This is a genomic window from Rhodoferax sp. GW821-FHT09E07 (assembly GCF_059416145.1).
Genome location: NZ_JBWKOP010000002.1, coordinates 282545 through 397466, shown reverse-complemented (window position 1 = coordinate 397466; position 114922 = coordinate 282545). Strand labels below are relative to the sequence as shown.

The window sequence follows — 114922 nt, the reverse complement described above, 5'->3', positions numbered from 1 at the left end:
GGCGGCTTGTGTAGCCCGCCACCGGGACCAGGGGGCGGTGGCCGGTTGCCCGGCTGGGCCACCAGCCCGGGGCCCACGGGGCGGGATTCTTCTGGCGGCGGCAACACGCTCCCACCGGCATCCGGCCGCGGAGGGGGGCGATTCCGCTCGGAAAACGCCCGGAAGCCCTCTACCTTCTGGCCCTCTTCCCAGCTGCCATAGGTTTGGAAATACTTCTGCACATCGCTGGTGAAGTTCTTGCTGGACTCCTGCATCACCAGGGTGTTGAACTTCTTCATGAGCCGCTGGTAGGTCAGCCCACCCACGATGGCGGTGGACGCCAGGCTGGTGACCAGCAGGCAGGCAATGAGTTCGGTGCGCAGCGACAGGTTCCAGCGGGGGAGCAAGGTGGTCATGGGGGCCTTCATTAATTAACGGGCTGCGTTCAGGGCCGACTGGAGTGCGTCCACACTGATGCCCAGCTTGGCAGCGGCGGCACGCAGGTCAGGCGGGGGCGGGCCCAGGGCCTCACGCAATTTTTGTGCACTCATGCCCAGCGCTGCCGCGGCCTTGTTCAGGTCCGGCGGTGCGCCGCCCGGGCCGGCGGGGCCCGCAGGCCCGCCGGGAGGCCCACCTGCGCCGCCTTCGGGTGGCCGCCCGCCGGGGCCAGCCATGCCGCGGTTGGGGCGGGGGCCGCTGATAGTGGACACATCCGCCTGCTTGTAGCTGCCGCGCAGGCAGCCAGCGGTGTACGGAAAGTCCGGCGTGGCGTGGTAGTGGTACATCGTCACCGGCTTGCCCTCCCAGACGATGCTGTGGGTGTGACCGTGGCATTCGTCCAGGTCTTGACTGGCGAGGGCCTGGCCTTTTTCTCCATAGGGACCGTAGAGGCCGAAGCCGTCCACCAGATAGCCCACCAGCGCGGAGTGGCCGCTGGGTTCGCGCTTGTCTGCCACACAGTTGCTGAGGCTGTGGTAGTGGTACACCCCTGACTCCTGCGGGTGGCCCTGGCAGGCGTCCTGGGTTTCGTGGGCTACGGCATCGCGACCGGGCGCATCGAGCGCGTTGAACAGCACGGCCCCGCTCAGCAGAACACCGATGGCCCCCGGTGCGCAGCTGGGCTGAGCCGCTAACGTCGGCCACAGTGGCAGCGCCACCTGCATGGTTTGCGCCTTGATGCTGTTGGGGTTGCGGTCATAGCGGTAGGCCTCGCTGTTGCCGGGAATGGGAAAGCTGCCCGTGGCGTGGCTGGGCAGGTCATTGCCGCTGAATATGCGTTGGCCCTGCTGCACGCTCAGGGCAAATTGCGAGGGCCAGCTCACTTGCCCGGGCACCACGGCCTTGGCAGTCAGGTCATAGGTGCCTTTGGCGGTGTTGATCCACGGCCCGACCTGCTGGGCACCGCCCGCTTGCGGGTCCACGTGGCACGCCCAGATCCAGCCCACCTTGGGTGCCTGGGATACCTTGCCGTCGCCCAAGGGCAAAGCGGTCAGGTCATGGCTGTGCGCCGAGGTGCAGGCCACGGCCCAGATCAAAACAGGGATCGTCTTCTTCATCCGAGGCTCCTGGTGGTTGAGCGGACTGGGGCACAAGGATACGGCATGAAAGAACCCGGTTCAAAATGTTATTCGTTGTTGCACCCAAAGGAATCGGTGTACAAAAGGGGAAGATCTTTTTTCAGGCAGTCCATGAATCCGAGCAGCGCCCGCAACCGCTTTATTGCCATTGCTACCAGTGCCTATCTGGTTTTTGCGCTGTCGTGGATTTTTCTCTCGGACCAGCTGCTGGCCAGCTTCACGGATGTGTCCTCGCTGATTTGGCTCTCTACGGCCAAGGGACTGCTGTTCGTCGTCAGCACCGCGGCTATGTTTTTCGTGGCTCTACAAGCAGTGCCGCCGGCCGAGCCCCGTGGAGAGAGAAGTTTTATCGGCAGCCTGGACCAAGGCCTTGTGGTGTTGCAGGCGCCGCGCTGGATGGTGTACGTGTTTGCGCTACTGGTGACTCTGCTCATGGTCGCCGTGCGGGAGGCCATTGCTCATGGCCAGACCAACCGCCCCATGCTCATCCTGTTCATGATGCCCATCATTCTGAGTGCCCTGATTGGCGGGCTGGGGCCGGGCCTGTTGTCGACCTTGGTGGCCACAGCAGGAGCCTATTGGGTGATCGTGGGTCCTCTCACGTCGAGCGCTGCCGTGACCAGTCTGGACCAGATCCAATGGGCCACGCTGATGGCCAATGGCGTGGCGATCAGCTTGCTGAGCGCCGTCTTGCGACACGCGCTGCGCCGTGCTGAAAATCAGCGCCGTCTGCTGGATGGGGTGGTCACGGGCACCTCGGACATGGTGTATGTCGAAGACCTGGCGGGCCGGACTCTGCTGCGTAACCAGGCTGCGGCGCTGCTCGGTCAGGCATCGGGGGAACGGTCCATGGCCCAGGACGCAGCCGTCGTGGAGGGAGGCGTCACCCAAACGCATGAGGAAACATTGAGGATGCCGGATGGGGAGGAACGGGTGTTTCTGGTAACCAAAGGACCGATCCGCGATGCCGCTGGCACGGTGTTTGGCATTTTTGGCATTTCCCGTGACATCACCGATCGCCAACGTGCTGAGGCGCTCTTGCGTGCGCGCGAGCGGCAACTGGCCCGTGTCACCGAAGGCTCGGACCAGGGCTTTTGGGACTGGAATCTGAAGACCAATGCATTTCAGGTCAGCGGCCGGTGGGAAAGCATGCTTGGCTACGCGCCCGGAGAAATGAAAGTCAGCCTGGAGCACTGGGCTGATCACGTGCACCCGGATGACCTGGCCGAATCCATGGCATCCATCCAGCGGCATCTGGCCGGGGAGACCAATAACCATGAGATGGATCTGCGGTGCAAGGCCAAGAACGGGGAGTGGCGCTGGATTCATACCCGCGGTCGTGTTGTGGAGTGGGACAGCGATGGCAAGCCTCTGGCCATGGCCGGATCGCACACCGACGTGACCCAGCAAAGGGCCTTGGAGCTGGCGCAGCGAGAGGCCAGCACCGTGTTCGAGAGCAGCTACGAAGGTCTGATGGTGGTCGATGCGGATGGCTTGATCGTCAAGGTCAACCCGGCGTTTGTGCGCATCACCGGCTACGCCCCGGAGGAGGTCATTGGACAGTCGCCCCGCATCCTGTCATCGGGCAAGCAGGACGCCGACTTTTACGCGCAAATGTGGGCGTCCATCGGCAAGCAGGATTTCTGGCAGGGCGAGATCTGGAATCGGCGCAAGAGCGGTGAGATTTATGCCGAAATGCTCTCAATCTCGGTGGTTCGTGGCAGTGGCGGTGCGGTGGAGCACTATGTGGCGGTGTTTTCTGACATCAGCCGGCTCAAGGCGCATGAGGCCGAACTGGACCGTATGGCGCACTACGACCCTCTTACTGGAGTGCCCAACCGCCGTCTCCTGGCAGACCGCCTTGCGCAGGCGATTGCCCGCACGGCCCGCAGCGATTTGTCGCTGGCGGTGTGCTATCTGGACCTGGACAGCTTCAAGCAAGTCAACGACGAACATGGTCACCCGGGCGGCGACCAGCTGCTGATTGGCGTTGCTGAGCATCTGAAAAGAATCATGCGTGCAGAAGACACCCTGGCCCGGTTGGGCGGTGACGAGTTCGTGCTGTTGTTGGCCGATATTGGGTCGCCGGAGGAGTGTTCTGTCATCCTTGAGCGGGTGCTCGGGGCCGCCAGCAGCCCGGTGCAGGTAGCTGGCCGGACCGTCAGTGTCTCGGCCAGCATTGGGGTGAGCCTGTACCCACAAGACCACGCCGATGCCGACACCTTGTTGCGCCATGCGGACCAAGCGATGTACTTGGCCAAGAATGCCGGCAAGAACCGCTTTCATTTGTTTGACCCGGAAAGTGATCGCAAGGCGCAGCAACACCGGCACTACATCGACCGGGTGCGGCTGGCGTTGGAGCAAAGTGAATTGGTGCTGCATTACCAGCCCAAGGTGGATTTGCGCGATGGCCGTTTGGTTGGCGTGGAGGCCTTGGTGCGCTGGCAGCACCCGGAAAAAGGTTTGCTGCCACCCTCAGAGTTTCTGCCCCATATTCAGGGCAGCCCGCTGGAGCAGGTCTTGGGGGATTGGGTTATTCAGACCGCACTGTCGCAGGCCGCGCGTTGGCTCGATCAAGGCCTGCAGTTGCAAATGGGGGTCAACATCTCTGCATCACACCTGGTCCAGGCCGATTTCTGTGACAAGTTGGCTGCCGCCCTGTCTGCCCAGCCACTGCTGCCACCGGAATCGCTGGAGCTGGAGGTGCTGGAGACGGCGGCTTTTGAAGACATCAACGCGGCAGGTTCCGTGCTGCGGCGATGCCAGGCACTGGGCGTGCGTTTTGCGCTGGATGACTTCGGCACCGGCTATTCGTCCCTGACCTATCTGCGCAAACTGCCTGTGGACACCCTGAAGATTGACCAGAGTTTTGTGCGCGACATGCTGACCGACAGTGATGACCGAGGCATTGTGGAGAGCGTGATCCGTCTGGCCAGTGCCTTCAACCGTGAGGTGATTGCGGAGGGCGTGGAGACATTGGACATTGGTGCCACCTTGCTCGGCATGGGTTGCCATCTGGCGCAAGGTTACGGCGTCGCCAAGCCCATGCCTGCCGCCGCTCTGGCCCCCTGGGCGGCGCAATGGCGCCAGCAGGCACGCTGGCGCGATCTGGCCGCCATGGCTGGCAAGGTTACAGGTCCATAGGTAATGCGGATGCCATCGGTTTGCAGCCCCATCACCTGCACGGCGGTTCCTCCACATACAGAACGGTATCGGTGTTGATGTGCACCTCGTCCTCTGTGGCGGGGTCGGTGGCCTTGTGGAAATGGGCAATGGGGTCCTCGGATCGTGAAATGTGTGACCCCATGCTCGGCGATTGGTGGGCTCGGCGCCGTGTGGTGGCGCACAAAACAGGCGGGGGGTGACGACTATAAAAGCCTGATAAAGATAGGGTTTTGACTTTATTTAGAATGTATTTAGATATATCATAATTGCATCTAATAAAGGAACATCACCATGCGACACCACCACCAACATTTCAATTACCACATGCGCTCCTCCGAACACGGTGACGTCATGGGCGGCGGCCGAGGTCGGCATGGCGACGAGATGCACGGGCGCCGCGGCGGTGGCCGCATCTTCAGCCACGGCGGCCTGCGTTTTGTGCTGCTGCAACTCATCAGCGACAAGCCCAGCCATGGCTACGAACTCATCAAACTTATCGAAGACCGCCTGGGCGGCAGCTACAGCCCCAGCCCCGGCACTGTGTACCCCACACTGACGCTGCTGGAAGAGCAGGGCTACCTGCAGGGCGAAAACGCCGATGCCGGTGGCCGCAAGCGCTACGCCATCACCGACGCAGGCAAGGCCTTTCTGGAAGAAAACCGTGCGCTGACCGACGCCATGCTGGCCCGCCTGAATGGTGGCGTGGACGGCGCCGGTGCCCGCGGTGGCCGCCCGCCGCAGGTGATGCGCGCGATTGAAAACCTGAAGCTGGCCATGCGCATGCGCCTCTCGCGCGAAGCGCTGACACCCGACCAGGCCAACGCCTTTGCCGCCGTGCTGGACCACGCGGCCCAACAGCTGGAGAAAATTTAATGTCCGTCGCCATGCCTGTGGATCTGACATCCCAACGGGTACGCCACCCCCTGCGCTTTCGCCAGCTGCAGGTCAGCCGTGTGGAGCGCCTCACGCCGCACCTAGTGCGCATCACCTTGGCCGGGGATGACCTGGAAGGCTTTGTGAGCCTGGGCTTTGACGACCACGTCAAACTCTTCTTCCCCGACCCGGTGACGGGCGTGTTGGTCTTGCCCACCGTGGGAGCCGATGGCCCCGTGTGGTCCGAGGGCACCCGCCCCACCATGCGTGACTACACGCCCCACCACTTTGACCCCGTGGCCCGCACGCTGCAGATCGACTTTGCGCTGCACCAGCCCGGTGGCCCGGCCACCGAGTGGGCGGCACAGGCCCAGGTGGGCCAGACGCTGGGCGTGGGCGGCCCGCGCGGTTCGCTCATCGTGCCCACGGGGTTTGACTGGCATTTGCTGGTGGGCGACGACACCGCCTTGCCCGCCATCGCCCGGCGCCTGGCCGAGCTGCCTGCGGGCACGCGCGCCGAGGTGCTTGTGGAGGTCGATGGGCCGGCCGACCACATTGCGCTGCCCAGCGCCGCCACGCTGAGTGTGCAGTGGGTGCACCGCAGCGGCGCGGGCGCGGATGCACTGCCGCTGCTGGACACGCTGCGCCGCACGGCCATGCCGGCTGGTGTGTTCCATGCGTGGATAGCCTGCGAGTCCACTCAGGCCAAGGCTTTGCGTGCCTACCTGACGACCGAGTGCATGGCGAACCCCCAGTGGATTCGCGCCTCCAGTTACTGGCGCCGGGGCAGTGCGGATTCGCACGAGGCGCTATAAATTCAGGAGCTGCTCGCGCAATGTTGACGGGGGGGCTACAGGTTGTTTTTACTTTGACAGTCACAAAGCCATGATCCAGTCGCGGAACTTGGCCATGGTGGGGTCTGTCAGCGTTTCTGGCAGGTAGACCAGGTAATACGCCATGGGCATGTGCAGTGGGGTGGCCTGCACGCGAAGCAGGCGGCCTGCGGCCAGCTCGGCTTCCACGAGCCCGGCCCGCACCAGCGCGTAGCCCAGGCCGGCTAGCGCAGCTTCAATGGCGGCGTTGGAGTCCACAAACACCACGCCACCACTGCTGTCCACCTGGCTCAGCCCCTGAGCGTCCAGCCACAGCCGCCAGTCTTTGCGGCCCTCGTCGTGCAGCAGCAGGTGGCTCTGGATGTCGTCCGCTGTGACCGAGGTGCGGGGCCGTACCAGCGCCGGGCTGCACACCGCGATGTAGTCGCCCTCCATCAGGGTCTCCGCCCGCAAGCCGGGGTAGCGCCCCAGACCATGGCGCACGGCAAAGTGCACCTCTTCGGTGTGCAGGTCCACCATGCGCAGGGTGGTGCTGACATGCACATCAATGGTGGGCGACTCTTGCATGAAGCCCTGCAGCCGGGGAACCAGCCATTGCGCCGCAAACTGCGGCGTGCAGCTCACCACAATGGTCTGGCGCTGCGTCTGCGTGAGTTTGGCCGTGGCCCGGCTGATGAGGGCCAGCGCCTCCTGGCAACTGGCCTGGTAGTCGCGCCCCGCGGGTGTCAGCACCAGGCCGCGCGGCAGGCGCTCAAACAGTGGGCGGCCCAAAAAGTCTTCCAACTTGCGCAGCTGCTGCGACACCGCGCCCGGCGTCACGCACAGCTCTTCAGCCGCCAGTTTGACGCTGAGGCGGCGCGCCGTGGCTTCAAAAAAACGCAGGGTGAACAGGGGCGGGAGTTGCATAGAGTTTAGTTTTGCTAAATAGTCGTTCACTATAAATCGATTGCTTTGGCTAAACCTTACCGCAAAAATCAGCTCCACACATTACTTCTGATGGACCCACGACCATGAATGCCGCCAACCTGACCCGATTGCTTTTGCTTGCCGCCCTGTGGGGCGGCAGTTTTCTCTTCCTGCGGATTGCCGCACCCGTGTTGGGTGCCATGCCCACGGCATTTGGGCGCGTGGTGCTGGGGACCTTGGGGCTGCTGGGCGTTGCCGCCGTCATGAAGCTGCCACTGGCGTTTGGCGGCAAGTTCAGGGCCACGCTGGTGCTGGGTGCCATCAACTCCGGCATTCCGTTTCTGATGTTTGCGTTTGCAGCGCGCATCCTGCCGGCCGGTTACAGCGCCATCCTCAACGCCACCACGCCGCTCATGGGCGTGGCCATTGGGGTGCTGGCGTTTGGCGAGGTCCTGACCTGGCCCAAGGCCCTGGGGGTGTTCGTCGGCTTGGGTGGTGTGGCCATCCTTACCGGCGCAGGGCCGGTGGAGTTGAACGCGGCCATGCTGGGTGGCGTAGCCGCCTGCCTGGTGGCCACGGCCTGCTATGGCCTGGCAGGGTTTCTCACCAAGCGCTGGATCACGCTGCGCGGTGGGCTGGACGCCCGCATCGTGGCGCTGGGCAGCCAGCTGGGCGCCGTGGTCTTGCTGCTGCCGTTCGCCATCTGGGACACGGCCACCCACCCCGTGGCCTGGGGCGAGGTGGGGGCCAGCGTCTGGCTGTCCATGCTGGGGATGGGCCTGCTGTGCACCTCCTTGGCCTATGTGCTGTATTTCAAGCTGATCGCCGAAGTGGGCCCCATCAAGGCGCTGACTGTCACCTTCCTGATCCCGCTGTTTGGCGTGCTGTGGGGCGCGCTGCTGCTCAATGAGAAGGCCACGCTGGCGCATGCGGCAGGCGGTGGCCTGATTGCCGTGGCGCTGTGGCTGGTATTGCGGCCTGCTGCACCCGCCGCACCTGCGGCTGCTACTCGGGCGCAGCCACCAGCACGAACTTGATGGTGATGGCATCCACCACCTGCAGGGCGCCCATGGCAATGCTCAGCGGGGTGATGCCAAAGTCGCTCTGCCGGATCTGAAACATGCCGCTGACGCGCAAGCCCGTGTCCGTGGCTTGCAGGCGGACCGGCAGGGTGACCTGCCGGGTCTGGTCCCTGATGCGCAGGGCAGCCGTCACCTCCGGGGCGCTGGCATCGCCTTGCACGCGCACTGAGGTGATGCGAATGTCAGGAAAGCGCGCCCCATCCAGCAAGGTGTCACGCAGCATATTGGCCTTGGTGCCCAGCTTGGCGTCCTCGCTCACATTGAGCGGAAAGTCTTCGCCCTCGGCAGCGCGTGCGGCGTTGTCGTCCACCACCAGGTCATTCACGGGCACGGTGATGTCAAAGCCCGAATCTTCCAGCGTCACCCCTTGCCACACGCGGCCTTGCAGGTTCGGTGAACTCACCACATGGTTGTGCCCCAGCCGCGCCATCGGGCCACCGCGGTAGACGAGGATGTGCAGGCTGGAGGCCATGGGGTCTATGCGGTAGGGCCTGGCCTGTGGCGTAACCAACGAAGGTGGCAGACTTGCCGGCAACGCGTGTGGGGCAGACGGTATGCCGGTACACGACGCCAAGGCGCCCAGGCATACGAGTGCCAGCCAGGAGGAGCGAGTCAGATGCGGCATTCTGTGGAGACGCTAGAGTGTGTGGTCACAACGGCAGTCTAGCCTTCGCAGCGGAACGCTTCTCTGTGCTATTGATTTGATAGCTTCTCGTGCATATTTCACGGGGGCTAGAGGCTGTTTTTATTCGCATAGTGTGCAAATGCAGGAGGTGCCATGGCTGAGCAGCTCACCTTGGACGGTATAGAACCGGGCGGTCCCGCGCCGCGCCGGGTGCCTCCCAGGGGGCCGCCCAAACCCCATGCGGCGCACACCGTGTTTTTTGCACTTCGGCCATTGCCAGACGATGCGCGCAGGCTGCACGCCTTGGGCTTGCAGCTGGACGAAATGCACGGCCTGCGCAGCCAGCCGCAGGCGGCAGACCGCTTGCATGTGAGCTTGCATAGCTTGGGCGAGTACGACAACGTGCCCCAGGAGCTGATCCGCCGGGCCTGCCAGGTGGCGGATACGTTGGTCCTGCGGCCGTTCGATGTGGTGTTCGACAAGGCCATGGTGTTCAACGGGAATGCGCCGTATGTGCTTTGCAGCCGTGTGGAACCGGTGACCCTGCGGCAGTTGTGGCTCGACTTGGGCATTGCCATTGCGAACGCTTTTCCCCTGCTGAAAGTGAAAACGGATTTCACGCCCCACATGACGCTGGCCTACAAAGGTAGGCTGAAGCTGGAGCACTCTATCGACCCCGTGCGGTGGCCCGCGTATGAATTGGTGCTGATCAACAGCCACTACGGCAAAACCGTGCACGAGGTCTTGGGCCGCTGGCCCCTGCCACTGGCCTAAACCCGGCGACCGCTATTGCCCCAGCGCCGCGCCGCTTCTTCCGGCGTCTGGCCACCCGACATGACCGCGCCCAGCGGTGCCAGCAAGCCATCCAGATCTGCCTCGTCAAACTTCAACGCACCGGCTGCGTCGTGTCCCAGCACGCTGCCGGCCAGCGCGAGCTTGCGCGCCTGCAGCTCCAGCATGCGCTCCTCAATGCTGCCTTCCACCACCAGCTTGTAGACAAACACCGGCTGGTCCTGGCCGATGCGGTGGGCGCGGGCGGTGGCCTGTTCTTCCACGGCAGGGTTCCACCACGGGTCCATGTGGATCACGGTGTCGGCGGCGGTCAGGTTCAATCCCACGCCACCGGCTTTCAGGCTTAGCAAAAGGATAGGCACCTCCTGTGCCTGAAAACGTTGCACCACAGTGCCTCGGTTTTTGGGGCCGGTCTTGCCGGTCAGACTCAAAAAGGGCAGAGCTTGGGCCTGCAGTTGGTCGGCAATCAAATCCAGCAGCTCGGTGAACTGCGAGAACACCAGCACGCGCCGGCCTTCTTCCACCAGCGCGGGCAGCATGTCGGCCAGCAGCTCCAGTTTGGCGCGCTCGATGTTTTCTGTGGGTTTGCTGCCTTTGACCAAATGCGGGTCGCAGCAAACCTGGCGCAGCTTGAGCAGCGCGTCCAGGATGCTGATTTGTGCGCCGTTAAAGCTCTGGCGTTGCAACACGCGGCGTACCTGCACATCCGCGGCTACGCGCACGCTTTCGTACAGCTCGCGCTGCTGGCCTTGCAGTTGCACGCGTTGGATGACCTCGGTGCGCGGCGGCAGTTCGCTCGCCACGTCTTGTTTGCGGCGGCGCAGGATGAAGGGGCGCACGCGCTGGGCCAGCAGGGCGGCGCGCAGGGTTTCACCGTTCTCCTCAATCGGCTTGCGCCAGCGTGCGGCAAAGTGGCGTGCATCGCCCAAGAAGCCAGGCATCAGCCAGTCGAACTGCGCCCACAGCTCGCCCAGATGGTTTTCCATGGGCGTGCCGGTCAGGCACAGGCTGTGGCGCGTCTGCAGGCGGCGCAGGGCGCGGGCGCTGCGGCTACCGGCGTTCTTGACCATCTGTGCTTCGTCCAAGATGACCAGGTGAAAGCGCTGCGCGGCCAGCGCATCCATGTCGCGCCACAGCAGCGGGTAGGTGGTTAGCACCAGGTCATGGTCGGGCATCTGGGCAAACAGGTCTGCGCGCGCCGGGCCTTGCAGCGTCAGCACACGCAGACTTGGCGCCATGCGCTTTGCTTCGGCCTGCCAGTTGAAGATAAGGGAGGTGGGCAGCACCACCAGCACTGGCTGGTCCAGCCGACCGGCGTTTTTTTCGGTCAATACATGGGCCAGGGCCTGCGCGGTTTTCCCCAGACCCATGTCATCGGCCAGGATGCCGCCAAGGCTGTGGGCGCGCAGGTACTGCAGCCAGGCCAGGCCTTCGAGTTGGTAGGGGCGCAACTGCACCTGCAGGCCTTCTGGCGCGGCCACGGACTGCGGCGCGCCCAGCGCTTTGAGGCGTTTGGCCAGGCTGGCCAGACCCACATCCCCTTCCAGTTGCCAGGCGTTGTGCGGGCCCACGCGGTGCACGTCCAGCAGGCTGGCGCGCAGGGCGTCCAGGCGTCGGGCCTCCCACGCGCCCAGCTTCAGCAGGCTTTGGTCCTGGTTGCGCAGCGGGTCGGTCAACAGGTCCACCATCGCACCGACGATGGCCTTGATCGGCGCAGCGGGTGCGTCGATGCGTTTGCCGCCCGGTGCGCGCAGCGAGACGATGGCCAGGTCGTCGATGGCTGCGATCTGCGCAGCGTTGAGCCAGCGGTGGTCGCGGCGCAGCAGGTCGGCCAGCATGGGCGCCAGGTCCAGCGTCTGGCCGTCGATCTCAATGCCCAGGCTTAACAACCAGGCGCCTTCGCGCGCGGGCAGTTGCAGCTTCTCCACGCCACGCCCGGGGGTGACCAAGGGCGTATCGAGTTCCTTGCCCAACACCTCGCCGGTGTCGGGGCTGACCACCAGCTTCCAGCGTTGCACGGGCACGCTCTCGTGCGCAAATCCAGGCTTGACGACAACCGACCAGCCCTCGGCTTGCAGCTGCGGCACCTGATCGGCCCAGAAGTCGCCAAAGAATTCTTCCTGCGGCAGCGTCCATACCGAGCCCAGGGCAGGTAGCTGCCGGCTACGCCATTGGAACGACTGCGGGTCCAGCGGCACAAAACCCATGTCCCACACCAGGTCCATCGCATCGGCCTCGGCGGCCAGGTCGCGCTGCAGGCGCACCACTGGGCCTCCGGTGTCAAACAGCTCTTGCACCGCTTGGGGCCGGTTGTTCAGGATGGAGGTAGGGGCGGGTGTGTGCCAGCGGTCGCCCGCGTCGGTCAGGTAGGTCCAGTCGAACTGCGCCAGCGTCACGCTGTCACCGCGCGGGCCCAGCTTGCCTTGGGGTTTGAGGCCCAACAAACCGTCGCCGCGGCCCAGCGTCAGTAGCGTGAGGCGAGGGCGGAAGTGGCCTGGCACGCTGTCGGTCTTGGTCTCAACCACCGGAGCAGGTTCGGCCGGTGGCGGGCTGTCCATGCGCAGCAACGCCATCACACGTGCGGCGTCGGCATCGGCCAGCGTGGGTAGACTTTTCAGTGTGGCGGCATCTGCCTTGCGGCGCAACGCATCCACCCACGCCGCCACCGTGCGGTCACGCTGGTCGGCGCCAGGGTGCAGGTGGTGGGGGCTGTTGCGGGGGCGGGCCATGCGGCAATTGTGCCTGTGACCCACAGTTCTCAGCTGTTGTAGGCCACCTTCACCGTGCGGCCGCTCGCAGCACTTTTCAGCACTGCCAGCGCAACGGCCAGCGACTGCACGCCAGCCTGGCCATCGGCCAAATCGTTGGGTTCGCCTCGCATGGCTTTGTGGAAATGCTGCACGCAGCGGGTGTACAGATTGGTGGGTTCCAGCGTCAGGGCCTGTTCTCCCTGGGCATTCTTGAAACTCAACCTTCCGTCGGGTCCTTGGTGCAGGATGCCTGTGCCTTGCAGGGAGCCCCGGGTACCATGGATTTCCAGGCCCACGTCGGCAAACGGAGTGTTGAAGCCCTGGTGGGTAAACGCCGTGATGCCGCTGGGGAAGCGCCAGACCGACATGGCGTTGTCCTCCATGCCTTCGGCCATGCCGCTGTTGCTGGTCATAGCGGTGACCTCAGTGGGGTATTCGCCCAGCAAAAATCCCAGGGAATCGGCGTTGTGGACTGCAATGTCCAGCACCACGCCGCCGCCCGCACCTTTGTCCTTGAGGCGCCAGCCTTGCAAATGCGGAGGCAGGTAGACGGAGTGGTTCACACGGGCAGACACCAATTTGCCCAGTGCGCCTTGGCGCAGTTTTTCACGCATCTGCAGGTGGGCGCTATTGTGGCGCAGGTGGTGGTTGGTGCCCATCACCACACCCGCATCGGCGCAGGCGCGCACCATGCGCTGGGCGGCGGCCAGAGAGGTGGCCAAGGGCTTTTCGCACAGCACGTGCAGGCCCAGCTTGGCAGCATGCAGCACCGAGGCCTCGTGCTTTTCATTGGTACTGGAGATGTAGACCGCCTGAATGTCCAGACTGTCCAGCCCGGCCTCGTCGTCCAGCGCCTGGGCTATGCCATGTTTGGCAGCAAATGCCTGCGCCCGTGCCATGTCGCCTGACACCACGGCCACGATTTCGTCGCCCACAGAACGCACGGCAGACACCATCCATGTCTCTGCAATACTGCTAGCCCCAATGAATGCCCAGCGCATAAAGTCTCCTTAAAATCAAAAAGATAACGTTTACATTTATTTAAGTCAAGGCTTGACATGAAATGTATACGTTTGCATAATAAATCGCAGGACACCCTATGCAAGCTCGAAAAACCAGCATTACCACCATCGCCCAGGCCACCGGCCTGTCTTCGGCCACGGTGTCGCGTGCGCTGGCAGGGCTGCCCAGTGTGCAACCCGAAACCCGCGAAAAAGTGCTGCAGGCTGCGCGCGAACTCCGTTATGTGCGGGACCGTGCGGCGGTGCGGCTGAAGACGGGCAGCAGCAATTCGCTGGCTTTCATCATGGACCGACAAGATGCCATCCAGCCCGGCTTCAAGGATTTTCTGCTGGGCCTCGGTGATGCGTTGCAGGGTACGGACTACCACCTCATCGTGCTGCCGCAACTGGCGGGTCAAGAACCTGTGGATAGTGTGCGCTATGTGGTGGAGCGCGGGCTGGCCGATGGTTTGGTGCTGACGTATTCCGCCCCTCAGGATGCGCGCGTGCGCTGGCTACAGGAGCAGGGCTTTCCGTTTGTGACCTACGGGCGCACCGCGCTGGATGCCCACGATAGCGTGGACTTTGCCAACGAGAGCTTTGCCACCGCTGCGGTGGCAAAGCTTGCGGGGCAAGCACGCAAACATCTGGGCATTCTGCTGCCGGAAGCCGGTGCAAGTTTCCATCGGCACTTGGCCGACGGCTTTAACCATGAGTGCCAACGCTTGGGCGTAGCCGGGGAGTGCGTTCAGGCCATCAGCCTGGACCAGGCCCCCGGTGATATTTACCAATGGGCTCGTGACAACGCCCGCCGGTTTGACGGGCTGGTGCTGACACGCGAGGCGCCCATCCTGCCACTGCTAAGTGCACTGGCCGACAGTGGCTTGGAAGTGGGCAAGGACATTGAGTTGGTCATCAAGTACAGCAGTCCGCTGCCGCAGTACATCCGTCAACCCTTTTGGGGCTGCTTTGAAGACATGCAGCGTGCAGGGAACGCGCTAGGGGCCTGCATGCTCCAGCGGTTTGCCAAGCCCGATACACCGCCCAGCCGACAACTTTTTCTCCCTCCCACTTTGGAGCTATTCCATGCAACAAGCTGATCCCAACCTCAATTTCCAGAGCGAAATCATTGCCGCCAAGCGGCTGCTGCGAGCTCAGATACCGGACCTGCAGGCGCGCTTTGAGGCGCTAACGCGCAACATCGAAGCCCAGGTGGAAGTCATCGAGAACGAGCGCAAGCAGGGCATCAATCCGGTGCCTGAAGTGAAGTTCTCCGAACTGGACACGATTGATGCGGCTACCGTGGCCCGCATCAAACAGCGCGGTTGCGTGGTGGTTCGCGGCGTGTTTGACCAGGCGCGGGTTTCACAGTGGAACAGCACCATTGAGTCGTATCTGGCCGACAACCGTTACCTGGAAAAAGAAGTCAGCAAGCGCGGCATCGACAAGTATTTCAGCAGCCTGGCCAGCGGTCGTCCGCAGATCTATGGCGTGTACTGGTCCAAACCGCAAATGGAAGCGCGGCAGTCGGAAGAACTGGCCCATACCCGTCGCTGGCTCAATCGGCTCTGGAATGTGGACCAGGACGGCAAGCCGGTGTTCAACCCTGACCAAGAATGCACCTACGCCGACCGTCTGCGCCAGCGCGAGCCCGGCGATGCCTCGCTGGGGCTCTCGCCCCACGTGGACGGTGGCTCCATCGAGCGCTGGATCGATCCTGGCTACCGCAATGTGTACCGCCATATTTATGGTGGTGATGCCAGCCAGTACGACCCTTTTGCAGCGGCGTACCGTACGGAAACCCATGAAATTCCATCGCCTGCCGTTTGCAGCATGTTCCGGACTTTCCAGGGCTGGACGGCGTTGACTCCCCAGGGACCCGGCGACGGAACGCTGAATCTGGTTCCCATTACCAATGCCATGGCCTGGGTACTGCTGCGGGCGCTGCAGGATGACGTAGCGGAAGATGCGTTGTGCGGCGCGCGTGCGGGGCGGGCGCTGGTCGTGTCAGAGCAGTACCATGCCTTGTTACTGCGCGCGTATGGCGCCATCCCCAAAGTGCAGGCCGGTGACACGGTGTGGTGGCATCCAGACACCATCCACGGCGTGGAAGACAAGCACCAGGGCAAGGGCTACAGCAATGTGATCTACATTGGCGCGGCGCCAGACTGTGAGAAGAACCGCATCTTCCTGGCACAACAGCGGCCAGCGTTCGAAGCAGGCAAGTCATCGCCCAACTTCGCGCCGGAAGACTATGAGGTGGATTTTGAAGGCCGGTTCACACCGGCAGATTTGACACCGCTGGGGCGGGTGCAGATGGGCTATGGCCGCTAGGCCTCAACCAAAAATCAGCGGGCAGCCAGTGGCGCGGGTTCTTCGGTCGCTACGCGACGTGCCCCGTCAAACCGTTTGGACCAGTAGCTGACGCCCATGTCCTCCACCCGCACCTCGGCACCGGGGCGCGGCGAATGGATGAACTTGCCATTGCCCACGTAGATGCCTACGTGGCTGAAGGCGCGGCGCATGGTGTTGAAGAACACCAGATCTCCGGGCTGCAGGTCTTTCTTGTCGATTTTTTCGGTAGCTGCAGCCTGTTGCTCGGCCTTGCGGGGAAGCAGTAGGCCTGCGGTCTGTTCGTAGATGGCGCGCACAAAGCCGCTGCAGTCAAAGCCAGTCTGTGCGTCATTGCCGCCCCGCCGATACGGGACTCCCAGGAAGGCCATGGAGTTCAACACCAGCTCCGAAGCCTTATTTCCCATTTTTTCCCCTACGTCGCCAATGCGCGCGAGCAAGCCGCGTTCATTCATGAAGCGTGACATGTCGTCGTTGGCGGTGGTGGGTTCGGCGTGTGCAGCACCCAGCAAGAGCAGTGCAAGGACCAGAAAGCGAAAAAGCATCGGCGCAATGTAATGAGGTCAGCGACTACTGTCAAGCAAAGTAGTGTCTCAAGATGTTTTGGTAAGTCTTTGATTTGTAGAGGGAATAAATGGATTTGCTTGGATCCACGTTGATTCAGCGTTCTTTAAAATGAACAATGTTTAATATCAAAATGTTTGTTTATTAAATTGGGTAATGTTCAAATGTCTGGCGTGGCGTTTGATGGAAGTTAGGTATGGAGTTGAGAAGCAGGCGGCAGCAGGCAATGGCCGAGGCTAGGCGGGGTATCGTGGTGCAGGCCGTCCGGTCAGCCATTGCGGAAGGTGGAGTGCAAGGCGCCAATGTGCGCGACATTGCCCGCAGGGCGGGCTATACGCCCGGAGCCCTGTATGCCTATTTTCCAGGCAAGCAGGCGCTGTTTGCCGCAGTACTCCATGAGGCTTTGCAGGGTGCCGCGGCGGCTGCCCAGCAGGCAAAGGTACCCAAAAACAATGCAGGCTTGAGCGTGCTCCACGTCCGCGCCCAAGCTTGGTTCTCCTATTTTGCTGCCCACCCTAGTGAGGCTGGTTTGGTGTTACATCTGTTGGCTCAGGACACCACCGAGCCCGAGCTGGCCGCCCAGACACATCACATCGTTGCTGATCTATTGCAGTCTCTGGCACCGGTGTCTGCTGCGCTCGGGGCTTTGGGTTGTCCCGCGCCCCAGTTGCAGTCCGAAACCATGGCGCTACTGGCCTCCGCTCTGGGAGCGCTTTTATTGCGCGATGCACGGCGCCTGTCGGCGCTCAATGCCCTGGCCGCACAGTCTTTTTCCGCACACCTGGATCACACGGTTGCTCGCTGGGCTTTGGTTTCTACATCTCCGCAAGAGGATGGGCAGGCCAGTGCCCCTGCCCAGGTGGATTTGTTTGGCTAGAGTCCGTCCGGGTGCTGTGATATCGGGGTTTCCGGTGCCGGTTATGCTTATCTCCACAAGTCAGAACGAAAGAGTCCTATGTTGTTAGATGTTGAAGAAAGTCAGCTTGTTTTGGTGGATTACCAGGTTCGGCTGATGCCCGCCATGTTGGAGGGGGATCTCGCCCTGGCCAATGCCGTGCGGTTGGCGCGCTGGGCTGCCATGCTGGACGTGCCGGCTTTCTACACGGAGCAGAATCCCTCTGGATTGGGGGCTACCGTGCCACAGCTTTTGGAGGCATTGGCGGAGTCCGAAGCCCGGGTTTTGAGCAAGATGCAGTTCAGCGCGGTGGAGGAGGGCATGGGCGAATGGCTACGCCCCCCGGCCAAGCCTGTGCAGGGCAACGCACGAAGTCTGCCCAAGCACCTGCAAAAGCCTCCGGCCGACCAGCGTGGAAGCATTGTGATCGCGGGTTGCGAAGCGCATGTGTGCCTGCTGCAGACGGCGTTGGACTTGCTCGAAGATGAATTTGACGTATGGGTGGTGACCGACGCCTGCAGTTCCCGGTCTGAGCGTAATCGGGATGCCGCGTTTGACCGTCTGGCTGGCGCTGGAGCCGAGCTTGTGACGACCGAAATGGTGGGGTTCGAGTGGGTACGCTCCGCCGAGCACCCGGACTTCAAGGCCATGCAGGCGCTCATCAAATAAGTCTGTTCCCGCTGGTGGGGCGTGTGGTGCTCCCTTGGGGTAAATGCTGAAGTCAGCTTGTAGCAAGTTGCTTGCTCATAATTATGAATTCAGTTTATTTACCCCCACTGGAGACACGCCATGGCTAGCTACGCCGACTTTTACCGTCGTTCCATCGACGACCGCGACGGTTTTTGGGCGGAGCAGGCGGCACGGATCGATTGGCAAACACCGCCTCAACAGATCTGCGACTACAGCAACCCACCATTTGCGCGGTGGTTTGTCGGTGGTACTACCAACCTGTGCCACAACGCGGTGGATCGCCACCTCAGTGTCCGGCCCGACCAGGCGGCGCTGATCGCCGTCTCCACCGAAACCAATACCGAGCGGGTCTACACCTTTGCCCAGCTGCACACCGAGGTGCAGTGCATGGCTGCCGCATTGCGTGCGCTGGGCGTTAGCAAAGGGGACCGGGTACTCATCTACATGCCCATGGTGGCAGAGGCTGCCTTTGCAATGCTGGCCTGTGCGCGCATTGGGGCCATCCATTGCGTAGTGTTTGGAGGCTTTGCCGCGGGATCATTGGCCTCGCGCATAGAAGACGCAACACCGCGCGTGGTGGTGAGCGCCGATGCCGGCTCGCGAGGCGGCAAGGTGGTGCCCTACAAACCCCTGCTGGACGAAGCCATTGCCACATCCGCGCACAAGCCAGCCGCTGTCCTGCTGGTAGATCGACAACTGGCTGCTATGAATATGGTAGCGGTACGTGACCATCTGTGGGGGGCTCTGCGGCAAAATCACTTGCAAACCGTAGTTCCGTGCGAATGGGTGGATGCCACGCATCCCAGTTATACGCTGTACACCAGTGGCACCACGGGCAAGCCCAAGGGCGTGCAGCGCGACACCGGGGGGTACGCGGTTGCACTGGCGGCCAGCATGCAGCATATTTATGGCGGCAAGGCGGGCGAAACGTACTTTTCCACCAGCGACATTGGCTGGGTGGTGGGGCATAGCTACATCGTCTATGGTCCTTTGCTGGCTGGCATGGCAACCCTCATGTACGAGGGACTGCCAACCCGTCCGGACGGTGGCATCTGGTGGAGCCTTGTCGAGAAATACAAGGTTACGGTGATGTTCAGCGCACCTACGGCGGTGCGGGTTCTCAAAAAGCAGGACCCCACACTGCTGTCCAAGTACGACCTGTCCAGCCTGCGTGCCCTGTTTTTGGCTGGTGAGCCGCTGGACGAGCCTACCGCGCAGTGGATCAGCCAGGCGCTTGGCAAGCCCATCATTGACAACTACTGGCAAACCGAGACCGGTTGGCCCATTCTCAGCATTGCCAATGGTGTGGAGCAAGCCCCCAGCAAATTTGGTAGCCCGGGTGTGGCTATGTATGGCTACCACGTGAAGCTGCTGGACGAAAACACGGGTGAGGAGCTGTCGGGGCCGGACCAGAAGGGTGTCGTGGCGATCGAAGGACCGCTGCCGCCTGGCTGCATGCAAACGGTGTGGCAAGACGACGCCCGATTTGTGAAAACCTACTGGAGCAGCGTCCCCGGCAAGTTGGTGTACAACACGTTTGATTGGGGGGTGCGAGACAAGGACGGGTACTTTTTCATCCTTGGCCGCACGGACGATGTGATCAATGTGGCGGGTCACCGCCTGGGCACGCGGGAAATTGAGGAAAGCATTTCCAGCCACCCGAACGTGTCCGAGGTGGCAGTGGTTGGGGTTGCCGATGCGCTCAAAGGTCAGGTGGCGATGGCTTTTGTGGTGCCGAAGGATGCCAGTGGGCTGGTTGACAACGCGGCCAAGCTGGCACTTGAAGGCGAGATCATGAAAGTGGTGGACCACTCGATTGGCGCGGTGGGTCGACCTGCACGGGTACGCTTTGTTACCTTGCTACCCAAAACGCGTAGCGGCAAACTGCTGCGCCGAGCTATTCAGGCCGTGTGCGAAGGGCGCGATCCGGGGGACCTGACCACGATGGAAGACCCCTCTGCGCTGCAGCAGATTCGGGATCTGGTTCCATCTTGAATTGAACTATTGGGGGTAATAGGTTGTAGCGGCTCCCTTTGCCATACCCACCGCTCCAGTAATGGTGCCCACACTGGTGCCTGTCTGCTGAAAGGTGAATGCGGCCTTGCTAGCTCCCGCGCCTGAAAAGCCACCGTTGAAACTGGTGGTAACAGTAGAGACGTTGTTGTAGCTGAATTTGTTGCCACCTGCAAAACTAATAGAGCTTGCGCTAATGGTGTAGTCATTGCCACCGAAGCGTGTCGTTGTACTGATGTTCTGCACATAGGACGAGCCAAAGTCCACCGTCATGCTGGCGCTCACAAGTTGTCCCACTTGGGTTGTCCCGGCATTCGTGGCCGTGGGGGACGTACCACCGATCATGTTGTATTCAAAGGTACCCACCGTTGGCATTTGCAACACGGGGGTCGGGCGGCCCACAACGTAATGAACATCCTGCAAATTAGAAGTACTACCAGATGCAGTTTTCGTAGCACTGGTCCAGTAGCCCCAGCCAATATAGTCTGCCGCGTACGGGTCACCTGACGCTGCAAAGCTTGAAACGTTTGAGCCCTTGAGCAATGTCTTTGCGCCATCGGTGTCTGCATACGCAACCAAAGGCGTATCGACAATGATTGCCGCAGCCTTTCCGTCCGTATTTGAAGTGGCATAGCTAACAGAGTTAGAAGCAGTATCCACTCCGACAAATGACGCCTGCAGGTCGTTTAGAACGTACACCTTGTTTCCGGATACGGTCTGGCTTTGTGGAGGAGGCGGTACAGATCCTTCAGTGGTAGTCCGCTGTGTGGTACGTGCAGGGTCTTGGTTTTTGTCTTTGACGACAACCGTCTCGCCTGCTGTCAAACCAGTGCAACCGGTATTCGTACACACGACGATGGCATCTTGTTCAGCATTTACCGCCACGGACCCATCGGTGTTGTAGGAAATCAGGAACGAAGAGCCGCGAATGCCAATGGTGGCGGTACTGGTGACTACCTTGTAGTTGTCGTGGTTGCGCTTGCCGATCAGACCGGTAATGGCGCGCATACCGCCTTTGGCCAATTCCACGAGAAAACTGTCGGACTTCGCGTCATTGCGGTCGGCGTAGCTGGCCAGCTTGAACTGTGAATTGGGCTGGATGGCCACCATGCCACCATCGCTGAAGCGGATCTGTGCCTGCGCTCCGGGGCTAGTCTGGATGTCGTCGCCACTTTGCACGGCGCCCCCTTTTTTGAGAGGGGCACTGGCACCATTGGCTGAGCGTACGGTGACGTCGCCAAACACAAAATTGGCTGTGCCGGCATCTGCCGCCCAGCTCGGCGCAGACGTGACGAGTAAAGTCACAAAGAGAGTAGCCCTGCAAGGAGAAATGTGTGTGCGCATGGTGTGCTCCTGCTGTCAAAATTCGCGGCGCGCGGTGATTGAAAGCGTTTGTTTTTCAAATGCGGACGTGCTGATATTCGACACATTCTGCAGGTAAGCCCATTGCGAGGTCACGCGCCACGCTTTGGCGGGTACCCAGATGGAGCCTAGATTCAGGCCCCACTGCTGGTCGTGGCGCACGCTGCCAAAGAAGGGGTCGGGTCCGTTGTATCCCCTGTCCTCCAGACTGACGGTGGCGAAGCCTGCCAAGGCCTCCGAAAAGGGCTGCTGCAGTCCCGCGCGTGCACCGATAAATTGTTGCCCCAAATGGCCTACACCCGGCTCCATGGTTAGCTCTTGTCCGATGTAACCACTGCCGTAGGCGGAGAGTCCGCTTTTGAACTGTTGACCATAGGAAGCGCCTACCGTGTAACGGTCCACATTGCGGGTTTGCTGGGGGTAGCGCAATTGGCCTAGCTGCGCATAGGCATTGAATTGGCGAAAGCCATCAAAACGGTGTGTCCATTCACCGGAGATGCTCCAGCTTTTGCGAGCCGGTACGCTCGCAATGGTGCTGTCTCCCAGTTGCACGGCCAGGGTGTATTCGTTGCGATCCACCAAGTAGGCCGCTCCGGCACTGGCATCCAATTGGGTGTTGTCATAGGCCAATGCATTGGGCTCATGCGCGCGGAAACTGGCGTTGAAGCTACCGATGGCAGACCAGCGTGGGGCAATGGCCGTGCGCCCAGAGATGCCCACCCCCATGCTGCCAAACTGGCTGGTCACCGGCTTGAGGCCGAAGGTCTTGCTGTCGGGGGCGCTGTTGACATTGCTGTCATAGCCTGCCGTTGCCTCGATGTAACCACGGGTCGTGGTTTTGGCTTCTGCCTCAATGCGATCTATGGTTTGCAAGAGTTGGTCAATGGTGCGGGCGGCTTCAGTAGGAATGCCCTGTTCCTTGGCCTGGCCCAGCATGGTCTTGGCTCCCGCGTTATCACCCACGGCGTACAACGCATGGCCGAGCTCTGCCCTGGCGCGCGCGTTGTTGGGCGTCACCATCAAGACCCGTTCCAACGCAAAAATGGCGCGCGTGTAGTGGCCAGCCTGGTTTGCTGCAATTCCCAAGACCAAATCGAAATCAGGGTCCCCGGAGCGTTGCATCTCTTGGGGTTCGAGCATTTCAAAGGCTTTTTGTCCTGCGCCAGACTCCGCCAAAGACAAAGCTTGCTTCAACCCGGCGTCCCATTCGGCATGCGCTGTGCCGGCCAGTGACGCACCGGCAAGAACCAGACAATGGAGTAATCGTGAGCGCATGGGTGGGACTTTCTGGCGAAATGGGAGGCCTTACCGCACAGGCAGCTAGCGAATTTTATGCCATGCACTTTTGTAATAAAAGAACAATTTCTCTTGGCAAAACCCCCTTGGCGGGGCAGCGCGTAGCCCCAGTGTGGGGAATTAGCTTTGCCGCGTGACCCATAAGGTGGCACAATCCGCCCTGCAATGAAGGCCCTTCCCATGCCACAGTCGCATCCGCCAATCGGTTCAGCCGTGTCGCGGAAGGTTAATTAACCAGCTTTAACCAGCTAATGTTCCCTGAAGGGGAACGGAGGTCAGCGAGATATGAGTGATACCAGCTCCAATGGTGCGAGCACGGCTTCGTCCGTGTACCAAACCTACCAAAACAACACCTACCTGTTCGGTGGCAACGCTCCGTATGTCGAAGAGATGTACGAGAACTACCTGGCCAACCCCGGCAGCGTTCCCGACACTTGGCGCGATTACTTTGACGCGCTGCAAAACGTTCCCGCTGCCGATGGCACCACGTCCAAGGACGTAGCCCATATGCCAGTGATCAACGCGTTCGTCGATCTGGCGAAAAAAGGTGTCAAGCAGACCGTCATGGCAACGGGTGCGGATTCCGAGATGGGCCGCAAGCGAACTGCGGTGCAGCAGTTGATCGCAGCCTACCGCAATGTCGGTGCCCGCTGGGCGGATCTGGATCCCCTCAAGCGCATGGAGCGCGACAAGATTCCCGAGTTGGAGCCTGCGTTTTACGGCTTCAACGATGCAGACCAGGAAACGGTCTTCAACATCAGCAACACCTTCTTCGGCAAAGAGTCCATGAGCCTGCGTGAGCTCATGAACGCCCTGCGCGAGACCTACTGCGGCACCATCGGCGTGGAGTACATGTACACCACCGACCAGAACCAAAAGCGCTGGTGGCAACAAAAACTGGAGGCTTCCCGCAGCAAGCCCCAATTCAATGCAGAGAAGAAGAAGCACATTCTGGAACGTCTGACTGCGGCTGAAGGCCTGGAGCGCTACCTGCACACCAAATACGTGGGCCAGAAACGCTTCTCCCTCGAAGGTGGCGAGAGCTTTATTGCTGCGATGGACGAACTGATCCAGCAGGCTGGCGCCAAAGGCATCCAGGAAATCGTGATTGGTATGGCCCATCGCGGTCGCCTGAACGTGCTGGTAAACACCTTGGGCAAGATGCCTGCGGACCTGTTTGCGGAGTTTGATCACACTGCGCCTGAGGAACTGCCTGCCGGTGACGTGAAGTACCACCAGGGTTTCAGCTCTGATGTGTCGACTGCAGGCGGCCCCGTTCATTTGTCCTTGGCGTTCAACCCGTCTCACCTGGAAATCGTGAACCCGGTAGTGGAGGGTTCCGTGCGTGCCCGTATGGACCGCCGTGACGACCCCAAGGGCCACCAAGTGCTGCCCGTGCTGGTACACGGTGATGCGGCCTTTGGCGGCCAGGGTGTGAACCAGGAAACACTGGCGTTGGCCCAGACCCGTGGTTACACCACTGGTGGTACGGTGCACATCATCATCAACAACCAGATTGGCTTCACCACCTCGGACCCGCGTGACATGCGCTCCAGCGCGTTTTGCACCGATATCGTGAAGATGGTTGAGTCTCCCGTGCTGCACGTGAATGGTGATGATCCGGAAGCCGTGGTGTTGGCGACGCAGCTGGCGTTGGAGTTCCGTATGGAGTTCGGCCAGGACGTCGTGGTGGACATCACCTGCTACCGCAAGTTGGGCCACAACGAGCAGGACACACCGTCGCTCACTCAGCCTTTGATGTACAAGAAAATCGCTGCGCATCCCGGCACCCGCAAGTTGTACGCGGACAAGCTGGCCGCCCAAGGCCTGGGTGCAGACCTCGGCGACTCCATGGTCAAGGAATACCGTACCGCCATGGACGCTGGCAAGCACACTGTGGATCCCGTGCTGACCAACTTCAAGAGCAAGTACTCGGTAGACTGGTCTCCGTTCCTCGGTAAGAAGTGGACCGACGCTGGCGACACTGCCATTCCGTTGACCGAATGGAAGCGCCTGTCTGAAAAGCTGACAACGATTCCCGAAAGCGTTACGCCTCACCAGCTGGTGAAAAAGGTGTACGACGACCGCGCTGCCATGGGCCGTGGTGAAGTCAATGTGGACTGGGGCATGGGGGAGCACATGGCGTTTGCCTCCCTGGTGGCTAGCGGTTACCCCGTACGTTTGTCGGGTGAAGACTGCGGACGCGGTACCTTTACCCACCGCCACGCGGTGATTCACGACCAGAAGCGTGAAAAGTGGGATGCCGGCACCTACGTGCCTTTGCAGAACGTAGCCGACAACCAGGCCCCGTTTGTCGTGATTGACTCCATCCTGTCCGAAGAGGCGGTGCTGGGCTTTGAATACGGCTACGCTTCCAATGACCCCAACACGCTGGTGATCTGGGAAGCCCAGTTCGGCGATTTTGCCAACGGCGCCCAAGTGGTGATCGACCAGTTCATTGCCTCCGGCGAAGTGAAGTGGGGCCGTGTGAACGGCATCACTTTGATGTTGCCCCACGGCTACGAAGGCCAAGGCCCTGAGCACAGCTCGGCACGTCTGGAGCGCTTCATGCAATTGGCGGCCGACACCAACATGCAGATCGTGCAGCCCACCACGGCCAGCCAGATCTTCCACGTGTTGCGTCGTCAGATGGTGCGCAACCTGCGCAAGCCATTGATCATCATGACGCCCAAGAGCCTGTTGCGTAATAAGGACGCGACCTCACCGCTGTCCGAGTTCACCAAGGGTGCTTTCCAGACCGTGATCCCCGAGAGCAAGGAACTCAAGGGCGACAAGGTCAAGCGCGTGATTGCCTGCTCCGGCAAGGTGTATTACGACCTGGTCAAGAAGCGCGAAGAGAAGGGCCAGGACGATGTGGCCATCATCCGCGTGGAACAGCTGTACCCCTTCCCGCACAAAGCGTTTGCCACCGAACTGAAAAAGTACCCCAATGCCACCGACGTGGTGTGGTGCCAGGACGAGCCGCAAAACCAGGGTGCATGGTTCTTTGTGCAGCATTACATCCACGAAAACATGTTGGAAGGCCAGAAGCTGGGCTACTCCGGACGCGCTGCGTCTGCGTCGCCGGCCGTGGGCTACTCCCACCTCCACCAGGAGCAACAAAAGGCTCTGGTCGAAGGCGCATTCGGCAAGTTGAAGGGCTTTGTTCTGACCAAGTGAGTCAGCAGCACTTCATCCCCCAACACTTAACGGAAAGAATTAGATATGGCAATCGTAGAAGTCAAAGTCCCACAGCTGTCTGAGTCTGTGGCGGAAGCAACCTTGTTGCAATGGAAGAAGAAGGTCGGTGAAGCCGTTGCGGTCGACGAAATCCTGATCGAAGTGGAGACCGACAAAGTCGTGATGGAAGTACCCGCGCCTGCCGCTGGCGTGCTGGTCGAATTAGTGGCTGCCGATGGCGCCACCGTGGCGGCAGAGCAGTTGATTGCTCGCATTGACACCGCTGCTGTGGCCGGTGCCGTGGCACCTGCTGACGCTCCCGCCGCTGCGCCTGCAGCCGCAGCCCCTGTAGCTGCCGCGGCTGCAGCCAGCAACTCCAAAGCTGGCGTTGCCATGCCTGCCGCAGCCAAGCTGTTGGCAGACAACGGCATCGCCGCTTCCAGCGTCGAAGGTACCGGCAAAGATGGCCGCATCACCAAAGGTGACGTGTTGGCTGCTGCCGCTGCTCCTAAAGTGATAGCTGCTGCCGTAATCCCCACGGGGGCTCCAACCAAATCCTTGCCTCAAGTGGCTGCACCGTCCGTCAACTTGGGTGACCGCCCCGAGCAGCGCGTGCCCATGAGTCGCCTGCGTGCCCGCGTAGCCGAGCGCCTGCTGCAATCGCAATCCACCAACGCTATCCTGACCACGTTCAACGAAATCAACATGGCTCCGGTCATGGAAATGCGCAAGCGCATGCAAGAGCGTTTCGAGAAGGAGCATGGCGTGAAGCTGGGCTTCATGAGCTTCTTCGTGAAAGCGGCTGTGCATGCTTTGAAGAAGTTCCCTGTGTTGAACGCTTCTGTCGACGGCACCGATATCGTGTACCACGGCTACTTTGACATCGGTATTGCCGTGGGCTCCCCCCGTGGCTTGGTGGTGCCCATCCTGCGCAATGCAGACCAGATGAGCTTTGCCGATATTGAGAAGAAGATTGCCGAGTTCGGTCAGAAAGCCAAGGACGGCAAGCTGGGCATTGAAGAAATGACCGGCGGTACTTTCTCCATTTCCAACGGCGGTACCTTCGGCTCCATGATGTCCACCCCCATCATCAACCCACCCCAGTCTGCTATCTTGGGCGTGCACGCGACCAAAGACCGCGCTATGGTGGAAAACGGCCAGGTGGTGGTTCGCCCCATGAACTACTTCGCCATGTCCTACGACCACCGCATCATCGACGGCCGTGAAGCCGTCCTGGGTCTGGTGGCCATGAAGGAAGCGCTGGAAGATCCTGCCCGTTTGTTGTTTGACATCTAAGGATCCCATAGCATGAGCAAGCAATTCGACGTAATCGTCATTGGCGGTGGCCCCGGTGGCTACATCGCCGCCATCCGCGCCGCCCAACTGGGTTTTAACGTGGCCTGTATCGACGAGTGGAAGAACGACAAGGGCGGTCCTGCGCCCGGTGGTACCTGCACCAACGTGGGCTGCATTCCCTCCAAGGCCTTGCTGCAATCTTCTGAGCACTTCAACCACGCCAACCATCACTTTGCCGAGCACGGCATCGAGGTGAAAGGTGTGAGCATGGATGTGGCCAAGATGATTGCCCGCAAGAACACCGTGGTGAAGCAGAACAACGACGGCATCTTGTACCTCTTCAAGAAGAACAAGATCGCCTTTTTCCACGGTCGCGGTTCTTTCGTCAAGGCTGCCGAAGGCGGCTACGAGATCAAGGCGGCTGGCGCCACTGAGGAAACCGTCACCGGCAAGCAGATCATCATCGCCACCGGCTCCAATGCGCGCGCATTGCCCGGTACGCCGTTTGACGAAGTCAACGTGCTGTCCAATGACGGCGCACTGAACATCGGCGCGGTACCCAAGAAGCTGGGCCTGATCGGCTCCGGCGTCATCGGCCTGGAAATGGGCTCGGTGTGGAAGCGTCTCGGCGCGGAAGTCACCATCCTCGAAGGCCTGCCCACATTCCTGGGCGCGGTGGACGAGGGTGTGGCCAAAGAGGCTTTCAAGGCCTTCACCAAGCAGGGCCTGAAGATCGAGTTGGGCGTGAAGGTCGGCGAGATCAAGAATGGCAAGAAGGGCGTGTCGGTGGTTTACACCAATGCCAAGGGCGAAGCCCAGACGCTGGATGTGGACAAGCTGATCGTTTCCATCGGCCGCGTGCCCAACACCGTCGGCCTGAACACCGAAGCTGTGGGCTTGGCACTGGACGAGCGTGGCGCCATCGTGGTGGATGCCGACTGCAAGACCAACCTGCCCGGCGTGTGGGCGGTGGGTGACGTGGTGCGCGGGCCCATGCTGGCGCACAAGGCGGAAGAAGAGGGCGTGGCCGTGGCTGAGCGCATTGCGGGCCAGCACGGGCATGTCAACTTCAACACCATTCCCTGGGTCATCTACACCAGCCCCGAGATTGCGTGGGTGGGCCGCACCGAACAGCAGCTCAAGGCGGATGGCGTGGCCTACAAGGCAGGCCAGTTCCCCTTCCTGGCCAACGGTCGTGCGCGCGCACTGGGTGACACCACCGGTTTCGTGAAGTTTTTGGCCGATGCCACGACCGACGAAATCCTGGGCGTGCACATCGTGGGCCCGCAGGCATCGGAGTTGATCTCCGAAGCCGTGGTGGCCATGGAGTTCAAAGCCAGTGCCGAGGACATTGCGCGCATTTGCCACGCCCACCCCTCCTTGAGCGAAGCCACCAAGGAAGCGGCGCTGGCGGTGGACAAGCGCACCTTGAACTTCTGATTTAGGAATGAAATAGGCTGCTAGCCCCCGTGGATAGTGCGCTAACAGCTATTCTTTTCATAGTAAATCGGAGTTTTTCTTGAGCGTCAAAGTAACCTACGAGGCCGAGCTGGCCGCGCGCGGCTACACCGCCGACCCGGCCCAGCTGCGTGCGGTGGAGGCGTTGGAGCGTTGCGCCACCGAGTGGGCGCACTACAAGGAAAAACGCTCCAACGCGCTCAAAAAGCTCATCAATCGCCCCGAGATTCCGCGCGGTGTCTACATGTACGGCGGGGTCGGGCGGGGCAAGAGCTTTCTGATGGATTGCTTTTTCAACGCGGTGCCGCTCAAGCGCAAGACGCGCCTGCACTTCCACGAGTTCATGCGTGAGGTGCACCGCGAGTTGATTGACCTGCAAGGCACGGTGAACCCGCTGGACGAGCTCGGCAAGCGCATGGCCAAGCGCTACCGGCTGATCTGCTTCGATGAGTTCCATGTGGCAGACATCACGGACGCGATGATTCTGCACCGCCTGCTCACGGCGCTGTTTGACAATGGCGTGGGTTTTGTCACCACCTCCAATTTCAAGCCCGACGATCTGTACCCCGGTGGCCTGCATCGGGACCGTATCCTGCCAGCCATTGCGCTGCTCAATGCCAAGCTCGAAGTGCTGAGCGTGGATAACGGCACCGACTACCGTCGCCGCACGCTGGAAGACGCGCGGCTCTACCACACGCCCAACGGTCCCGACGCTGATGCAGCGATGACCGCCACCTTCAATGCGCTGGCCGAGCAGCACGATGACAACCCGGTGCTGCACATCGAGTCGCGTGAAATCCATGCACGACGCATGGCGGGTGGGGCTGTCTGGTTTGACTTCAAGACCCTGTGCGGTGGTCCTCGTTCGCAAAACGATTATCTGGAGATTGCCTCGCGCTTTCACACGGTGTTTCTGAGCGATGTCCCCCATATGCCGGTGCGCATGGCCTCCGAGGCGCGGCGTTTCACCTGGCTGGTTGATGTGCTCTACGACCGGCGCGTCAAGCTCATCATGTCGGCGGCCGTGGCGCCTGAGGCGCTGTATACCGAAGGCCCCATGTCGCACGAGTTTCCACGCACGGTGTCGCGCCTGACAGAGATGCAGTCCAAGGAGTTTTTGTCCCTGGAGCGGCGCGTGGTGGACACAGGTCTGACATGAAAGCGGTGACTCTTGCCTTCTCGCTGTGCTGGTTCGCCTATGGCGCTGTCTGGGCCCAGGACACTATCGAGTCGCAACGCCAGTCGATTGCGGCAGCGCGCACCAAGGCGCAGGCGGAATTTGCTGCACAGGAAGCTGTTTGTGCCAAGCGCTTTGCCGTCACCGCCTGCATGGACGATGTGTCTGCCCGCCGCCGAGCCAGCAACAAGGACTTGGCACGTCAGGAAGCCCACCTAAACCAGGCTGAGCGTGCGCAGCGTGCGGCGGAGCAGCTGCAACGTCTGGATGACAAGGCGCGTGAACGGCTGGCCCGTGATGCAGCCGCCGATGGTGGCACGGACGCCCAGCAGGAGAAATTGCAGCAGCAGCGTGACAAGCAGGCCCAGCATCGGGCGCAGGCTGAGAACGTCGATGTGCGCCCCGCTGCGGCTTCGCCAGGGTTGTCCGCCGGTGCCCAAGCAGCCAATCGCGAGGCGTTTGCACAAAAGCAGAAAGCGGCCCAAGAACGCAAAGCCGCCCGCGACAAGCGCCTGCGCGAAGCCACTCCTACGCCAAAGCCGCTACCTACGCCACCGTGATGTTGGTAGCCCCAGATCAGCTGTTCAGGGGCTCGATTTTTACGATGACGAGCGACAGGTTGTCGCCGGCTCCATGGCCACGTGAGCGTGCTTTTTCAATCAGAAACTCGGTGGCCTCGCGTGCCGACAAGGTGGACAGCACGGATCCCAGTTCGCCAGTATTGAAGTAGTGCCACACGCCATCACTGCACGCCATCAGCACATCACCGGCACGCAGCTTGGGAATGAAGTGAAAGTCCACCGGTGGATCGCTCTCGGTGCCCAGACAGCCCATCAGGATGTTGGACTGCGGATGCACGGCGGCTTGTTCTTCGGTGATTTCACCGCGGTTCACCAGCGCCTGCACATAGGAGTGGTCCATAGTCCGCTTCACAAAACGGTTGCCATGGTATTGGTATACGCGGGAGTCTCCGGTATGGGCCCAATGGCAATCGCCCCCCGGGTTGATCAGAAATGCGGCCAGTGTGCTGTGGGGTTCTTCTTCCGAGGAAATGGCCGTCAGCTTGATGACGATGTGCGCCTCCTGGACGATTTGCATCAGCGTGGCTGCCGCGTCGTCGGTGTCGGGGTCATAGCGTTCAAACAGTTGTTTGGCGGTCATCATGACCTGGTCTGAGGCCTTGCGTCCGCCGCTGCGTCCACCCATACCGTCGGCCACGATGGCTAGCAAGCAGCCGTTGCTACGCGCGTGCTTGAAGAGGGCAACCTGGTCTTGCTGGTATTCGCGGTCACCCTTGTGAATGCCGGTGGAGGCGGTAAGACGGTATCCAGTGGCCATGGTGGGTTCTGTTCAGCAATGCTTTTCCGAGAATGAAGAATCTGGCCGTATTATCGAGTGGAGTCGCCAGCAGCCAGCGCCATTTAACCACGTACTTCTCCCCATTTACCATTGGAAACGAATCTCCACTCCCCGCAGCGCCGCCTCATTGAGCTGCGCATTGAACATGGCGATTTGGATGCCCTGATCGACGTTGCACTGCGGGATGCACCCATGGATGAGCTGATGATGCGCCGTCTTAAAAAGAAACGGTTGGCGCTGCGCGACGAGATCACCCGTTTGCAGGACGCGCTGCAGCCTGACGAACCGGCCTGAGGCATGGCCCTGTCTGATGCGGTTACCCAGGCGTTTGCGGTGGATGGATCCATCGCCCGTGCCGTGCAGGAGTTCTCGCCACGTGCGGGTCAGCTGGAAATGGCCCAGGCTGTGGCGCACACGTTGGAGTCAGGTGGCGTGCTGGTAGTGGAGGCTGGCACGGGCATTGGAAAAACCTACGCCTACTTGGCGCCAGCGCTGCTCAGTGGTTCTCGCGTGCTGGTTTCTACCGCAACCAAGGCTTTACAAGACCAGCTCTTTGGTCGTGATATTCCCAGGTTGTTGGCGGCTCTTGGCGTGGGCGCAAAGGTGGCTTTGCTGAAGGGGCGGGCCAGCTACCTGTGTTTGCAGAGGCTGGGGATCGCGCGCTACGGTAGCGCGTTGCAAACGCCTGATGATTTGCGCGCCATTGCCGCGGTGGAATTCTGGGCACTGGCTACCCGCACGGGGGACCTGGCGGAGCTGGCGTCGGTCGATGAACAGTCACCGGTGGTGCCATTGGTGACATCCACGCGAGAAAATTGCCAGGGCGGTCGCTGTCCGCAATACCAAAACTGCCATGTTTATCAGGCTCGTCGCGAAGCCATGGCTGCCGACGTGGTGGTCGTCAATCACCACTTGTTTTTTGCCGACTGGAATGTCAAAGAGTCGGGTGTGGCCGAGCTGCTGCCCTCCGTGGATGCGGTCATTTTTGACGAGGCCCATCAACTCAATGAAATCGGCGTCCAGTTTTTGGGCCAACAGCTCACCACGGGGCAACTGCTGTCCCTGGGGCGCGATGCGGTGCTGCTGGGAAGCCAGCATGCACGCGGACTGGCGGATTGGCAGGGCTTGGTAGGGTACCTGGAGAACTCTTTGGCAGAGTGGCAACTGCTGTGCGGTGGCCGGGCTGATATGCCCACTCGCTTGCGCTGGGTGGGAAATACCCCGGCTGGGGTGGAGCCGCAAGCCTGGCAGTTGGCCACGGCACGTGTTGCTGCGGCATTGGGGCGCGTAGTGCAGGCACTCGACCCGGTGGCTGAAATGTCCCCCGATCTGGAGGCTTTGCGCGAGCGGACGCAGGCCTTGGCGGCACGGCTGGACAATTTTGCGATCCCCCCTCAGGCAGGAAATGTACGCTGGCTGGAAGCAGGATTGCGGTTGCGATTGGTGGAGTCACCCCTGCAAATTGCCGATGCACTGCGTTCCAGAGTCGCGGGGGAGGGTGGCGTGGGAGAGGGGCGCAAGTCCTGGATTTTTACCTCTGCCACCTTGGGTCATGAGGCCGGACTGCAGTGGTTTTTGGCGTCCACAGGTTTGGAGGGCGCCCAGGTTCTGCAAGTGGCAAGTCCTTTTAATTACTTGGAGCAGGCCGCGCTCTATGTTCCCAAGATTTTTCCCAAACCCTCGGAGCCCCAGCACAGCGACCAAGTAGCCGATTTGGTGGCGCAGGCGGCTGCCATTTTGGGGGGAAGAGCCCTGGTGCTCACCACCACTTTGCGCGCCATGCGTCGCATTGGGCAGCGTTTGCGGGAGCGATGGGCTGCGTCTGGCGCAATACAGGTGTTGGTGCAGGGTGATGGCTCCAAACGTGAGCTGATTGAGCGCTTCGCCAGTGCCAAGGAGGCTGCCGGTTACATCCTGGTGGCCTCTGCGTCGTTCTGGGAGGGAGTGGACGTCCCCGGGGCAGCATTGCAACTGGTAGTGATAGACAAGATCCCTTTTGCGCCACCTGATGATCCTTTGGTCGAGGCTCGCTGTCAGGCATTGGAAGAGGCTGGGAAGAGTGCGTTTGCGCACTACCAGTTGCCCCAGGCTGCTGTGGCCCTAAAGCAAGGGGTGGGGCGACTGATTCGCCGCGAAACGGACCGCGGTGTTCTGGTCCTGTGTGACGTGCGGTTGACCCAGATGGGCTACGGGCGCAAGCTCTTGGCAAGTCTGCCGGTCATGTGCAGGCTAAATTCGGCAGAGGCCTTTCAACAGGCCCTGCATGACCTCACCAAATCTTCCACCAGGGATCGGTATTAGGCTTGCCTCCTTTGAGGAGGTAATCCGACTGCGGGAAGGTTTTTTCCATCACACGTTTGGTGTCATCGCGCAATTGCTCCATGCCCAGCGCGTCATACGACTTGTAAAGAATGAACAAGGCCTCTTCCACTGCGGGAACGTCCCGGTAGTCCGTCACGGCAATTTGCGCACGGTTGATCGCTGCCAGATACGCCCCGCGTTTGTAGTAGTAGCGTGCTACATACACCTCGTACTGCGCGAGCGAACCGACGATGTAGTTCATGCGCAGGCGTGCGTCCGGGGTGTATTTAGAGTCTGGAAATCGAGTGACCAGTTCCTTGAATGATTCGTAGGATTCCTTCGCGGCTTTTTGGTCGCGCTCGGCCAGATCCTGGCGGGTGATGGCCGACAGCACGCCCAAGTCGTCATTGAAATTCACGATTCCCTTGAGGTAAATGGCATAGTCCAGTGCCGGGCTGGCGGGGTTGAGCTTGATGAACCGGTCCAACGTGGCCAGGGCCTGTGCGGGCTCTGCGGATTTGTAATGCGCGTAGGCTTTGTCCAACTGGGCTTGCTGTGCGAGTGGCGTACCCGCAGCGCGGGCTTCAAGTTTCTCCAGCAATGGCACGGCTTTGTCCCACTGCGATGATTTCATTTCGTCCTTGGCCTCGGCATACAGGCGGTTGGGACTCATCCCGGCAGTCTTGTCCACCGGTGCGCTGGAGCAGCCCACCAACAGCAATGTGAAGGCCGTCAACAGCGAGGCACAAACGACCGATAATTTCACACGTAGCATCTTGGGGACCTTCTTGAATCAGACCGCCGGAATTATATCGACGCCCTCTCTGGAGCCCGACGTGGATGAGGTGGCGGAGCCGGTCGCAGAATCCGAAACACGCCGTGTGGTGATCGAGGCCCCGCAACATGGGGAGCGACTGGACCGCGCTTTGGCCATCGCAGCCACCGAATTTTCCCGCAGTTATTTGCAGCAGCTGATCGAAGACGGTTCGGTACGTCTCAATGCCCTGACGGTGCGAAAGACTTCGCAGCGCGTGAAGGCGGGCGACATGATTGAGGTGGAGCTGCGACCCACGCCGCAGAGCCAAGCGTTCCGGCCAGAGCCTATGGCGCTTGACGTGGTCTTCGAAGATGCGCACTTGCTGGTCATCAACAAGCCTGCAGGCCTGGTGGTGCACCCCGCGCCAGGCAACTGGAGCGGTACCTTGCTCAATGGTTTGCTAGCCCGGGATCCTGCCTGCGCGTCAGTGCCGCGCGCCGGTATCGTGCACCGCCTCGACAAAGATACCAGTGGATTGATGGTGGTGGCGCGGACACGCAGCGCGATGGATGCACTGGTCAAAGCGATTGCTGCGCGGGATGTCAGTCGCCAGTATCTGGCCTTGGCACACCACCCTTGGTCAGGTGCAGTGCGCCAGACGGTGGACAAGCCGATCGGCCGTGACCCCCGCAATCGTTTGCGTATGGCCGTGGTTGACCTTGCACAAACGTCGGGTAAAACTGCCAAAACAGACTTTGTGTGGGTGACCAATGGGGGCGAGGGCTGCTGGGTGCGTTGCATCCTTCATACAGGACGAACCCACCAGATACGGGTGCATATGGCTTCCCTGGGGCATCCGTTGATTGCTGATACTTTGTATGGTGGTAGTGCTACAGGTGCAATGGTCCGACAGGCCTTGCATGCCTACAAGCTGGCATTCGCGCATCCGGTGACCGGCGAACCATTGGCATTTGATTCGCAACCGCCAGCAGACTTCTTGCAGCTATTGGGAGATTGGGGGCTGCGATACAATGCGCTCGCAGGTCCGGGAGGACACTGAAAGCCCCGGCAAGTCGCTTCCGGGCTGGCACTGCGGCGTATACGCCGCCAAAGTTGCCCTTGACGGCCCCATCGCTGCCGCTCTCTTGTGTTGGTGACATATTCGAAATACCCTGACTATGAACATGGTCGATGCAAAGCGGGTTCTGGAAACCGCCTTGGTGTGTGCACAGCAACCCTTGCCGCTCAAAAGCATGCGAGAGTTGTTTGCGGATGCCATCGGTGTGGATTCGATCAAGCAGCTTTTGGAAGATCTCAGGAACGATTGGGCCGAGCGTGGCGTGGAGTTGGTGAGCGTTGCAACGGGCTGGCGGTTTCAAAGCCGGCCTGAAATGCGCGAATACCTGGACCGATTGCATCCTGAAAAACCGCCACGTTACACGCGAGCAACCTTGGAAACATTGGCCATCATTGCTTACCGTCAACCCGTGACACGGGGTGACATGGAAGACATACGTGGCGTCACCATCAGTTCGTTGCTTATCAAGCAACTGGAAGACCGCGGTTGGGTCGAAGTGATAGGGCATCGTGAGGCAGCTGGCCGGCCGGCCTTGTTTGCGACAACGAAACAGTTTCTGGACGACTTGGGACTGCAATCGCTGGACCAGCTTCCCTTGCTGGAAAGTCCCAGCGGCCCAGGTGACACGTTGGACGCGCTCGCGGTGGCGTTGGAAGAACAGCCTGTGGCTGTTCACGCAGTGGTGACCGATGTTGAGGTGCCGGGCGCGCAAATGAATATGCCTTTGGATTCCTTGGGCTTGGAACAAACATGATTGGGTTAGCTGAATGAATGACGAAACAAACGAACAGAAACTGCAGTCTGGCGATGCTGCACCAGAGTCTGTTGCGCCATTGGCAGAGGTGGCTGCTCCTGCTGCGGTGACGGTTGATGTTCCTGTCTCCGTATCCGGTTCCGCAAACCGCTTTGATGATGTGATTTCCGGCCAGTTTGATGCGGACGAGGCCATTGAAGACCTGACGGTGCCCAAGCGCGTGCTGGCTCCTTTGGCGGAGACCCCCAAGTTGCACAAGGTACTGGCGCAATCGGGCATGGGTTCTCGCTTGGAGATGGAGCAACTGATTCTGGAGGGGCGAATTTCGGTTAACAACGAACCTGCCCACATAGGCCAGCGTATTCAGTTTGGTGACAATATCAAGGTCAACGGCAAGCCCATTCGTTTTCGCATCGACCCTCCACCTGCCCGGGTCATCGCTTACCACAAGCCTGTTGGTGAGGTGGTGACCCATGACGATCCCCAAAACCGTCCTACGGTGTTTCGCCGGTTGCCCAAATTGCACCAAGGCAAGTGGCAATCGGTTGGGCGTCTTGACTTGAATACCGAAGGTTTGCTGCTCTTCACGAGTTCAGGCGAGTTGGCCAACAACCTGATGCACCCCCGCTTTGGTCTCGAGCGTGAATACGCCGTACGCGTGCTTGGGGCCTTGAACAAGGAAGAGAAGCAGGCGTTGCTGAACGGGGTGCAGTTGGACGACGGTTTGGCGCAGTTCGGTTCTATTGAAGACGGCGGCGGCGAAGGCTCCAACTGCTGGTATCGCGTCACGATTTCTGAAGGCCGCAATCGTGAAGTGCGCCGCATGTTGGAGGCCGTTGGGCATGCCGTGAGTCGTCTGATCCGTATTCGCTACGGCGCAATGGTGTTGCCGCGCGGACTCAAGCGCGGAGCCTGGATGGAGCTGAATGACGCCGATATCCGTGCCCTGGTACAAGCCGCTGGCGGGCGTGCCCCGCGAGAAGAGGGTATAGCTCGGGATACGGCCGGCCGCGGTGGGAATGGCAACAACGGTGCCCGCCCGCCCAAGCCGCGTGGACGCAATACCCCCGGTCGTGGCCCCGCTTTTCCCAAGCCCGGCAATGCGTCAGCCAACAAAAATGCGGGTCGCGGTGGCCCGCGCCAAGAGAAGACTGCAGACCGCCAAGGGGCATCTTCCCAGCCGGACCCGATGAAAACGGCGTTTGGCTACATTGGTGCCGACAGCTTCTCCCGGCAGCGCCAGGATGCAGGACGTCCCAAAGGCGGCGGCAATCAGCGCCGGGGTGGGCGAAATCGTTAAACACCAATGGTAAAATCGCAGGCTTTGCTCTGTTCGGGCAAATGTTGTAACAGCAAGAAACTTTAGGAACTCATATGGCAATCGAACGTACTCTCTCCATCATCAAGCCCGACGCAGTTGCGAAGAATGTTATCGGTCAGATCTATGCACGCTTTGAAGCTGCTGGTCTGAAGGTTGTTGCCGCTCGCATGGCACACCTGTCGCGTGGCGAAGCCGAAGCTTTTTACGCTGTGCATAAGGCCCGTCCTTTCTTCAAGGATCTGGTGGATTTCATGATCTCCGGTCCTGTCATGATCCAAGCTCTCGAAGGCGAAAACGCCATCCTGAAAAACCGTGACCTGATGGGTGCGACTGATCCCAAGAAGGCCGCTCCTGGAACCATCCGTGCCGACTTTGCTGACAGCATCGACGCTAACGCCGTGCACGGTTCTGATGCTGCTGAAACCGCCGCTGTGGAAGTGTCATTCTTCTTCCCCGGCATGAACGTTTACTCTCGCTAAGCTATGTGATGACGGCCAACCTGCTCGAATTTGATATCGAGGGCTTGGCCGCCTTTTGTGAGCGGCTCGGGGAAAAACGTTTCCGGGCCACCCAGCTGTTCCGTTGGATTCACCAAAGAGGGGCGGCTGACTTTGATTCCATGAGTGACTTGGCCAAGTCACTCCGCGAGAAGCTCAAGACCTGTGCCGAAGTTCGGGCTTTGCCCGTGATCACGCAGCACATGTCCGCGGACGGCACTATCAAATGGTTGTTCGATGTGGGACAGGGTGACGCTGTTGAGGCGGTGTTCATTCCTGAAGACGACCGAGGCACGTTGTGCATTTCTTCCCAGGCCGGTTGCGCCGTGGGATGTCGGTTTTGCTCTACGGGACACCAGGGTTTCAGTCGCAACCTCACAACCGCGGAGATCATTGCTCAGCTCTGGTTTGCGGAGCATTTTCTTCGCCAGCATTTGGGCGCAACCCAGCGTGTCATCTCCAATGTGGTCATGATGGGCATGGGCGAGCCGCTACAAAACTTCTCGGCCTTGGTTCCTGCACTGCGCACCATGCTGAGTGACCATGCCTATGGCTTGTCCAGGCGCCGCGTGACGGTGTCCACCTCTGGCGTCGTCCCCATGATGGATCGACTGGGCCATGAATGCCCTGTCGCATTGGCGGTATCTCTGCACGCACCCAATGATGCGCTGCGAGATAGCCTGGTCCCGCTGAACAAAAAATACCCCATTGCTGAGTTACTGGAGGCTTGCAGGCGTTACTTGGCCTTTGCGCCTCGCGACTTCATTACTTTCGAGTACTGCATGTTGGATGGCGTGAATGACACGCCTGAACATGCTCGCGAATTGATTGCGCTGGTGCGGCCCGATAGTCCTCACGCTTTGCCCTGCAAATTCAATTTGATTCCTTTCAATCCGTTTCCGGCTTCCGGTTTGACGCGCTCTCCAAACTCGCGTGTTCAGGCGTTTTCCAAAATTCTCAGTGACGCAGGCATTGTGACCACCGTGCGCAAGACCCGTGGTGACGACATTGATGCCGCGTGTGGACAGCTTGCCGGCGACGTCAAGGACAGAACGGATGTCGCCAAGCGAATTTCCAGGCAGCGAACCGTTATGCTGCACCCTGTTTTGGAGATTGCCTCCGTCGAGTCGAAAAGGGATTTGGATGCCTAAGTTTGCGGGTTTGCTTCGGAAGTACCTGCGTGGATTACTTTGGTCTGCGCTGGCTTTGCATATGGTGTCAGGGTTGGTGGGATGCGCCTCGGGGACCTCTAGCCCGGTGGGTAATACCGATTTGATGACCGATTCGGATGAGTCCGCGGCCCGCAAGCGTGCGCGCATTCGGTTGGAGCTGGCGGTGGGGTATTACAACAACGGACAGACCAATATCGCCCTCGATGAGCTAAAACAGTCCATTGCTGCAGACCCCGGCATTTTTGAAGCCCACAACCTGCGTGGTCTGATTTATCTGCGACTCAATGATATGGGGCTTGCTGAGGAGAGCTTCAAGCGGGCTCTGCAGATCAATCCCCAGGCTGGCACGGTTCAACACAATTATGGCTGGCTCCTTTGCCAGCAAGGCCGCTGGGCGGAGTCGTACAAACAGTTTGGCAACGCGATTGCAGATCCCACGTATACCGATCGCGCCAAGTCCTGGATGGCCCTGGGCGTTTGCCAGGCCAAAGCTGGACAACGCAGTGAGGCGGAGAGTAGTTTGCTTCGTTCATACGAGTTGGATGCCGGAAATCCTGTCACGGGCTATAACCTAGCACTATTGCTGTTTCAGCGGGCAGAGTATGTCCGTGCGCAGTTTTATGTCCGGCGTATCAATAACGGCGACTACGCCAATGCAGAGTCGCTGTGGCTGGGCATCAAGATTGAACGGCGCCTGGATAACCGAGAGGCCGTTTCGCAATTGTCTGCGCAGCTGAAGAAACGTTTTCCTCAGTCTAAAGAGGTCACCTTGTTGGAGCGCGGAGCATTTGATGAGTGATACACCTGTAGCGGATCTTGCAGATGCGCAGACTGCCGTTACCGCCCCCGCATTGACCGCCGGCGCGATGTTACGCGCTGCCAGAGAGTCGGCGGGCTTGCATGTTGCTGCGCTCGCTGTGTCGATGAAAGTGCCGGTCAAGAAGCTGGAGGCCCTGGAGGCGGATCGCCTGGACCTGCTGCCGGATGCTGTTTTTGTTCGCGCCTTAGCGTCCAGTGTTTGCCGCAGTCTCAAGATTGACGCAACCCCGGTCTTGGCCAAGCTACCGCAGACCGGGATTCCCCGTCTTGACAATGGAGAGCGTGGTATCAACGCCCCGTTTCGGGCTTCCGGAGAGACCAGTTCCCTGTCATTGCCTTCTTTTCTCAAGCGTCCCGCGGCACTGGTGGTGGTCGCCTTGCTGGTTGCCGCCGTCGTGGTCGTTATGGTCCCTGAGTTGCAGATTGAGAAGGTAACAGCAGCTGCGTCTGACGCCGTAGCGGCAGACCCGGTCAAGGATCCCCAGGCTGAGGCGATTGCGCCTTCAGAGGTAGTAACTCCCGTCGCGAATCTGCCTGTTGCGCCTTTGGCTGCGGATGCTGTGCAAGCCAGCCCTCCTGCGCCGATACCTGCCCCGAACGCGGCCATCACTGCGCCAGCGGCTGCTGTACCGACCGCTTCGGCCGAGCCCGTAACGGCTTCTTCGTCGGACATGGTGGTATTCAGGGTGCGTGGACCGTCTTGGGTGGAGGTGACCGATGCCAAAGGTGGCGTGCAAGTGCGCAGAATGCTGGTGCAAGGAGAGGTGGTCAAAGCCACCGGGGTGAGTCCTCTGACCGTGGTGGTAGGGCGTGCCGACCTGACCGACGTGGAGGTGCGTGGCAAGGCTTTTAATGTTGCCGCCATTGCCCGTGACAATGTTGCACGATTTGAGGTGAAGTAGTGGAAGCAAATTCTCCGATTGCGCTGGCGGTACCTAGCCAGCGGCGCTCTCTGCAGGCAGCCGTGACCTGGGGAAGTCGTATTGTGACGGTGGGTGGTGGTGCGCCTGTGCGTGTGCAATCCATGACGAACACCGACACCGTGGATGCCATCGGAACGGCGATTCAGGTCAAGGAATTGGCTCTGGCCGGCTCAGAACTGGTTCGGATTACCGTGAATACGCCGGAGGCCGCTCAGGCCGTGCCCTACATTCGCGAGCAATTGGATCGCATGGGTGTCGACGTCCCCCTGATTGGTGATTTCCACTTCAACGGGCATCGTCTGCTTACGGATTTTCCCGAGTGTGCGCAAGCACTGTCCAAATACCGCATCAACCCAGGCAACGTGGGCAAAGGTGACAAAAAAGACAAGCAATTTTCGCAAATGATCGAAGCAGCAGTCCGCTGGGACAAGCCGGTCCGTATCGGTGTCAATTGGGGCAGTCTTGATCAAGAGTTGCTGGCATCTTTGATGGATGCCAATGCCGCGCGAGCCACACCTTGGGATGCCAAGCAGGTGATGTACGAGGCCCTGATCACGTCAGCTTTGGAGTCCGCGCAGCGTGCGCAAGAGTTGGGTTTGCGTCCCGAACAGATCATGCTTTCTTGCAAAGTCAGCGGGGTGCAGGACCTGATCGCCGTCTATCGTGAATTGGGACGCCGTTCGCGCTATGCCTTGCACTTGGGGTTGACTGAGGCTGGCATGGGGACCAAGGGTACGGTGGCATCTGCTGCCGCTCTGTCGGTGCTGTTGCAGGAGGGTATCGGTGACACCATCCGCGTTTCTCTTACACCCGCCCCTGGGGAAGCCCGCACGCAAGAAGTCGTCATTGCGTCCGAGATCATTCAGGCCTTGGGCCTGCGCACCTTTGTTCCCAGTGTGACTGCATGCCCCGGTTGCGGGCGCACGACCAGCACGACGTTTCAAGAGCTGACCAAGCAAATCGATGACTTTTTGCGGGAGAAAATGCCCGTCTGGCGCTCTGCCTATCCTGGTGTGGAGCGCATGAAAGTGGCTGTGATGGGGTGTATCGTCAATGGCCCAGGCGAGAGCAAGCACGCGGATATTGGCATCAGCCTGCCTGGTACGGGCGAGGCTCCTGCGGCCCCGGTTTACATTGACGGCGAAAAGCGGATGACTTTGCGCGGAGACGCAATTGCCACCGAATTCCAAGCGGTGGTTGAAGATTACATTCGGCGGCGGTTTGCGCCCGCAGAATCCCATTCCTGATTCAAAACTTATGGTTGATAAGATCGTTCCACGCAAGGTGGAGAAGCTCGTTGGTGTGAAGGGCATGAATGACATCCTGCCACCAGAGTCGGCGCGTTGGGAGTCGCTGGAAGCCACCGTGCGCGAACTCATGCTGCGCTATGCATACCGCAATATCCGCACGCCCATTCTGGAGCACACCGCGCTCTTCGTGCGTGGTATTGGTGAGGTCACGGACATCGTGGAGAAGGAGATGTATTCCTTCGAAGACCGCTCCGACAAACATGGACAGGCCGAGCATCTGAGCATGCGCCCCGAGGGTACTGCTGCGGTGGTGCGCGCTGTAGTCGAGAGCAACCTGCTTTACGACGGTGGCAAACGCCTGTTTTACATGGGGCCGATGTTTCGCCGCGAAAAGCCGCAGCGCGGGCGCTACCGTCAATTCCACCAGGTCGGCGTCGAAGCCTTGGGGTTTGGTGGTCCGGATACGGATGCTGAGGTCATCTTGTTGGCTGCATCCTTGTGGAAGGCGATCGGCCTGACAGATGTGAGGTTGGAACTCAACAGCCTGGGCCAACCGGCTGAGCGTGCCCAGCATCGTGCACAACTCATTGCCTATTTCGAGCAACATGCTGATTTGCTCGACGAGGATGCCAAGCGTCGTCTGCACAGCAATCCGCTGCGCATTCTTGATACCAAGAATCCGGCTATGCAGGACGTGGTCAGTGCTGCGCCGCGTTTGTTGGATTTTCTCGGCGCCGAGTCGCTGGCGCACTTTGAGGGACTGAAGACCATTCTGGATGCGAATGGTATTGCCTACTCTATCAACCCGCGCCTGGTTCGGGGCCTCGATTACTACAACTTGACGGTCTTTGAATTTGTTACCGACCGGCTGGGCTCGCAAGGTACTGTGTGTGCCGGTGGACGCTATGACGATTTAATCGTTCAGATAGGTGGCAAGGCAACACCGGCTGTTGGTTGGGCCTTGGGTATGGAGCGTGTGTTGGAACTGCTGAAAGAGCAGGGCAACTCTGTAGCGGTGCCAACGTTGGATGCATATGCCATCGTGTCCGAGGTTGCGGATATGCCTCAAGTGATGCGCCACTTGCAGACATTTCGCTCGTTTGGCGTTGCTGTGCAAATGCATACGTCTGGCCCTGATGGAATGGGTAGCTTCAAATCTCAGTTCAAGCGAGCGGATGCCTCGGGCGCGCGCTTCGCTCTGGTATTTGGCACTGATGAAATGCGCCAGGGGCAGGTCACCATCAAGCCCTTGCGGGACGCAGCCCAAACGCAGATTGCTCTGCCGCTTGAGCAAATCGAACAATGGGCCAAGAGCCTACAATCCCCCGCTTAATTGAAGATTGATATGGCAAACCACTTAGACCTCGAAGAACAAGAGCAGCTCGACGAGCTCAAACATTTCTGGAAACAGTATGGCAACCTGATCACCGGGATTCTGATATTGGTGCTGGGTGCTCTGGCGGCCTGGAATGGCTATCAGTATTGGCAGCAAAAGCAGGCGACCCAAGCGGCAGCGATGTTCGACGAAGTTGAAAAGGTCGTGCGCGCTGGCGATGTGGCGCAAGCCGAGCGGGCTTTTGACGACATGAAGCAGCGCTTCGGTTCTGCGGTATACACGCCGCAAGCAGGCTTGTTGGTCGCAAAAATGGCCTATCTCTCGAGCAAACCCGACGTTGCGCAAAATGTGCTGCTATGGGTGAGTGAAAGCAAGGCCGACGAAGGGTATGCCGCCATTGCCAAGTTGCGGCTGGCTGGAATGCGGCTGGAGGCTAAAGCCTTTGAAGACGCCCTGAAGTTGCTGGATGGTAGTTTCCCTGCGGAGTTTGCGCCACTGGTAGCGGATCGCAAGGGTGACGTGTTGTCTGCGCAGGGAAAAAGTGCGGAGGCGATTACCTTGTACCAGAAAGCTTACGCGGGTCTGGACGCCCAATCCGAATATCGCCGCCTGGTGCTCGTGAAGTTGAACGCATTGGGTGCTGGCGTGGGTGACGCAAGCTGATGTCGCAACCTTTCCTGACCCGTTGGATCGCTGTGCTCTTGGGCGCAGTGTGTGCATTGCTGTCTGGCTGTGCTGGCCCTGCCAAGCCGGTGCCCTCCGAGCTCGGGCCCAACGCCGCTTTGCTGGGCGTCAAGTCTGCATGGACAGCCAATGTTGGCGCCATCAATGCGCCTACTGAACTGCGGGTGGTTGGTACTACGTTGTTCCTTGCTTCGTCCAATGGTCACGTGGCCGCTCTGAACGGAGAAACCGGAGCCGTGGTGTGGCAAGCCGAGTTAGCCGCGTCGGTGGTTAGCGGAGTGGGAAGTGACGGTCACTACTCGGCGGTGGTGACAGATCAGGGTGAGTTGATCGTTTTGAATGCCGGGCAGGTCAGCTGGCGTCAACGCTTGGGCGCGACAGCTTTGACCACGCCTTTGGTCGCCGGTGAGCGCGTGTTTACGCTGTCTGCTGACCGTACGATTACGGCATTTGATGCTGCTACCGGGCGCAAGCTGTGGCAGCAACAACGCGGTTCCGATGCCTTGGTTTTGGGGCAAGCGGGAATTTTGATGCCGGTAGGCGACACCCTAGTGGTTGGCGTCGGCGGTCGTTTGGTAGGCCTGAATCCCCAATCGGGTAGCGTGCGTTGGGAAGCGCCAGTAGCGGTAAGCCGGGGCACGAACGAGGTGGAGCGTCTTGTTGATTTGTCCGCTGGGGTAAGCCGCGTGGGAAGCAGTGTTTGCGTTCGGGCCTTTCAGACGGTGGTGGGCTGTGTGGATGCATCGACAGGAAAAGTCACTTGGACCAAGCCGGCTGTCGGTAGCACGGGTTTGGGCGGTGACGAAACGGCACTCGTTGGCTCCGAAAACGACGGAAAAATCGTCGCGTGGCGACGAGCGGATGGTGAACGTCTCTGGTCGTCTGACGCCCTGCGTTGGCGGGGTCTGACTGCACCAGTGCTACTGGGCCAAAGCATTGTGGTGGGAGACAGTTTTGGCATATTGCATTTCCTGGCGCGTCAGGATGCAGCCACCCTGAATCGGGTGACCACCGATGGCTCTGCCATCATGGCCTCGCCCGCATTGGTAGGAAAGACATTGATTGCCGTAACGCAAAAAGGCGGCGTGTTTGCGTACCGCCCTGAATAAATAAAAAGGGCATTCTTCATGAAACCTGTCATTGCGCTGGTCGGTCGTCCGAACGTCGGCAAATCCACGTTGTTCAATCGGCTGACCAAGACCCGGGATGCCATCGTGGCCGATTTCGCCGGACTGACTCGCGACCGCCATTACGGCAATGGCAAGCAGGGCAAGCACGAGTACATCGTTATTGACACCGGCGGTTTCGAGCCGGATGCCAGTTCTGGTATCTACAAGGAAATGGCCAAACAAACACGCCAGGCGGTTGCCGAGGCGGATGTGGTGGTGTTCGTGGTGGACGCGAGGGGTGGGGTGTCCGCGCAAGACTATGACATTGGCAAGTACCTGCGCAAGCTGGGGAAGCCTTGCCTGGTAGTTGCCAATAAGGCCGAAGGCATGAAGGACGGCACCCAACTGTCGGAATTCTTTGAGTTGGGGTTGGGAGAGGTGTTCCCGGTTTCAGCCGCCCATGGACAAGGCATTCGATCGCTGGTCGATATGGCCCTGGCGCGCTTGGAATGGATCGTGCCTGAAGATGCTGTGGAGGAGGCTGATCCTTCCGTGATCAAACTTGCTGTGGCGGGGCGACCCAATGTGGGCAAGTCCACGTTGATCAATACCTGGCTCGGCGAAGAGCGCTTGGTAGCGTTCGATATGCCCGGAACCACGCGGGATGCGATTTCGGTTCCGTTTGAACGCAACAGCCAGCGCTTTGAATTGATCGACACAGCAGGTCTGCGTCGCAAAGGCAAGGTTTTTGAGGCGATCGAAAAATTTTCTGTGGTCAAGACCCTCCAGGCCATCGAGTCGGCCAGCGTGGTTTTGCTCTTGATCGACGCGACCCAGGGGATTACGGACCAGGATGCGCATATTGCGGGCTACATCCTTGAGTCGGGACGGGCGGTGGTGATTGCCATCAACAAATGGGATGCAGTGGACGACTACCAGCGGGAACTGGTCAAACGATCCATTGAAACCCGGCTGGGTTTTCTCAAGTTCGCAGCGATGCACATGATTTCGGCGCAGAAACGCCAGGGCCTCGGCCCGGTCTGGGACTCCATTGCACAGGCTCATCGGTCGGCCAATTGCAAAATGCCAACGCCGGTGCTGACCCGTTTACTGCTGGAGGCCGTGCAATTCCAGACACCCAAGAAAACCGGTGTCTACCGTCCAAAATTACGATATGCCCACCAGGGTGGTATGAATCCGCCCATTATCGTGATACACGGCAATTCGCTGGAGCACGTGACAGAAACCTATAAGCGCTTTCTGGAAGGGCGCTTCCGCAAGGAATTTGACTTGGTGGGCACGCCTCTCAAAATTGAGATGAAGTCTTCCAAAAACCCCTACGCCGACAAAGACGAACGTTAATTGGGTACCAAGTCACCGTGTGACCCCCGGGTTACCACGGTTGCGCACGGTACGTGCCAATGCTGTGGTATCGTCGAGTCCTCTTCATTTTTTGAACACGGAGAATATCGTGAACAACAAAGGTCAGCTGTTACAAGACCCGTTCCTCAACGCCCTGCGTCGGGAACATGTGCCGGTTTCCATTTATTTGGTCAACGGCATCAAACTCCAGGGACAAATTGAATCCTTCGACCAGTACGTCGTGTTGCTCCGCAACACGGTGACCCAGATGGTCTACAAGCACGCCATCTCCACCATCGTCCCGGGGCGTGCAGTGAATCTTGCCGCCGCCACGGCAGACGACGCTGGCGCAGCCTAATTCTGCGGGCGCCATGCCCGCAGCTGTTTGATAGGCCAGACGCCCTTTTGACCAATCGCACTGATTTGCCCGTCGCCCCGACCATTCTGGTCGGGGTGGATTTGGGCGTTCCCAATTTCGATGGTGAGCTCGAGGAGTTGGGCCTGCTAGCGCAAACGGCGGGCTTGAGCCCGGTTGCGCGCCTTACCTGCAAGCGCAGAGCCCCGGACGCTGCCCTCTTCGTGGGTTCCGGGAAAGCCGACGAAATCAAGATGCTGGCCCAGCAGCTGGGCGCCCAGGAGATTCTGTTTGACCAGTCACTAAGCCCTGGTCAGCAGCGCAATCTGGAGCGCCACATCGAGCTGCCGGTGAATGACCGCACTTTTCTGATTTTAGAAATCTTTGCTCAGCGTGCGCGTAGCCACGAAGGCAAGTTGCAAGTCGAGCTTGCACGCCTGCAGTACCTGAGCACGCGGCTGGTGCGCCGTTGGTCCCACTTGGAGCGCCAAACCGGTGGCGCCGGGGTACGTGGAGGCCCAGGTGAAAAGCAGATCGAGTTGGACCGCCGCATGATCAGCGAAACGATCAAGCGCACCAAAGAGCGCCTGACCAAGGTCAAGCGCCAGCGGCAAACCCAACGCAGGCAGCGTGAACGTCGTGACGCTTTCAATATTTCCCTGATCGGCTACACCAACGCGGGCAAATCAACCTTGTTCAACGCGCTGGTGAAGGCGCGTGCCTACGCTGCGGATCAGCTATTTGCCACCCTGGACACGACCACGCGTCAGCTGTACCTGGGTGATGCCCAGCGTTCTGTGTCGCTGTCGGATACCGTGGGCTTCATTCGGGATCTACCGCACGGATTGGTCGATGCCTTTCAGGCCACCTTGCAGGAAGCGATTGATGCTGACTTGCTACTCCACGTCGTGGACGCTTCCAACCCTAATTTCCCGGAGCAGATTGCCCAAGTACAGGCGGTGCTGGCAGAGATTGGTGCCGACCATATTCCGCAATTGTTGGTGTTCAACAAGATCGATGCCCTGGACGCGGAGCATCAGCCTTTGCGGTTGGAAGACGAGTACGAGGTGAGCGGCGTACAAACTCCGCGGGTGTTTGTCAGTGCACGGGACAACAAAGGCATGCCTTTGTTGCGCCAACGTCTGGCCCAGATGGCCGTACTGCCGGTGGAGGCAGACCTTGCGCCCGCGTATTCCCCTGATTCGTCTGGGGACGGTGATTAGTTAGGCACAATCGTCAGCAGTTGTATGCGAGACAAAACCATGAAAATTCCCACGCTTTCCCTCCTGGGGCTTCGTCGCCCGCAGTGGATGCGCCATATGTTCAACCTTAACGATTCGCGTTGGGGCAGGGGCGAGGACAAACAGCCGGAGGGGGAGGGAGCCGAGCCGCCGGCATCGCCGCCCGAAGCGAGCAAACCCCATGTGGGCACGCAACCGGGTCATCGTGGTGCGGCCCAATCGGGACCTCCCGACTTGGATGAGTTGTGGCGCGACTTCAATCGCAAGCTCAGTGGCCTCTTTGGTGGCGGCTCCAAGCCGCAAGGCACCGGCAACGGTGGCAATGGTGGCGGTTTCCAACCCGACATGAAAAGCGCTGGTATCGGCATTGGATTGATCGTTGGTGTGTTGTTGCTGATTTGGTTGGGCACCGGCTTTTTCATCGTGCAGGAAGGCCAGCAAGCGGTCATTACCCAGTTTGGCAAGTACAAGTCCACGGTCAACGCGGGTTTCAACTGGCGCCTTCCATACCCCATCGAGAAACACGAGCTGGTATTTGTGAGCCAAATCCGCTCAGTGGATGTGGGCCGCGACGTGGTGCTGAAGGCCACCGGTCTCAAAGAGTCAGCCATGCTGACTGAAGACGAAAATATCTTGGACATCAAGTTCGCGGTGCAATACCGCCTGAGCGACGCGCGTGCCTTCTTGTTTGAAAGCAAGAAGCCCGACGAGGCCGTTGTCCAGGCTGCTGAAACGGCTGTGCGTGAAGTGCTGGGCAAGATGAAGATGGATGCGGCGCTGTCGGAAGAGCGCGACCAGATTGCTCCGCGGGTGCGAGCCTTGATGCAGACCATCCTGGATCGCTACAAGGTGGGTGTGGAGATTGTGGGCATCAACTTGCAGCAGGGTGGTGTGCGTCCGCCTGAGCAAGTTCAGGCGTCCTTTGACGATGTACTCAAGGCAGGCCAGGAGCGCGAGCGCTCCAAGAACGAAGCCCAAGCCTATGCCAACGACGTCGTTCCGCGTGCAGTCGGTTCCGCCTCGCGCCTGAAGGAAGAGGCCGATGCCTACAAGGCCCGCGTGGTGGCGCAGGCGCAGGGTGATGCGCAACGCTTCCGTTCGGTGTACGCCGAATACCAGAAAGCGCCGCAGGTTACACGTGATCGCATGTACCTGGACACCATGCAACAGATCTACGGCAACGTGACCAAGGTATTGGTCGAGTCCCGCCAGGGCGGCAACATGCTGTACCTGCCGCTGGACAAGGTGCTGCAAATGAATGGAGCCCAGGCGCCCGTGGCAGATGCTGCCGCGCCAGCCAGCACGGCCACCACCACTGTACCGGCGGCGGTGACCATTTTGAACAACGATGCACGTGGCCGCGATGCGTCGCGTACCCGTGACCGCGATTCGCGCTAGGAACTGACCATGAACCGGATCGGATTTATTTTTTCGTCGTTGCTGGTGGTGTTGGCCTTGGCCAGTTCCACGTTGTTTGTGGTGGACCAACGCCAGTTTGGCGTGGTGTACGCGCTGGGCCAGATCAAGGAAGTCATTACCGAGCCTGGCCTGAACTTCAAGCTGCCGCCCCCGTTCCAGAACGTGTCCTACATCGACAAGCGTCTGTTGACGCTGGACAGCACCGATGCCGAGCCCATGCTGACGGCGGAGAAGCAGCGCGTGGTGATTGACTGGTATGTGCGCTGGCGCATTACCGAGCCCAGCGAGTACATCCGAAACGTGGGCTTGAACGAAAGCGCCGGTGCCAGCCAGCTCAACCGCGTGGTGCGCAATGCCTTCCAGGAAGAAATCAACAAGCGCACGGTGAAAGAGTTGCTGTCTCTCAAGCGCGAGGCGCTGATGGCCGATGTGAAGACCGAGGTGCTGGAAAAGGTGCGTGGTGCCAAGCCCTGGGGCGTGGACGTGGTGGATGTGCGTATCACCCGCGTGGACTATGTAGAAGCGATCACCGAATCGGTCTATCGCCGTATGGAGGCCGAGCGCAAGCGGGTGGCCAATGAGCTGCGCTCTACCGGTGCCGCCGAAGGCGAAAAAATCCGCGCGGATGCGGACCGCCAGCGCGAAGTGACGATTGCTAACGCTTACCGTGATGCCCAAAAAATCAAGGGTGAGGGTGATGCAGAAGCGGCGCGTATTTACGCCGAAGCATTTGGCAAGGACCCGCAGTTTGCCCAGTTCTACCGCAGCCTGGATGCCTACAAGGCCAGCTTCGCCAACAAGAGTGATGTCATGGTGCTGGACCCTAGTTCTTCGGAATTCTTCAAGGTATTCCGCAACGGTGGCAACGGTACTGCCGCCGCCAAGAAGTAAACCTTGAGCGCCGATACCCTGTGGGTGGCGCTGGCCTTGGTGTTGGTGATTGAAGGCTTGTTCCCCTTCATCTCCCCCACAGGGTGGCGCCGCATGTTTGCGCAGCTGCTGCAGCTGCAGGATGGGCAGATCCGATTCTTCGGTTTGCTCAGCATCTTGGCGGGCTTGATCACGATTTGGTGGCTCGTGCCCTGAAAACCGGGTCCCAAGCCCGGTAAAATCGCTGTTTTAACAGCCCCCTCCAATTCCATGTCTGCTTGGGTCCTGCCGGATCACATTGCCGATGTGCTGCCGTCTGAAGCGCGCCACATCGAAGAAATACGTCGAGACCTGCTGGACATGGCACGCTGCTATGGCTACGAGCTGGTTATGCCCCCCATGCTGGAACACCTGGAGTCCCTGTTGTCGGGCACGGGTGAGGCTCTGGACCTGCAAACCTTCAAGCTGGTGGACCAGCTCTCAGGCCGAACCATGGGGTTGCGCGCTGACAGCACACCGCAGGCTGCCCGCATCGATGCCCATTTGCTGAACCGCCAGGGGGTTACTCGCCTGTGTTACTGCGGCCCGGTGTTGCACACCCGTCCCGCGGTGCCACATGCGACCCGTGAACCCTTGCAGTTTGGCGCCGAAATCTATGGTCACTCGGGCCTGGAAGCCGATCTTGAAATCCTCACCCTGGCCCTGGACGCCCTCAAGACGGCCCAAGTGGGCACGCTGACGGTTGACATGGCCGATGCACGTATCGTGGTGGCCTTGCTGACCCAGAGTGGTCTGGACACAGCGCAGCAGGCGCTGGTGCATGCGGCGCTGGCAGCCAAGGACAGCAGCGAATTGACGTTACTCGTGAAGCATTGCCCCCCGGCGATCGCACAAGGGCTTCTGGCTTTGGTCGACCTGTATGGCGATGCCCAAGTGCTGGATCATGCCCGCAAGGTCTTGCCGCCTTTGCCTGCCATCCATGAGGCGTTGGACCATTTGAAGTGGCTGGCTCGTCATTTGGAAGGTGTTCGCGTGTCGTTTGACCTGGCGGACTTGCGCGGCTACGCCTATTACACCGGTGTGCGGTTTTCTGTCTACGCGGCGGGTGCCAGCGATGCCCTGGCACGCGGAGGCCGCTACGACGAAGTGGGCTCAGTGTTTGGCCGCAAGCGCCCGGCCGTGGGGTTCAGCCTGGACGTGAAAGTGTTGGTTGGTGCTGCGGCCGTGCGCCCCCTGCGGGCGGCCATCCGCGCGCCTTGGGGTGAGGCGGCGGCGTTGCGTACTGCCATCGCCCAGCTGCGCCAGCAGGGTGAAACGGTGGTGTGTGTACTGCCGGGGCACGAGAGTGAAGTCGATGAGTTTCAGTGCGACCGCGAATTGGTGCAAGCCGCCGGTCAGTGGGTCGTAACAGCAATCTAGAGCAAAGCGAAATGAATACAACCAAAGGTCGAAATGTAGTGGTCGTGGGCACCCAGTGGGGCGACGAGGGCAAGGGCAAACTGGTCGATTGGCTCACTGAAAGCGCGCAGGGCGTGGTGCGCTTCCAGGGCGGCCACAACGCGGGCCACACCTTGGTCATCAACGGCGTGAAGACCGCCCTGCACCTGATTCCCAGCGGCATCATGCGTCCCGGCGTCAAGTGCTACATCGGTAACGGTGTGGTGCTGTCCGCCGCCAAGTTGTTTGAAGAAATTGAAGGCCTGGAAAAAGTGGGGGTGGAGCTTCGTTCGCGCCTGCGCATCAGCGAGGCCTGCCCTCTGATCCTGCCGTTCCACGCCGCGCTGGACGTGGCGCGCGAAGCCTTCCGTGAAAAGGGCGGCACCGCCAAGATCGGCACCACCGGTCGTGGCATTGGCCCCGCCTACGAAGACAAGATTGCCCGCCGCGCACTGCGCGTGCAGGACCTGAAATACCCCGAGCGTTTTGCCGCCAAGCTGCGCGAACTGCTGGACCTGCACAACCATGTGCTGACCAGTTACCTGGGCTCTGCCGCATTTGATTTCGGTCCCATGCTGGCGCCTTACATGAAGGACGGCCAGGTGCAGTTCGAGCCGGTATACGCCGAAGCCATGCGCCACGCCGAACTGCTCAAGCCCATGATGGCTGACGTCTCGCGCGAACTCAACGATGCGCACGAACACGGCGCCAACCTGCTGTTCGAAGGCGCGCAGGGAACGCTGCTGGACGTGGACCATGGCACCTACCCCTATGTCACCTCCAGCAACTGCGTGGCCGGCAACGCCGCTGCCGGTGCTGGCGTGGGCCCGGGCATGCTGCACTACATCCTGGGCATCACCAAGGCCTACTGCACCCGCGTGGGCGGCGGCCCGTTCCCCACCGAGCTGGACTGGGAAGTGGAGGGCACACCCGGTTACCACATGAGCACCGTGGGTGCCGAGAAGGGCGTGACCACCGGCCGCTCGCGCCGCTGCGGCTGGTTTGACGCGGCGTTGCTCAAGCGCTCGGCCCAGGTGAACGGTCTGTCCGGCCTGTGCATCACTAAGCTGGACGTGCTGGACGGTCTCAAGGAGTTGTTGCTGTGCACCGGCTACGAGCTGGACGGCGAAGTGGTGGACATCCTCCCCATGGGCGCTGACGACATTGCGCGCTGCAAGCCGATTTACGAAACCATGGAAGGCTGGAGCGACAGCACCGTGGGCGTGACCCAGTACGACAAGCTGCCCGTGGCTGCGCGCCTGTACCTGCAGCGCATCGAGCAAGTCACGGGCGTGCCCATTCACATGGTGTCCACCAGTCCGGACCGGGACCACACCATCATGATGAAGCACCCCTACCTGGCCGAGTGATTGCCTGGTTTGAAGCTAATTAGCCCTCTAGCCCCCGTAAATATTGCGCAAGCAGCTACTAATTTAGGAGCACTCTGATGTTGACAGAAGACGGCAAGCACCTGTATGTGAGCTACGACGAGTACCACAACCTGATTGAAAAACTGGCGATCAAGATCTTCCAGTCAGGTTGGGAGTTCGACACCATCCTGTGCCTGGCCCGCGGTGGCATGCGCCCCGGTGACATCCTCTCGCGCGTGTTCGACAAGCCCTTGGCCATCATGTCCACCAGTTCCTACCGCGCCGAGGCCGGCACGCAGCAGGGCAACCTGGACATCGCCCGCTTCATCACCACCCCCAAGGGTGAGATTGCCGGCCGCGTGCTGCTGGTGGACGACCTGGCAGACTCTGGCCACACGCTCAATGCCGTGATCCACCAGCTCAAGAACAATTACAAGCCCATCAGCGAGCTGCGCAGCGCGGTGATCTGGACCAAGGCCCTGAGCACCTTCACGCCCGATTACTCGGTGGAATTCCTGCCTACCAACCCCTGGATCCACCAGCCGTTTGAAGGCTATGACTCTCTGCGCCCGCAGCAGCTGATCCAGAAATGGTCGGTGTGATCCTGCCCCCACGCACCGCCGCTGCGCGGGTCGCTGCCCCCCTGGGGGGCTAACCCGCCTTGGGGGCGGCCCGGCGGCGGGTTGTTGCTTCTCTGATCCGATATGACACATCCCACCACCGGTCTCATTCACCACCCCTACGTTCCGCCGGAAGGCTTTGAGGCGCCGCAACCCGGTGTCTTCAAGGCGTCTACCGTGTTCTTTCCCTCGGTGGCTGCCATGCGCAGCTTCGAGTGGAAGGACAAAAGCGCGTACACCTACGGCCTGCACGGCACGCCCACCAGTTATGCACTGGAAGAGCGCCTGGCCACGCTGGAAGGCGGTACGCAATGCCTGCTGGTCCCCAGTGGACTGGCTGCACTCGGGCTGGTCGCTTTGTCGTTGCTCAAAAGTGGCGATGAAGTGTTGTTGCCGGATAACGCCTATGGGCCCAACAAGTCCCTGGTCGAGGGCGAACTCATGGGCTGGGGCATTACCCACCAGTACTACAACCCCATGGATCCCGAGGACCTGGAGGCGCAAATCTCCAGCCGTACCAAGCTGGTCTGGCTGGAAGCCGCGGGTTCGGTCTCGCTGGAATTTCCCAACCTGGTGGAAATGGTCCGCATCTGCCAACGCCGCCGGGTGCTGACGGCGCTGGACAACACCTGGGGTGCGGGTCTGGCCTTTTGTCCGTTTGACCTGGTGCCTGGCGCCAGCCCGACGGTGGGGGTAGACGTGTCGGCCCATGCGCTGACCAAGTACCCCAGCGGTGGCGGTGATGTGCTCATGGGCAGTGTCATCACGCGGGATGCCGCCCTGCACCTCAAGCTCAAGCTCACCCATATGCGCTTTGGCATTGGCGTGGGCATGAACGATGTGGAGCTGGTGCTGCGTTCCCTGCCCAGCATCGCGCTGCGCTACCGTGCGCACGATGTGGCCACGCGCGCCCTGGCCGCGTGGGCCCAGACCCAGCCCGAGTTTGTGCAGGTGCTGCACCCGGCGCTGGAAGAGTCCCCGGGCCATGCGCACTGGAAGGCCCTGTGCGGCGGGGCCGATGGCACGGCGGCGGGGCTGTTCAGTGTGATTCTGGACAGGCGCTTCACCCAGGCGCAGACGGATGCGTTTTGCGACGCACTCAAGCTGTTCCGCGTGGGGTACAGCTGGGGCGGCCCGATCAGCCTGGTGGTGCCCTACGAGCTGGAAACCATGCGCTCGGGATGGCCTGCCCATTTGCTGCCGGGTACCCTGGTGCGGTTTTCCATTGGTCTGGAAGACGTCGCGGATTTGCAGGCAGACATTGCCCAGGCTCTGCAGGTCCTGCGCTGAAGCTTGCGCGTCAACCGCGCGTTTTCCTCAGTAGGCAAAGCCCCACGGTCTGGGTAGGCTGTGGGCACTATGCAGACCTCTTCGCCCGAACCCGAGCCATATTTCCCGCCGCCATCCACGGCACCGCGCAAGACCATTGTCCATTTGAACGGGCTGCAGCCTTTGGTGTGGTTGCGCAAGGGTGCCGCCGACTTGCTGGCCCATCCTGGCATCGCGATGTTTTATGGCGTTGCGTTTTGCCTCATGGCGGTGGTACTGACGGCCGTGTTCCAGTCCAAACCGGAGTACACCCTGTCGATCGCCTCGGGCTGTCTGCTGCTGGGGCCATTTCTCGCCATGGGGCTGTACGAGGTCAGCCGCCGCCGTGAGCTGGGCCTGGTGCCCGAGCTGGGGGCCTCGGTGACTTGCTGGGACAGTCACTTGGGCAGCATGGGGTTGTTGGTGCTGGTACTGATCGTGCTGGAATTGTTGTGGGGCAGGGCGTCGCTGGTGGTGTTCGCGGTGTTTTTCAACACGGGTATGCCGTCGACCACGGGGGTCGTTCAGGCCGTTTTCAATCCGGGCAACTGGGAGTTTGTGGTGGCCTACGCCCTGGTGGGCGGTGGCTTTGCCGTGCTGGTATTTGCCACGGCGGTGGTGTCCATTCCCATGATTCTGGACCGTGACACCGATGCCATCTCGGCCGCCATTACCAGCCTTGAGGTGGTGTTTCACAACACGGCGGTCATGCTGCTCTGGGGCGTTTTGCTCACGGCGCTGGTCGTTCTGGCCATGCTACTGCCCTGGAGTCTGGGCTTGCTGGTGGTGGGCCCCTGGTTGGGGCATGCCAGCTGGCATGCCTACCGTGGCGCAGTGCAATGGCCTTCGCAAGAAGACGCGATGAAGGGCGCCGCTGAGGGCTAACAATTCACGGGGTAAACGGCAGGTGCAGGCCAGCGACTGGGCACCAAGGTGGTAAAGTGCTCCCAACAAACTGAAAGCACAACTTGGCAACACCCAATTACGGTTACGAAAAGCGTCAGAAAGAACTGGCCAAGCGCAAGAAAAAAGAAGAAAAACTCAAAAGCAAGGCTGAACGCAAACTCACGGGCGATGCCCCTGAGAATGACGAAACCGATGCGGAGCCCGGCACACCTGCTGATACAGGCTCCGCTGGTGACGCGGCTTGAGCGGCCAGTTGCTCTAGCCCGCCTTCCATTCCCCCAGCCACAATTTGCTAGGGCGCCAGGAGCGCCCGCGCCAGCTCGCGCATTGCCTCTATGGACCGGTTGGGGGCATTGAGACTGCGCGCCACGCCGAAATGGCGGAAGTTGTTCTGCATGGATTTCAGGTAGCTCGGGTCGTAGTGCTGGGTCAGCAGGTCTTGCACGACAGGGCGGAAGTCGCCCGCCAGCACCAGGTCTTTCCAGCCCTGCACCACGACCTTGCCTCGGAATTCCGCCATCACATCCAGACGCTGGCAAAAGTATTCGGTGTCCTGCACCAGATGGCTGTAGTCTTCCAGCAGCAGCGCGATGCGCTCCTCTGTGGGCAGGCTGAGCTGCAGGCACGGGCTGGCATGCATGCGCTCCACCAGGGCCTTGGGCAGGGTGAGGTTGCCAATCTTTTTGCTCTCGCTCTCCACATATACGGGGCGGGTCGCGTCAAATTTGCGCAGCGTGTCCCATACCAGCGTGTCAAAGCGCTTTTGCGTGGGCTGGGGCAGGCCGGGCACCGCGCCCAGCAGCGAGCTGCGGTGGTTGGCCAGGCCTTCCAGGTCCAGCACCTGAGCGCCTTCGGCGACCAGCGCATGCAGAAGCCGGGTTTTGCCACAGCCGGTGGTGCCACATACCACCTCAAATTGCAGGCGCTGGGCCTGCAGGGGGATGTCCTCCAGCATGGCGGCGCGAAAAGCCTTGTAGCCGCCTTCCACCAGCGTGACCTTGAAGCCAATCTGGTCCAGCACCAGGCTCAATGAGCCGCTGCGCTGGCCGCCGCGCCAGCAATAGGCCAGCGGGGCCCAATGCTTTGGCTTGTCCAGGGCATGGGCCTCGATGTTGCTGGCGATATTGCGGGCGGCGGCTATCCCTCCCAGCTTGCGTGCCTCAAACGGGCTGACCTGCTTGTACAGGGTGCCAATGGTGACGCGCTCATCGTCATGCAGCGTGGGCCAGTTTTGCGCTGTGGGAAGGTGGTCAAGCGCGTACTCGCCTTCGCTGCGCGCGTCGATCACCGCATCAAACTGGTCCAGTTGTGCCAGGGCCTGGGCGGCAGCCATCAGTTTCAAGCTCATAGAGGCTTAGCGCAGCAGCGCGCGCACGGCGGGCCACATGGTGTTGAGGATGGTGGGATGGGCTTCTTCCTTGGGGTGGATGCGGTCGGCCTGGAACAACTGCGCCGCATTGGGCGCATCGGCCACCCCCTTGAGCAGAAATGGCACCAGCGCCGCTTTGTTGGCCTTGGCCACCGTGGCAAACGTGTCGCTGAAACGCTTGGTGTAGTCCTGTCCGTAGTTGGGGGGCACCTGCATGCCGGCCAGCAGCACCTTGGCGCCGGCGGCCTGGGCGGCTTGTGTCATGGCTTGCAGGTTGTCCTGCGTCATGGCCAGGGGCAGGCCACGCAGCGCGTCGTTGCCGCCCAGTTCGATCACCACCACGGTGGGCTGGTGTTGGGCCAGCAAGGCGGGCAGGCGTGAGCGACCGCCCGAGGTGGTGTCGCCGCTAATGCTGGCGTTGACGACCTTGGCATTGACCTTGTCCTGGACCAGACGCTGTTCCATCAGGGCCACCCAGCCCGTGCCACGCTTGAGGCCGTACTCGGCACTCAATGAATCGCCCACCACCACGATGGTGACGGGTTTGGCGGCGGCAGCCTGGGCGGGCAGGGGAGAAGCCCCTGCGAATCCCGCCAAAATAAGCAGCGCGCTACAGTGTCGTCGAACTACAGAGAGTCCCATGTCAGATCCCATCATTTCGGTTGACCATGTTTTCAAGGCGGTGACCGATTCCACCGGCACGCTGGAGATCCTGCGCGACATTGATTTTGCACTCAAAGCCCGCGAGACCGCGGCCATCGTTGGAGCATCCGGGTCGGGCAAGAGCACATTGCTCTCCATCATCGCCGGGCTGGACACTCCCACCCGCGGCACCGTGCGCCTGGCCGGCCACGATTTGTTCACTATTGACGAAGATGCCCGGGCCGCGCTGCGGGCGCGCCAAGTGGGTTTTGTGTTCCAGAGCTTTCAGTTGCTAGGCAACCTAACGGCGCTGGAAAACGTGATGCTTCCCCTCGAATTGGACGGCCGCAAGGATGCCCGCGCCGCTGCCACAGAGATGCTGGCGCGTGTGGGTCTGGCCCAGCGGTTGAATGCCTACCCCAAGGTGCTCAGCGGGGGCGAGCAGCAGCGCGTGGCGCTGGCGCGCGCCTTTGTGGTGAAGCCCGCCGTGCTGCTGGCCGACGAGCCCACAGGCAGCCTGGACTTTGCCACCGGCGAAAAGATCATGGAACTGATGTTTGACCTGAACCGGGAGCAGGGCACGACGCTGGTGCTGGTGACACACGACCGCGCCATTGCCGCGCGCTGCGACCGTCGCATCACCATTGAGGCCGGCAAGGTGTTGGCTGAGCTACCAGCCTGAGTTTTCAAGAGAAATAGGCCGCTAGCCCCCGCCAACAGTGCGCAAGCAGCTATGGAAACCGTAGCACCCTAGTACATCAGCCGCTCGGGGTGGATCTCCTGCAGGATGGTGGTGGAGATCTCTTCGATGGACTTGGTGGTGGTGGACAGCCAGCGGATGCCCGTGCGCCGCATCATGGCCTCGGCCTCGCTCACCTCCATGCGGCAGTTTTCAATGGACGCGTATTTGGAGTTGGGCCGGCGCTCGTTGCGGATTTCGGAGAGGCGCTCCGGCTGAATCGTCAAACCGAAGATCTTGGCCTTGTGGGGTACCAGGGCCGGGGGCAACTGCCGGCGCTCGAAGTCTTCGGGGATCAGCGGGTAGTTCGACGCCTTCAAGCCGTACTGCATGGCCAGGTAGAGCGACGTGGGTGTCTTGCCGCTGCGGCTCACGCCCACCAGGATCACGTCGCTTTGCTCCAGGTCGCGGTTACTCTGGCCGTCGTCGTGCGCCAGCGAGAAGTTGATCGCCTCGATGCGGTCCTGGTATTCCTTGCTCTTGCTCGCGTCGCTGAAGCGGCCAATGCGGTGGTTGGACTTGATCTGCAGCTCGTTTTCCAGCGGGTGCACAAACATGCCGAACATGTCCAGCAGCATGCCCTGGCAGCCTTCCTGAATGACTTTGAGTATCTCCATGTTCACCAGCGTGGTGAACACAATGGGTTTGTTGCCATCCACCACCCCGGTATGGTTGATCTGCCGCACCGCCTGGTGGGCCTTGTCGGCCGTGTCCACAAAGGGCAGTCGCACGTGGCGAGCCTTCATCTCAAACTGCGCCAGGATGGCGTTGCCGAAGGTCTCGGCGGTGATGCCGGTGCCGTCGGAAATGAAAAATACGGTGCGTTGGGGCATGGTGCTGGGGTCCTGGGTGTCAGTGATCTGCAAGCGCGCCCGGACTCTGCGTAGTCTTACCTACCGTCCACGCCACCTACAATCACCACAATTTAGCGCATTTGGTAACCGCTTCGTAATTCCATAACAGCAACAACAGAAAACGAACGGTTCTGCGCGAGCGGCAGGCGGGTGACATCTCCCCGCGGGGCCCTGTAAAGGTTTTAACTTCTGGAGCATCCTATGTCTAAACTTTTCAACCCGACCGACCTGGTCGTCCCCTTCGAGCTGCTGCGCATGGCCGATGTGGAATCTGTGGGGGGCAAGAACGCCTCCCTGGGGGAGATGATTTCGCAACTTCCCCAGGGCGTGAAAGTGCCCACGGGCTTTGCCACCACGGCCCATGCCTTCCGTCAGTTCCTGGCCCACGCCGGCTTGGCCGACAAGATCAGCGCCAAACTCAAGAATCTGGACACCGAGGATGTGCGCGCCCTGGCGCAGGTGGGTGCTGAAATCCGCGCCATGGTCGAGGCCCAGCCTTTCCCTGCCGACCTGGAAAAAGCCATCCGCGAGGCTTTTGCCACGCTGTCCGCGGGCAACGCCCAGGCCAGCTTTGCGGTGCGTTCGTCGGCCACGGCCGAAGATTTGCCCGACGCCTCCTTTGCAGGCCAGCAGGAAACCTTCCTCAATGTGGTGGGCATCGAAGATGTGCTGCACAAGATGAAGGAGGTTTTTGCCAGCCTCTACAACGACCGCGCCATCAGCTACCGCGTGCACAAGGGCTTTGCCCACGACGTGGTGGCCCTGTCTGCCGGCGTGCAACGCATGGTGCGCTCCGACCTGGGCGCGGCCGGTGTGATGTTCACCATCGACACCGAATCGGGTTTTGACCAAGTGGTGTTCATCACCAGCAGCTATGGCCTGGGTGAAACCGTGGTGCAGGGCGCTGTGAACCCCGACGAATTCTATGTGCACAAGCCCATGCTCAAGGCCGGCAAGCGCGCGCTGATCCGCCGCAACCTAGGCTCCAAGCTGCTGCAAATGGTGTTCACCTCGCCCGAGGAAAAGGCTGCAGGCGGCAAGTTGGTGAAGACTACCGATGTGCCCACGGAGCTGCGCAACCGCTACTCGCTGACGGACGCCGACGTCGAGCAACTGGCCAAGTACGCCTTGGTGATCGAAGAGCATTACGGTCGCCCCATGGACATCGAATGGGGCAAAGACGGTGTAGACGGCCAGCTGTACATCCTGCAGGCGCGCCCTGAAACGGTGAAGAGCCAGGCCGGCAACCAGGCCGAGTACCGCTACAAGCTCAAGGGCAAAGGTGCGGTGCTGGTAGAAGGCCGCGCGATTGGACAGAAGATCGGTACCGGCCCGGTGCGTATCGTGCACAACATCAACGAGATGGACACTGTGCAGGCCGGGGACATCCTGGTGACCGACATGACCGATCCCAACTGGGAGCCTGTGATGAAGCGCGCCAGCGCCATCGTCACCAACCGCGGTGGTCGCACCTGCCACGCCGCCATCATCGCGCGCGAGCTCGGTATCCCGGCTGTGGTGGGCTGTGGCAATGCCACCGACTTGCTGAAAGACGGCATGCTGGTGACCGTAAGTTGCGCCGAGGGCGATACCGGCTTCATCTATGACGGCCTGCTGGAGACCGAAGTGTCCGAGGTCCAGCGCGGCGAGATGCCCGAGATCCCGGTCAAGATCATGATGAACGTGGGCAACCCCCAGCTGGCGTTTGACTTCTGCCAACTGCCCAACCAGGGCGTGGGCCTGGCGCGGCTGGAGTTCATCATCAACAACAACATTGGTGTGCACCCCAAGGCCATCCTGGACTATCCCAATGTCGACGCGGACCTCAAGAAGGCTGTGGAGTCGGTGGCCCGCGGCCATGCCTCGCCCCGGGCCTTCTATGTGGACCGTGTGGCCGAAGGTGTGGCCACCATCGCCGCGGCCTTCTGGCCCAAGCCCGTCATCGTGCGCCTGTCCGACTTCAAGAGCAACGAGTACCGCAAGCTCATCGGTGGCAGCCGCTACGAGCCTGAGGAAGAGAACCCCATGCTGGGCTTCCGCGGTGCCGTGCGTTACACCAGCACCGAGTTTGGCGAAGCCTTTGCCATGGAGTGCGAGGCCTTGAAGCGTGTGCGCAACGACATGGGCCTCACCAATGTGCAGGTCATGGTGCCCTTTGTGCGCACCTTGGGCCAGGCCCAGAAGGTCACCGAGTTGCTGGGCCGCCACGGCCTGCGCCGCGGTGAGAACGAGCTCAAGCTGGTGATGATGTGCGAGATCCCGAGCAACGCCATCCTGGCAGACCAGTTTCTGGAGTACTTCGATGGCTTCTCCATTGGCTCCAACGACCTGACCCAGCTCACACTGGGCCTGGATCGCGATTCCGGCCTGGAGCTGCTGGCGGCCGACTTTGACGAGCGTGACCCTGCGGTGAAGGCGCTGATCAGCCTGGCGATTGATGCTTGCAAGCGCCAGGGCAAGTACATCGGCATCTGCGGCCAGGGCCCCAGCGACCACCCTGATTTCGCGCAGTGGCTGGAACAGCAAGGCATTTCGTCCATCTCGCTGAACCCGGACTCCGTCGTCGCCACCTGGCAGCAGCTCGCGGGTTGATGGCCTGATGGCCGGCACGCAAGCCACACGCCGCTGGCACCTGCATGCAGGGTTGCTGGCGCTGTGGTTTGCCGTGTCGTTTGGTGCCGTGTTCTTCGCCCGGGATCTGCAGTGGGAGCTGCTGTCCTGGCCCGTAGGCTTCTGGTTTGCGGCCCAGGGTGCCATGCTGGTGTTTATTGCCATCGTGGTGGTTTTCGCCTGGCGCGCCAACCGGCGCGAAACCGAGGCTCCCACGTTTGACCCCGTGGCCTATGGCCGCTACACGCGCACCCTGCACACGCGCTTTGGCGTCTACTTGGCGACTTTGCTGCTGTTGCTGGGGGCGTTGGCCGTCGGCGAGCAGTTCGAGCTGTCCAAGCCGTGGGTAGGCGGCATCTTTCTGACCGCAACTCTACTGATGTATGCCGTGATCGGCGTGGTAGGCCGCACGGCTGATGCCAACGAGTACTACGTGGCCGGGCGCCGCGTGCCCGGCATTTACAACGGCATGGCAACTGCGGCGGACTGGATGAGCGCGGCCTCGTTCATCAGCCTGGCAGGTGGTTTGTATCTGCAGGGATTTTCGGGGACAGGGGGGCAGCCCGGCGGCCTGGCCTATGTACTGGGCTGGACGGGCGGCTTTTGTCTGGTGGCGCTGTTGGTGGCGCCCTATTTGCGGCGCATGAACCTCTACACCGTGCCCGACTACTTTGCGGTGCGTTTCGGTGGCCGCTGGCCGCGCATGCTGGCCGCGTTCGCTGCGGTGTTGTGTTCCTTCACCTATGTGGTGGCGCAGCTGTATGGCGTGGGCCTGATTACCTCGCGCCTGACGGGTGTGAACTTCGAGATCGGCATTTTGCTGGGCCTGGGCGGCGTGCTGGTGTGTTCCTTTCTGGGGGGGATGCGGGCCGTCACCTGGACGCAGGTGACCCAGTACGTGGTCATCATCCTGGCCTTCCTGATTCCCGTGTCCTGGTTGTCGTACAAGCAGACGGGCAATCCGCTGGCACCCTTGGCTTACGGCCAGCAACTGCCAAAAATTGCGGCGCTGGAGCAGCAGATCCTGAACTCTCCTGCCGAGCAGGAGGTGATTGCCATCTATGCCCAGCGGGCTGCAGCGCTGGAGCGAAAGCTGCAGAACGTGGACGAAGCGCTGCAGCAGGACCGGCAGGCGCTGCGCCAGCGCCTGCGTGCCCTGGGCGAAACCAAGGCCGACAACCCGCAGACCCAAGCGCTGCGCCATGAGCTGGCCACATTGCCCAGAGACGCCGCAACAGCGCGTGAGCGCTGGACCAAGGCACGCGCCGACAATCTGGAGCGCGCGCAGCCACTGGGTGGCATGCCCCTGCATTCGCAGCCTTTTGTGGGCAAGCCGGGCGGAGTGGGGGACACACCGCAGGACACCCAGACCTCGCGCCTGAATTTTCTGGCTCTGATGTTCTGCCTCATGGTTGGCACGGCGGGGTTGCCGCACCTGCTCACGCGCTACTACACCACGCCCTCAGTGGCGGAGACGCGGAGCTCCGTGGCGTGGTCGCTAGTGTTCATTGCCCTGCTGTACCTGTCGGCCCCCGCGCTGGCCGTGCTCGTCAAGTACGAGGTCATGGCGCACCTGGTGGGCCAGCCCATGGACGCGTTGCCCGGCTGGATTGCCCAGTGGTCGCGTGACCCCACGCTACTGACGTTGTCGGACGTAAATGGTGACCACATCCTGCAATTTGCCGAACTGCGCGTGGGAGCCGATCTGGTGATGCTGGCCACGCCGGAGATTGGCGGTTTGCCCTATGTGGTGTCGGTGCTGGTGGCCGCTGGCGGGCTTGCCGCAGCCTTGTCCACCGCCGACGGTCTGCTGCTGACCATTGGCAATGCGCTGGCCCACGATGTGTATTTCGAGGGCAGCGGCAACAAGGCCCAGGCCATGCGCCGCGTTATGTGGTCCAAATTTGCGCTGCTGGTGGTGGCGCTGGTGGCGGCCTATGCGGCGGCGCGGCGGCCGGCAGGCATTTTGTACTTGGTGTCGGCCTCGTTTTCACTCGCCGGGGCGGCCTTTGTGCCGGCCATGGTGCTGGGCATTTTCTGGCCCCGTATGACGCGGGCTGGCGCTGTGGGCAGCATGCTGGCCGGTTTAGGCGTCACCGTGTACTACATGGGCGTGAACTTGCCCGGACTGCGCCAGACGTTGGGCCTGACGGGCGATGGCCTGTGGTGGGGCATTCAGCCCGTGTCGGCGGGCGTGTTCGGGGTGCTGGCCGGTTTTGCGGCGGGGGTGGTGCTGAGTTGGGTGACCCGTCCAGAGCCTTTGCCAGACCGGGATTTGGCACCCGAGCTGGGCTGAGCTATAATCGTGGGCTTCGCCTTGCTGCACCCCGTTTTAGACGCCGGGGGCAGCTTTCACTCAGACCGGCATGCAGAGATGCGAATGCCGGGAAATCCTCAAGGAGTATCAATGCGTCATTATGAAATCATCCTCATGATCCACCCGGATCAGAGCGAGCAAGTTCCCGCGATGCTGGAACGTTACAAGGGCATGATCACCGCTGGCGGTGGCAAGGTGCACCGTGTTGAAGACTGGGGCCGTCGTCAGATGGTTTACATGATCAACAAGCTGGCCAAGGCCCACTACCTGTGCGTCAACATCGAAGCCGACCAGGCTGTGATGTCCGAACTGGAACATGCGTTCAAGTTCAACGACGCCGTGTTGCGCCACCTCACCGTGCTGAAGAAAAAAGCCGAAACCGGCCCTTCTTCCATGATGAAGACCGTGGAACGTGAAGACGCGCGCAAGGCCCAACAGGCCGAGTACCAGGCGTAAACACGCATTTGCCTGAAAAGGAGTGCAAGCCAACTCACTGGTTTTAAGCGCCTGTATCGCAGAGGTCGAGTCCATGCGTTACACGCCAGCCGGTTTACCCGCTCTGAATTTGCGGCTCGAACATGAGTCGCAAGTGGAGGAAGCAGGGGGCCAGCGAACCGTGAAGGTGGTGGTGAAGGCGGTGGCTTTCGGCACATTGGCGGAGCGGCTTGCAAAGCAGGCCATCGGCAGTGTCTGGAAGTTCAGTGGTTTTCTCGCCAATGCACGCCAAGGCAAGTCACTCGTGTTTCACATTCAAGATTTTTTGCAAGACTAATTTTTAGGAGTCCATCATGCCCGGACCAAAACGTTTCAACAAAGACAAGCGCCCCAAGCGCAATACGCAATCCCTGCTGTTCAAGCGCAAGCGCTTCTGCCGCTTCACCGTGACCGGTGTGGAAGAGATTGACTACAAAGACATCGACACGCTGCGTGATTTCATTGCTGAAAACGGCAAGATCATTCCCGCACGCCTGACCGGCACTCGCGCTATTTTCCAGCGCCAACTGAACACCGCTATCAAGCGCGCTCGCTTCCTGGCGATGCTGCCTTACAGCGACCAGCACAAGATCTAAGGAGCCCCGACCATGCAAATTATTCTGCTCGACAAGGTCGTGAACCTCGGCAACCTGGGCGAAATCGTCAAGGTCAAAGATGGCTATGCACGCAACTTCCTGATCCCCTCCGGCCGTGCCCGTCGCGCTACTGAATCTGCCAAGGCAGAGTTCGAAGCCAAGCGCGCTGAGCTCGAAAAAGCAGCCGCTGCCAAGCTGGCTGAAAGCCAGGCTTTGGGTGAAAAGCTCGGTGGTACCACCATCAAGCTGACCCAAAAGGCCGGCGTGGATGGCCGTTTGTTTGGTTCCGTGACCAACTACGACATCGCTGAAGAGCTGGTCAAGGGTGGCTACAAGGTTGCCAAGTCCCAGATCCGTATGCCCAATGGCCCTATCAAGGTCGTGAGCGACAGCACCGTGAGCGTGGCTCTGCACACCGATGTGGTGGTAGACATCACCGTGTCCGTGTACGGCGAAACCGCTTAATGGCACTTTGAGGTGCGCCCCGATACGGGGTGCGCCCTTTCGCAAAAGCCGCTGGGGCTGGTCCCTGGCGGCTTTTGTGCTTTGGGGGCGGTTATCCCCTTATTTACACAACTTGCCCACAGCTTGCTCCCAGCCTTGTCCTCCCACGCCCGCGTGTCCGCGACGTAAGATCAAAGGCTTGAAGGAAACCACCAATGTCCGCCGTACTGTCCGCCAGCGAAAACTTCGATACCGACCGCCAAGTTGCCCAACTGCGGGTGCCGCCCAACTCCATCGAGGGCGAATCCAGCGTATTGGGCGGGTTGCTGCTGGACAACGAGGCCTGGGACCGGGTCAGTGACATTCTGGTCGACACCGATTTCTACCGCTATGAGCACCGCCTGATCTATGCCTCCATCGGCGCGCTGATTAACGGCAACAAGCCCGCCGATGTGATCACGGTCTTTGAGCACTTGCAAAGCCAGGGCAAGGCGGAGGAAACGGGCGGACTGGCCTATCTGAATTCGCTAGCCCAGTACGTGCCCAGCGCCAGTAACATCCGCCGCTATGCCGAGATCGTGCGCGACCGCTCCATATTGCGCAAGCTGGTCAGCGCCAGCGACGAGATTGCCACCAACGCCTTCAACCCCAAGGGGCGGCCGGTGTCCGAGATCGTGGACGAGTCCGAGCAGAAGATCTTCAACATCGGTGAAGCCGGCAAGCGCAACAAACAGGGCTTCCAGGCCATGGATTCGCTGGTGGTGAATCTGCTGGACCGTGTGCAGGAAATGGCCGACAACCCCAATGACGTGACGGGGGTGCCCACGGGGTTTATTGACTTCGACCGCATGACGGCCGGCCTGCAGGCTGGGGACCTGATTGTGCTGGCGGCGCGCCCCTCCATGGGCAAGACGGCACTGGCCATCAACATTGCCGAGCATGTGGCCCTCAACGAAGGCCTGCCGGTCGCCATTTTCTCCATGGAAATGGGCGCGGCCCAGCTGGCGGTGCGTATTGTGGGTTCCATCGGTCGTATCGACCAAGGCCATTTGCGCACCGGCAAGCTCACCGACGACGAATGGCCGCGCCTCTCGGAAGCCATCGAGAAACTGCGCACCATTTCACTGCACATTGATGAAAGCGCAGGTCTTAACTCCAGTGAGGTGCGTGCCAATGCGCGCCGCCTGGCACGCCAGTGCGGCCAGCTGGGCCTGATCGTGGTGGATTACTTGCAGCTCATGAGTGGCAGCAGCAGCGATGGTGAAAACCGCGCCACCGAGCTGGGTGAAATCTCCCGGGGCTTGAAGATGCTGGCGCGGGAACTGAAATGCCCGGTGATTGCGCTCTCGCAGCTCAACCGTTCGGTGGAGCAACGCCCTGACAAGCGCCCCATGATGAGTGACTTGCGTGAATCCGGCGCTATCGAGCAGGACGCGGACATCATCATGTTCATCTACCGCGACGAGTACTACACCAAGGACCAATGCAAGGAGCCTGGCGTGGCCGAGGTCATCATTGCAAAGCAGCGTAACGGCCCCACAGGCACGGTGAAGCTGGCGTTCATGAACCGTTTCACCAAGTTCGAGAACCTGGCCTACAGCGGCGGCGGTGGCGACGACTACTGATCAGGATTCCCCATAAAAACGGGGGGTAGAAGCCAAATCGGCTTCTACCCCCCGTCAGCATTGCACCAGCAGCTATTTAATTTATAGCACTTCGCTGGCAAAGTCCGCCAGGCGTGAGCGTTCGCCGCGTGCCAGCGTGATGTGCCCACCGTGCGGCCAGCCCTTGAACTTGTCCACTGCAAAGGTCAGGCCCGAGGATCCTTCAGTGAGGTAGGGCGTGTCGATCTGTGCCAGGTTGCCCATGCAGATGATTTTCGTGCCCGGACCGGCACGGGTGATCAGCGTCTTCATCTGCTTGGGCGTCAGGTTCTGCGCCTCATCGATGATGACGTACTTGTTCAGGAAGGTACGGCCGCGCATGAAGTTCATGCTCTTGATCTTGATGCGGCTGCGGATCAGCTCGTTGGTGGCGGCGCGGCCCCATTCGCCCGCGCTGGTATCGGTCTTGCCCAGCACTTCCAGGTTGTCGTCCAGCGCGCCCATCCATGGGCCCATCTTTTCTTCTTCGGTGCCGGGCAGGAAGCCGATGTCTTCACCTACGCTCACGGTGGCGCGGGTGACGATGATTTCGGTGTATCGGCGGTCATCCAGCACCTGGGTCAGGCCGGCGGCCAGGGCCATCAGCGTTTTCCCAGTGCCGGCCGTGCCGGTCAGCGTGACGAAGTCGACTTCGGGGTCGGTCAGCAGGTTCATGGCGAAGTTCTGCTCGCGGTTGCGCGTGGTCACGCCCCACACTGCATTCTTCAGGTGGTTGAAGTCCTTCAGCGTCTTGAGCACCGCCGTGGTGCCGCGGATCTCGGTCACGCGGGCGTACAGGCTGGGTTCGCCGGGAGACTCGAAGTAGACGAACTGGTTGATCATCATGCTGGGCACCACAGGGCCGTCCACCTTGTAAAAGGTGTGCGGGCCTTGCTGCCAGCTTTCCACACCCTGGCCATGCGTGGCCCAGAAGTCGGAGGGCAGGGCGAGCGCACCGGAGTACAGCAGGTCGCCGTCTTCCAAGGTCTTGTCGTTCTGGTAGTCGTCGGTGGCCAGGCCCAGGGCGCGGGCCTTGACGCGCATGTTGATGTCCTTGGACACCAGCACCACCTCGCGCGGCGCATAGTGCTGGCGCAAGGCCTCCACCACGCCCAGGATCTGGTTGTCCGCCTTGCCCTGGGGCAGGCTTGTAGGCAGGGTGTAGTTCAGCGGCTGGGTCTGGAACATCAGCTTGCCGCCGGCATCCTTGTGGCCCGTGCTGTTGAGCTCAAAACCCGCCGTAATGTCCGCGCCGGGCGCACCCGCCAGCGTGTCCAGCGTGCGGCTGGTCTGGCGGGCGTTGCGCGCCACTTCGGTCATGCCCTTTTTGTGGCCGTCCAGCTCTTCCAGGACGATCATGGGCAGGTAGATGTCGTGTTCCTCAAAGCGGAACAGGCACATGGGGTCGTGCAGCAGCACATTGGTGTCCAGCACAAACAGCTTGCTCGGACCGCTGGGCCCGGTGCGTTTGATGCGGCGCGTGGGCGCCGTGGCTTTGGCGGCCACGGGTGCTGCCACGACCACGGGGGTGCTGACCGGCGTGTGCGTCAGCGCAGAGGTTTGACCCCGTTTGGTGGATTCTTTCGCGGTGGGTTTTTCACTCAATACGGGGGCTGCGCCGGCAAGTGTCTCGACTTGCTGGGCCTTGCGCACAGGGCGGGCTGTGGCACGTGCGGGAGCGTCAAAGTCTTTGGCAGTCAGGCGATCGGCGCGCTTGGACGGGGCGGGAGGCAATGGCATGGAGTGGGCTCGCAGAGAGTGGAATATAAAAAACCGTAGCCGTAAAAACGAAAAAGCCGCCTTGAGCCAAGGCGGCTTTTTGTGGGAGCGCGGTTGCGACGTTCAACGGCATGAATTCATTATGCATGAGTGCCGTGACGCTGTTGCTTTGGTGTGCACCAAAACAACAGGCAGGAAAATCATGCCGCTTTTTTCAGCACTTTCACGGCCTTGAGCACTTCGTCTACATGGCCCGGTACCTTGAGGCCGCGCCATTCTTCTTTCAGCAGGCCATCGGCACCCACCAGGAAGGTGCTGCGCTCAATGCCCTTGACCTTTTTGCCGTACATGATCTTGTTTTTGACCACGCCGAACATGTGGCACATTTTTTCTTCGGTATCGGCGATCAGCTCGAAGGGGAGTTCCAGCTTGGCTTTGAACTCATCGTGTGATTTCATGTTGTCGCGGGACACGCCAAACACTTCGGCGCCGGCTTTCACGAAATCTTTGTATTTGTCCCTGAATTGCATGGCTTCGGTAGTGCAGCCAGGGGTATTGTCCTTGGGATAAAAATACAGCACCATGGTTTTGCCGACATGGGAGGTGTTGGTCACCTTGATGCCGCCGGTAGCGTTGGCTTCAAATTCGGGCAGGGGTTTGTTGACAACGATGGCCATAAGCAGTTTCAGTCTCGGTGTTGCAGCCCGGTAAGCCGGGCTTGTCAGTCGTAGTGAAGGGCGTCAAACGTGACAGCGAATGTCGCCCCAGACCGCAACCCGTGATTTTACTCTGAAAACCTTCCTCCGAACCCTGGAGACGCTAGAGGTATCCCTATAACAGCAGCGCAGCCACCACCTTGCGGCCTTCCCCGGCCAGGAAGTTGAAGGTGCGGCAGGCGGCTTGGGTGTCCATGGTCTCCAGCCCGATGCGCCGGCTGTACAGGGGCGCCAGCCACTGGGGCCGGGGAAACTGGATGCGTGCACCGCTGCCAAACAGCACCAACTCGGGCGCAAGGGCGGCTAATTCTTCAAAGTGGCTCGTGTCCAGCTCTTCGAAGGCGGTGCAACTCCAGGGCCGCACCGGACCATCGCTGCTCACGATGACGCTGGTGGTGTATTGCTGGCCATTGACTGATACCCAGCCCGGGCCGTAACCGGTAATGGACGGGCCTTGCAAGGCATCGGGCAAAAGTTTCATGGGCGGTGTGCGGGTGTTTGGGGTAGGCGCGGGCGGCGGCGAGGCTGCTGCGCAGCGGAACTGTGGTCAAATTATAGGTTTCACCCCATGCTGAAGACCGCCGGAGGGCCTTTGAAAACCATTCAGAAATCTGCCAAGCTTGCCAACGTGCTGTACGACATCCGCGGACCCATCATGGACGCGGCGCGGCAGATGGAGGACGAGGGGCAGAAGATCATCAAACTCAACCTGGGCAACCTGGCGGTGTTCGGTTTTGATGCGCCTGAGGAAATTCAGCAAGACATGATCCGCAACCTGCCCAACTCGGCGGGTTATTCGGACAGCAAGGGCATTTTTGCGGCGCGCAAGGCCGTGATGCACTACACCCAGCAGCAGGGCATCAAGGGCGTGACGCTGGACGACATTTACCTGGGCAATGGCGCCAGCGAACTCATCACCATGGCCACCAACGCCTTGCTCGATGACGGCGACGAGCTGCTGCTGCCCATGCCCGACTACCCGCTGTGGACGGCCGCCACCAGCCTGTCGGGCGGTACGCCGGTGCACTACCTGTGCGATGAAGCCAATGGCTGGATGCCCAGCCTGGACGACATTCGCGCCAAGATCACGCCGCGCACCAAGGGCATTGTGGTCATCAACCCCAACAACCCCACGGGCGTGATGTATTCCGATGAGCTGCTCAAGGGCATCATCACCGTCGCGCGCGAACATGGTTTGGTGATCCTGGCCGACGAGGTCTACGACAAGGTGCTGTACGACGGCATCAAGCACACGGCACTGGGCAGCCTCTCTGAAGATGTGCTGACGCTGACCTTCAACTCCCTGTCCAAGAGCTACCGTTCCTGCGGCTACCGCGCCGGCTGGTTGGTGGTATCGGGCGACAAGAAGAACGCGACCGACTACATCGAGGGCCTGAACATGCTCTCGAACATGAAGCTGTGTTCCAACGTGCCGGGCCAGTGGGCCATCCAGACCGCGCTGGGCGGCTACCAGAGCATCAATGACCTGGTCTGTGAAGGCGGTCGCCTGCGCCGCCAGCGCGACCTGGCCTATGAATTGATCACAGCCATTCCCGGCGTGAGCTGCGTGAAGCCCCAGGCCGCGCTCTACATGTTCCCCAAGCTGGATCCCAAGGTGTACCCCATCGCGGATGACCGCCAATTCTTCCTGGAGCTGCTGCGCGAGACCCGCGTGATGCTGGTGCAGGGCACGGGGTTCAACTGGCAACAGCCGGACCATTTCCGCATTGTGTTTTTGCCGCACGAGGACGATCTGCGAGAAGCCATTGGCCGCATCGCCAAGTTCCTGGAGCAGTACCGTGTCCGCAACGCCGGCTGACTCACTCTGATTTTGATAGCTGCTCGCGTAGCGTTGACGCGGGCTAGAAGCCTTTTTACCTGAAGAAATTATGAAACCGATACAAGTGGGCGTGATGGGCCTGGGCACCGTGGGCAGCGGTGTGTTCAATGTCCTGCAGCGCAACCAGGAAGAAATCAAGGGCCGCGCCGGCCGTGGCATCGAAGTAACCATGGTGTCGCGCCGCAACACCGCGCTGGCGCAAGAAATCGTGGGCGGCAAGGCCCAGGTGGTGGCCGATGCGCGCGACATCATCCGCAACCCCGACATCGACATCGTGGTGGAGCTCATTGGTGGCTACACGCTGGCCAAAGAACTGGTGCTCGAAGCCATTGCCGCGGGCAAGCATGTGGTCACCGCCAACAAGGCGCTGCTGGCCGTGCATGGCACCGAAATTTTTGCGGCCGCATCTGCCAAGGGCGTGATGGTGGCGTTTGAAGCCGCCGTGGCCGGTGGCATTCCCATCATCAAGGCGCTGCGCGAAGGCCTGACGGCCAACCGCGTGCAGTGGATCGCCGGCATCATCAACGGCACCACCAACTTCATCTTGAGTGAAATGCGCGACAAGGGCCTGGACTTTGACGTGGTGCTGAAAGAAGCGCAACGCCTGGGCTACGCCGAAGCCGACCCCACCTTCGATATCGAAGGTGTGGACGCTGCGCACAAGTTGACCCTAATGTCGGCCATCGCCTTCGGGATTCCCGTGCAGTTCGACAAGGCGCATGTGGAAGGCATCACCAAGCTCGCATCGGCCGACATCAAGTACGCCGAACAACTGGGCTACCGCATCAAGCTGCTGGGCATCACCAAGCGCATGGCCAATGGCATCGAGCTGCGCGTGCACCCCACGCTGATCCCGGCCAAGCGCCTGATCGCCAATGTGGAAGGCGCCATGAACGCCGTGGTCGTCAACGGTGACGCCGTGGGCACCACGCTGTACTACGGCAAGGGCGCGGGCTCCGAGCCCACGGGCAGCGCCGTGATTGCCGATCTGGTGGACATTACCCGCCTGCACACCGCTGACGAAGCCCAGCGCGTGCCGCATCTGGCCTTCCAGCCCGGTGCCATGAACAACACGCCCATCCTGCCCATGGGCGAGGTGGTGACCAGCTACTACCTGCGCCTGCGCGTGGCGGACGAAGCCGGCGTGTTGGCCAAGGTCACCGGCATCCTGGCCGAAGCCAACATCAGCATCGACGCGGTGCTGCAGCGTGAAGCCGACGAGATCAGCGGCGAAGCCGGCACACAGACCGACGTCATCATCCTCACGCACGACTGTGCCGAGGCCAAGATGGACGCGGCCATCGCCCAGATGCAGGCCCTGCCCACGGTGCTGGCGCCCATCACCCGTATCCGCAAAGAGGAGCTGAACTGATGCGTTACCTCAGCACACGCGGCAACCCTGACCGCAAACGCTTTTGCGAAATCCTGCTCGAAGGCCTGGCGCCCGATGGCGGCCTGTACCTGCCCGAGGCCTACCCGCAGGTGAGCGACGCCATGCTGCAGCAATGGCGCACCGTCTACCACCAGCAAGGCTACGCAGCCTTGGCGTTCGAGATCCTGTCGCTCTACATCGACGACATTCCCGCCGCCGACCTGCGCGCCTTGTGCGCCAAGACCTACACCGCCGAGGTGTTTGGCACGGGCGAGATCGTGCCCTTGCGCCATCTGGAAGACGGTGTGTGGATCGAAGCCCTGTCCAACGGCCCCACGCTGGCCTTCAAGGACATGGCCATGCAGCTGCTGGGCAACCTGTTCGAATACGAACTGGGCCGCCGTGGCGAAGAGCTCAACATCCTGGGTGCCACCAGTGGCGACACCGGCAGCGCGGCCGAATACGCCATGCGTGGCAAAAAAGGCGTGCGCGTCTTCATGACCAGCCCGCACGGCCGCATGAGCCCTTTCCAGCAGGCGCAGATGTTCAGCCTGCAGGACGCCAATATCCACAACATCGCCATCAACGGCGTGTTCGACGACTGCCAGGACATCGTCAAGGCCGTCTCCAACGACCTGGAATTCAAGCGCAAATACAAGATTGGCACCGTCAACTCCATCAACTGGGCACGTTTGCTGGCCCAGGTGGTGTACTACTTTGCCGGGTATATCCAGGCCACGGACGCCAACAGCCAGAAGGTCAGCTTCGCGGTGCCATCCGGCAACTTTGGCAACGTCTGCGCGGGCCACGTGGCGCGCCAGATGGGCCTGCCCATCGCCAAGCTGGTGGTCGCGACCAACGAGAACGATGTGCTCGACGAGTTCTTCCGCACCGGCGTGTACCGCGTGCGCGGTACGGCCGACACCCACGAGACCTCCAGCCCGTCCATGGACATTTCCAAGGCCAGCAACTTCGAGCGCTTTGTGTTCGATCTGCTGGGCCGCGATGGCGCACGCACCAAGGCGTTGTTCGGCGAAGGCCTGTCCAAGACCGGCCAGTTTGACCTGAGTGCCGACCCCGTGTTCGCCCAGGCTGCCAGCCGCTATGGCTTTGTCAGCGGCAAGAGCGTCCATGCAGATCGCCTGCAAACGATCAAGGACACCTGGAGCCGCCACGGCATGGTCATCGACACCCACACGGCGGACGGCCTGAAGGTGGCGCTGGAGCGCCGCGAGGCGGGTGTGCCCATGGTGGTGCTGGAAACGGCGCTGCCCATCAAGTTCGCCGCCACTATCGTCGAAGCCCTGGGCCGCGAGCCCGAGCGGCCCGCCAAGTTCAACGGCATCGAAGCCTTGCCCAAGCGCGTGAAGGTGATGGATGCTGATTTGGCCGCCATCCAGGCCTTGATTGCCGCCGAGTGCGGATATTGATAAAACAGAAAAATGACTGTTAGCCCCCGTGCAATAGGTGCTAGCAGCTATTGAATTCATAGCAAATACCAGTATGTCCACCGCACTCCGCAAACCTCTGTTGCCGCTGGACGATGCGCTGTCCCGGTTGCTGGCGACCGTGCAACCCCTGGCCCAGACGGAGGTGGTGCCTACCGGCGATGCTGATGGTCGCGTGCTAGCGCAGCGCATTGTCTCGGGATTGCAGGTGCCACCGCGCGACAACAGCGCCATGGATGGCTATGCGGTACGCGTGGACGACCTACTGGCGGAACGGGATGCCATGCCCGTGTCCCAGCGCATTGCCGCCGGCAGTGTGGGTACGCCGCTGCAGCCTGGCACGGTAGCCCGCATCTTTACCGGGGCGGCAGTGCCCCTGGGCGCGGATGCGGTGGTCATGCAGGAGGATTGCACGCTACTCGACGCACCCGATGTCTCACATCTGCCGCGCGTGCAGGTTCACAGCATGCCGCTACCGGGCCAAAACATTCGGCGTTCGGGCGAGGATGTCGCCCGTGGCGACGTAGTGCTGGCCGCCGGCACCCGCCTGGGGCCGGCTGAACTGGGCTTGGCCGCCAGCGTGGGTATGGCCCAACTGCAGGTGGTTCGCAAGCCACGCGTGGCATTGTTCTCCACCGGCGATGAGCTGGTGCTGCCCGGCACAGTGCCACCTGAGCAAATGCCACCCGGTGCCATTTACAACTCGAACCGATTTTTTCTCAGTGCCATGTTGCGCCGTTTGGGTTGCGAGGTGACCGACCTGGGCATCGTGCCCGATCGACTGGACGCCACCGTGCATGCCCTGCAGCAGGCGGCTGCAAGCCACGACCTGGTGCTGACCAGTGGCGGCGTTTCGGTGGGTGAAGAAGACCATATCAAGCCCGCCGTGCAGTCCCTGGGCCAGCTGGACCTGTGGCAAATTGCCATGAAGCCCGGCAAGCCGTTTGCACACGGCCGTGTGGGTGCCGCGCATTTCATGGGGTTGCCGGGCAATCCCGTGTCCAGCTTTGTGACCTTTGCGCTGCTGGTTCGTCCCTTCCTGTTGCGTTTGCAGGGCGTGTCGGACGTTGCTATGAAAAGCATAGCTGCCCGTGCAGATTTTGACTGGCCCAAGGCCGACAAACGCCGCGAATTTCTGCGCGTGCGCCGTAACGACCATGGCGGGTTGGACCTGTTCACCAACCAGAGCTCTGGCGTGTTGACGTCCGCCGTCTGGGGTGATGGCCTGGTCGACACGCCACCGGGGGAGCCCATTGCGTATGGCGCCACGGTGCGCTACATCCCCTTCAGCGAGTTGCTGGCATGAAGGTCACCGTGCGCTACTTCGCATCGGTGCGCGAGGCCATGGGCACGGGGACCGAGCAGTTGGACACGCAGGCCGCCACCCTGGAGGCCCTGCGTGCCGAACTGGTGGCGCGCGGTGGCGCCGGGGCGGATGCGCTGGCTCCCGGCCGCGCGGTGCGCATGGCGTTGGACCAGGTCATGAGCCCCGCCTCTGCGCCGCTCACGCCCGGCTGCGAAGTCGCTTTTTTTCCGCCCGTTACCGGGGGCTAGCCTCCAGTTCGGCGCTGAGCATCACTAGCCGCTCGGTCAATGTGCTGGACGCCGCCGTCATGGGGGCACGCAATTCGGCTTGCATCAATCCTTGTTGTGCCAGCAGTGCCTTGATCGGGCCAGGATTCGGCTCTGCAAACAACGCCTCAATCAGCGGCAGCAGCGGGCGCCAACGCCTCTGCGCTGCCGCTAGTTCGCCGCGCACAACCTGCTGCATCAGGGCCACCAGGTGCGTCGTGTGCACATGGCCGCTGGCCGCAATGGCGCCGGTGCCACCCAGCGCCAGCGTGCCGAAGATATTCAGATCGTCGCCCGCCAGCACCCGTAGTTGCCCATCGGCAATCAGCGCCTGTGTCTTGGCCATGTCTCCACCGCAGTCCTTGATACCCACAATGTTGGGGTGCTGCGCCAGGGTGCGCAGCGTGGCCAGGGTCAGTTGCACGCCGGTGCGTGCGGGAATGTCGTAAATCAGCACCGGCTGCGCACTCGCATCGGCAATCGCGCTGAACCACTGCACCAGCCCGGCTTGCGAAGGCCGGATGTAGTGGGGCGCTGGCACCAACAGCCCCGCCAGCTTCTGTGGGTGCAGGGTCCGCACCCAGTCCAGCGTGTCGGGCAGGTGGTAGCCCGACAGGCCCATCACCAGTGGCAGGCCCGGGGCCGCCTGCGCCACCGTATCCAGCACAGCCAGTTGCTCGTCGGCGCCCAGCGCTGCAGCTTCTCCTGTGGAGCCGCATACCACGATGCCGGCAATGCCTTGCGGTACCAAGTGCTGTACCAGTATGCGCAAGGCCGTGTGGTCCACGGTGTGGTTGTTGAAGGGCGTGACCAGTGGAATCCAGAGGCCGGAGAAAGTGTCGTCAGTAGCGTGCACGCGAACATCCTTTGCAGAAACAAGACCGATGGAAAGAACCATCGTCAGCTGCGCGGCGGGTTGCGGAAAACAGGGGAAGGGTGTTGTTCGCAGTTCCATCGCTCATCTGAGGACGGAACCGCAGCTCCGGTCAAATGAGCTTGGGTTTTTTGGATTTGCTGGCCGCCACCGCGCGTGCGCCCACCAGGGCCAGAGTGGCCGTGGCAAAGAGTACGGTGAAGGCAAACATGGACACATGCTAGCACGGTGCCACAATCGCGTCATGCCCTCTGACGCCATTTCAGCCGCCCGTGTCCGCATCCAGCAACAACCCTTCGATGTGGCGGAGGAGGTGGCCGCCTTGCAGGCCGGCGATCCGCGCGTGGGCGCGGTGTGCACCTTCGTGGGCACGGTGCGCGACCGCAACGTACCCGGTGCCGCAGGTTCGGTGCAGACCATGGAGCTGGAGCACTACCCCGGCATGACCGAAAAGTCCATCGAGGCCATGGTAGACGCCGCCTTTGCCCGCTTTGACATTCTGGGTGCCCGCGTCGTGCACCGTGTGGGCGTGTTGCGGCCAACTGACGGCGTTGTGCTGGTTGCCGTGACCTCGGCGCATCGCGGCCAGAGCTTCCAGGCTTGCGAATTCCTCATGGACTACCTCAAGACCCAGGCACCCTTCTGGAAGAAGGAGCAGACCGCTGAGGGCGCGCACTGGGTGGACGCCCGCGTGAGCGACGATGCGGCCCTGGCCCGTTGGGGCATAGAAGCGCGCAACGCCTGAACGCCATCCGTCAAAAAGCGTAGCAACCCTGCCGCAAAAACAGGCGAAATCCAGCCTGCGCCCTCTACAATGTTCCGAGGCTGGCGTGTTGGCGCATTGTCCGTTTGCGGCCAGCTTCATCTCTCATTCAACAAGGGCGGACATGGATTTCCGGCTACGTGGGCTGCGTTGGTGTGTTGCAGTGGTCGCCACGCTGTGGAGCGCCTGCGTTTGGAGTGCCGCGCTAGCCGTGGACTACCGCTGCGACGGCTTGACTGTCGCGCAGATTGTCCAGACCCGTGGCGAAGGTTGGACTACAGCCGAAGACGGCAAGGTCCCCGTAGACCCACAAGACCATTCCTGCTGGATCCGCATCGCTAGCTTGCCCCAGGGCCACGCGCTGGAGGCCGTGAACCGGCTGTCGTTTGCCGACCTCAATGTGCAGCGCGTCAATATCGCCTTATTCGATGCCCATGGCAAGCCGCTCGGCCAAGCCCTTCGGCTGGGCCAGAGCAGTGGCGTATTGGTGACCGGCCTGCGCGCCATCTTCACCCCTGATGCCGCGGCAGCCTTTCCGCTGTATGCCCGCTTTGAACCAGCGGCAGGCGCATTGGCCTACCCGGGGCTGGCACGCACGCTGCTGGTGGAGGCCGTAGTGCCCGAGGACAGCTTGCGGGAGGAGCAGGGCGTAGACCTGCTGAATCACAGCGGCGCGGTGTTCCTGTTTACCACCGCCCTGGTGGCATTGTTTTTCGGCATCACCCTGCGTGACGCCAACTACGCCATTTACGCCATCTATGCCACGCTGCAGTCCATCACCATCTTCACCAAGAGCGGTCTGCCGTTTGTGTTGAATGTGAGTTCGCCGCTGTGGCTCAACGCCTGGATCTTCAACTACCTTGTGGGCGTACTCTCCGTCTTGCTCAGCGTGCGCTTTGGTCGCTTTGCCAAGCACAGCCCACGCACCACCAAGGTGGCGTATGGCGTGGCGCTGATGTTCGCCGCCATGATCCCCATGCACTACCTGCTGCCAGGGCTGGCCAATGTGCTGATCTACGGCTTGGTGCCCGTGCACTTTCTGGTGCTGTTGACGGGCAACTGGCGTGGCTGGCGCACTGGCGAGCGGGGCTGCGGAATCCTGCTGCTGGGCCTGACCCCGATTGCCGCCTACTGGCTCACCTTCCTGCTCTACAGCGTCGTGCTGCGCGAACCCATGCCCACGGAGCTGGCCTTGGGCTCTACCTTTGACTTTGTACGCACTTTGCTGCTGCCCATCGCCTTTTGCTACGGTATTGCTGAGCGCACGCTGCGACTGCAGCGCGAAACCGCGCGCATGGCTCGCTTCGATCCATTGACGGGCCTGCTGAACCGTGAAGGCATACGCCAGTACGGCCAACTGCTCATTGATGAGGGCCATGTGCCCTGCGTGCTCATGCTCAATGTTGAGCGCTTCCACGCCATCAATGAAACCCTGGGCCCTACGCTGGGTGACCGCATCCTGCAGGAGGCGGGCAAGCGCCTGCTGGCGGTGTGCAAAAGCCATTCCAAGGCGCGCGTGGGCCGCATGCATGCCGACCAGTTCTGTCTGATCTACCCCAACCAGCTCACGCTGGTGTCGGTACGGGAAGAAATTGAGTACGAGTTCAATCACCCGGCCGAGGTTGAGGGGCAGGCCGTGGATATCGCCCTGGCCGCGGGAGCGGCCTTGGTGGTGGCCAGCCAGCCTTCCATGGCGCAGCTGCTACGCAATGCCGAGATTGCGCTGGACGCTGGCCGCGCCCAACACAAGAACTGGATGGAGTACCGCGCCGAGCTTGAGACCAGCCAGCGCGCTGACCTGGATCTGCTCTCCGAGCTCAAGCGTGCCGTGGAGGCTGGTGAGCTGCGCCTCTATCTGCAGCCCAAGGTCCGGTTGGCAGACGGTGCCGTGCAAAGCGCCGAGGCGCTGGTGCGATGGGAGCATCCGCGCCGCGGCCTGATACCGCCGGGTGAATTCGTTCCTTTTGCCGAGAAGACCGGGCGCATCACGCTGCTCACGCGCTGGGTGCTGGAGGAGGCCATGCGCATGGTGGCCAATTACCGTGCCCAGGGCCGGCCGCTGCAGATTTCGGTCAACCTGTCGACCTTTGACCTAGGCGAGTTGGGGTTTGCCGCGCGGGTCGCCGCGCTGGCGCGTGATACCGGCGCCGACCCTGCCGACATTCGCTTGGAAATCACCGAGAGCGGCGCCATGCAGGACCCCGCCGCAGCGCTGGATGTCATGAATGCGCTGACCCGTGCCGGCTTCAGCCTGTCGATTGATGATTTTGGTACCGGCTATTCCTCGCTGGCCTATCTGCAAAAAATGCCGGTGGCCGAGCTCAAGATTGACCGCGCCTTTGTGCGCAATGTGCGTGCCGGAACCGATGAGGCCTCGCTGCTGGAGTCCACCATTGCCCTGGGCCACCGCCTTGGCTTGAGTGTAGTGGCCGAAGGCGCCGAGAACGCCGAGGAATGGGTGCTGCTGCGCTCCATGGGCTGCGACTATGCCCAAGGCTGGTACGCGGCCAAACCCATGCCGGTTGCTGAATTTGAACGCTGGTGTGCTGCACAGGTTCCTTTTTTGCCATAACTTTAAAAACGATAGGGAGAGTGGGCTATGCACTGGCTGTCACACGGTGTTGAGCAACTGATTGCCTCCTGCGCAGACGAGGGCTACGCCCCCGATGTGCTGGTGGTGGGCTCAGGCTATGGGGGCTCGGTAGCCGCTTTGCGGTTTGCCGAGCGCGGGCAAAGCGTGGCCGTGCTGGAGCGCGGCAACGAATATGTGGCGGGCGAGTTCCCCACCGACTTCGGCCAGTTCGGCGGCTTTGTGCGGGCCGAGGTGGGCGGCGACATGGAGCGCGAAAAAGGCCCGGCCGCCATTGGCTACGAAGATGCGCTCTTTGACTTTCGCGTGGGCACCCGGGCCACGGCGCTGGTGGGCAACGGATTGGGTGGCGGCAGCCTGATCAATGCGGCCGTGGCCTTGCGCCCTGATGCGCGCGTGTTCCAGCAAGTGGCCTGGCCGGCCCCCTTGCGGGAGGCCTCGCTGGATGCGGACTACGCCCGCGCAGCCGCAGTGCTGGAGGTGCAACTGCCCGACGCCCAAAGGGCCTCGCCTGCCTGCGTTCCGCAGCACACCTTGAAGTACCAGCGCCTGCAGGACATCGGCCAAGCCGCGGCCAAGCGCTTTGCCAACGCACGCCTGTCGGTGACCACCGAAGACGTGCCCCTGGCGATTGAGTTCCGCAAGGACACCCCACTGGACTTGGGCCCGCGCGATGCCTGCGTGGGCTGCGGCGATTGCTGCTCGGGCTGCAACCACGACGCCAAGCTCAGCCTGAACAAAACCTATTTGCCGCGTGCCGCCAAGCTGGGTGCGCGCATGTTCACGGGCGTCAGCGTGTTGCATGTGCTGCACCAGCCCGACGTGGCCCACCCCGGGCGCGACTGGGTGGTGCACTGCGTGCGCACGACTGAGCGCGGCGCCTGGGAGCAGTCGTTTGATGCGCCGGGCGGAGCGCTGAACGCGGACTACGAGTTTGTGGTGCGCGCCGGTACTGTCGTGCTCAGTGCGGGCACGTTTGGTTCCAGTGAAATTCTGCTGCGATCCCACCAACGTGGTTTGGCAGTAGCCCACACCTGGCTGGGCCGGGGCATCTCGGCCAATGGCGATGACCTGAGTGCCGCCTATGACCTGACCGAGACGGCCAATGCGGTGGGGCAGGGCAGCGGACCTGCGTTTCCCGAGAAAGTGGGCCCCACCATCAGCGGGGTGATCCGTTTCCATGACCACCTGGACCACACCCAAAGCACGGTGACTGAGGATGGCAGCATTCCGGGCATGCTGTCGCCCATCGTGGGCCAGGCGCTCGCCACTCTGGGCATCCTGCCGCAACTCGCGCGCTTTGGTCTGCGGGGCCATGCGGGGCAAGACCCTTTGGCCGAGCGAGCCGATGCGACCGCGCGCAGCCTGGTCATGTTGGGCATGGGCCATGACTCCTCCGCGGGCCGTGCAGAGCTGGCGACCTCCCATTCCCGTGTGCAGTGGTCGTGGGGCAAAGATGCCCAAGATCCTGCACCCCTGCTGCACCGTAGTCGCGCCAGCAGTGTGGAGGGAGCCGGCGCAGAGTTTTTGCCCAACCCCGCCACCGGCGTGCTGCCCGACAAGATTGCCAGTGTGCTCAGTGGCCCCAAGGGGGACACCAGCTGGATCACCGTGCACCCTCTGGGCGGCTGCCGCATGGCAGGTTCGGCCGCGCAAGGGGTGGTGAACCATCTGGGCCAGGTGTTCCTGCCCGACGGCCGCGTGCACAGCGGCCTTCTGGTCATGGATGGCTCGGTCATTCCTATGTCGCTGGGCGTCAACCCCTTGCTCACCATCACGGCGCTGGCCGAGCGGGCCTGCCGCCTCTTGCTGGCACTGCCGCATGAGGAGTCCACGCAACATGCGTTGCCCCCGCACCCACCCCGGCAGAGCACCGTGCACGCCGTACCCGATGCACCGCGCGGCGCGGTGATGGCCGAAGTGTTGCGCGGCACCTTGGCGCCCGCGACCCATGCAAACATCCCGAACTGGCTGCAACCACAGGGCGATGCCATGGGCGTGCCCGCGGCCCTGTTTCTGGAAATGGACGTGCAGGACTGGACCCAACTCTGGCAGGACCCCACCCATACCCTGCACGCCATCCCCGGCACACCCACGGCCAAGCGACTCACCGCATCGCGCGTAGTGGTGGACCGACCCGGAGCGCCACCGCTGGTGCTGCAAGTCACAGGCGGGCAAGTGCAGATGTTTGCGCAGGTGCAGGAATGGCTGGGCGCGCGTATCAGCCGCGCCATTCGTGCCGGCTTGACTTATGCCATCGCACGCTGGATACCGGACGCAGCGCATCCCAAAGACCCCAAGGATGAGAAAGCAGGCCCGAGCACATGGGCCATGCTGCACGATGGCGCCATGATGCTATGGAACGCCAGCGCCGCACGCACATTTGACTACCGCCTGGAGCTGCTCGACCCCAGCGATGGCCAGCAGCGCTACCGGCTGGTGGGGTCCAAGTTCATCCAGCCGGCGCTGGGCTGGTGCGAGCTGTGGCAGTGGGGCAAGCGCAAGCTGCGCATCGGTGGTTGGCCCGCGCCGCAGCGGCGCAGTGTGTGGGACCAGCTCACCCAACTGGATGTGCGTTTGCTGCAGGCCAGTGACGGTGCTGAGCTGGCCAGTGGCCGCCTGTGCATGGATATCCCGGAGATGGTCCGTCGCATTGCCCCGCAAATGAAGACTGGTCCGGACACGGTCAACGCGCTGGCCGCGTTCATCAGCTACCCGCTCATGGTGCTGCGCTATGTGGTCAGCTGCTGCATGCTGGACTTTCGCCTGCCGGACTACAAACCCGACCTGCCCGCAAAGGACCCGCTGGCGGGTCCGGACCATGGCCATTTCGAATTGTCCGCAGACCAGTACCCGCCTATGCAGTTGGCCGGCGGGCAGGTGGTGCTGCCGCAAGCTCCAGTGTGTTTGACCGTGCCCCTGCGCGCCAGCACCCAGCTGTCGCCCGATGGCGCTCCACCCCAAGACAGCACCGACTGGATTCGCATAGGCCTCGTGCGCTATGCCCAGCCGCAGGTGGAATCCAGCGTTACGGCCCAGGGGTTGCGGCGCTTCAAGTCCATCGTGCTGCTCAACGGCTTTGCACAAAACACCTTGCCCTTTGTGGCCGAGGAATTGGGGGAGCGGGCCTTGGCGGCCATGCTCTACGCGCAGGGCTGGGATGTCTGGCTCATGGAGTACCGCGTCAGCCCCTTCCTGCAGGCATCCACCCGCCTCTCTAGCATGGACGATATCGGCGCCTGTGACCTTCCCGCCGCGGTGAACCATGTGCTCAAGACTTTGCAGGAGGAACGCCAACATGCGCCGCTGCTGCCAGGTCAAGTCAGCGTGTTCAGCCACTGTGTGGGCTCGGCATCCACTGCCATGTCCCTTCTGGGTGGACACCTCACGCACCCGGACGGACAGCCCAAGGTGGCTGCCGTGCTGTTCTCGCAGTTCCAGCCCTATGTGATCGGCTCGGTGACCGCCCAGATGCGGCTGCAGGTGGCCTCGCTCATGGTCAATGCCCTGGGGCTGGAGTTCGTGGAGTTTGCTGCGGGCACGGCCCAGGCCGATGGCTTGCATGCACTCATGGACCGCTTCTTTGCAAGCTTTGCCTATGACGAACACGAGCGCTGCCCTGGTGAGCACGACCTGCGCGTGCCGCACCCGGACAGCACCTCCTGCAAGCGCATGGCGGGCTTCCTGAGCCGGTTGTTCCGCCACGACCAGCTGATTGAGAGCCAACCCGGACGCCCCGGCACCCACGAGAAGCTGGACTTGTACTTTGGCCGTACCAATCTGGGGGTGTTTTTGCACGGTGCCAAATGCGTTGAGTACGAGCACCTGGTAGATGCGGATGGCCAGAACATCTATGTGACCGATGAAAACGTGCGCCGCTACCTGGGTATGCCGGTCATGCTGATGCATGGCGCGGACAACGTGCTGTTTGACAAGGAGTCGTTGGAGGAGACCAAACGGCAGTTCAGCCGCGCCTTTGGTGCCGAGCGTCTGGCCACCAAGTTGGACCGTTTTCTGGTGGCGCCCGACCATGCGCATTTTGATTGCACCATTGGCAAGCGAGCGCCCGAGGTCATCTTCAGCGAGGTGGTGGACTTTTTCAACCAGGCCCAGGCCGCCGAGCTACCCGCGCCCGCCACCCAAAACCGGTTGCGTGCGCGCCTGCCGCGCACCGGACCCCTCGCAGGTTGGGTACGGCGTGAGGGTGATCAGACCCTGGTGCGTGTGTGGATGGAGGTGGACAACAGCCAGGCTGATACCGCGGTGGCCGCCATGACGCTGCTATCGGTGGGGCGCCAACGCGTGGTGCACGCGTGGGAGTTGCGCAGCAGTCCGCTGGAGGGGCTGGTGGGGGTGAGCGCGGGGGCCGTGCCTGACCAAAGCATTGTGTACGCCGTGGCCGACGTGGCTGTGCCCGCGAGCTGGACGGGCCCCATCACCGTGGCCATGGTGAGCCTGCACCGTATTGCAGCCGATGCGCCTGCCAGTGACGATGCTGTAGCGGCCCACCACTGGCCCGAAGGCTGGGGCGCCCCGGTGACGGTGGATGAAGTGGTGCAAAACGGCGGCCGCAGCCCTGTGCCCACGGCAGAGGGGCCGGTCACCGTACCGCGCGCGGATGATGCGCAGCGCCGGGGCGCGGTGCACGGCCCCTTGCTGGGGGCCGGTGCCCAAGACTCCATCCGGCCGATGTCCTTGGACCTGACGGTGGACGACGCCGTGCTGCTGCTGCGCCCCTTGGCCCATTTGGTGGGCGAGCAACGTGCCATCGCGCTCAAGGCGCAGCCCGGCACCTTGTCGCGCCAGCGCCGCAGCCTGCGCTGGATGGGTGAGTGCGTGCTGCGCCTGCGCGGCAGCACCTTGGTGCCGGGCGCCAAGCTGCGTTTTGTGGCGTCCACCTGCCGCCATCCCGGCATTACCGAACTGGAGGCTGCGCGCAGCGACCACACGCTACAGGCGCTGGCCGCGCAGCAACGTGCCGAGCCTGCTTCATTCATGTGGATGCTGGGCGACCAGATCTATGCCGATGCCCGCGCCGGGTTGGCGTCCAGTGCCTCGCCCATCGAAATGCTGCTGCCGCGCTACCGCGAAGCCTTCGGCTCGCTGGGCTTTCGCCAGCTCTCACGCAGTCTGCCGATGTACATGGTGATGGATGACCATGAAATCAGCGACAACTGGAGCCGCGACGAAGCCAAACTCAGCACGGCCCGGGCCGTGCTGGCGCGCAATGCGCTGAGTGCCTTTGCTGCGTTCCAGCGTGCCCATGGACCTGAGCCTTTGGGGCCGCAGGGGCACGACGGTGCAGTCACGCATGAGGTAGCAGCTTTCCTGTCGCTGAACACCCGTATCCACCGCGACCGCGCGCTGGGCCCCCAGGGCCAACGCCGCATTCTGGCGGAGGGGCAATGGCAATTGCTGGAAGATTGGTTGCTGACCGAGCAGGCGCGCGGAGCGCACCCCAAGTTCATTGCCACGGGATCGGTACTGGCGCCGGGCCTGGTGCAGGCTTCGGGCAGGCCCTCGCCACGCGACAGCGACAACTGGCAGCTGGTCGAACCCGAACGCCGCCGCCTGCTGGATTTCATCGCGCAGCGGCAGATCAGCAATGTGGTGTTTCTCTCGGGCGATTACCACTGCAGCGCCACGGCCACCATTGCGTTCAGCCACAGCCCCGTGCGGGCCTACGCGCTGGTTACGCCGCCACTACACGCGCCGTTGCGGTTTGCCAATGTGTCGCCCGCCGATGTGATTCCCCATGAGGTGCTGCCGCTGTCGGGCGGCCAGGCTGATATCCGCGCCCAAGCCTGGAATGGCGATGGCTGGCTGGCCTGCGAAGTGCAGCGCCAGGCGGCAGGGGGCTACCGGGTAACGGCACGCTTCACCACCCTGCGCATGGACATCGCGGTGCCAGACCATGTCAGCGAAGTCTGGGAAATGGACTAGCGTCCCGGGTTGATCTGGGTCAACATGGGGGCAATGGCCGGCGCAGCTTGGGGGCTACTGTGCGCTGGCGCACTTGAAAAGAGGGGTGGTAGCCCCCAAGCTGTGAAGCATCTGAAATAACAGTCGCGGGAGCAGCAATGCGAATCGAAAAACTCACCACCAAATTCCAAGAGGCCCTGAGCGAAGCCCAAAGCCTGGCCTTGGGCAATGACAACCAGTACATCGAGCCGGTGCACGTGCTCGCCGCCATGATCCGTGTGGACGATGGCCCCAAGGCGCTGATGAACCGCGCTGGTGTCAACGTGGCAGGCCTGCTGGCGGCTGCCGAGGCGGCCATCAAACGCCTGCCCCAGGTGCAGGGGCACGAGCAGGTGACTGTAGGCCGCGACATGGTGAGCCTGCTACAGGCGGCCGAGAAGGAATCCATCAAGCGCGGCGACCAGTTCATCGCTGGCGAGTTGTTCTTGCTGGCGCTGGCTGATCACAAGGGCGACGCCGGCAACCTGGCCCGTGCCAACGGCCTGACCCGCAAGAGCCTGGAAGCTGCCATCGACGCCGTGCGCGGCGGCCAGAACGTGGACAGTGCCGACGCCGAAGAACAGCGCGAATCGCTCAAGAAGTACTGCATTGACCTGACCGAGCGCGCCCGCCTGGGCAAACTGGACCCGGTGATCGGCCGCGACGATGAAATTCGCCGCGCCATCCAGGTGCTGCAGCGCCGCACCAAAAACAACCCCGTGCTGATCGGCGAACCCGGTGTGGGCAAGACCGCCATTGTGGAAGGCCTAGCCCAGCGCATCGTGGATGGCGCCGTGCCCGACTCGCTCAAAGGCAAGCGCGTGCTGAGCCTGGACATGGCCGCGCTGCTGGCCGGTGCCAAGTTCCGCGGCGAGTTCGAGGAACGCCTGAAGAATGTGCTGAAAGACCTGGCCAAGGACGAAGGCCAGACCATTGTGTTCATCGACGAGCTGCACACCATGGTAGGTGCCGGTAAGGGCGAGGGCGCCATGGATGCCGGCAACATGCTCAAGCCCGCGCTGGCGCGCGGCGAGCTGCATTGCGTGGGCGCCACTACGCTGGACGAATACCGCAAATACATCGAGAAGGACGCTGCGCTGGAGCGCCGCTTCCAGAAGATTCTGGTGGGCGAACCCACGGTGGAAGCTACCATCGCCATTCTGCGCGGCCTGAAAGAGCGCTACGAAACCCACCACGGCGTGCAGATCACCGACCCCGCCATCGTGGCGGCGGCCGAGCTTTCCCACCGCTACATCACCGACCGCTTTTTGCCCGACAAGGCCATTGACCTGATCGATGAGGCCGCATCCAAGATCAAGATCGAGCTGGACTCCAAGCCCGAGGTCATGGACAAGAAGGACCGCCGCCTGATCCAGCTGCAGATCGAGCGTGAGGCCGTGAAACGTGAGAAGGACGAGGCTTCGCAAAAACGCCTGGAGCTGATCAACGAAGAGATCACGGCGCTACAAAAAGAGATTGCCGACCTGGACGAGCTGTGGAAGGCCGAGAAGGCCCAAGCCCAAGGCTCCAAAACCATCATGCAAGAGGTGGAGAAGCTGCGCTTCCAGATCAAGGAGCTAACCGACAAGGGCGACTTCAACAAGGCCGGCGAACTGCAATATGGCAAGCTGCCTGAGCTGGAAAAGCGTCTGAAGGACGCGCAGGCGCAAGAAGCCGGCAAGACCAAGGACGCCAAGGACGGGGGCCGTACCCAACTGCTGCGCACCATGGTGGGTGCCGATGAAATCGCCGAGGTGGTGAGCCGCGCCACCGGCATCCCTGTCAGCAAAATGCTGCAAGGCGAACGTGACAAGCTGCTGCAAATGGAAGCCAAGTTGCACGACCGCGTGGTCGGGCAGGACGAAGCCATTGCGGCCGTGGCCAATGCCATCCGCCGTTCGCGTTCGGGCCTGAGTGACCCGAACCGCCCCACGGGCTCCTTCCTGTTCCTGGGCCCCACGGGCGTGGGCAAGACCGAGCTTTGCAAGGCGCTGGCGGGCTTTATGTTTGACAGCGAAGAGCACCTGGTGCGCATCGACATGAGCGAGTTCATGGAGAAGCATTCGGTGGCCCGTCTGATCGGTGCGCCCCCCGGCTATGTGGGCTACGAAGAGGGCGGCTACCTGACCGAGGCTGTGCGCCGCAAGCCCTATAGCGTGCTGCTGCTCGATGAAATTGAAAAGGCCCACCCGGACGTGTTCAACGTGCTTCTACAGGTGCTGGACGACGGTCGCCTGACCGACGGCCAAGGCCGCACCGTGGACTTCAAGAACACGGTGATCGTGATGACCAGCAACATCGGCAGCCAGCTCATCCAGAGCATGGTGGGGCAGGACTACGAGGACGTCAAAGAGGCCGTGACCGGCGAGCTGAAGAACCACTTCCGCCCCGAGTTCCTGAACCGCATTGACGAAACCGTGGTGTTCCATTCGCTGGACGCTGCCAACATCGCCTCGATTGCAAAGATCCAGCTGGCAACGCTGATGGGCCGCCTGGCCAAGATGGACCTGACGCTAAGTGTGAGCGATGCGGCCGTGGCTGAACTGGCCAAGGTCGGTTTCGACCCCGTGTTTGGCGCCCGCCCCCTCAAGCGCGCCATCCAGCAGCGCATTGAGAACCCGCTGTCCAAGCTGCTGCTGGAAGGCAAGTTTGCGCCCAAGGCCACCATCAGCGTGGGCGTGGACCCGATCCAGGCGCCGGGGGAATTCAGCTTCCGCTAGGCGGCTGCAGGGCGGGGTTAGAGGAAAATAAGCCTCTAGCCCCCGTCGTTATTGCGTTAGCAGCTATTGAATTGATAGTGATGGTGCGGCTTAAGCGTCCCACTGCACGCGTTGCGCCAGCCTCTCAAACGCCATGTCGGCTGCTACCGCCAGCAGGCCCACCAGCACCGCGCCCTGTAATACATAGGCGGTGTTGAAGCCCGACAGCCCCACGATGATGGGCGAGCCCAGCGTCTTGGCGCCCACGGTGGAGGCGATGGCCGCGGTGCCGATGTTGATGATGACCGACGTGCGCACACCGGCCACCCACAGCGGCAGGGCCAGTGGCACCTGCACCTGCCACAGCAGTTGCCACGGCCCCAGGCCCAGCGCGCGGGCAGACTCCTGCACAGGCTGGGGCACGGACTCCAGCCCCGCAATGGTGGCCTGCAGCACGGGTAGAAGCCCGAAGATGGACAGCGCCAGCAGCGCAGGTAACTCCCCAAACCCCACCACCGGCACCGCCACGGCCAGCACGGCCACGGGCGGAAACGTCTGGCCCATGGCGGCGATGGTCTCCAGCAGCGGCCGGAACGCCTTGCCACCGGGGCGTGTGACGCCCAGGCCCGCGGCGGTGCCCACCAGCACCGACACCGCACTGGACAGCAGCACCAAGCCCAGGTGCTGCCACAGCAGCTCGGCCAGCGGCTCCTGCAAGTACACAGGCCGCTCCAGCGCGGGAAACAACGCGGCAAACACGGGCTGCGAATGCGGCAGCCCATAGGCCAGCGCCAGCAGCAGGGCCAGCGTCCATACCAGCCGGTCGTGCCATGGTGCGATGCGCGAGGATTCAGCCATGTACGGCAGGGGCCAGCAGCTCGGCGGCGCTCACTTGACCCACGGTAGCGCCAGCATCATTCACCACGCGCAGGGCTGCCACAGCATGCACCGCCATGCTGGAGATGGCTTCGCGCACGGTGGCGGTGAGGGCAATGCTGGCCTCTGCGGGCAAGTTGAGTGAGGCAGGCACCACCAGCGGCGTTACCAGGGGCGCTATGGGCCGCAGCGACAGCAGCTTGAGCCCGCGGTCCGCGCGACCCAAGAAGTCTTCCACAAAGTCGTCGGCGGGTGCAGACAGCAGCTCCAGCGGTGTGCCCACCTGGGCGATCTGCCCTTCGCGCAGCAACACGATGCGCGTGGCCAGCAGCAGCGCTTCGTCAATGTCGTGGGTGACCAGCACAATAGTTTTGCCGGACGCCTGGTGCACACGTTTGAGTTCGAGTTGCAGGGCTGCGCGTGTCACGGGGTCCAGCGCGCCAAAGGGTTCGTCCATCAGCAGCACATCGGGGTCGGCGGCCAGCGCACGCGCCACGCCCACACGTTGCTGTTGTCCGCCTGAGAGTTGGTGCGGCAGGCGTGTGCGGTACTGCGCGGGCTCCATGGCAAACAGGGTCAGCAGTTCAGTCACGCGTGCTGCGATGCGTTCGCTGCTCCAGCCCAGCAGCTGTGGCACGGTGGCAATGTTGCGCTCCACCGTCCAGTGCGGGAAAAGGCCCCCGGACTGGATGGCATAGCCCATGCGCCGGCGCAGGTCGCGCACGTTGAAACTGTAGATCTCTTTGCCGTCCAGCAAAATGCGCCCGCCGTCATGGTCCACCATGCGGTTGATCATCTTCAGCGCGGTGGACTTGCCCGAGCCCGACGGGCCGATCAGCACCACCAGCTCGCCGCGTCCAATCTGCAGGTTCAGGCCTGCAATGGCGGTGGTGCCGTTGTAGGACTTGCGGGTGTTGTCAAACGTGATCATGCGGAAGGACTTTCGAGCAGCGCAGCCAGCGTCTTGAACAGCGCATCGGCCAGCACAGCCATCAGCACAATGGGCAGCACGCCCAGCATCACCAGTTCGTTGGCAGCGCTGAACAGGCCGTCAAACATCATGGCGCCCAGCCCGCCCGCGCCCACCAGTGCGGTGACGGCGGCCAGGCCAATGGTCTGCACCACCGCCGTGCGCAGGCCCACCAGCAGCACGGGCAGCGCCAGCGGCAGCTCCACCTGCCAGAACAGCTGCCAGGCGCCCAGGCCCATGGCGCGGGCCGAGGTGATCACCGCCACGGGCACCTGTTCCAGCCCGGCCATGGCCGAGCGCACGATGGGCAGCAGCGAATACAGAATCAGCGCCAGCACGGCCGGCGCCAAGCCCACGCCGCTGATGCCGGCGCGCGCCAGCAGCGGGTAGCTTGCGGCCAGCCAGGCCAGCGGCGCCATGAGCAGGCCAAACAGCGCAATCGAGGGCAGTGTCTGAATCACGTTGAGCACCGGGAACAGCGTCTGCCGCAGCCGCTGTTCCCGCGCCATGGCCCAGGCCAGCGGCAGACCCAGCAGCACGGCCGGCAGCACCGCCAGCACCACGATCTGCAAATGCCGCAGCACGGCCGCGCCAAACACATCGCTGCGGTTGGCGTATTCCTTGAGGATGGAAAGGTCCTGCCCCCAGCCCAGGGCCAGCAGCGCCACAAGAGGCAAGGTGGCCAACGTCAGCGCCGCCAAGCGGGGCAGGGTGCGCAGTTGCAGTCGGCCCACGGCGTCCAGGCAGGCCAGCCAGGCCAGTGCCATCAAGCTCCAGAAGCCGGCGCCCAGTGCGGTGCGGGCCAGTGGAGACTCGGTCTGCGCCGCGGCCGTGGCATGCCGGGCCGCTATCACCCACAGCAGCGCCAGCAGCAGGGCCATGCCCATGGCTACCAGGCCTTGTGTGGTGCGACCCTGCGGGCGCAGCACGGCCCCAACCAGCGCGGCAACTGCTAACGCAAAAACCAACCCGGCCGCAGTGGGCAGCAGTTGCCACAAATACACCGGCTCACCCGACAACAAGCGGTTGGGCGCTACGCGTACAAAGGGCAGGGCCCAGGCGGCCAGCAGGCCCAGCACCAGGCAAACGGCCAGCACCGGGTTGCGCGGTGGCGCGTGTGGCGGCTGGCCCATGGCAGGCAGTGGGCTTATTTGGTGAAGCCCTTGCTGCGCAGGTAGTCAGCAGCCACCTTGCGGGAGTCCAGACCTTCAATCTGGATCTTGGCGTTCAGCGCTTGCAGCGTGGGGCCGTCCAGGGATTTGAAGATGGGTGCCAGCACCGTGGCAATGGCTGGCGTGCGCTTCAGCACGTCCTCACGCACCAGCGGCGCGGGGGCGTACACAGGCTGTACGCCCTTGGGGTCTTCCATTACCACCAGGCCCAGCGCGGCGACGGGACCGTCGGTGCCGTAGGCCATGGCGGCATTCACGCCGGACGTCTTTTCGGCCGCCGCCTTGATAGTGGCGGAGGTGTCACCCCCAGCCAGCACCAGCGCCTGGTCCGCGCGCAGCTTGAAGCCATAGGCCGCCTGGAAGGCGGGCATGGCGTCTGCACGCTCCATGAATTCGGCAGAGGCGGCCAGCTTGAAGGCCCCGCCACCTGCAATGTATTTGCCCATGTCATCCAGGGTGCGCAGCTTGTTGGCCGTGGCGATGTCCTTGCGCACGGCAATGGCCCAGGTGTTGTTGGCATTGGCAGGTTCCAGCCAGACGATATGGTTCTTCTCCATGTCCATCTTCTTGGCCAGCTCGTAGCCCGCACGCAGGCTCTTCCAGGCCTTGTTGCTCTCGTCGCCCAGCATGAAGGCGCCGTTGCCGGTGTATTCGGGGTAGAGGTCAATCTCGCCAGCCAGCAATGCGGTGCGCACCACCTTGGTATTGCCCAGCGAGACCTTGTTTTCGGTCTTGATGCCGTTGGCTTCCAGCGCCAGCACGATCAAGTTGCCCAGCAGCTTGCCTTCGGTGTCGATCTTGGAGCCCACGCGCACGGCGTCTTGCGCGTGCACCGTCCCCATGGTCATCAGGCCAGCGGCCGCAATCAGAACCGTGCGACGCAAAAAATGCAGAGGTGTTGCCATGGGATGTTCCTTTCAGAGTGGGGCACAGGATAAGCGAAACCCATTGCCCCCGGAAGTCCGTCGGGCAGCTGGCCTGTGGTGCAATGGAACTATCCATTGTTGATTGACAGGAGACCCCATGAAAGCTATCTGGAACGGCACCGTGATTGCCCAAAGCGACGACACCGTGCTGGTGGAAGGCAACCACTACTTTCCCGCCAGTGCCCTGAACCGCGACTATGTGCAGTTCAGCAACCACAAGACCAGCTGCGCCTGGAAGGGCCAGGCCAGCTACTACTCGCTCATGGTGAATGGCGAAATGAACATCGACGCCGTCTGGTACTACGCCGACCCCAAACCCGAAGCCGAGATGGTGCGCGACCGCGTGGCGTTTTGGAAAGGTGTGCAGGTTACGGCGTAACCTGTTGTAACTTATATTCTCCCCATCAACAAAATAAGACCCGCAACTGGTACACGGCGGGTCCCGTAACGGTGGGGAGACCGATGAGCATGAAGAATTGGTGTGTAGTGAGCCTGGCCCTGGTGGGCGCAATCGCGCAAGCGGGCGTTCCGGAAGGCGTGGAAGCCTTTGGCAAATCGCGTTACCCCGATGCGCGCAAAGAACTGACTGACCCCGCCGCGCAAGGCAATGTGGAAGCCATGGCCCTGATGGGCGAAATGCTCATGCGCGGCCTGGGCGGCAGCCGCGACGAGCTAAAGGCGCGTGAATACGTCCTCAAGGCCTATGACGGCGGATCACTGCGTGCCACGCACACCCTGGGCGTGATGTACCTGAACGGCAACCTGGTCACCAAAGACGAAACCAAGGGCGTAGAGCTGGTCAAAAAAGCCGCCGAACTGCGCTACCCCGCGGCTCAGGCGCTGTACGGCGTGTGGCTGACCCGTGGCCTGTATGGGCAGGAAAAGAACGAAGTGATGGGCATGACCTGGTTCAACGAGGCCGCGGCGCAAAACGACCCGTTGGCCATGGCCTGGCTGGGCGATGCCTATGAATACGGCAAGTCCGGCGTGGCGGCCGACAACCTGGTCGCGCTGGACTGGTACAAGAAAAGTGCCGAAGGGATGAACGCTTCGTCCATGGTGTCCGCCGGGCGCATGTATGCGCTGGGCAAGGGCGTGAGCGCCGATGGTGCCGAGGCCCTGCGCTGGTTCAAGAAGGCCGTGCTCCAGAACTACTACAGCGGCTACACCTGGATCGCCAGCGTCTACGAATTTGGCCGCGGCGGCGTAGCCAAGTCCAGCAGCCTGGCCTACAGCTGGTATCTGGTGGTGCCAGCCAATGCCCCGCCCGAGGTGGTGAAGGCCGCCGCCGAAGGCAAGGAGCGCTTGGCCAAGTCGCTGACACCGCCCGAAATGGAAGAGGCCGTGAAAAGCTCCAAGACCCTGGTCGCACAGACCATGTTTGCCGAGTTGTCCGCCATGGTGACCCGCCCGCCCACGACTCCGGTGGTGCAAAAAGGGGTGTATGGCAGCGGTGTGGTGGTCAGCAAACGCGGAGACATCGTGACCAACGAGCACGTGGTGCAGGGCTGCGAAAAAGTCCGCGTGCAACCCCTGGGCCTGGACGTGAAAGTGGTGGCCAAGGACGCGAAGAACGATCTGGCCCTGCTCAAGCTCGAAGGGGCGCTGCCTCCCGCCATCAAGTTCCGTGCAGGCAAGGGCGTGCGCCTGGGCGATGAGCTGGTGGCCATTGGCTACCCGCTGCGCGGGCTGCTCTCGTCAGGCCCCATCGTGACCACCGGCATCTTGAATGCGCTGAGTGGCGCCAACGATGACACCTCGGCCTTCCAGATGTCAGCCACCGTGCAGCCCGGCTCCAGCGGCGGCCCGATTGTGGACAACGCGGGTGCGCTGGTGGGCATCGTGCGGGCCCGCCTTTTGCCCAATGGCCCGGTGGCCCCGCAGAACGTGAACTTCGGCATCAACCTGGCTACGGTGTCCGGCTTTCTGGACGCGCATGCGGTGGACTACACCGTGGGCCCCGCCACCAGCAAACCCCTGAGCGTGAGCGACATCACTGCCCAGGTGCAAAAGGCGACGGTGCAGGTGGAGTGCTACTGAGACAAATGGCCTGCGCTGATGTGCTTGGTGCCCGGTAGCTCGCAGCTCAGCGTTTGGGCGGTGCTTCGACTCCCGAAATCTGCATCACGCTGGCAGGCAGTCGGGCACCCTGGATGTCAATGGCCGCTACTTCGGCATTGAGCTGGCGTAGTTCCGCGGGTGCAAAGGCGATTGCCGCTGCGCCCAGGTTCTCTTCCATGTGCGCCAGATTGGTGGTACCTGGAATGGGAACGATCCAGGGCTTCTGCGCCAAGAGCCAGGCCAAGGCCAGTTGGGCCGGCGTCGCGTTTTTGCGTTGCGCCCAGGTCCGCACCACGGCGACCAAAGCCATGTTGGCAGGCAAGACATCGGGTGCGAATCGCGGCACCACCGAACGGAAATCCATCACCGGCGTGCTGGCAAAGCGTGAGTTGGCGGTGACCGCACCAGTCAAAAAGCCCATGCCCAGGGGGCTCCAGCATACGAAGCCAATTCCCAACTCTTCGCAGAGTGGCAACACCTGGGCTTCCGGGCCGCGCCACAGCATGGAGTATTCATTCTGAATGACGGTTAGCGGCTGCACAGCATGCGCGCGGCGGATGGTCTGCACACCGGGCTCGGACAGGCCGAAGTGCAGCACCTTCCCTTCGGCGATCAGGTCCTTGACCGCACCCGCCACCTCCTCAATCGGAACCTGTGAGTCCACCCGGTGTTGGATCAGGATGTCGATGCGATCCGTCCGGAGGCGGCGCAACTGGGCCTCCACTACTTGCTTGATGTGTTCGGGCCGACTGTTGAGGCCGCCGCGCCGCTGACCCGTCGCCGCGTCAATGTCAAAGCCAAATTTGGTCTCCAGCACGATTTGGTTGCGAATCCCTTGCAGTGCTTCACCCACAATGTCTTCGGACAGAAACGGGCCGTAGGCCTCCGCTGTGTCGATCAGTGTCGCGCCCAGGTCCACGGCCCGGCGGATCAGTCGGATTGCCTGGGGCCGGTCAAAGCTGCTGCTGTAAGAGTCGACCACCACACCCGGTGTGGCACCGGGGCGCCATTGGCAGCCCAACCCGACCGGGAACACCTCCACAGCACCCAGTTTGCGCCGCAGCGACGAGGTGGTTTGCCGGGGTGCGGTGGCGCTCTCAGCCGCACTGGCACATGCCGAGAGCAGCCACGGTGCTACCCCCAAGCTGGCCACTGTTGCCAGCATCTGGCGACGCTGTAGCCCAAAAGAGTATTGAGCTGGTGAGGAATCTTTAGTGGGTGCGGACATGGTCAAGCTCCTGGGGTGAGGTCAGATTTCAAGGCGTCGCTCGGCCATCCACTTCACCATGGCCGGATCGCGGTGCGAGAAGAAGCTGCTGGTGTTGGTGTCCAGTGCGGTGATGCGGGCCATGTCGGCGTCGTCCAGCTGGAAGTCGAAGACGGCAAGGTTCTCGGTCATACGTTCTTTGCGCACCGACTTGGCTAGCGCTCCGATACCACGCTGCACCAGCCAGCGCAACACCACTTGCCCCACTGACTTGCCATGGCGTGCACCAATGGCCAGAAGTACCTCGTTCTGGAACAGGTTGTTGCGGCCCTCTGCAAACGGTGCCCAAGCCTGCGCCTGCACGCCTTCCGCCTGCATGAATGCCGCGCTCTCCAACTGCTGCTGAAACGGATTGACCTCCACCTGGTTCACAGCCGGCGGTATTTCGTTGAAGGCCTTGATGTCCATCACCCGGTCCGGGTGGAAGTTGCTCACGCCAATGGCGCGCAGCTTGCCGGCCCGATATGCGTCTTGCATGGCACGCCAGGAGCCGTGCACATCGCCGTAGGGCTGGTGAATCAGGTACAGATCCAGGTAATCCAGCTGCAGGCGCGCTAGCGACTTGTCAATGGCCTGCTGGGTGCGCTCATAGCCCGTGTCTTGCACCCACAGCTTGGTGGTGACGAACAGGTCCGCACGGGCCACACCGCTCTGGCGGATGCCTGTGCCTACAGCGGCTTCGTTGGTGTACGAGGCGGCGGTGTCGATGAGCCGGTAGCCCGTCTCAATGGCATCCACCACACAGCGCGCGCATTCTTGCGCGTCTGGTATCTGAAATACGCCAAATCCCAGAATGGGCATCTGGACGCCGTTGTTCAAAGTGACTGTTTGCATGGTGCTCTCTGCAGTGTGGGTGAGGCGAACTTTAGGCTGATCACTAGCATCTGAATAGCTGCAAATCATTTGTTGGATTGGCATCCAAAAAGGGATAATGGTTTGCAAGAGGAGGGCGCGTATGGCCATTAACGAGTTGCGTTCCGTGACGACATTCATCAAGGCCGCCGAATTGGGCAGCCTGCGCAAAGCCGCGCTGGAGTTGGATATCAGCCCCCAAGCCGCGAGCAAGGCCCTCGCGCAACTGGAGAAACACCTGGAGGCCCGCTTGTTCCACCGCACCACGCGCGTTATGTCGCTCACAGATGCGGGTCAGCGGTTGTTGGAGGATGTTCAGCCCGCGCTGTTGGGTGTGCAGCGCGCTCTCAAGAAGGCCAAGTCCACCACAGACGAGATTGCGGGTCCCTTGCGCATCATCGGCCCCCGCACCACGTTCCAGCCTATTCTGTGGCCCCTCATTGAAGAGTTTTGCGAACGCTACTCCGGCATCCAGCCCGATGTGCTGCTGGAAGACCGCGTGGGCAACTGGGTGGAGGACCGGGTGGATGTGGGCTTTCACATGGGGCGATCGCCACACGACGGCGTCATTGCCCGCAAGCTGTTTCCGCTGCAGCTGTTGGTGTGCGGCTCGCCCGACTACTTTGCACGCTTTGGCGTGCCCGATTCGCTGGCTGCATTGGCCAACCATCGCTGCAGCGTGTTCCGCCATCCCGGTACCGGAAAACTCGCTCCCTGGCACCTGAATCTGGACGGGCAACCCATCGAACAACCCGTCACCCCCACCATCATCAGCAATGACGAAATGCTGGAATTGCATGCTGTGCTGGCGGGCAAGGTGCTGGGGCAACTGGCTGGCGCCACCGCGGCCCCCTACATTCGCGCTGGCAAGTTGGTGCCTATTTTGTTGAACCACATGTCAGACATTGGCAGCTACTTTGTGTACTTTGGCAGCCGCCAGTCGCAACCGGCCCGTGCCCGCGCGTTTGTCGACTTGGTGGTGGAGCGCCTGACTGACAGCGCCACCTATGTGCTGTCCCACAAGGAGCTGGTTGCCGCCAAAAGCAGGTTGCCCAAACCCGTGCGGGTCGGAAAGGGCAAAGCCAGTTCAATGGGGGGCAAGACTGCGCCGCCTATAGATAAAAAATGCCCCTAGCCCCCGTGGAATGTGCGCTAGAAGCTACTAATTTGGTAGCAAAAATCCCTCAACTACGCATGGCGTGCAATGGCGTTGTAGGACTATTCCTACCCAAAGTCGAGATTTTGTCCGCTGGTGCCAACCGCGTGCGTCAGCCAAACTGACGTCGTGGTTTTATAAGTCACCACGTAAGGAAATACCATGAACTCGTACCCTGTCTCTGCCAATCAACCTAGCGTGTTTCGTCTGCATCCTTTGATCACGGTCGCTGCGGGCTCTGTGATTTTGGTGAGCCTGCTGGGCGCCGCCGCCATTACGGGAATTCTTCCCAACTCCAATGCCAACGCTAACGCCAACGTGCCTGGTGCTATCGCAACCAGCGCCGCGGCGGACGTGAAGCCACTGCCGGCCCTGTCTGCGCAGCAGACCACTGCGAGCCACAAGGCCCCGGTTCAGAAAACGTCCACCCAGGTGGCATCTGCTTCTCCGGCGCCTGCACAACCCGCCGCTGCACCGGCCCAGAAGAACAGCGCTGTCGGTATCGGCATTGGCGCTGTGGTGGGCGGTGTGCTGGGTAACCAGTTTGGCAGTGGCGATGGCAAAACCCTGGCCACCATCGCAGGCGCGGTGGGCGGTGGCTACCTTGGCAATGAAATTGCCAAGAAGAACGCTGCCCCTTAAACCTCCAGCTTCCGCTAGGCGGCCTGCCGCCACTGGCGGATTTGTGCCGCCGTGGCGGTGGCGCCCCCGCACACGATGAACAGCACGTTGCGGTAGGGCGCCAGCGCCGCGTTGGCTTCGTAGGCCAGCGCCAGGCTGGCACCGCAGGCAGGTTCCACCAGTACGCGGTGGTCGGTCAAGAATCTCTCGCACGCATCCAGCGCACTCGTGTCTGACACCAACACACTTTGCACCGGGCGCTTTTGCGTCCACTGGAAAGCCTGTTCACACACGCGCTTGGCGCCCAGCGAACCGGCAATGCTGGTGATGGCGTCCAGCGCCACCGCTTGCCCGGCCTGCATGGCCGCGTGCAGCGACGCGGCGCCATTGGTTTCCACCGCAATGATGGGCACATTGCTCCAGCCATTGCGCGCCATGCCTTCGGCCACGCCCGACAGCAGGCCACCACCACCCACCGACAGCACGACCGCATCGGGCACCAAGCCGGCGCGGGCCACCTCATCCACCATGCTGGCGTGACCGGTCCACAGCAGCGGGTCGTCAAACGGGTGCAAAAATGCATCGTCCGGCCCCACCAGCGACAGCGCCAGTTCATTCGCCTCTTGCCACGACGCGCCGTGCACGATCACCTCCGCGTTCTCCAGCCGCAGCAGCTCTTGCGCCCGCGCCGTGGTGGTCTGCGGCACCACCACCGTCACGGGGATGTCCATCACCCGCCCCGCATAGGCCACGGCCATGCCCGCATTGCCGCCGGACGACGACACAAAGCGCTTGGCCCCGCGCTGCGCATGGATCTGGCAGGCATGGCCAATGCCGCGAATCTTGAAACTGCCGGGCGGCTGCAGCGCTTCCATCTTGAGCCAGATGGTGCGTTGCGCAGCGAGGCTGAGGGCGCGGGATTCCAGCAGAGGGGTTTGTAGGTGGAGGGGAGTTTTCGTCATGGGGGAGAGGTTAACGCACGGTCATATACTGATGCGAAAGCAAATAGAAATATCAATTCGTTGCCGCAAGGGAGGCGCGCATGAATCTAGTCCGGTCATGTTGTTTTGCACGTTTTGGTATCTATCAGGACATATTTATTAATACAACCGTCATCGTGCATGAAACAAGAAAATAGACTCTGTTGCAGAGCTCTATCGCTTCATTGCGCCATTCATCGACACAAAAAAAGACATTTATATAAGTTTGGATGGTCAAGCCGCTAGCACTGCGACAAAGGCGGGCCGCTTCGTAGATTCCGCATTGCCTGACCTATGGTTTACGCTTTTAGGTTCTGACAATCGAACTCTCATTGAAGCCAAGATTATTGATGACGAAGGGAAGGCGTTGCTAATGCAAAGTCAGTTGGCTGCATGGCGCAATATCGGTTCTGGAGCCTATAAGCCCAAGTATTGGGTCGCTGCAAACCGATCATTTGACAAGTTTTTCATTGAGTCGACTATTTCTGACAGCTCGTTTCAAACTTCTCGTGCTAAACGTCAGTGCTCCTGACTCGCGCGCATTAGGTTAGCCCGCCATCAACCTCCGCACAGCCACACGCGCCTCCGCCCGCAGCTCCCCCACATCTACCCCCCGCAGCACATCGTTCTCCACAACCTGCTGCCCATTCACCCACAGCCCCTTGAGCGCAGGCCGCCCGCCGCTGGCTACGGGCCCCACCGCCACGTCGTGCAGGCCAAAGTAGCGCGGGTCGTCCAGCGCGTAGAGGGCGATGTCGGCGGCCATGCCGGGGGCCAGCGTGCCGATGGCGTCCAGGCCCAGCACCTTGGCGCCGCCGGAGGTGCCCCAAGCCACAACGTCGTCGGCGCTCACAGCGGTGCTTTCACCTTCGCCATTGCCACCGCGATAAATGGGTTGGTTGCGGTCTCCAGCCGCTGCGCGTTGCATGAGCCAGGCGGCGTGCACTTCGGAAATCATGTCGGCGGCCTCGTTGGAGGCGGCGCCGTCCACGCCCATGGAGATGGGCACGCCGGCCGCCTGCAGCGCCAGGATGGGGGCGATGCCGCTGCCCAGGCGGCCATTGCTTTGCGGGCAGTGGGCGATGCCGGTGCCGGTGCTGCCCAGCAGGGCTATCTCTTCGGCGTCCAGCTTCACCAGGTGCGCAAACCACACATCGCTGCCCAGCCACTCGTGCTCCTCCACAAAGCGCACCGGGCTCATGCCGTGCATGCTGTGCACGGAGTCCTGGTAGCCCACGGTCTCGGACAAATGCGAGTGCAGGCGGATGCCAAGGCTGCGCGCGGTGCGGACGCATTCCACCAGTTCGGCCGGGGCCATGGAATAGGGCGGTGTGGTGGGCGCCATGACCACGCGGCGCATGGCGTTGGGCGATGCGTCGTGGTACAGCTTGGTCAGGCGCTGCACGTCGCCCAAGAAACCGTCTAGCGACTCGGGGCGCAGGGCCTGGGGCAGCTCGGCCTCCAGCTGGCGCACCTTGGTGGCGCCGCCACGGCACAGCACCATGCGCAGGCCCATGCGCTCGGCTTCTTCAAACAGGATTGCCGAGCTGTCAAACGGCATGCCGGGGTAGTACAGGTAGTTGTGGTCGGCCACGGTGCCGCAGCCCGACAGCGCCAGCTCCAGCAGGCCAATGCGCACGGCGGTGCGGAATAGGCCTTCGTCAAACGCGGCGCGAAAGCGGTAGGGCGTGGCGGCCAGCCAGGCGGTGAGCGGCAGGTCCAGCCCATGCGCATCGCCCTTGATGAGCGACTGGAACAGGTGGTGGTGCGTGTTGACCCAGGCGGGGTAGACCACGCAGTCGGTGGCGTCCACCACGCGTTCGCCGGGCTCGGGCGTGAGCTGGCCGATGGCGGCTATGAGGTTGCCACGGATGCGGATGTCAGGTCCGGCGGTGCGAGAGGATGCGCCGCGATGGCCCGTGAGGATGGCAGCGGCGTTGCGGATGAGGGTTGAGGTCATAGAGAGTTTCTTGTTAGGCGCCTTGCGCACTGTCATGCCAGTGGCCCAGGGCTTTTTTGCTGAGCCAGTCCATGCTGAGGAAGAGGGCGATGCCGGTGAGCGAGATGAGGGCGAGTGCGGCAAACAAACGCGGAATGTTGATCTGGAAACCGGCCTGCAAAATCTCATACGCCAGGCCTGCGCCGGTGCCGCCGGTGCCGGCCACAAACTCGGCGACCACGGCGCCGATGAGGGCCAGCCCGCTGGAGATGCGCAAGCCCCCAAAGAAGAAGGGCAGCGCACTGGGAATGCGCAGGCGCACCAGCGTTTGCCAGCGGCTGGCGCGGCTGAGCTTGAACAAGTTGACCAGTCCGGGGTTCACGCTGCGCAGGCCCAGCACGGTGTTGGAGATGATGGGAAACACCGTGACCAGCGTGGCACAGATCACCAGCGCCAGCGTGGGCTGCTTGACCCAGATGATGATGAGCGGCGCCACCGCCACCACGGGCGTGACCTGCAGCAGGATGGCGTAGGGGAAGAGGCTTGCCTCGATGAGGCGGCTTTGCACAAACAGAAAGGCCGCAATGACGCCCAGCACCGTGGCCAGCACAAAGGCCAGCACGGTGATCTTGAGCGTGACGGCCAGTGACAGCAGCAGCGAGGGGCCGTCGGTCACCAGCGTCTGCGCAATATCTGTGGGCTTGGGCACCAGGTAGACCGGCACTTGCCAGGCCGTGCAGATGCCCTGCCACAGCAGCAAGAAGGCGGCTCCTACGACCAGCGGGGCCAGCCATTTGAGGGTGTTGGCGCTTTTGAAAAAAGAGGTTTGCATGGCGTGTGTTCCTTGGTGCAACTTAGTGCAAATCGGCGGGGTCGCTGGCGGCCATCAACATCGCCGATAGGTCACGGCAATGCTCGGCAAACGGGGGCGAGAGGCGGTAGGCCTCGGAGCGGTCGGGCTCGGGCAGCGGCACATCGGCCACGATGCGGCCGGGTCGCGCGGCCATCATCACCACGCGGCTGGACAGAAACACCGCCTCGTAAATGCTGTGGGTGACAAACACCACCGTCAGGCCCGTGGCCTGCCACAGGGCACGCAGGTCAGTGTCGAGCTTGTTGCGCGTGAACTCGTCCAGCGCGCCAAAGGGTTCGTCCATCAGCAGCACATCGGGCTTAGTCACCAACGCCCGCGCGATGGAAGCGCGCATCTGCATGCCGCCTGACAGCTCGCGCGGGTAGGCATGGCCAAAGGCACCCAGACCCACTTGCGCCAGGGCCTCGGCCACGCGGGCGTCGGCCTCGGGCCGTGGCACCTTTTGCAGGTCCAGCGGCAGGCGCACATTGGCAGCCACCGTGGCCCAGGGCATGAGCGTGGCCTCCTGGAACACCATGGCCGACTTCAGCCCGGACTTGGCTGGCTGGTCGGCCCCGGCCCAGCGGATGTGGCCGTGGCTGGGCTCCTCCAGCCCGGCAAACATCTTGAGCAGCGTGCTCTTGCCGCAGCCCGAGGGGCCGAGCAGAGAGACAAAATCGCCGCGCTGGATGCGCAGGCTCATGCGCGCCAGCGCGTGGGTGCCGTTGCCATAGGTTTTCTCCACCTTGTTGGCGTGCAGCACGGTCTGCGCATCGGGCGCATCCAATATTTGCGGGGCCGGGGCTTCTTCGTCGGCCATGGCCGTGTCGGTGCTGGTTTTCATGAGCATGCTCACTCCTTCACAGAAGATTCGGGGACGATGGGCACCACCGTGCGGCGGTTGCCGGCGTGCATTTCCACTTCGCCGTGCTCGGCCAGCACGTCCATCAGCATGCGGCGGATCAGCAGGCCGGGTTTGTCGGATGGCATGTGGAATTCTTGGCGGCGGCGGGTGTCGATGCAGGCGTCGGGGTCGGTGGCCTCCAGGATGTCGCGGTCTTCGGCGGTGATAGCGGCGTCCCAGTCAATCAGCTCCTGCGTGCTGCACTGTTCTTCGGTGTCGTTGCGGTACAGCCACTGCACCAGCATGAGGCGGTCGTCGCTGATGGGCGTGGCGCAGTTGTAGATGATGTGGTCGATGCCGCTGTCGGGGTAGTGGCAGCCAAAGCGGCGCGAGAAGGGCAGGTAGTACTTGTTGACCAGGCGGCGCGTGGTGATGGGCGTGGTGGCGCCCGTGACGCGATGGCCTGCGGGCGGGTTGTTGATGGGCACCACGGTCTCGCCCTCAAAGCCAAAGTCGGTTTCCACCAGCTCATACTTTTGCGGCACGGGTTGGTTCAGGATGCCGAAGTTGGCCTTGTGCACAAAGCTGAAGTGCGAGTTGTCAAACGAGTTCTCCATCACGCGGACCGGGCTGGTTTTCCACTCTTCGTAGAACTGGAAGATGCGGCGGTAGCCGGGTGCACCATCTTCCGGAAAGTGAGGGATGGGGCGCAGCGGGTCTTCCAGCGCCACCCACACGTAGCCATATTTCTCCTGGCAGTGGAAGGCGGGCACCTTGGCCCCGGCGGGGATGGCGGCGTCGGGGTTTTGCGGGATGCGCACGCAGGCGCCGCTGCAGTCGTACGTCCAGCCGTGGTAGCCGCAGACGATGTGGTCGCCTTCGACAAAGCCCTTGGACAGCTTGGCGGTGCGGTGGCAGCATCGGTCGCGCAGGGCGGCGGGTTCGCCATTGGCTTTCTTCCACAGCACCAGGTTTTCACCCAGGAGCGTGAAGGGTTTGGGGCCATCGCTCAGCTGGCTGATGGGCATGAGTGCGTACCAGAAGCGGCGCAGCACGGGTTGTTGGGTGACCAGCATGGGTGTGCTCCTTGCCGCTCAGGGCATGACCTTGAGGTCTTTGACGAACTGGGTGGTGTAGGCCTTTTTCCAGTCAGTCTCGGCCTTGAGCAGGCCAGCACCCACCATGAAGTCGTAGGTCTGCTTCCAGCGTGCATCGGTCATCACGCCGGCGCCTAGCTTGGCGGCGTCGCCACCGTCAAATACCTTGAGCTCTTTCATGCGCTGGATGGCAAAGGTGATTTGCTCGTCGTCCATCTTGGGGTTGTCTTGCTTGATGAGCACATTGCCTGCTGCAGGGTTGGCCAGGTAGGCCTTCCAGCCCTCGATGCTGGCGCGCACGAAGCGCTGCACCACGTCAGGCTTCTCGGCCACCAGCTTGGTGGTGGACACGATGGTGGTGCCATAGGGCGGATAGCCCTCATCGGCAAACAGGAAGAACTTGGTTTTGACGCCCGCCTTGTTGGCTTGGAAGGGCTCTGACGAGGGGTAGGCCTGTTGCACGGTGTTGGCGTCGGCAAAGAAAGGCTGGAGGTTGAATGTGTACGGGCGCGATTGTTCTTCGGTGTAGCCGTACTTTGCTTTCATCCAGGGCCACCAAGTGGGGCGCCCCGAGGTGGAGACCAGAATGGTCTTGGCCTTCAGGTCGCCCAGGCCACTGACGTTTTCATGCGTCATCAGGCCTTGCAGGTCTTTCTGGAATGAGGTGGCCACGGTGGTCACGGGCAGGCCCTGCTCAATGGATTTGAGCACTTGCAGGTCATAGCCCATGATGAAGTCAGCCTGGCCTGCGGTGAGCAGTTGCATGCCGTTGACCTGTGGGCCGCCCATCTTGATGGTGACGTCCAGGCCGTGTTTTTTGTAAATGCCAGCCACCAGAGCCTGGTAGAAGCCACCGTGTTCGGCCTGTGCGTACCAGGAGGTGAGAAAGGTCACCTTGTCTTGCGCCCATGTGGTGGTGGCCAAGGTTGCCAGCGCGGTGGCGCAGGCGAGGCGGGTGAAGTGCTGAGTCAGTTTGCGTTGCATAGTCAATCTCTCCAAAAGTTGATATGGAAAGACGACAGTGCCGAGGCTAAGCAGCAGCCTGATGGCTGCCAGTCTCTGTTGGGCGCAAACCCAAATGCTGAAAGCGCGCTTTCGGCATGCGACGGCACTACCGTCACCAGAGCAATGACCGATAACCTGGGCGCGGGCCCGGCGGTTACTGACAGCTTCTACTCTGACTTAGGTCAAGCAATTGGTGTGCCAGATCTGGCGCACCGGTTTGGTGTGTGTTGCCAAGGGCTAGGGAACCTCGCATACTGTGCGCGCACACGCTCGCAGAGGCGCTGGGAAGCTAAGGCGTTGGAAATCAAACGTTTTGGGTTTCAACAGGGAGGCAGCTATGAGGTTGATAAAAGACCGCTCCATTGCGACGCGGATGCGCTTGGGCTTTGGATTGCTGATTTTGGTCAGTATTGCAGTGGCGCTATTTGGGCGCCTGGCGCTGGACCAAGTAGGCGGGCAGGTACGCGTGCTCACCGACCACAACTTGGTGGTGACCGTGCTGTCCAACATCAAGGACAACATCAACCTGACTGCCCGGGCCGCGCGCAACATTGCACTGCAAACCGATTCCCAGGGCAAGCAGATGGAAAAAAACACCATTGATGCAAACCGGGCTTCCACGCGCGCATTGCTCAAGCAGTTGGAAGATTTGCTGACGCTTCCTGAAGAGCAGGCCAAGTTCAAGGAAGTGTCCACCTCACGCTTGGCATATGCAGCCAAGTTGGACCAATCGGTGAAGCTGGGCCTGGAAGGCAATAACGAGGCAGCGCGCGACTTGCTGGTGGGAGAGGTGACGCAGTTGCAAAAAACGTATTTCACGCAACTGGATGATCTGATCGCCTTGCAACGGGAACGCATGGAGGCTGCGCGTCAGACAACGGATGGCACGGTGCGTCAGGCGGGGTACGCCATGCTGCTGCTCTTGGTGGTCGCCATGGTGTCGGGAGCGTTGATTGCGAACTGGACCGCGCGCAGTGTGACGCGCCCACTGCTGGCGGCGGTGCACGTGACCCAGCGCATTGCCGAAGGCGACCTGAGCACCCATGTAGAACCGGAAGCCAAAGATGAGGTGGGGCGGCTGACGGAGTCTCTGAAGCAGATGCAGGAATCACTGCGCAACCTGGTCGGGATGGTGCGCAGCAGCAGCGACGCCGTGGCGCTGGGCGCTTCGGAAATTGCGGCCAGCAACAGCGATATGTCGCACCGCACCGAGCAGCAGGCCGCCAGCCTGGAGGAAACCGCAGCCTCCATGGAGCAAATTTCCACCATGGTGCGCAGCAGCGAAACTCTGGCCCAGCAGGCCAACGACTGTGCCCACGCCGCCAATGGCGCTGCACAGCGGGGTGGTGACGTGGTGAGTCAGGTGGTGAGCACCATGTCACAGATCAACGAGGCTTCACAACGCATCTCCGACATCGTCAGCGTGATTGACGGCATTGCGTTTCAGACCAACATCCTCGCGCTCAATGCGGCGGTCGAGGCTGCCCGGGCGGGAGAGCAGGGGCGCGGGTTTGCGGTGGTGGCATCCGAGGTTCGCAGCTTGGCCCAACGCTCGGCCACGGCTGCGCGTGAGATCAAGACGCTGATCAGCAGCAACGTGGAGAAGGTGGATGCGGGGTCGCGCCTGGTGGAGACGGCGGGCTCCAGCATGGTCGATATTCGCGATCAGGTGGGGCGGGTGGTGAGCTTGATAGCCGAATTGGGCACCATGTCGTCGTCGCAGAGCAAGGACATTGTGCAAGTAAACCAGTCTGTGGCGGATTTGGACCAGGCCACCCAGCAGAACTCCGCCATGGTGGAGCAGTCTGCCGCCGCGGCAGACAGTTTGAGCCAGCAGGCGCGGTTGTTGGTGGACGCGATCAGTGCCTTCCGGCTACAACCTACGGGCCACACATTGGCCGTTGCCTGAGACGGGCTCCACAATAAAAGTGACTGGGCGGCCATGGACATGATACGGCGCCCCTTATAGCCAGAGGCGTGCCAGCCATTACGATTGGGCGATGTCACCCACCACACGCCGCGTTGTACAGGCAGTCCTGTTTGAAAGCATTGCCATCGCCGTGGTCACGCCCACCCTGGCGCTGATCTTTTCCCATCCCCCGGGCTCCGCCTTTGTGCTGTCGGCTGTCATGTCCAGCATCGCCTTGGCGTGGAACTATCTGTTTAACCTGTGGTTCGAGCGTTGGGAGGCGCGCCAGGCCGTCAAGGGCCGCACGCTGCGGCGGCGCGTTGCCCATGGCGTGGGTTTTGAAGGTGGGCTGACGGTGTTTTTGGTGCCCGTGATGGCTTACTGGCTGGACGTTTCCTTGTGGACGGCCCTGGTGGCCGACTTGGGCATGCTGGCCTTCTTCTTTGTCTATACCGTGGCTTTTACCTGGACTTTTGACAAACTATTCGGTTTGCCTGCTTCGGCCACCTGAAAGAAAAATAGACCTCTAGCCCCCGTGGAATATGGACGAGGCGCTTCTGTTTTGATAGCGTAATGGCCTGCCTCAGGCCGACACTTTGTTCTTCAATCGCAGCAGGCTCAGGCCCAGCACCACAAACAAACCACCCGACACGCGGTTGAGCAGGCGCTGTTTGTGTGGATTGCCCAGATGACCCTTGAACATGCGGGCCACCAGCACATAAAACAGGTGGGAGAACAGTGACATGGCCACAAAGGTGCAGGTCAGCACCGCCACCTGTTCGGGCACCGGTGCGTCCGCTGTGATGAACTGCGGAAACAAGGCGGAGAAAAACAGAATGGCCTTGGGGTTGGTCAGTGCCACGCCCATGCCTTGCCCGTAGAGCCGACGGCCCATGCCCTTGTTCGCGGGCGCGTCGGCCACGTATGTCGCCGACTGTGCCGCGGTGAACGACACCGCCTTGCTGCGCCACTGACGGATGCCCAGATAAATCAGGTACAGCGCACCGGCCACCTTGAGCACCGTGAAGGCCAGGGCCGACACCGCCAGGATGGCGCCCATGCCGGCCATGGCCACGCCCGAGATGATGAACAGCCCCGTGGCATTGCCCAGCGAACTTGCCACCCAGTCCCGCTTGCCATGCGCCATGGCGTTGGAGATGGCCAGCAGTACCCCGGGGCCGGGGCTGAAGCACACCAGGAAGGCAACGCCACAGAAAACTAGCCAGTTGGAGAGATGCATGGTCGGTATCCGGGTGGAGAGGGCAGGGGCCAATTATCCCTTGATGGGCAAAGCCTGAAGGGCGCGCAGGGTTTGCAGACAGGCCTGGGCGACCTCGGTGCCCTTCTTGACGAAGTGCTCGCGGAAGAAGTTCAGGTGCTCCTCGTGCTCGTGGAAATCACGCGGCGTCAGCACGGCGCTGAACACGGGCACATCGGTATCCAGCTGCACGCGCATCAGGCCATCGATGACGGCGGTGGTGACGAATTCGTGGCGGTAGATGCCGCCGTTGACGATGAGGCCGGCGGCGATGATGGCGTCATAGCGGCCGCTGCGCGCCAGGCGCTGGGCGTGCAGCGGGATCTCGAAGGCGCCAGGCACCTCGAAGTGGTCTACCTGATTGGGGGAAATGTCTTGCCGCTGCAGCTCGGCCTTGGTGGCGTTGGTGCTGTTGGTGACGATGTCGCGATGCCACGAAGAACTGATGATGGCAATGCGCGGCGAGGAAGTCTGATTCATGGTGGTCTCAAAAAGAGGATTAACAAGAATCAGGGCGCACGCAAACGCAGGCCAGGCGCGCGCAGGGGCGTGCCCAATCTTGGAGTGCGCGATCTCTTTCATCCGGACTATGACCGTCGGCTCTGGCATCTCACCAGATCTGCTGACCCCACGCCGGCAAGGGCTGGCGTGGGCGCTCGCGGGCTGCTGTAGTCAAGCCACATATACCGCCGGTGGGGAATTACACCCCGCCCTGAGAACGCGGCAACCCTTGCGGGCTGCGTTCCGATTTTAGCTGCGGGCCAGAAAGTGGCTGGGTGGCTTGCCCATGCTTTGCTTGAACATGGCAGAGAACGCGCTGTCACTGGCGTAGCCTGCCGCTGCGGCCACCTGGGCAATGGGCACACCACGTGCCAGCTGGGGCAGGGCATGGGCCAGCACGGCCTGCAGGCGCCACTGCTGGTAGCTGGTGCCCAGCTCGTCGCGAAACAAGCGGGCCATGGTGCGCTCGCTGGCGCCCACGTCGGCCACCCATTCGCCCAGTTGCCCGCGCTCGGCCGGGTCGCGCAGTACGGCTTCGCACAGCGCGCGCAGGCGCTTGTCGCCGTGCTCGGGGTGGGGCATGGGCACACCCAGGGCCTGGATGTCGGAGCGGGCCATCTCGTCGGCGGTGAGGTGCATAAGGGCGTCGTCACGCGGGCCGGGCTCGCTGCCCTCCAGCGCGTGCACCAGCTCGCGCAGCAGCTTGCTCACCACCAGCACGCGGCAGTCCGTCCAGTCGGCGGGCATCACGTCGGGCGCGATATCCACCGTGCGCAGCTCGGCCGTCTCCAGCACCACCACGTTGTGCTGTACGCCGGGCGGAATCCACACCGCGCGGCTGGGCGGCACGATGTAGGTGGTCTGCAGCTCGCCCTGCGTCACCGTCACCTGCATGAGGCCGCTGGCGCAGTAGGTGAACTGGGCCCAGGGGTGCTGGTGGGGTTCGATGTGGGCGTCCATAGCCAGTGAACGGGCCCGGCTGCGCACAGGGCGCTCGGCCGTGGGGGGGCGTTGGGCCGAGGTGTCAAAGGACACGGGGTTGAGCGGTGCCTTGCGTTTCAGGGGCATGGATCGTTGGGTCTGGTTTGGCGGGAATTCGACAATTATTGTCTTTTTGTCGTAATCAAGAAACTGTTTGCGCCCGTACGATGGCTCCCATGACCAGCGCAACACTCTCTTCCGCCGCCGCAGCCCCTGCCGTTCCCATGAAACAGGACGCCACCGTGATTGGCTTGGTGGGCTTGGCCCATGCCAGTTCGCACTTTGGCCACCTGCTGTTGCCGCTGCTGTTTCCCGTGTTCATGCAGGAGTTTGGGCTGAGCTATTCGCAGCTTGGTTTGCTGATGACCATGTTTTTCGTGGTCTCTGGCGTGGGCCAGGCCTGCGCAGGGTTTGTGGTGGACCGGCTGGGTGCACGGCCGCTAATGTTTGTGGCGCTGGGGCTGTTCATGGGGGCATGCATAGCTGCCTCGTTTGTGACCGGCTACACCGGGCTGTTTGCCGTGGCGGCGCTGGCCGGTCTGGGCAACGCAACCTTCCACCCGGTGGATTTCACCATCCTGAATCAGCGCGTCTCCACCCAACGGCTGGGCTACGCCTTCAGCGCGCATGGTCTTACGGGCAACCTGGGCTGGGCCGTGGCACCGGTGTTCTTTGCCGGCCTGGGCGCCACCATGGGCTGGCGCAATGCCTATCTGGCCGCAGCGGTGATGTACGCCGCCATCCTGGCATTGCTGGTGGTGCAGCGGGAGCACCTGAGCACCACCGTGGCACCGCGCGTGGCGGCCCATGCCAAGACCGAGCACGACATGGCGTTCATGAAGCTGCCCGTGGTGTGGTGGTGTTTTGGATTCTTTTTGCTCTCCACCATGACACTGGCGGTGGTGCAGAGCTACGCGGTGTCCATCCTCAAGGCCATGCATGGCGTTAGCTTTGAGGCGGCCACGCTGACCATTTCGTCCTACATGCTGTGCGGCGCGGTGGGCATGTTCATTGGCGGCTTTGTGGCGGCCAAGTCCAAGCACTCGGACCGCGTGGTGGCCATGGCCATGGCGGCCGGTGCCATGTTGCTGGCCCTGTGCGGCACGGGTTTGCTGGGTGCCACCGGCACCATGGTGGTGCTGGCCATCACCGGCTTTGCGGTCGGCATTGGTGGCCCCTCGCGCGACATGATGATCAAGAAGGCCACGCCCAAGGGCGCCACGGGCCGCGTTTATGGCCTGGTGTACTCTGGCCTGGATACCGGATTTGCCATCTCGCCCATTGTGTTCGGCGTGTTCATGGACCGTGGCTGGTACGGCGCCACGCTGCTGGGCGCAGCCCTGGTGCTGCTGCTGAGCGTGGGCGCTGCGCTGGGTGTGGGCTTGCGTACGGCCAAATAGGCGGGGGCTTGCCTGTGGCCTCTGCCTTCCTAATGCAATCCTGACATGGTGGGTGGTACGCTGGCGTCACCATGCAAGCGCAGCCCCCCGCCCCCCGCACTTACCTCGTCCAAACCGCCACGGTGCTGGCCCTGCTGGGCGTTGCCACAGGCCTTGGGTTTGCGCTGGACCACCATGTCTCGCTGACCAGCCAGTCCATGTTCTATGTGCTGGCCGTGGTGCTGGCGGCTTACACCTTGCCGTGGTTACCCTCCGTGCTGTGCGCCGTGGCGGCTGTTACCGCGCTCAATTTCTTCTTTGTTCCCCCGCGCTGGAACTTTGCGGTTGACAGCCAGGAGCACCTGATCGGCCTCTTCACGATGCTGCTGGTGGCTTTGCTGATCAGCCACCTGACCAGTGCACTACGCCGCAAGACCGCGCTGGCCCGTGCCAATGCCGAGCGTGCGTGGCAACTGCAACAGCTGGCCACCCATTTGGCCGATGCCACGTCGGCGTCATCGGCGGCCGAGTTGGGGCGCAGCGCGCTGGCCGAGGCTTTTTCCGGGCCCAGCGTGCTGGCCCTTGAGGCGGATGTGGATGGGCTGGAAGACTTGCGCGATGGCCTGCGCTGCTGCATGCGCGAAGCCAGTGTTCTGGGGCCAGGCACCGGCCGCTGGCCTGGGTTGAATGCGTGGTACCTGCCGCTGGGCGACAAGGTGCAAATGCATGGCGCCGTGTGCATACAGAACGTGCGTGCCGACGATGAGGCGGGGCGTGACCATGCGCAGGCATTGTGTGCCTTGCTGGCGCAAGCCTTGGCGCGTTTGCAGATGGCGCAGTCCATGCACACAGCCCAGCAGGAAAGCCAGCGTCAGCAAGTGCAGAGCACGTTTCTGGCAGCCATTTCACATGATCTGCGTACGCCATTGGCCGCGGTGGTGGGCGCAGCGTCTTCGCTCCAAACCCAGCGTGACAAGCTCAGCGACGCCGAGCAACAGCGCCTGCTCACCAGCATTGTGGATGAGGCCAGTTACCTCTCCACGGTGACGGAAAACACCTTGCAACTGGTGCGCCTGAGCAGCACCGGGCTGGATATCCGGCCGGACTGGGAGTCGGTGCAGGAGATCGTGGGTGCGGTGCTGGTCCGTGTGCGCCAGCGCGATCCACAGCGCCGCATCCAGTCGCAGGTGCCCGGAGATTTGCCATTGGTGCGGGTGGATGCCGTGCTGTTGGCCCAACTGCTGAGCAACCTGCTGGACAACGCGCTGAAGTACAGCGACGGTCCCATTGATCTGGTGGCCCGAACCCACGACGGCGGTGTGCAGCTGTCCGTGAAGGACCGTGGGCCTGGCATTGCTGAGGCGGAAATGGCCACGTTGTTTGAACCCTACGCACGGGGCGACCGTGCTGGCCCCCATGGCGCAGGCCTGGGGCTGGCACTGTGCCGTGCGATTGCGCAGGCGCACCACGCTACGCTGGACGTGCGCCAGCGCCGCGGAGGCGGTTGCAATGTGACGCTGACCCTGCCTGCCGTGGCCCAACCTGACGCGGGAGCGTTGCCATGAGCCTGCGTGTACTGGTGGTGGAGGACGACCGCGAAATCCGCGCGCTCATGCAGTCTTCCCTCGCGGTTGAGGGGTTTGACGTGCAGACGGCGGTGTCGGTGCGCGAGGCGCTGGCCCTGCTGCAGCATGCGCTGCCCGATGTGTTGGTGCTGGACCTGGGGCTGCCCGATGGGGATGGCCTGGAGTTAGTGCAGGTGGTGCGCCGCCATCACACGCTGCCCATTCTGGTGGTGTCTGCGCGCCATTTGGAGGCGCAAAAGATCCTGTTGCTGGACGCGGGCGCTGATGACTACCTGACCAAGCCTTTTGGCGTGAGTGAGCTGCTGGCGCGTATTCGCGTGGCGCTGCGGCACCGCGGCACCGCACTGTCGCCCGCGGTGACAGTGCATGCGCTGGACGGCTTGCGTGTGGACCTGGGGTTGCGCCAAGTGGAGCGGGACGGCGTGTCTTTGCATCTCACCCCCACGGAGTTCAAGCTGCTGGCCCGCCTGGTACGCAGTGCAGGCCGTGTGGTGACGCATCGGCAACTGCTGGTGGACGTGTGGGGGCCGGAATTTACCGAGCACACGCATTACCTGCGGCTCTACATGGGCCAGCTGCGCGCCAAGATAGAGGCAGACCCGGCCGAGCCGCGCCATTTGCTCACCGAAACCGGCGTGGGCTACCGTTTGGCCACGCAGTAACCCCACAAGCGCAGGGCATTCCATATGCCTTCCTAACGCCGGGCGGGCGACATTGCAGTCCTCTTCACTGCCAAAGCGTTTCATGCAATCCAATACGGCTCGCGAAAGTCTGGGTGCTCTCACACTGGGGGCTCTGGGCGTGGTTTATGGTGACATTGGCACCAGCCCGCTCTACACCATGAAAGAAATCTTCAGTCCGGCCACGGGTGTTCCGCTGGACGCGCCGCACCTGATTGGCGCGGTGTCGGTGGTCTTCTGGGGGCTGATGATGGTGGTCACCCTCAAGTACGTGCTGCTCATCTTGCGTGCGGACAACCGGGGGGAGGGCGGCATCATGGCCCTCACGGCATTGGCAGCCAAAGCCGCCGGCAGTACGCCGCAACGGCGCCTGGTGCTGCTGCTTACCGGGGTGTTTGGTGCGGCCCTGTTTTATGGCGATAGCGTGATCACGCCGGCCATCTCGGTGCTCAGCGCGGTGGAGGGGCTGGAAGTGGCCACGCCGGCCTTCAAGCCCTATGTGTTGCCCATTTGTGCGGCGGTGCTGGTTGGCCTGTTTGCCATGCAGCGCTTTGGCACCGGGCTGGTGGGCAAGCTGTTTGGCCCGGTCATCGTGGTGTGGTTTGCGGTGCTGGGTGTCACCGGCGTGCAGGAGATTGCGCAGAGCCCGACCA

The 114922-nt window shown here is 61.8% G+C and carries 100 protein-coding genes and 1 riboswitch (2 of these 101 cut by a window edge); of the genes, 67 read left to right on the top strand and 33 right to left on the bottom strand.

The window, feature by feature from the left end; all coding sequences use genetic code 11:
• Nucleotides 1-395: the 5' end (the start) of a sensor domain-containing diguanylate cyclase gene (locus AC07OE_RS05055; protein ID WP_495069470.1), read on the bottom strand. It extends 967 nt beyond the left edge of the window; the window shows 395 of its 1362 coding nt (coding positions 1-395); its start codon is at nt 393-395; the stop codon falls past the left edge of the window.
• A 15-nt stretch (nt 396-410) separates the two neighbouring features.
• Nucleotides 411-1535 (bottom strand): YHYH protein, encoded by a 1125-nt coding sequence (locus tag AC07OE_RS05050; RefSeq protein ID WP_495069469.1) that lies wholly within the window; start codon nt 1533-1535, stop codon nt 411-413.
• 132 nt (nt 1536-1667) lie between these two features.
• On the opposite strand from AC07OE_RS05050, the gene AC07OE_RS05045 reads away from it, so the two are divergent.
• The 3 genes from AC07OE_RS05045 (at nt 1668) to AC07OE_RS05035 (ending at nt 6409) form a co-directional block, all read left to right on the top strand.
• Nucleotides 1668-4700, top strand: a complete 3033-nt coding sequence (locus AC07OE_RS05045) for a sensor domain-containing protein (protein ID WP_495069468.1) — start codon at nt 1668-1670, stop codon at nt 4698-4700.
• Nucleotides 4701-5012: 312 nt separating this feature from the next.
• On the top strand, nt 5013-5594 hold the full coding sequence (locus AC07OE_RS05040; protein ID WP_495069467.1) for a PadR family transcriptional regulator: 582 nt from the start codon (nt 5013-5015) through the stop codon (nt 5592-5594).
• Entirely contained in the window at nt 5594-6409 is an 816-nt protein-coding gene (locus AC07OE_RS05035; RefSeq protein WP_495069466.1) for a siderophore-interacting protein, read from the top strand. Before AC07OE_RS05040 ends, AC07OE_RS05035 begins: the two co-directional genes overlap by 1 nt.
• Nucleotides 6410-6469: 60 nt before the next feature.
• On the opposite strand, the gene gcvA is transcribed toward AC07OE_RS05035, so the two are convergent.
• The gene (gene gcvA / locus AC07OE_RS05030) at nt 6470-7333 is read right to left on the bottom strand and encodes a transcriptional regulator GcvA (protein ID WP_495069465.1); all 864 of its coding nucleotides are present in this window, start codon (nt 7331-7333) and stop codon (nt 6470-6472) included.
• A gap of 104 nt (nt 7334-7437) precedes the next feature.
• Between gcvA and AC07OE_RS05025 the strand changes: the two genes are divergently transcribed.
• Complete coding sequence (locus AC07OE_RS05025; protein WP_495069464.1) at nt 7438-8370, top strand: DMT family transporter; 933 nt, start codon at nt 7438-7440, stop codon at nt 8368-8370.
• Here the strand turns inward: AC07OE_RS05025 and AC07OE_RS05020 are convergent.
• Nucleotides 8339-8887 (bottom strand): YceI family protein, encoded by a 549-nt coding sequence (locus AC07OE_RS05020; RefSeq protein ID WP_495069463.1) that lies wholly within the window; start codon nt 8885-8887, stop codon nt 8339-8341. The genes AC07OE_RS05025 and AC07OE_RS05020 overlap by 32 nt on opposite strands.
• A 306-nt stretch (nt 8888-9193) precedes the next feature.
• Here AC07OE_RS05020 and AC07OE_RS05015 point away from each other — a divergent pair, with 306 nt between their 5' ends.
• A complete protein-coding gene (locus tag AC07OE_RS05015; RefSeq protein WP_495069462.1) occupies nt 9194-9814 on the top strand; it encodes a 2'-5' RNA ligase family protein in 621 nt (206 codons plus the stop codon).
• On the opposite strand, the gene AC07OE_RS05010 is transcribed toward AC07OE_RS05015, so the two are convergent.
• A complete protein-coding gene (locus tag AC07OE_RS05010; RefSeq protein WP_495069461.1) occupies nt 9811-12561 on the bottom strand; it encodes a DEAD/DEAH box helicase in 2751 nt (916 codons plus the stop codon). The two genes, AC07OE_RS05015 and AC07OE_RS05010, sit on opposite strands and share 4 nt — an antisense overlap.
• Before the next feature lie 29 nt (nt 12562-12590).
• Complete coding sequence (locus AC07OE_RS05005) at nt 12591-13583, bottom strand: Gfo/Idh/MocA family protein (RefSeq protein WP_495069460.1); 993 nt, start codon at nt 13581-13583, stop codon at nt 12591-12593.
• A 98-nt stretch (nt 13584-13681) separates the two neighbouring features.
• Here AC07OE_RS05005 and AC07OE_RS05000 point away from each other — a divergent pair, with 98 nt between their 5' ends.
• Together AC07OE_RS05000 and AC07OE_RS04995 are read left to right on the top strand one after the other, a co-directional pair.
• Nucleotides 13682-14683, top strand: a complete 1002-nt coding sequence (locus AC07OE_RS05000; protein ID WP_495069459.1) for a LacI family DNA-binding transcriptional regulator — start codon at nt 13682-13684, stop codon at nt 14681-14683.
• Nucleotides 14670-15917, top strand: a complete 1248-nt coding sequence (locus AC07OE_RS04995) for a YbiU family protein (protein ID WP_495069458.1) — start codon at nt 14670-14672, stop codon at nt 15915-15917. Before AC07OE_RS05000 ends, AC07OE_RS04995 begins: the two co-directional genes overlap by 14 nt.
• 14 nt (nt 15918-15931) lie before the next feature.
• Here AC07OE_RS04995 and AC07OE_RS04990 read toward each other — a convergent pair whose 3' ends face one another.
• Complete coding sequence (locus AC07OE_RS04990) at nt 15932-16480, bottom strand: C40 family peptidase (RefSeq protein WP_495069457.1); 549 nt, start codon at nt 16478-16480, stop codon at nt 15932-15934.
• 215 nt (nt 16481-16695) lie between these two features.
• Between AC07OE_RS04990 and AC07OE_RS04985 the strand changes: the two genes are divergently transcribed.
• The 3 genes from AC07OE_RS04985 (at nt 16696) to AC07OE_RS04975 (ending at nt 20079) form a co-directional block, all read left to right on the top strand.
• Complete coding sequence (locus AC07OE_RS04985; RefSeq protein WP_495069456.1) at nt 16696-17376, top strand: TetR/AcrR family transcriptional regulator; 681 nt, start codon at nt 16696-16698, stop codon at nt 17374-17376.
• A gap of 78 nt (nt 17377-17454) precedes the next feature.
• Nucleotides 17455-18063, top strand: a complete 609-nt coding sequence (locus tag AC07OE_RS04980; protein ID WP_495069455.1) for an isochorismatase family protein — start codon at nt 17455-17457, stop codon at nt 18061-18063.
• A gap of 120 nt (nt 18064-18183) precedes the next feature.
• On the top strand, nt 18184-20079 hold the full coding sequence (locus AC07OE_RS04975) for a propionate--CoA ligase (RefSeq protein WP_495069454.1): 1896 nt from the start codon (nt 18184-18186) through the stop codon (nt 20077-20079).
• A 6-nt stretch (nt 20080-20085) separates the two neighbouring features.
• Here AC07OE_RS04975 and AC07OE_RS04970 read toward each other — a convergent pair whose 3' ends face one another.
• The gene (locus AC07OE_RS04970; protein WP_495069453.1) at nt 20086-21441 is read right to left on the bottom strand and encodes a FecR family protein; all 1356 of its coding nucleotides are present in this window, start codon (nt 21439-21441) and stop codon (nt 20086-20088) included.
• Between the two features lie 15 nt (nt 21442-21456).
• A complete protein-coding gene (locus AC07OE_RS04965; protein WP_495069452.1) occupies nt 21457-22734 on the bottom strand; it encodes a tetratricopeptide repeat protein in 1278 nt (425 codons plus the stop codon).
• Nucleotides 22735-23040: 306 nt separating this feature from the next.
• Between AC07OE_RS04965 and AC07OE_RS04960 the strand changes: the two genes are divergently transcribed.
• From AC07OE_RS04960 to AC07OE_RS04940, 5 genes are all read left to right on the top strand, one after another.
• Nucleotides 23041-25935 (top strand): 2-oxoglutarate dehydrogenase E1 component, encoded by a 2895-nt coding sequence (locus AC07OE_RS04960; protein WP_495069451.1) that lies wholly within the window; start codon nt 23041-23043, stop codon nt 25933-25935.
• Nucleotides 25936-25980: 45 nt separating this feature from the next.
• On the top strand, nt 25981-27231 hold the full coding sequence (gene odhB / locus AC07OE_RS04955) for a 2-oxoglutarate dehydrogenase complex dihydrolipoyllysine-residue succinyltransferase (protein ID WP_495069450.1): 1251 nt from the start codon (nt 25981-25983) through the stop codon (nt 27229-27231).
• Nucleotides 27232-27243: 12 nt separating this feature from the next.
• Nucleotides 27244-28671, top strand: coding sequence for a dihydrolipoyl dehydrogenase (gene lpdA, locus AC07OE_RS04950; RefSeq protein ID WP_495069449.1), 1428 nt, complete (start codon nt 27244-27246; stop codon nt 28669-28671).
• Between the two features lie 79 nt (nt 28672-28750).
• Nucleotides 28751-29848, top strand: a complete 1098-nt coding sequence (gene zapE / locus AC07OE_RS04945; RefSeq protein ID WP_495069448.1) for a cell division protein ZapE — start codon at nt 28751-28753, stop codon at nt 29846-29848.
• Nucleotides 29845-30426, top strand: a complete 582-nt coding sequence (locus AC07OE_RS04940) for a hypothetical protein (RefSeq protein WP_495069447.1) — start codon at nt 29845-29847, stop codon at nt 30424-30426. Before zapE ends, AC07OE_RS04940 begins: the two co-directional genes overlap by 4 nt.
• Nucleotides 30427-30442: 16 nt before the next feature.
• Here the strand turns inward: AC07OE_RS04940 and AC07OE_RS04935 are convergent, their stop codons facing one another.
• The gene (locus AC07OE_RS04935; protein WP_495069446.1) at nt 30443-31204 is read right to left on the bottom strand and encodes a PP2C family protein-serine/threonine phosphatase; all 762 of its coding nucleotides are present in this window, start codon (nt 31202-31204) and stop codon (nt 30443-30445) included.
• A gap of 111 nt (nt 31205-31315) precedes the next feature.
• On the opposite strand from AC07OE_RS04935, the gene AC07OE_RS04930 reads away from it, so the two are divergent.
• Nucleotides 31316-31519, top strand: coding sequence for a YdcH family protein (locus tag AC07OE_RS04930; protein WP_495069445.1), 204 nt, complete (start codon nt 31316-31318; stop codon nt 31517-31519).
• Nucleotides 31520-31522: 3 nt separating this feature from the next.
• On the top strand, nt 31523-33526 hold the full coding sequence (gene yoaA / locus AC07OE_RS04925; RefSeq protein WP_495069444.1) for a DNA repair helicase YoaA: 2004 nt from the start codon (nt 31523-31525) through the stop codon (nt 33524-33526).
• Here the strand turns inward: yoaA and AC07OE_RS04920 are convergent.
• Complete coding sequence (locus tag AC07OE_RS04920; protein ID WP_495069443.1) at nt 33495-34301, bottom strand: outer membrane protein assembly factor BamD; 807 nt, start codon at nt 34299-34301, stop codon at nt 33495-33497. The two genes, yoaA and AC07OE_RS04920, sit on opposite strands and share 32 nt — an antisense overlap.
• Before the next feature lie 13 nt (nt 34302-34314).
• On the opposite strand from AC07OE_RS04920, the gene AC07OE_RS04915 reads away from it, so the two are divergent.
• The 23 genes from AC07OE_RS04915 (at nt 34315) to AC07OE_RS04805 (ending at nt 56359) form a co-directional block, all read left to right on the top strand.
• Entirely contained in the window at nt 34315-35343 is a 1029-nt protein-coding gene (locus AC07OE_RS04915) for an RluA family pseudouridine synthase (RefSeq protein ID WP_495069442.1), read from the top strand.
• A gap of 118 nt (nt 35344-35461) precedes the next feature.
• Entirely contained in the window at nt 35462-36115 is a 654-nt protein-coding gene (gene scpB, locus AC07OE_RS04910; RefSeq protein WP_495069441.1) for an SMC-Scp complex subunit ScpB, read from the top strand.
• 13 nt (nt 36116-36128) lie between these two features.
• On the top strand, nt 36129-37415 hold the full coding sequence (locus AC07OE_RS04905; protein WP_495069440.1) for a pseudouridine synthase: 1287 nt from the start codon (nt 36129-36131) through the stop codon (nt 37413-37415).
• 74 nt (nt 37416-37489) lie between these two features.
• Entirely contained in the window at nt 37490-37915 is a 426-nt protein-coding gene (gene ndk, locus AC07OE_RS04900) for a nucleoside-diphosphate kinase (RefSeq protein ID WP_479598699.1), read from the top strand.
• A gap of 8 nt (nt 37916-37923) precedes the next feature.
• Complete coding sequence (gene rlmN / locus AC07OE_RS04895; RefSeq protein WP_495069439.1) at nt 37924-39084, top strand: dual-specificity RNA methyltransferase RlmN; 1161 nt, start codon at nt 37924-37926, stop codon at nt 39082-39084.
• Entirely contained in the window at nt 39077-39904 is an 828-nt protein-coding gene (gene pilW / locus AC07OE_RS04890; RefSeq protein ID WP_495069438.1) for a type IV pilus biogenesis/stability protein PilW, read from the top strand. Before rlmN ends, pilW begins: the two co-directional genes overlap by 8 nt.
• Nucleotides 39897-40826 carry a helix-turn-helix domain-containing protein gene (locus AC07OE_RS04885; RefSeq protein ID WP_495069437.1) on the top strand — a complete coding sequence of 310 codons (930 nt, stop codon included), beginning with the start codon at nt 39897-39899 and terminating at the stop codon, nt 40824-40826. The genes pilW and AC07OE_RS04885 overlap by 8 nt, the downstream gene beginning before the upstream one ends.
• Entirely contained in the window at nt 40826-42094 is a 1269-nt protein-coding gene (ispG, locus tag AC07OE_RS04880; protein WP_495069436.1) for a flavodoxin-dependent (E)-4-hydroxy-3-methylbut-2-enyl-diphosphate synthase, read from the top strand. The genes AC07OE_RS04885 and ispG overlap by 1 nt, the downstream gene beginning before the upstream one ends.
• A 10-nt stretch (nt 42095-42104) precedes the next feature.
• Nucleotides 42105-43430, top strand: coding sequence for a histidine--tRNA ligase (gene hisS / locus AC07OE_RS04875; protein ID WP_495069607.1), 1326 nt, complete (start codon nt 42105-42107; stop codon nt 43428-43430).
• Nucleotides 43431-43442: 12 nt separating this feature from the next.
• Nucleotides 43443-44096, top strand: coding sequence for a YfgM family protein (locus AC07OE_RS04870; protein ID WP_495069606.1), 654 nt, complete (start codon nt 43443-43445; stop codon nt 44094-44096).
• On the top strand, nt 44096-45226 hold the full coding sequence (gene bamB / locus AC07OE_RS04865) for an outer membrane protein assembly factor BamB (RefSeq protein ID WP_495069435.1): 1131 nt from the start codon (nt 44096-44098) through the stop codon (nt 45224-45226). Before AC07OE_RS04870 ends, bamB begins: the two co-directional genes overlap by 1 nt.
• Before the next feature lie 18 nt (nt 45227-45244).
• Nucleotides 45245-46588, top strand: a complete 1344-nt coding sequence (der, locus tag AC07OE_RS04860; RefSeq protein ID WP_495069434.1) for a ribosome biogenesis GTPase Der — start codon at nt 45245-45247, stop codon at nt 46586-46588.
• A gap of 109 nt (nt 46589-46697) precedes the next feature.
• Nucleotides 46698-46946 (top strand): RNA chaperone Hfq, encoded by a 249-nt coding sequence (gene hfq, locus AC07OE_RS04855; protein ID WP_409034242.1) that lies wholly within the window; start codon nt 46698-46700, stop codon nt 46944-46946.
• A gap of 47 nt (nt 46947-46993) precedes the next feature.
• Entirely contained in the window at nt 46994-48166 is a 1173-nt protein-coding gene (gene hflX, locus AC07OE_RS04850) for a GTPase HflX (RefSeq protein WP_495069433.1), read from the top strand.
• Nucleotides 48167-48205: 39 nt separating this feature from the next.
• Nucleotides 48206-49582 carry an FtsH protease activity modulator HflK gene (hflK, locus tag AC07OE_RS04845; protein WP_495069432.1) on the top strand — a complete coding sequence of 459 codons (1377 nt, stop codon included), beginning with the start codon at nt 48206-48208 and terminating at the stop codon, nt 49580-49582.
• Nucleotides 49583-49591: 9 nt separating this feature from the next.
• Nucleotides 49592-50494: a protease modulator HflC gene (gene hflC / locus AC07OE_RS04840; RefSeq protein WP_495069431.1), complete on the top strand. Its 903-nt coding sequence runs from the start codon at nt 49592-49594 to the stop codon at nt 50492-50494.
• A 3-nt stretch (nt 50495-50497) separates the two neighbouring features.
• On the top strand, nt 50498-50689 hold the full coding sequence (locus AC07OE_RS04835; RefSeq protein WP_495069430.1) for a DUF2065 domain-containing protein: 192 nt from the start codon (nt 50498-50500) through the stop codon (nt 50687-50689).
• Between the two features lie 54 nt (nt 50690-50743).
• Nucleotides 50744-51892, top strand: a complete 1149-nt coding sequence (locus tag AC07OE_RS04830; protein ID WP_495069429.1) for an ATP phosphoribosyltransferase regulatory subunit — start codon at nt 50744-50746, stop codon at nt 51890-51892.
• Nucleotides 51893-51903: 11 nt separating this feature from the next.
• Nucleotides 51904-53280 carry an adenylosuccinate synthase gene (locus AC07OE_RS04825; RefSeq protein ID WP_495069428.1) on the top strand — a complete coding sequence of 459 codons (1377 nt, stop codon included), beginning with the start codon at nt 51904-51906 and terminating at the stop codon, nt 53278-53280.
• A 77-nt stretch (nt 53281-53357) separates the two neighbouring features.
• Nucleotides 53358-53882 carry a phosphoribosyltransferase gene (locus tag AC07OE_RS04820; RefSeq protein ID WP_310339551.1) on the top strand — a complete coding sequence of 175 codons (525 nt, stop codon included), beginning with the start codon at nt 53358-53360 and terminating at the stop codon, nt 53880-53882.
• A 102-nt stretch (nt 53883-53984) separates the two neighbouring features.
• Nucleotides 53985-55190, top strand: a complete 1206-nt coding sequence (locus tag AC07OE_RS04815; protein WP_495069427.1) for a PLP-dependent transferase — start codon at nt 53985-53987, stop codon at nt 55188-55190.
• 69 nt (nt 55191-55259) lie between these two features.
• On the top strand, nt 55260-56093 hold the full coding sequence (locus AC07OE_RS04810; protein WP_495069426.1) for a DUF2189 domain-containing protein: 834 nt from the start codon (nt 55260-55262) through the stop codon (nt 56091-56093).
• An 83-nt stretch (nt 56094-56176) separates the two neighbouring features.
• A complete protein-coding gene (locus AC07OE_RS04805; RefSeq protein ID WP_495069425.1) occupies nt 56177-56359 on the top strand; it encodes a hypothetical protein in 183 nt (60 codons plus the stop codon).
• 47 nt (nt 56360-56406) lie between these two features.
• Here AC07OE_RS04805 and mnmH read toward each other — a convergent pair whose 3' ends face one another.
• Nucleotides 56407-57462, bottom strand: a complete 1056-nt coding sequence (gene mnmH / locus AC07OE_RS04800; RefSeq protein ID WP_495069424.1) for a tRNA 2-selenouridine(34) synthase MnmH — start codon at nt 57460-57462, stop codon at nt 56407-56409.
• 6 nt (nt 57463-57468) lie between these two features.
• Nucleotides 57469-58125, bottom strand: coding sequence for an arylesterase (locus AC07OE_RS04795; protein ID WP_495069423.1), 657 nt, complete (start codon nt 58123-58125; stop codon nt 57469-57471).
• Here AC07OE_RS04795 and AC07OE_RS04790 point away from each other — a divergent pair.
• Nucleotides 58124-58807, top strand: coding sequence for an ABC transporter ATP-binding protein (locus tag AC07OE_RS04790; protein ID WP_495069422.1), 684 nt, complete (start codon nt 58124-58126; stop codon nt 58805-58807). The two genes, AC07OE_RS04795 and AC07OE_RS04790, sit on opposite strands and share 2 nt — an antisense overlap.
• A gap of 68 nt (nt 58808-58875) precedes the next feature.
• Here AC07OE_RS04790 and ppsR read toward each other — a convergent pair whose 3' ends face one another.
• Nucleotides 58876-59697 (bottom strand): posphoenolpyruvate synthetase regulatory kinase/phosphorylase PpsR, encoded by an 822-nt coding sequence (ppsR, locus tag AC07OE_RS04785; RefSeq protein WP_495069421.1) that lies wholly within the window; start codon nt 59695-59697, stop codon nt 58876-58878.
• Nucleotides 59698-59919: 222 nt separating this feature from the next.
• Between ppsR and ppsA the strand changes: the two genes are divergently transcribed.
• From ppsA to dnaB, 7 genes are all read left to right on the top strand, one after another.
• A complete protein-coding gene (ppsA, locus tag AC07OE_RS04780) occupies nt 59920-62310 on the top strand; it encodes a phosphoenolpyruvate synthase (RefSeq protein WP_495069420.1) in 2391 nt (796 codons plus the stop codon).
• 7 nt (nt 62311-62317) lie between these two features.
• A complete protein-coding gene (locus AC07OE_RS04775; RefSeq protein ID WP_495069419.1) occupies nt 62318-64624 on the top strand; it encodes a VC_2705 family sodium/solute symporter in 2307 nt (768 codons plus the stop codon).
• Between the two features lie 111 nt (nt 64625-64735).
• The gene (gene rpsF, locus AC07OE_RS04770; protein WP_029708817.1) at nt 64736-65101 is read left to right on the top strand and encodes a 30S ribosomal protein S6; all 366 of its coding nucleotides are present in this window, start codon (nt 64736-64738) and stop codon (nt 65099-65101) included.
• Nucleotides 65102-65123: 22 nt separating this feature from the next.
• Complete coding sequence (gene priB / locus AC07OE_RS04765; protein ID WP_477891286.1) at nt 65124-65417, top strand: primosomal replication protein N; 294 nt, start codon at nt 65124-65126, stop codon at nt 65415-65417.
• 16 nt (nt 65418-65433) lie between these two features.
• Nucleotides 65434-65715, top strand: coding sequence for a 30S ribosomal protein S18 (gene rpsR / locus AC07OE_RS04760; protein WP_029708819.1), 282 nt, complete (start codon nt 65434-65436; stop codon nt 65713-65715).
• 12 nt (nt 65716-65727) lie between these two features.
• Nucleotides 65728-66180: a 50S ribosomal protein L9 gene (gene rplI / locus AC07OE_RS04755; RefSeq protein WP_495069418.1), complete on the top strand. Its 453-nt coding sequence runs from the start codon at nt 65728-65730 to the stop codon at nt 66178-66180.
• A 194-nt stretch (nt 66181-66374) separates the two neighbouring features.
• A complete protein-coding gene (dnaB, locus tag AC07OE_RS04750) occupies nt 66375-67784 on the top strand; it encodes a replicative DNA helicase (protein WP_495069417.1) in 1410 nt (469 codons plus the stop codon).
• Between the two features lie 81 nt (nt 67785-67865).
• On the opposite strand, the gene AC07OE_RS04745 is transcribed toward dnaB, so the two are convergent.
• From AC07OE_RS04745 to AC07OE_RS04735, 3 genes are all read right to left on the bottom strand, one after another.
• Nucleotides 67866-69542, bottom strand: coding sequence for a PhoH family protein (locus AC07OE_RS04745; protein WP_495069416.1), 1677 nt, complete (start codon nt 69540-69542; stop codon nt 67866-67868).
• A gap of 179 nt (nt 69543-69721) precedes the next feature.
• The gene (locus AC07OE_RS04740; RefSeq protein WP_495069415.1) at nt 69722-70198 is read right to left on the bottom strand and encodes a peroxiredoxin; all 477 of its coding nucleotides are present in this window, start codon (nt 70196-70198) and stop codon (nt 69722-69724) included.
• Nucleotides 70199-70352: 154 nt separating this feature from the next.
• Nucleotides 70353-70718: an Mth938-like domain-containing protein gene (locus AC07OE_RS04735; RefSeq protein ID WP_495069414.1), complete on the bottom strand. Its 366-nt coding sequence runs from the start codon at nt 70716-70718 to the stop codon at nt 70353-70355.
• A 111-nt stretch (nt 70719-70829) separates the two neighbouring features.
• On the opposite strand from AC07OE_RS04735, the gene AC07OE_RS04730 reads away from it, so the two are divergent.
• The 5 genes from AC07OE_RS04730 to moaD all read left to right on the top strand — a co-directional run bounded on the left by AC07OE_RS04730 (nt 70830) and on the right by moaD (nt 76451).
• The gene (locus tag AC07OE_RS04730; protein WP_495069605.1) at nt 70830-72056 is read left to right on the top strand and encodes a pyridoxal phosphate-dependent aminotransferase; all 1227 of its coding nucleotides are present in this window, start codon (nt 70830-70832) and stop codon (nt 72054-72056) included.
• 70 nt (nt 72057-72126) lie between these two features.
• The gene (locus AC07OE_RS04725; RefSeq protein ID WP_495069413.1) at nt 72127-73449 is read left to right on the top strand and encodes a homoserine dehydrogenase; all 1323 of its coding nucleotides are present in this window, start codon (nt 72127-72129) and stop codon (nt 73447-73449) included.
• Entirely contained in the window at nt 73449-74879 is a 1431-nt protein-coding gene (gene thrC / locus AC07OE_RS04720; protein WP_495069412.1) for a threonine synthase, read from the top strand. Before AC07OE_RS04725 ends, thrC begins: the two co-directional genes overlap by 1 nt.
• 73 nt (nt 74880-74952) lie before the next feature.
• Nucleotides 74953-76203 carry a molybdopterin molybdotransferase MoeA gene (locus AC07OE_RS04715; RefSeq protein WP_495069411.1) on the top strand — a complete coding sequence of 417 codons (1251 nt, stop codon included), beginning with the start codon at nt 74953-74955 and terminating at the stop codon, nt 76201-76203.
• Nucleotides 76200-76451, top strand: coding sequence for a molybdopterin converting factor subunit 1 (moaD, locus tag AC07OE_RS04710; RefSeq protein ID WP_495069410.1), 252 nt, complete (start codon nt 76200-76202; stop codon nt 76449-76451). The genes AC07OE_RS04715 and moaD overlap by 4 nt, the downstream gene beginning before the upstream one ends.
• On the opposite strand, the gene dapA is transcribed toward moaD, so the two are convergent.
• A complete protein-coding gene (dapA, locus tag AC07OE_RS04705) occupies nt 76438-77325 on the bottom strand; it encodes a 4-hydroxy-tetrahydrodipicolinate synthase (protein WP_495069409.1) in 888 nt (295 codons plus the stop codon). The two genes, moaD and dapA, sit on opposite strands and share 14 nt — an antisense overlap.
• Before the next feature lie 262 nt (nt 77326-77587).
• Here dapA and AC07OE_RS04700 point away from each other — a divergent pair, with 262 nt between their 5' ends.
• From AC07OE_RS04700 to clpB, 4 genes are all read left to right on the top strand, one after another.
• On the top strand, nt 77588-78088 hold the full coding sequence (locus tag AC07OE_RS04700) for a molybdenum cofactor biosynthesis protein MoaE (protein ID WP_495069408.1): 501 nt from the start codon (nt 77588-77590) through the stop codon (nt 78086-78088).
• Between the two features lie 142 nt (nt 78089-78230).
• Nucleotides 78231-80678, top strand: coding sequence for a putative bifunctional diguanylate cyclase/phosphodiesterase (locus AC07OE_RS04695; protein WP_495069407.1), 2448 nt, complete (start codon nt 78231-78233; stop codon nt 80676-80678).
• Nucleotides 80679-80705: 27 nt separating this feature from the next.
• Nucleotides 80706-86639: an alkaline phosphatase D family protein gene (locus AC07OE_RS04690; protein WP_495069406.1), complete on the top strand. Its 5934-nt coding sequence runs from the start codon at nt 80706-80708 to the stop codon at nt 86637-86639.
• A 137-nt stretch (nt 86640-86776) separates the two neighbouring features.
• A complete protein-coding gene (gene clpB, locus AC07OE_RS04685; protein ID WP_495069405.1) occupies nt 86777-89377 on the top strand; it encodes an ATP-dependent chaperone ClpB in 2601 nt (866 codons plus the stop codon).
• A gap of 90 nt (nt 89378-89467) precedes the next feature.
• Here the strand turns inward: clpB and AC07OE_RS04680 are convergent, their stop codons facing one another.
• The 4 genes from AC07OE_RS04680 to osmF are packed head-to-tail and all read right to left on the bottom strand — an operon-like array spanning nt 89468 to nt 93279.
• Entirely contained in the window at nt 89468-90214 is a 747-nt protein-coding gene (locus tag AC07OE_RS04680) for an ABC transporter permease (RefSeq protein ID WP_495069404.1), read from the bottom strand.
• A complete protein-coding gene (locus tag AC07OE_RS04675) occupies nt 90207-91163 on the bottom strand; it encodes an ABC transporter ATP-binding protein (protein WP_495069403.1) in 957 nt (318 codons plus the stop codon). Before AC07OE_RS04675 ends, AC07OE_RS04680 begins: the two co-directional genes overlap by 8 nt.
• On the bottom strand, nt 91160-92335 hold the full coding sequence (locus AC07OE_RS04670) for an ABC transporter permease (protein WP_495069402.1): 1176 nt from the start codon (nt 92333-92335) through the stop codon (nt 91160-91162). The genes AC07OE_RS04675 and AC07OE_RS04670 overlap by 4 nt, the downstream gene beginning before the upstream one ends.
• Nucleotides 92336-92349: 14 nt before the next feature.
• Nucleotides 92350-93279 carry a glycine betaine ABC transporter substrate-binding protein OsmF gene (gene osmF / locus AC07OE_RS04665; RefSeq protein WP_495069401.1) on the bottom strand — a complete coding sequence of 310 codons (930 nt, stop codon included), beginning with the start codon at nt 93277-93279 and terminating at the stop codon, nt 92350-92352.
• Between the two features lie 118 nt (nt 93280-93397).
• Here osmF and AC07OE_RS04660 point away from each other — a divergent pair, with 118 nt between their 5' ends.
• Together AC07OE_RS04660 and AC07OE_RS04655 are read left to right on the top strand one after the other, a co-directional pair.
• Complete coding sequence (locus tag AC07OE_RS04660; protein ID WP_495069400.1) at nt 93398-93679, top strand: DUF427 domain-containing protein; 282 nt, start codon at nt 93398-93400, stop codon at nt 93677-93679.
• 83 nt (nt 93680-93762) lie between these two features.
• A complete protein-coding gene (locus AC07OE_RS04655) occupies nt 93763-95340 on the top strand; it encodes a trypsin-like peptidase domain-containing protein (protein ID WP_495069399.1) in 1578 nt (525 codons plus the stop codon).
• A gap of 46 nt (nt 95341-95386) precedes the next feature.
• Here AC07OE_RS04655 and AC07OE_RS04650 read toward each other — a convergent pair whose 3' ends face one another.
• Both AC07OE_RS04650 and AC07OE_RS04645 read right to left on the bottom strand, forming a co-directional pair.
• Nucleotides 95387-96589, bottom strand: coding sequence for an aldo/keto reductase (locus AC07OE_RS04650; RefSeq protein WP_495069398.1), 1203 nt, complete (start codon nt 96587-96589; stop codon nt 95387-95389).
• A gap of 21 nt (nt 96590-96610) precedes the next feature.
• Complete coding sequence (locus tag AC07OE_RS04645) at nt 96611-97462, bottom strand: aldo/keto reductase (RefSeq protein WP_495069397.1); 852 nt, start codon at nt 97460-97462, stop codon at nt 96611-96613.
• Nucleotides 97463-97583: 121 nt separating this feature from the next.
• On the opposite strand from AC07OE_RS04645, the gene AC07OE_RS04640 reads away from it, so the two are divergent.
• Entirely contained in the window at nt 97584-98615 is a 1032-nt protein-coding gene (locus tag AC07OE_RS04640) for a LysR family transcriptional regulator (protein WP_495069396.1), read from the top strand.
• Between the two features lie 183 nt (nt 98616-98798).
• Nucleotides 98799-99278, top strand: a complete 480-nt coding sequence (locus tag AC07OE_RS04635; RefSeq protein ID WP_495069395.1) for a glycine zipper 2TM domain-containing protein — start codon at nt 98799-98801, stop codon at nt 99276-99278.
• 14 nt (nt 99279-99292) lie between these two features.
• On the opposite strand, the gene AC07OE_RS04630 is transcribed toward AC07OE_RS04635, so the two are convergent.
• From AC07OE_RS04630 to AC07OE_RS04605, 6 genes are all read right to left on the bottom strand, one after another.
• Nucleotides 99293-100219: a pyridoxal-phosphate dependent enzyme gene (locus tag AC07OE_RS04630; protein WP_495069394.1), complete on the bottom strand. Its 927-nt coding sequence runs from the start codon at nt 100217-100219 to the stop codon at nt 99293-99295.
• 565 nt (nt 100220-100784) lie between these two features.
• Entirely contained in the window at nt 100785-102197 is a 1413-nt protein-coding gene (locus tag AC07OE_RS04625; RefSeq protein WP_495069393.1) for an amidohydrolase family protein, read from the bottom strand.
• A gap of 13 nt (nt 102198-102210) precedes the next feature.
• Nucleotides 102211-103008, bottom strand: a complete 798-nt coding sequence (locus AC07OE_RS04620; protein WP_495069392.1) for an ABC transporter permease — start codon at nt 103006-103008, stop codon at nt 102211-102213.
• Between the two features lie 22 nt (nt 103009-103030).
• The gene (locus AC07OE_RS04615) at nt 103031-103849 is read right to left on the bottom strand and encodes an ABC transporter ATP-binding protein (protein WP_495069604.1); all 819 of its coding nucleotides are present in this window, start codon (nt 103847-103849) and stop codon (nt 103031-103033) included.
• Between the two features lie 32 nt (nt 103850-103881).
• Nucleotides 103882-104949 (bottom strand): aromatic ring-hydroxylating dioxygenase subunit alpha, encoded by a 1068-nt coding sequence (locus AC07OE_RS04610; RefSeq protein ID WP_495069391.1) that lies wholly within the window; start codon nt 104947-104949, stop codon nt 103882-103884.
• An 18-nt stretch (nt 104950-104967) separates the two neighbouring features.
• Nucleotides 104968-105954 (bottom strand): ABC transporter substrate-binding protein, encoded by a 987-nt coding sequence (locus AC07OE_RS04605; RefSeq protein WP_495069390.1) that lies wholly within the window; start codon nt 105952-105954, stop codon nt 104968-104970.
• Between the two features lie 358 nt (nt 105955-106312).
• Between AC07OE_RS04605 and AC07OE_RS04600 the strand changes: the two genes are divergently transcribed.
• Together AC07OE_RS04600 and AC07OE_RS04595 are read left to right on the top strand one after the other, a co-directional pair.
• Nucleotides 106313-107884: a methyl-accepting chemotaxis protein gene (locus AC07OE_RS04600; protein WP_495069389.1), complete on the top strand. Its 1572-nt coding sequence runs from the start codon at nt 106313-106315 to the stop codon at nt 107882-107884.
• A 91-nt stretch (nt 107885-107975) separates the two neighbouring features.
• A complete protein-coding gene (locus AC07OE_RS04595; RefSeq protein WP_495069388.1) occupies nt 107976-108395 on the top strand; it encodes a PACE efflux transporter in 420 nt (139 codons plus the stop codon).
• 72 nt (nt 108396-108467) lie between these two features.
• Here AC07OE_RS04595 and AC07OE_RS04590 read toward each other — a convergent pair whose 3' ends face one another.
• The 3 genes from AC07OE_RS04590 to AC07OE_RS04580 all read right to left on the bottom strand — a co-directional run bounded on the left by AC07OE_RS04590 (nt 108468) and on the right by AC07OE_RS04580 (nt 110711).
• A complete protein-coding gene (locus AC07OE_RS04590) occupies nt 108468-109124 on the bottom strand; it encodes a LysE family translocator (protein ID WP_495069387.1) in 657 nt (218 codons plus the stop codon).
• A 33-nt stretch (nt 109125-109157) separates the two neighbouring features.
• A complete protein-coding gene (locus tag AC07OE_RS04585; RefSeq protein ID WP_495069386.1) occupies nt 109158-109622 on the bottom strand; it encodes a 6,7-dimethyl-8-ribityllumazine synthase in 465 nt (154 codons plus the stop codon).
• Between the two features lie 86 nt (nt 109623-109708).
• Nucleotides 109709-109866: riboswitch (FMN riboswitch) on the bottom strand.
• A 26-nt stretch (nt 109867-109892) separates the two neighbouring features.
• On the bottom strand, nt 109893-110711 hold the full coding sequence (locus AC07OE_RS04580; RefSeq protein WP_495069385.1) for an AraC family transcriptional regulator: 819 nt from the start codon (nt 110709-110711) through the stop codon (nt 109893-109895).
• A gap of 89 nt (nt 110712-110800) precedes the next feature.
• Between AC07OE_RS04580 and AC07OE_RS04575 the strand changes: the two genes are divergently transcribed.
• The 4 genes from AC07OE_RS04575 to AC07OE_RS04560 all read left to right on the top strand — a co-directional run.
• On the top strand, nt 110801-112024 hold the full coding sequence (locus tag AC07OE_RS04575; RefSeq protein WP_495069384.1) for an MFS transporter: 1224 nt from the start codon (nt 110801-110803) through the stop codon (nt 112022-112024).
• Between the two features lie 71 nt (nt 112025-112095).
• Nucleotides 112096-113568, top strand: a complete 1473-nt coding sequence (locus AC07OE_RS04570) for a DUF4118 domain-containing protein (RefSeq protein WP_495069383.1) — start codon at nt 112096-112098, stop codon at nt 113566-113568.
• Nucleotides 113565-114251, top strand: coding sequence for a response regulator (locus tag AC07OE_RS04565; protein ID WP_495069382.1), 687 nt, complete (start codon nt 113565-113567; stop codon nt 114249-114251). The genes AC07OE_RS04570 and AC07OE_RS04565 overlap by 4 nt, the downstream gene beginning before the upstream one ends.
• An 82-nt stretch (nt 114252-114333) precedes the next feature.
• Nucleotides 114334-114922 carry the start of a potassium transporter Kup gene (locus AC07OE_RS04560; protein WP_495069381.1) on the top strand. Its footprint extends 1289 nt past the window's final position, so only the first 589 of its 1878 coding nucleotides appear in the window; the start codon lies at nt 114334-114336; its stop codon lies off the right edge, out of view.

Bases quoted from the DNA above. Each gene is read 5' to 3' on its own strand.
- hflK (WP_495069432.1), top strand. From the start codon at position 48,206: ATGAAAATTCCCACGCTTTCCCTCCTGGGGCTTCGTCGCCCGCAGTGG.
- AC07OE_RS04960 (WP_495069451.1), top strand. From the start codon at position 23,041: ATGAGTGATACCAGCTCCAATGGTGCGAGCACGGCTTCGTCCGTGTAC.
- AC07OE_RS05045 (WP_495069468.1), top strand. From the start codon at position 1,668: ATGAATCCGAGCAGCGCCCGCAACCGCTTTATTGCCATTGCTACCAGT.
- AC07OE_RS04885 (WP_495069437.1), top strand. From the start codon at position 39,897: ATGAGTGATACACCTGTAGCGGATCTTGCAGATGCGCAGACTGCCGTT.
- AC07OE_RS04590 (WP_495069387.1), bottom strand. From the start codon at position 109,124: ATGCATCTCTCCAACTGGCTAGTTTTCTGTGGCGTTGCCTTCCTGGTG.
- bamB (WP_495069435.1), top strand. From the start codon at position 44,096: ATGTCGCAACCTTTCCTGACCCGTTGGATCGCTGTGCTCTTGGGCGCA.
- AC07OE_RS05005 (WP_495069460.1), bottom strand. From the start codon at position 13,583: ATGCGCTGGGCATTCATTGGGGCTAGCAGTATTGCAGAGACATGGATG.
- AC07OE_RS04715 (WP_495069411.1), top strand. From the start codon at position 74,953: ATGTCCACCGCACTCCGCAAACCTCTGTTGCCGCTGGACGATGCGCTG.
- AC07OE_RS04815 (WP_495069427.1), top strand. From the start codon at position 53,985: ATGACACATCCCACCACCGGTCTCATTCACCACCCCTACGTTCCGCCG.
- AC07OE_RS04635 (WP_495069395.1), top strand. From the start codon at position 98,799: ATGAACTCGTACCCTGTCTCTGCCAATCAACCTAGCGTGTTTCGTCTG.
- AC07OE_RS04920 (WP_495069443.1), bottom strand. From the start codon at position 34,301: ATGCTACGTGTGAAATTATCGGTCGTTTGTGCCTCGCTGTTGACGGCC.
- thrC (WP_495069412.1), top strand. From the start codon at position 73,449: ATGCGTTACCTCAGCACACGCGGCAACCCTGACCGCAAACGCTTTTGC.
- AC07OE_RS05025 (WP_495069464.1), top strand. From the start codon at position 7,438: ATGAATGCCGCCAACCTGACCCGATTGCTTTTGCTTGCCGCCCTGTGG.
- rpsR (WP_029708819.1), top strand. From the start codon at position 65,434: ATGCCCGGACCAAAACGTTTCAACAAAGACAAGCGCCCCAAGCGCAAT.
- moaD (WP_495069410.1), top strand. From the start codon at position 76,200: ATGAAGGTCACCGTGCGCTACTTCGCATCGGTGCGCGAGGCCATGGGC.
- clpB (WP_495069405.1), top strand. From the start codon at position 86,777: ATGCGAATCGAAAAACTCACCACCAAATTCCAAGAGGCCCTGAGCGAA.
- AC07OE_RS04700 (WP_495069408.1), top strand. From the start codon at position 77,588: ATGCCCTCTGACGCCATTTCAGCCGCCCGTGTCCGCATCCAGCAACAA.
- AC07OE_RS04645 (WP_495069397.1), bottom strand. From the start codon at position 97,462: ATGCAAACAGTCACTTTGAACAACGGCGTCCAGATGCCCATTCTGGGA.
- osmF (WP_495069401.1), bottom strand. From the start codon at position 93,279: ATGGCAACACCTCTGCATTTTTTGCGTCGCACGGTTCTGATTGCGGCC.
- AC07OE_RS04935 (WP_495069446.1), bottom strand. From the start codon at position 31,204: ATGGCCACTGGATACCGTCTTACCGCCTCCACCGGCATTCACAAGGGT.
- rpsF (WP_029708817.1), top strand. From the start codon at position 64,736: ATGCGTCATTATGAAATCATCCTCATGATCCACCCGGATCAGAGCGAG.
- AC07OE_RS04680 (WP_495069404.1), bottom strand. From the start codon at position 90,214: ATGGCTGAATCCTCGCGCATCGCACCATGGCACGACCGGCTGGTATGG.
- AC07OE_RS04775 (WP_495069419.1), top strand. From the start codon at position 62,318: ATGGCCGGCACGCAAGCCACACGCCGCTGGCACCTGCATGCAGGGTTG.
- AC07OE_RS04990 (WP_495069457.1), bottom strand. From the start codon at position 16,480: ATGCTTTTTCGCTTTCTGGTCCTTGCACTGCTCTTGCTGGGTGCTGCA.
- AC07OE_RS04870 (WP_495069606.1), top strand. From the start codon at position 43,443: ATGGCAAACCACTTAGACCTCGAAGAACAAGAGCAGCTCGACGAGCTC.
- AC07OE_RS04745 (WP_495069416.1), bottom strand. From the start codon at position 69,542: ATGCCATTGCCTCCCGCCCCGTCCAAGCGCGCCGATCGCCTGACTGCC.
- lpdA (WP_495069449.1), top strand. From the start codon at position 27,244: ATGAGCAAGCAATTCGACGTAATCGTCATTGGCGGTGGCCCCGGTGGC.
- AC07OE_RS04625 (WP_495069393.1), bottom strand. From the start codon at position 102,197: ATGACCTCAACCCTCATCCGCAACGCCGCTGCCATCCTCACGGGCCAT.
- rlmN (WP_495069439.1), top strand. From the start codon at position 37,924: ATGACGGCCAACCTGCTCGAATTTGATATCGAGGGCTTGGCCGCCTTT.
- AC07OE_RS04695 (WP_495069407.1), top strand. From the start codon at position 78,231: ATGGATTTCCGGCTACGTGGGCTGCGTTGGTGTGTTGCAGTGGTCGCC.
- der (WP_495069434.1), top strand. From the start codon at position 45,245: ATGAAACCTGTCATTGCGCTGGTCGGTCGTCCGAACGTCGGCAAATCC.
- AC07OE_RS04690 (WP_495069406.1), top strand. From the start codon at position 80,706: ATGCACTGGCTGTCACACGGTGTTGAGCAACTGATTGCCTCCTGCGCA.
- AC07OE_RS04820 (WP_310339551.1), top strand. From the start codon at position 53,358: ATGTTGACAGAAGACGGCAAGCACCTGTATGTGAGCTACGACGAGTAC.
- AC07OE_RS04610 (WP_495069391.1), bottom strand. From the start codon at position 104,949: ATGCTGGTCACCCAACAACCCGTGCTGCGCCGCTTCTGGTACGCACTC.
- AC07OE_RS04580 (WP_495069385.1), bottom strand. From the start codon at position 110,711: ATGCCCCTGAAACGCAAGGCACCGCTCAACCCCGTGTCCTTTGACACC.
- ppsA (WP_495069420.1), top strand. From the start codon at position 59,920: ATGTCTAAACTTTTCAACCCGACCGACCTGGTCGTCCCCTTCGAGCTG.
- AC07OE_RS04605 (WP_495069390.1), bottom strand. From the start codon at position 105,954: ATGCAACGCAAACTGACTCAGCACTTCACCCGCCTCGCCTGCGCCACC.
- AC07OE_RS04970 (WP_495069453.1), bottom strand. From the start codon at position 21,441: ATGCGCACACACATTTCTCCTTGCAGGGCTACTCTCTTTGTGACTTTA.
- AC07OE_RS04660 (WP_495069400.1), top strand. From the start codon at position 93,398: ATGAAAGCTATCTGGAACGGCACCGTGATTGCCCAAAGCGACGACACC.
- AC07OE_RS04795 (WP_495069423.1), bottom strand. From the start codon at position 58,125: ATGGGACTCTCTGTAGTTCGACGACACTGTAGCGCGCTGCTTATTTTG.
- AC07OE_RS04570 (WP_495069383.1), top strand. From the start codon at position 112,096: ATGCAAGCGCAGCCCCCCGCCCCCCGCACTTACCTCGTCCAAACCGCC.
- rplI (WP_495069418.1), top strand. From the start codon at position 65,728: ATGCAAATTATTCTGCTCGACAAGGTCGTGAACCTCGGCAACCTGGGC.
- AC07OE_RS04980 (WP_495069455.1), top strand. From the start codon at position 17,455: ATGTTGTTAGATGTTGAAGAAAGTCAGCTTGTTTTGGTGGATTACCAG.
- scpB (WP_495069441.1), top strand. From the start codon at position 35,462: ATGAACATGGTCGATGCAAAGCGGGTTCTGGAAACCGCCTTGGTGTGT.
- AC07OE_RS05050 (WP_495069469.1), bottom strand. From the start codon at position 1,535: ATGAAGAAGACGATCCCTGTTTTGATCTGGGCCGTGGCCTGCACCTCG.
- AC07OE_RS04615 (WP_495069604.1), bottom strand. From the start codon at position 103,849: ATGGCCGACGAAGAAGCCCCGGCCCCGCAAATATTGGATGCGCCCGAT.
- hflC (WP_495069431.1), top strand. From the start codon at position 49,592: ATGAACCGGATCGGATTTATTTTTTCGTCGTTGCTGGTGGTGTTGGCC.
- gcvA (WP_495069465.1), bottom strand. From the start codon at position 7,333: ATGCAACTCCCGCCCCTGTTCACCCTGCGTTTTTTTGAAGCCACGGCG.
- AC07OE_RS04670 (WP_495069402.1), bottom strand. From the start codon at position 92,335: ATGGGCCAGCCGCCACACGCGCCACCGCGCAACCCGGTGCTGGCCGTT.
- AC07OE_RS05020 (WP_495069463.1), bottom strand. From the start codon at position 8,887: ATGGCCTCCAGCCTGCACATCCTCGTCTACCGCGGTGGCCCGATGGCG.
- AC07OE_RS04735 (WP_495069414.1), bottom strand. From the start codon at position 70,718: ATGAAACTTTTGCCCGATGCCTTGCAAGGCCCGTCCATTACCGGTTAC.
- AC07OE_RS04640 (WP_495069396.1), top strand. From the start codon at position 97,584: ATGGCCATTAACGAGTTGCGTTCCGTGACGACATTCATCAAGGCCGCC.
- ppsR (WP_495069421.1), bottom strand. From the start codon at position 59,697: ATGCCCCAACGCACCGTATTTTTCATTTCCGACGGCACCGGCATCACC.
- AC07OE_RS04905 (WP_495069440.1), top strand. From the start codon at position 36,129: ATGAATGACGAAACAAACGAACAGAAACTGCAGTCTGGCGATGCTGCA.
- AC07OE_RS05015 (WP_495069462.1), top strand. From the start codon at position 9,194: ATGGCTGAGCAGCTCACCTTGGACGGTATAGAACCGGGCGGTCCCGCG.
- odhB (WP_495069450.1), top strand. From the start codon at position 25,981: ATGGCAATCGTAGAAGTCAAAGTCCCACAGCTGTCTGAGTCTGTGGCG.
- AC07OE_RS04725 (WP_495069413.1), top strand. From the start codon at position 72,127: ATGAAACCGATACAAGTGGGCGTGATGGGCCTGGGCACCGTGGGCAGC.
- AC07OE_RS04585 (WP_495069386.1), bottom strand. From the start codon at position 109,622: ATGAATCAGACTTCCTCGCCGCGCATTGCCATCATCAGTTCTTCGTGG.
- yoaA (WP_495069444.1), top strand. From the start codon at position 31,523: ATGGCCCTGTCTGATGCGGTTACCCAGGCGTTTGCGGTGGATGGATCC.
- AC07OE_RS04965 (WP_495069452.1), bottom strand. From the start codon at position 22,734: ATGCGCTCACGATTACTCCATTGTCTGGTTCTTGCCGGTGCGTCACTG.
- AC07OE_RS05040 (WP_495069467.1), top strand. From the start codon at position 5,013: ATGCGACACCACCACCAACATTTCAATTACCACATGCGCTCCTCCGAA.
- hisS (WP_495069607.1), top strand. From the start codon at position 42,105: ATGGTTGATAAGATCGTTCCACGCAAGGTGGAGAAGCTCGTTGGTGTG.
- AC07OE_RS04565 (WP_495069382.1), top strand. From the start codon at position 113,565: ATGAGCCTGCGTGTACTGGTGGTGGAGGACGACCGCGAAATCCGCGCG.
- AC07OE_RS04600 (WP_495069389.1), top strand. From the start codon at position 106,313: ATGAGGTTGATAAAAGACCGCTCCATTGCGACGCGGATGCGCTTGGGC.
- ndk (WP_479598699.1), top strand. From the start codon at position 37,490: ATGGCAATCGAACGTACTCTCTCCATCATCAAGCCCGACGCAGTTGCG.
- AC07OE_RS04975 (WP_495069454.1), top strand. From the start codon at position 18,184: ATGGCTAGCTACGCCGACTTTTACCGTCGTTCCATCGACGACCGCGAC.
- AC07OE_RS04995 (WP_495069458.1), top strand. From the start codon at position 14,670: ATGCAACAAGCTGATCCCAACCTCAATTTCCAGAGCGAAATCATTGCC.
- AC07OE_RS04650 (WP_495069398.1), bottom strand. From the start codon at position 96,589: ATGTCCGCACCCACTAAAGATTCCTCACCAGCTCAATACTCTTTTGGG.
- AC07OE_RS04940 (WP_495069447.1), top strand. From the start codon at position 29,845: ATGAAAGCGGTGACTCTTGCCTTCTCGCTGTGCTGGTTCGCCTATGGC.
- AC07OE_RS04575 (WP_495069384.1), top strand. From the start codon at position 110,801: ATGACCAGCGCAACACTCTCTTCCGCCGCCGCAGCCCCTGCCGTTCCC.
- dnaB (WP_495069417.1), top strand. From the start codon at position 66,375: ATGTCCGCCGTACTGTCCGCCAGCGAAAACTTCGATACCGACCGCCAA.
- AC07OE_RS04620 (WP_495069392.1), bottom strand. From the start codon at position 103,008: ATGCAAACCTCTTTTTTCAAAAGCGCCAACACCCTCAAATGGCTGGCC.
- pilW (WP_495069438.1), top strand. From the start codon at position 39,077: ATGCCTAAGTTTGCGGGTTTGCTTCGGAAGTACCTGCGTGGATTACTT.
- AC07OE_RS04825 (WP_495069428.1), top strand. From the start codon at position 51,904: ATGAATACAACCAAAGGTCGAAATGTAGTGGTCGTGGGCACCCAGTGG.
- AC07OE_RS05010 (WP_495069461.1), bottom strand. From the start codon at position 12,561: ATGGCCCGCCCCCGCAACAGCCCCCACCACCTGCACCCTGGCGCCGAC.
- mnmH (WP_495069424.1), bottom strand. From the start codon at position 57,462: ATGAGCTTGAAACTGATGGCTGCCGCCCAGGCCCTGGCACAACTGGAC.
- AC07OE_RS05035 (WP_495069466.1), top strand. From the start codon at position 5,594: ATGTCCGTCGCCATGCCTGTGGATCTGACATCCCAACGGGTACGCCAC.
- AC07OE_RS04740 (WP_495069415.1), bottom strand. From the start codon at position 70,198: ATGGCCATCGTTGTCAACAAACCCCTGCCCGAATTTGAAGCCAACGCT.
- AC07OE_RS04595 (WP_495069388.1), top strand. From the start codon at position 107,976: ATGTCACCCACCACACGCCGCGTTGTACAGGCAGTCCTGTTTGAAAGC.
- AC07OE_RS05000 (WP_495069459.1), top strand. From the start codon at position 13,682: ATGCAAGCTCGAAAAACCAGCATTACCACCATCGCCCAGGCCACCGGC.
- AC07OE_RS04655 (WP_495069399.1), top strand. From the start codon at position 93,763: ATGAGCATGAAGAATTGGTGTGTAGTGAGCCTGGCCCTGGTGGGCGCA.
- AC07OE_RS04790 (WP_495069422.1), top strand. From the start codon at position 58,124: ATGTCAGATCCCATCATTTCGGTTGACCATGTTTTCAAGGCGGTGACC.
- AC07OE_RS04630 (WP_495069394.1), bottom strand. From the start codon at position 100,219: ATGACGAAAACTCCCCTCCACCTACAAACCCCTCTGCTGGAATCCCGC.
- AC07OE_RS04675 (WP_495069403.1), bottom strand. From the start codon at position 91,163: ATGATCACGTTTGACAACACCCGCAAGTCCTACAACGGCACCACCGCC.
- AC07OE_RS04830 (WP_495069429.1), top strand. From the start codon at position 50,744: ATGTCTGCTTGGGTCCTGCCGGATCACATTGCCGATGTGCTGCCGTCT.
- AC07OE_RS04985 (WP_495069456.1), top strand. From the start codon at position 16,696: ATGGAGTTGAGAAGCAGGCGGCAGCAGGCAATGGCCGAGGCTAGGCGG.
- AC07OE_RS04810 (WP_495069426.1), top strand. From the start codon at position 55,260: ATGCAGACCTCTTCGCCCGAACCCGAGCCATATTTCCCGCCGCCATCC.